The organism is Thioalkalivibrio sp. ALMg3, assembly GCF_000381225.1.
Lineage (GTDB): Bacteria > Pseudomonadota > Gammaproteobacteria > Ectothiorhodospirales > Ectothiorhodospiraceae > Thioalkalivibrio > Thioalkalivibrio versutus.
This window is the reverse complement of sequence record NZ_KB906227.1, coordinates 1-115343: the sequence shown is the minus strand read 5'-3', so window position 1 is coordinate 115343 and position 115343 is coordinate 1. Positions and strand designations below refer to the sequence as shown.

Annotated in this window: 95 protein-coding genes, 2 tRNA genes and 1 pseudogene (1 of these 98 running past the window's edge); 29 read left to right on the top strand and 69 right to left on the bottom strand. The window is 66.1% G+C overall.

The window, feature by feature from the left end:
* The 4 genes from secD to queA form a co-directional block, all read right to left on the bottom strand.
* A protein-coding gene (secD, locus tag F622_RS0109950) for a protein translocase subunit SecD (protein WP_018937723.1) crosses the window boundary here: on the bottom strand, nt 1-1567 show its 5' portion. 302 nt of this gene lie to the left of the window's left edge; only the first 1567 of its 1869 coding nucleotides appear in the window; its start codon is at nt 1565-1567; the stop codon falls past the left edge of the window.
* Nucleotides 1568-1588: 21 nt separating this feature from the next.
* Complete coding sequence (gene yajC, locus F622_RS0109945) at nt 1589-1918, bottom strand: preprotein translocase subunit YajC (protein WP_018145833.1); 330 nt, start codon at nt 1916-1918, stop codon at nt 1589-1591.
* 84 nt (nt 1919-2002) lie between these two features.
* Nucleotides 2003-3118: a tRNA guanosine(34) transglycosylase Tgt gene (gene tgt / locus F622_RS0109940; protein WP_019571865.1), complete on the bottom strand. Its 1116-nt coding sequence runs from the start codon at nt 3116-3118 to the stop codon at nt 2003-2005.
* On the bottom strand, nt 3108-4184 hold the full coding sequence (gene queA, locus F622_RS0109935) for a tRNA preQ1(34) S-adenosylmethionine ribosyltransferase-isomerase QueA (RefSeq protein WP_018650223.1): 1077 nt from the start codon (nt 4182-4184) through the stop codon (nt 3108-3110). The genes tgt and queA overlap by 11 nt, the downstream gene beginning before the upstream one ends.
* Nucleotides 4185-4288: 104 nt before the next feature.
* Between queA and F622_RS0109930 the strand changes: the two genes are divergently transcribed.
* Both F622_RS0109930 and F622_RS0109925 read left to right on the top strand, forming a co-directional pair.
* Nucleotides 4289-4375, top strand: a tRNA-Leu gene (locus tag F622_RS0109930).
* A 68-nt stretch (nt 4376-4443) separates the two neighbouring features.
* Nucleotides 4444-4519, top strand: a tRNA-Thr gene (locus F622_RS0109925).
* 51 nt (nt 4520-4570) lie between these two features.
* Here F622_RS0109925 and F622_RS0109920 read toward each other — a convergent pair.
* The 7 genes from F622_RS0109920 to F622_RS0109890 form a co-directional block, all read right to left on the bottom strand.
* Complete coding sequence (locus F622_RS0109920; RefSeq protein ID WP_018650224.1) at nt 4571-5134, bottom strand: RDD family protein; 564 nt, start codon at nt 5132-5134, stop codon at nt 4571-4573.
* Nucleotides 5135-5219: 85 nt separating this feature from the next.
* Entirely contained in the window at nt 5220-5714 is a 495-nt protein-coding gene (gene tadA / locus F622_RS0109915; protein WP_018169626.1) for a tRNA adenosine(34) deaminase TadA, read from the bottom strand.
* Complete coding sequence (locus F622_RS0109910; protein WP_018169625.1) at nt 5704-6213, bottom strand: glutathione peroxidase; 510 nt, start codon at nt 6211-6213, stop codon at nt 5704-5706. The genes tadA and F622_RS0109910 overlap by 11 nt, the downstream gene beginning before the upstream one ends.
* Nucleotides 6210-6881, bottom strand: coding sequence for a membrane integrity-associated transporter subunit PqiC (locus F622_RS0109905; RefSeq protein ID WP_026305966.1), 672 nt, complete (start codon nt 6879-6881; stop codon nt 6210-6212). Before F622_RS0109905 ends, F622_RS0109910 begins: the two co-directional genes overlap by 4 nt.
* 4 nt (nt 6882-6885) lie before the next feature.
* Nucleotides 6886-7899: an MlaD family protein gene (locus F622_RS0109900; protein ID WP_018145840.1), complete on the bottom strand. Its 1014-nt coding sequence runs from the start codon at nt 7897-7899 to the stop codon at nt 6886-6888.
* A complete protein-coding gene (locus F622_RS0109895; protein WP_026331566.1) occupies nt 7896-8699 on the bottom strand; it encodes an ABC transporter ATP-binding protein in 804 nt (267 codons plus the stop codon). The genes F622_RS0109900 and F622_RS0109895 overlap by 4 nt, the downstream gene beginning before the upstream one ends.
* Nucleotides 8700-8702: 3 nt before the next feature.
* Complete coding sequence (locus F622_RS0109890) at nt 8703-9851, bottom strand: MlaE family lipid ABC transporter permease subunit (protein ID WP_019571864.1); 1149 nt, start codon at nt 9849-9851, stop codon at nt 8703-8705.
* A gap of 124 nt (nt 9852-9975) precedes the next feature.
* Between F622_RS0109890 and F622_RS0109885 the strand changes: the two genes are divergently transcribed.
* The 3 genes from F622_RS0109885 to F622_RS0109875 are packed head-to-tail and all read left to right on the top strand — an operon-like array spanning nt 9976 to nt 13969.
* Nucleotides 9976-10914, top strand: coding sequence for a MoxR family ATPase (locus F622_RS0109885; RefSeq protein WP_019571863.1), 939 nt, complete (start codon nt 9976-9978; stop codon nt 10912-10914).
* Entirely contained in the window at nt 10896-11918 is a 1023-nt protein-coding gene (locus tag F622_RS0109880) for a DUF58 domain-containing protein (RefSeq protein ID WP_019571862.1), read from the top strand. The genes F622_RS0109885 and F622_RS0109880 overlap by 19 nt, the downstream gene beginning before the upstream one ends.
* Before the next feature lie 44 nt (nt 11919-11962).
* Nucleotides 11963-13969: a DUF3488 and transglutaminase-like domain-containing protein gene (locus tag F622_RS0109875; RefSeq protein WP_026331565.1), complete on the top strand. Its 2007-nt coding sequence runs from the start codon at nt 11963-11965 to the stop codon at nt 13967-13969.
* 115 nt (nt 13970-14084) lie between these two features.
* Here the strand turns inward: F622_RS0109875 and iscR are convergent, their stop codons facing one another.
* The 17 genes from iscR to leuC form a co-directional block, all read right to left on the bottom strand.
* On the bottom strand, nt 14085-14564 hold the full coding sequence (gene iscR, locus F622_RS0109870) for a Fe-S cluster assembly transcriptional regulator IscR (protein WP_018951746.1): 480 nt from the start codon (nt 14562-14564) through the stop codon (nt 14085-14087).
* Between the two features lie 363 nt (nt 14565-14927).
* Nucleotides 14928-15515, bottom strand: a complete 588-nt coding sequence (locus tag F622_RS0109865; protein WP_018176894.1) for a L,D-transpeptidase — start codon at nt 15513-15515, stop codon at nt 14928-14930.
* Nucleotides 15516-15528: 13 nt separating this feature from the next.
* Entirely contained in the window at nt 15529-17037 is a 1509-nt protein-coding gene (purF, locus tag F622_RS0109860; RefSeq protein WP_018169616.1) for an amidophosphoribosyltransferase, read from the bottom strand.
* A gap of 95 nt (nt 17038-17132) precedes the next feature.
* A complete protein-coding gene (locus tag F622_RS0109855) occupies nt 17133-17684 on the bottom strand; it encodes a CvpA family protein (protein WP_018169615.1) in 552 nt (183 codons plus the stop codon).
* An 82-nt stretch (nt 17685-17766) separates the two neighbouring features.
* Nucleotides 17767-18366: an SPOR domain-containing protein gene (locus tag F622_RS0109850; protein ID WP_019571860.1), complete on the bottom strand. Its 600-nt coding sequence runs from the start codon at nt 18364-18366 to the stop codon at nt 17767-17769.
* 110 nt (nt 18367-18476) lie between these two features.
* Nucleotides 18477-19814, bottom strand: a complete 1338-nt coding sequence (gene folC / locus F622_RS0109845; protein ID WP_018169613.1) for a bifunctional tetrahydrofolate synthase/dihydrofolate synthase — start codon at nt 19812-19814, stop codon at nt 18477-18479.
* A gap of 8 nt (nt 19815-19822) precedes the next feature.
* Nucleotides 19823-20788: an acetyl-CoA carboxylase, carboxyltransferase subunit beta gene (accD, locus tag F622_RS0109840; protein ID WP_018169612.1), complete on the bottom strand. Its 966-nt coding sequence runs from the start codon at nt 20786-20788 to the stop codon at nt 19823-19825.
* Nucleotides 20789-20824: 36 nt separating this feature from the next.
* Complete coding sequence (trpA, locus tag F622_RS0109835) at nt 20825-21658, bottom strand: tryptophan synthase subunit alpha (RefSeq protein ID WP_019571859.1); 834 nt, start codon at nt 21656-21658, stop codon at nt 20825-20827.
* On the bottom strand, nt 21655-22863 hold the full coding sequence (gene trpB / locus F622_RS0109830; RefSeq protein ID WP_018650237.1) for a tryptophan synthase subunit beta: 1209 nt from the start codon (nt 22861-22863) through the stop codon (nt 21655-21657). Before trpB ends, trpA begins: the two co-directional genes overlap by 4 nt.
* Nucleotides 22850-23491: a phosphoribosylanthranilate isomerase gene (locus F622_RS0109825; RefSeq protein ID WP_019571858.1), complete on the bottom strand. Its 642-nt coding sequence runs from the start codon at nt 23489-23491 to the stop codon at nt 22850-22852. The genes trpB and F622_RS0109825 overlap by 14 nt, the downstream gene beginning before the upstream one ends.
* 71 nt (nt 23492-23562) lie before the next feature.
* Nucleotides 23563-24414, bottom strand: a complete 852-nt coding sequence (gene truA, locus F622_RS0109820; protein WP_019571857.1) for a tRNA pseudouridine(38-40) synthase TruA — start codon at nt 24412-24414, stop codon at nt 23563-23565.
* Between the two features lie 11 nt (nt 24415-24425).
* A complete protein-coding gene (locus F622_RS0109815) occupies nt 24426-25088 on the bottom strand; it encodes a hypothetical protein (protein ID WP_018145857.1) in 663 nt (220 codons plus the stop codon).
* A gap of 197 nt (nt 25089-25285) precedes the next feature.
* Nucleotides 25286-27763, bottom strand: coding sequence for a FimV/HubP family polar landmark protein (locus F622_RS0109810; RefSeq protein WP_019571856.1), 2478 nt, complete (start codon nt 27761-27763; stop codon nt 25286-25288).
* A 109-nt stretch (nt 27764-27872) separates the two neighbouring features.
* Nucleotides 27873-28898, bottom strand: a complete 1026-nt coding sequence (locus F622_RS0109805; protein WP_018145859.1) for an aspartate-semialdehyde dehydrogenase — start codon at nt 28896-28898, stop codon at nt 27873-27875.
* Nucleotides 28899-28944: 46 nt separating this feature from the next.
* On the bottom strand, nt 28945-30018 hold the full coding sequence (leuB, locus tag F622_RS0109800; RefSeq protein WP_196799417.1) for a 3-isopropylmalate dehydrogenase: 1074 nt from the start codon (nt 30016-30018) through the stop codon (nt 28945-28947).
* A gap of 399 nt (nt 30019-30417) precedes the next feature.
* Nucleotides 30418-31065, bottom strand: coding sequence for a 3-isopropylmalate dehydratase small subunit (gene leuD / locus F622_RS0109790; protein ID WP_019571855.1), 648 nt, complete (start codon nt 31063-31065; stop codon nt 30418-30420).
* Nucleotides 31066-31068: 3 nt separating this feature from the next.
* Nucleotides 31069-32481, bottom strand: coding sequence for a 3-isopropylmalate dehydratase large subunit (gene leuC, locus F622_RS0109785; protein ID WP_018145862.1), 1413 nt, complete (start codon nt 32479-32481; stop codon nt 31069-31071).
* A gap of 447 nt (nt 32482-32928) precedes the next feature.
* Here leuC and F622_RS0109780 point away from each other — a divergent pair, with 447 nt between their 5' ends.
* A complete protein-coding gene (locus F622_RS0109780) occupies nt 32929-33810 on the top strand; it encodes a LysR family transcriptional regulator (RefSeq protein ID WP_019571854.1) in 882 nt (293 codons plus the stop codon).
* Nucleotides 33811-33850: 40 nt separating this feature from the next.
* On the opposite strand, the gene arsJ is transcribed toward F622_RS0109780, so the two are convergent.
* The 3 genes from arsJ to F622_RS0109765 all read right to left on the bottom strand — a co-directional run bounded on the left by arsJ (nt 33851) and on the right by F622_RS0109765 (nt 36650).
* Nucleotides 33851-35086, bottom strand: a complete 1236-nt coding sequence (gene arsJ, locus F622_RS0109775; RefSeq protein ID WP_019571853.1) for an organoarsenical effux MFS transporter ArsJ — start codon at nt 35084-35086, stop codon at nt 33851-33853.
* A gap of 7 nt (nt 35087-35093) precedes the next feature.
* On the bottom strand, nt 35094-36107 hold the full coding sequence (locus F622_RS0109770; RefSeq protein ID WP_026331564.1) for an ArsJ-associated glyceraldehyde-3-phosphate dehydrogenase: 1014 nt from the start codon (nt 36105-36107) through the stop codon (nt 35094-35096).
* A gap of 84 nt (nt 36108-36191) precedes the next feature.
* On the bottom strand, nt 36192-36650 hold the full coding sequence (locus tag F622_RS0109765) for a TspO/MBR family protein (RefSeq protein WP_019571851.1): 459 nt from the start codon (nt 36648-36650) through the stop codon (nt 36192-36194).
* Between the two features lie 194 nt (nt 36651-36844).
* On the opposite strand from F622_RS0109765, the gene F622_RS0109760 reads away from it, so the two are divergent.
* Genes F622_RS0109760 through F622_RS0109750 form a run of 3 tightly spaced genes read left to right on the top strand, consistent with a single transcriptional unit; the run spans nt 36845 to nt 42703 of the window.
* Nucleotides 36845-38065 carry an efflux RND transporter periplasmic adaptor subunit gene (locus tag F622_RS0109760; protein WP_019571850.1) on the top strand — a complete coding sequence of 407 codons (1221 nt, stop codon included), beginning with the start codon at nt 36845-36847 and terminating at the stop codon, nt 38063-38065.
* Nucleotides 38062-41136, top strand: a complete 3075-nt coding sequence (locus tag F622_RS0109755) for an efflux RND transporter permease subunit (protein WP_018169596.1) — start codon at nt 38062-38064, stop codon at nt 41134-41136. The genes F622_RS0109760 and F622_RS0109755 overlap by 4 nt, the downstream gene beginning before the upstream one ends.
* Nucleotides 41129-42703 carry a TolC family protein gene (locus F622_RS0109750; RefSeq protein WP_019571849.1) on the top strand — a complete coding sequence of 525 codons (1575 nt, stop codon included), beginning with the start codon at nt 41129-41131 and terminating at the stop codon, nt 42701-42703. The genes F622_RS0109755 and F622_RS0109750 overlap by 8 nt, the downstream gene beginning before the upstream one ends.
* Nucleotides 42704-42742: 39 nt before the next feature.
* Here F622_RS0109750 and F622_RS0109745 read toward each other — a convergent pair whose 3' ends face one another.
* The 4 genes from F622_RS0109745 to F622_RS0109735 are packed head-to-tail and all read right to left on the bottom strand — an operon-like array spanning nt 42743 to nt 44204.
* Nucleotides 42743-43321 (bottom strand): histidine phosphatase family protein, encoded by a 579-nt coding sequence (locus F622_RS0109745; protein WP_019571848.1) that lies wholly within the window; start codon nt 43319-43321, stop codon nt 42743-42745.
* Nucleotides 43318-43494 carry a DUF2256 domain-containing protein gene (locus tag F622_RS13890; protein ID WP_081620986.1) on the bottom strand — a complete coding sequence of 59 codons (177 nt, stop codon included), beginning with the start codon at nt 43492-43494 and terminating at the stop codon, nt 43318-43320. The genes F622_RS0109745 and F622_RS13890 overlap by 4 nt, the downstream gene beginning before the upstream one ends.
* A complete protein-coding gene (locus F622_RS0109740; RefSeq protein ID WP_019571847.1) occupies nt 43469-43882 on the bottom strand; it encodes a thiol-disulfide oxidoreductase DCC family protein in 414 nt (137 codons plus the stop codon). The genes F622_RS13890 and F622_RS0109740 overlap by 26 nt, the downstream gene beginning before the upstream one ends.
* Complete coding sequence (locus tag F622_RS0109735) at nt 43875-44204, bottom strand: hypothetical protein (RefSeq protein ID WP_018650250.1); 330 nt, start codon at nt 44202-44204, stop codon at nt 43875-43877. Before F622_RS0109735 ends, F622_RS0109740 begins: the two co-directional genes overlap by 8 nt.
* A gap of 236 nt (nt 44205-44440) precedes the next feature.
* On the opposite strand from F622_RS0109735, the gene mtgA reads away from it, so the two are divergent.
* The 6 genes from mtgA to F622_RS0109705 all read left to right on the top strand — a co-directional run bounded on the left by mtgA (nt 44441) and on the right by F622_RS0109705 (nt 50281).
* A complete protein-coding gene (mtgA, locus tag F622_RS0109730; protein ID WP_018169591.1) occupies nt 44441-45163 on the top strand; it encodes a monofunctional biosynthetic peptidoglycan transglycosylase in 723 nt (240 codons plus the stop codon).
* A gap of 118 nt (nt 45164-45281) precedes the next feature.
* Nucleotides 45282-47594 carry a mechanosensitive ion channel domain-containing protein gene (locus F622_RS0109725; RefSeq protein WP_019571846.1) on the top strand — a complete coding sequence of 771 codons (2313 nt, stop codon included), beginning with the start codon at nt 45282-45284 and terminating at the stop codon, nt 47592-47594.
* Between the two features lie 147 nt (nt 47595-47741).
* Nucleotides 47742-48428, top strand: coding sequence for a zinc metallopeptidase (locus F622_RS0109720; protein WP_018650253.1), 687 nt, complete (start codon nt 47742-47744; stop codon nt 48426-48428).
* Between the two features lie 26 nt (nt 48429-48454).
* Nucleotides 48455-49105: a class I SAM-dependent methyltransferase gene (locus tag F622_RS0109715; protein WP_019571845.1), complete on the top strand. Its 651-nt coding sequence runs from the start codon at nt 48455-48457 to the stop codon at nt 49103-49105.
* Nucleotides 49102-49617, top strand: coding sequence for an MOSC domain-containing protein (locus F622_RS0109710; protein ID WP_019571844.1), 516 nt, complete (start codon nt 49102-49104; stop codon nt 49615-49617). Before F622_RS0109715 ends, F622_RS0109710 begins: the two co-directional genes overlap by 4 nt.
* 73 nt (nt 49618-49690) lie before the next feature.
* Nucleotides 49691-50281: a hypothetical protein gene (locus F622_RS0109705; protein ID WP_018169586.1), complete on the top strand. Its 591-nt coding sequence runs from the start codon at nt 49691-49693 to the stop codon at nt 50279-50281.
* Between the two features lie 78 nt (nt 50282-50359).
* Here the strand turns inward: F622_RS0109705 and malQ are convergent, their stop codons facing one another.
* Genes malQ through glgC form a run of 3 tightly spaced genes read right to left on the bottom strand, consistent with a single transcriptional unit; the run spans nt 50360 to nt 54842 of the window.
* Nucleotides 50360-51835, bottom strand: coding sequence for a 4-alpha-glucanotransferase (gene malQ, locus F622_RS0109700; protein WP_019571843.1), 1476 nt, complete (start codon nt 51833-51835; stop codon nt 50360-50362).
* A 3-nt stretch (nt 51836-51838) separates the two neighbouring features.
* Nucleotides 51839-53587: a glycoside hydrolase family 57 protein gene (locus F622_RS0109695; protein WP_019571842.1), complete on the bottom strand. Its 1749-nt coding sequence runs from the start codon at nt 53585-53587 to the stop codon at nt 51839-51841.
* The gene (glgC, locus tag F622_RS0109690) at nt 53577-54842 is read right to left on the bottom strand and encodes a glucose-1-phosphate adenylyltransferase (RefSeq protein WP_019571841.1); all 1266 of its coding nucleotides are present in this window, start codon (nt 54840-54842) and stop codon (nt 53577-53579) included. Before glgC ends, F622_RS0109695 begins: the two co-directional genes overlap by 11 nt.
* 88 nt (nt 54843-54930) lie before the next feature.
* Here glgC and glgB point away from each other — a divergent pair, with 88 nt between their 5' ends.
* Nucleotides 54931-57144 carry a 1,4-alpha-glucan branching protein GlgB gene (glgB, locus tag F622_RS0109685; protein WP_081620985.1) on the top strand — a complete coding sequence of 738 codons (2214 nt, stop codon included), beginning with the start codon at nt 54931-54933 and terminating at the stop codon, nt 57142-57144.
* A 16-nt stretch (nt 57145-57160) separates the two neighbouring features.
* Here glgB and F622_RS0109680 read toward each other — a convergent pair whose 3' ends face one another.
* Together F622_RS0109680 and F622_RS0109675 are read right to left on the bottom strand one after the other, a co-directional pair.
* Nucleotides 57161-58558, bottom strand: coding sequence for a sigma-54 dependent transcriptional regulator (locus F622_RS0109680; RefSeq protein ID WP_019571839.1), 1398 nt, complete (start codon nt 58556-58558; stop codon nt 57161-57163).
* Nucleotides 58555-60036, bottom strand: coding sequence for a HAMP domain-containing sensor histidine kinase (locus tag F622_RS0109675; RefSeq protein ID WP_019571838.1), 1482 nt, complete (start codon nt 60034-60036; stop codon nt 58555-58557). Before F622_RS0109675 ends, F622_RS0109680 begins: the two co-directional genes overlap by 4 nt.
* Before the next feature lie 211 nt (nt 60037-60247).
* Here F622_RS0109675 and F622_RS0109670 point away from each other — a divergent pair, with 211 nt between their 5' ends.
* The 3 genes from F622_RS0109670 (at nt 60248) to F622_RS0109660 (ending at nt 63761) form a co-directional block, all read left to right on the top strand.
* Nucleotides 60248-60826 (top strand): hypothetical protein, encoded by a 579-nt coding sequence (locus F622_RS0109670; RefSeq protein WP_019571837.1) that lies wholly within the window; start codon nt 60248-60250, stop codon nt 60824-60826.
* 92 nt (nt 60827-60918) lie between these two features.
* Nucleotides 60919-63039 (top strand): SulP family inorganic anion transporter, encoded by a 2121-nt coding sequence (locus F622_RS0109665; protein ID WP_019571836.1) that lies wholly within the window; start codon nt 60919-60921, stop codon nt 63037-63039.
* A gap of 251 nt (nt 63040-63290) precedes the next feature.
* Nucleotides 63291-63761 (top strand): PepSY domain-containing protein, encoded by a 471-nt coding sequence (locus F622_RS0109660; protein ID WP_019571835.1) that lies wholly within the window; start codon nt 63291-63293, stop codon nt 63759-63761.
* A gap of 54 nt (nt 63762-63815) precedes the next feature.
* On the opposite strand, the gene F622_RS0109655 is transcribed toward F622_RS0109660, so the two are convergent.
* The 5 genes from F622_RS0109655 to F622_RS0109635 form a co-directional block, all read right to left on the bottom strand.
* Entirely contained in the window at nt 63816-65024 is a 1209-nt protein-coding gene (locus F622_RS0109655) for a cation:proton antiporter (protein WP_019571834.1), read from the bottom strand.
* Between the two features lie 19 nt (nt 65025-65043).
* A complete protein-coding gene (gene lysS / locus F622_RS0109650; RefSeq protein ID WP_019571833.1) occupies nt 65044-66534 on the bottom strand; it encodes a lysine--tRNA ligase in 1491 nt (496 codons plus the stop codon).
* Between the two features lie 24 nt (nt 66535-66558).
* Nucleotides 66559-67657, bottom strand: a protein-coding gene (gene prfB / locus F622_RS0109645; protein ID WP_155997130.1) for a peptide chain release factor 2 whose coding sequence is annotated in 2 segments (ribosomal slippage) — nt 66559-67584 and nt 67586-67657 — 1098 coding nt in all. Because the reading frame shifts where the segments join, the coding sequence is not laid out codon by codon here.
* A gap of 87 nt (nt 67658-67744) precedes the next feature.
* The gene (locus tag F622_RS0109640) at nt 67745-68533 is read right to left on the bottom strand and encodes a hypothetical protein (RefSeq protein ID WP_019571831.1); all 789 of its coding nucleotides are present in this window, start codon (nt 68531-68533) and stop codon (nt 67745-67747) included.
* A gap of 170 nt (nt 68534-68703) precedes the next feature.
* Nucleotides 68704-69168 (bottom strand): phosphate-starvation-inducible protein PsiE, encoded by a 465-nt coding sequence (locus tag F622_RS0109635; RefSeq protein WP_018169572.1) that lies wholly within the window; start codon nt 69166-69168, stop codon nt 68704-68706.
* 115 nt (nt 69169-69283) lie between these two features.
* Here F622_RS0109635 and F622_RS0109630 point away from each other — a divergent pair, with 115 nt between their 5' ends.
* Nucleotides 69284-70837 carry a DUF255 domain-containing protein gene (locus F622_RS0109630; protein ID WP_026331561.1) on the top strand — a complete coding sequence of 518 codons (1554 nt, stop codon included), beginning with the start codon at nt 69284-69286 and terminating at the stop codon, nt 70835-70837.
* A gap of 98 nt (nt 70838-70935) precedes the next feature.
* On the opposite strand, the gene F622_RS0109625 is transcribed toward F622_RS0109630, so the two are convergent.
* Nucleotides 70936-72165 carry a methyl-accepting chemotaxis protein gene (locus F622_RS0109625; RefSeq protein WP_018145889.1) on the bottom strand — a complete coding sequence of 410 codons (1230 nt, stop codon included), beginning with the start codon at nt 72163-72165 and terminating at the stop codon, nt 70936-70938.
* 481 nt (nt 72166-72646) lie between these two features.
* A complete protein-coding gene (locus tag F622_RS0109620) occupies nt 72647-73966 on the bottom strand; it encodes a DEAD/DEAH box helicase (RefSeq protein WP_026305961.1) in 1320 nt (439 codons plus the stop codon).
* A 306-nt stretch (nt 73967-74272) separates the two neighbouring features.
* Between F622_RS0109620 and F622_RS0109615 the strand changes: the two genes are divergently transcribed.
* Nucleotides 74273-75856: a PAS domain-containing methyl-accepting chemotaxis protein gene (locus F622_RS0109615; RefSeq protein ID WP_018145891.1), complete on the top strand. Its 1584-nt coding sequence runs from the start codon at nt 74273-74275 to the stop codon at nt 75854-75856.
* Between the two features lie 16 nt (nt 75857-75872).
* Nucleotides 75873-78398 carry an EAL domain-containing protein gene (locus tag F622_RS0109610; RefSeq protein ID WP_019571829.1) on the top strand — a complete coding sequence of 842 codons (2526 nt, stop codon included), beginning with the start codon at nt 75873-75875 and terminating at the stop codon, nt 78396-78398.
* Between the two features lie 301 nt (nt 78399-78699).
* Here F622_RS0109610 and F622_RS0109605 read toward each other — a convergent pair whose 3' ends face one another.
* Nucleotides 78700-79071, bottom strand: a complete 372-nt coding sequence (locus F622_RS0109605) for a hypothetical protein (RefSeq protein ID WP_018169568.1) — start codon at nt 79069-79071, stop codon at nt 78700-78702.
* 206 nt (nt 79072-79277) lie between these two features.
* Here F622_RS0109605 and F622_RS0109600 point away from each other — a divergent pair, with 206 nt between their 5' ends.
* On the top strand, nt 79278-79925 hold the full coding sequence (locus F622_RS0109600) for an ERCC4 domain-containing protein (RefSeq protein WP_018169567.1): 648 nt from the start codon (nt 79278-79280) through the stop codon (nt 79923-79925).
* 258 nt (nt 79926-80183) lie between these two features.
* Here F622_RS0109600 and recD read toward each other — a convergent pair whose 3' ends face one another.
* Genes recD through recC form a run of 3 tightly spaced genes read right to left on the bottom strand, consistent with a single transcriptional unit; the run spans nt 80184 to nt 89481 of the window.
* Nucleotides 80184-82295 (bottom strand): exodeoxyribonuclease V subunit alpha, encoded by a 2112-nt coding sequence (gene recD, locus F622_RS0109595; protein WP_019571828.1) that lies wholly within the window; start codon nt 82293-82295, stop codon nt 80184-80186.
* Nucleotides 82292-85984, bottom strand: a complete 3693-nt coding sequence (recB, locus tag F622_RS0109590) for an exodeoxyribonuclease V subunit beta (protein ID WP_019571827.1) — start codon at nt 85982-85984, stop codon at nt 82292-82294. Before recB ends, recD begins: the two co-directional genes overlap by 4 nt.
* The gene (gene recC / locus F622_RS0109585) at nt 85981-89481 is read right to left on the bottom strand and encodes an exodeoxyribonuclease V subunit gamma (protein ID WP_038096322.1); all 3501 of its coding nucleotides are present in this window, start codon (nt 89479-89481) and stop codon (nt 85981-85983) included. Before recC ends, recB begins: the two co-directional genes overlap by 4 nt.
* A gap of 240 nt (nt 89482-89721) precedes the next feature.
* On the opposite strand from recC, the gene F622_RS0109580 reads away from it, so the two are divergent.
* A complete protein-coding gene (locus F622_RS0109580; RefSeq protein ID WP_019571825.1) occupies nt 89722-90981 on the top strand; it encodes a NupC/NupG family nucleoside CNT transporter in 1260 nt (419 codons plus the stop codon).
* A gap of 90 nt (nt 90982-91071) precedes the next feature.
* On the opposite strand, the gene F622_RS0109575 is transcribed toward F622_RS0109580, so the two are convergent.
* Nucleotides 91072-94404: an EAL domain-containing protein gene (locus tag F622_RS0109575; protein ID WP_026331560.1), complete on the bottom strand. Its 3333-nt coding sequence runs from the start codon at nt 94402-94404 to the stop codon at nt 91072-91074.
* A gap of 308 nt (nt 94405-94712) precedes the next feature.
* Complete coding sequence (locus tag F622_RS0109570; protein WP_018169562.1) at nt 94713-95210, bottom strand: DUF302 domain-containing protein; 498 nt, start codon at nt 95208-95210, stop codon at nt 94713-94715.
* Nucleotides 95211-95418: 208 nt separating this feature from the next.
* Between F622_RS0109570 and F622_RS0109565 the strand changes: the two genes are divergently transcribed.
* Nucleotides 95419-95643: a hypothetical protein gene (locus F622_RS0109565; protein ID WP_018169561.1), complete on the top strand. Its 225-nt coding sequence runs from the start codon at nt 95419-95421 to the stop codon at nt 95641-95643.
* Nucleotides 95644-95697: 54 nt separating this feature from the next.
* Nucleotides 95698-95904, top strand: coding sequence for a hypothetical protein (locus F622_RS0109560; protein ID WP_018145901.1), 207 nt, complete (start codon nt 95698-95700; stop codon nt 95902-95904).
* Nucleotides 95905-97656: 1752 nt separating this feature from the next.
* Here the strand turns inward: F622_RS0109560 and F622_RS0109555 are convergent.
* The 6 genes from F622_RS0109555 to F622_RS0109530 form a co-directional block, all read right to left on the bottom strand.
* Nucleotides 97657-98082 carry a restriction endonuclease gene (locus tag F622_RS0109555; RefSeq protein ID WP_018169560.1) on the bottom strand — a complete coding sequence of 142 codons (426 nt, stop codon included), beginning with the start codon at nt 98080-98082 and terminating at the stop codon, nt 97657-97659.
* A gap of 637 nt (nt 98083-98719) precedes the next feature.
* Nucleotides 98720-99058 (bottom strand): nucleotidyltransferase domain-containing protein, encoded by a 339-nt coding sequence (locus F622_RS0109550; RefSeq protein WP_019571823.1) that lies wholly within the window; start codon nt 99056-99058, stop codon nt 98720-98722.
* Nucleotides 99055-99474 (bottom strand): nucleotidyltransferase substrate binding protein, encoded by a 420-nt coding sequence (locus tag F622_RS0109545; RefSeq protein ID WP_019571822.1) that lies wholly within the window; start codon nt 99472-99474, stop codon nt 99055-99057. The genes F622_RS0109550 and F622_RS0109545 overlap by 4 nt, the downstream gene beginning before the upstream one ends.
* Before the next feature lie 426 nt (nt 99475-99900).
* On the bottom strand, nt 99901-100182 hold the full coding sequence (locus F622_RS0109540; protein ID WP_017926249.1) for a helix-turn-helix domain-containing protein: 282 nt from the start codon (nt 100180-100182) through the stop codon (nt 99901-99903).
* Nucleotides 100182-100370: a type II toxin-antitoxin system RelE/ParE family toxin gene (locus F622_RS14210; protein WP_231362643.1), complete on the bottom strand. Its 189-nt coding sequence runs from the start codon at nt 100368-100370 to the stop codon at nt 100182-100184. Before F622_RS14210 ends, F622_RS0109540 begins: the two co-directional genes overlap by 1 nt.
* A 385-nt stretch (nt 100371-100755) precedes the next feature.
* Nucleotides 100756-101307 carry a sugar transferase gene (locus F622_RS0109530; protein ID WP_081612129.1) on the bottom strand — a complete coding sequence of 184 codons (552 nt, stop codon included), beginning with the start codon at nt 101305-101307 and terminating at the stop codon, nt 100756-100758.
* 696 nt (nt 101308-102003) lie between these two features.
* On the opposite strand from F622_RS0109530, the gene F622_RS0109525 reads away from it, so the two are divergent.
* From F622_RS0109525 to F622_RS0109515, 3 genes are all read left to right on the top strand, one after another.
* On the top strand, nt 102004-102231 hold the full coding sequence (locus F622_RS0109525; protein ID WP_019571821.1) for a hypothetical protein: 228 nt from the start codon (nt 102004-102006) through the stop codon (nt 102229-102231).
* Entirely contained in the window at nt 102228-102626 is a 399-nt protein-coding gene (locus F622_RS0109520) for a type II toxin-antitoxin system VapC family toxin (RefSeq protein ID WP_019568700.1), read from the top strand. The genes F622_RS0109525 and F622_RS0109520 overlap by 4 nt, the downstream gene beginning before the upstream one ends.
* Nucleotides 102627-103260: 634 nt before the next feature.
* Nucleotides 103261-103659, top strand: coding sequence for a nucleotidyltransferase domain-containing protein (locus tag F622_RS0109515; RefSeq protein WP_019571820.1), 399 nt, complete (start codon nt 103261-103263; stop codon nt 103657-103659).
* Between the two features lie 310 nt (nt 103660-103969).
* Here F622_RS0109515 and F622_RS0109510 read toward each other — a convergent pair whose 3' ends face one another.
* The 10 genes and pseudogenes from F622_RS0109510 to F622_RS0109460 form a co-directional block, all read right to left on the bottom strand.
* A complete protein-coding gene (locus F622_RS0109510; protein WP_019571819.1) occupies nt 103970-104953 on the bottom strand; it encodes an SDR family oxidoreductase in 984 nt (327 codons plus the stop codon).
* Entirely contained in the window at nt 104954-105781 is an 828-nt protein-coding gene (locus F622_RS0109505; RefSeq protein WP_019571818.1) for a glycosyltransferase, read from the bottom strand. It abuts the gene before it with no gap.
* Between the two features lie 2 nt (nt 105782-105783).
* Entirely contained in the window at nt 105784-106761 is a 978-nt protein-coding gene (locus F622_RS0109500) for a glycosyl transferase (RefSeq protein ID WP_231365747.1), read from the bottom strand.
* Nucleotides 106762-107035: 274 nt separating this feature from the next.
* Complete coding sequence (locus F622_RS0109495; protein WP_019571816.1) at nt 107036-108142, bottom strand: glycosyltransferase family 4 protein; 1107 nt, start codon at nt 108140-108142, stop codon at nt 107036-107038.
* A 145-nt stretch (nt 108143-108287) separates the two neighbouring features.
* Nucleotides 108288-109091 carry a glycosyltransferase family 4 protein gene (locus F622_RS13870; protein ID WP_196799431.1) on the bottom strand — a complete coding sequence of 268 codons (804 nt, stop codon included), beginning with the start codon at nt 109089-109091 and terminating at the stop codon, nt 108288-108290.
* A gap of 397 nt (nt 109092-109488) precedes the next feature.
* Nucleotides 109489-110670: an O-antigen ligase gene (locus tag F622_RS14060; protein ID WP_155997128.1), complete on the bottom strand. Its 1182-nt coding sequence runs from the start codon at nt 110668-110670 to the stop codon at nt 109489-109491.
* A 732-nt stretch (nt 110671-111402) separates the two neighbouring features.
* Nucleotides 111403-112325 (bottom strand): annotated as a pseudogene (locus F622_RS13535) (IS5 family transposase).
* Nucleotides 112326-112429: 104 nt separating this feature from the next.
* A complete protein-coding gene (locus F622_RS13435) occupies nt 112430-113107 on the bottom strand; it encodes a hypothetical protein (protein WP_155997126.1) in 678 nt (225 codons plus the stop codon).
* A 127-nt stretch (nt 113108-113234) separates the two neighbouring features.
* Nucleotides 113235-114617 carry a flippase gene (locus F622_RS13430; protein WP_019571809.1) on the bottom strand — a complete coding sequence of 461 codons (1383 nt, stop codon included), beginning with the start codon at nt 114615-114617 and terminating at the stop codon, nt 113235-113237.
* 257 nt (nt 114618-114874) lie between these two features.
* Nucleotides 114875-115343 (bottom strand): NAD-dependent epimerase/dehydratase family protein (locus F622_RS0109460; protein ID WP_019571808.1); only part of this gene is annotated, 469 nt, incomplete at its 5' end.

The following is a 115343-nucleotide window of genomic DNA, read 5'->3' as shown; positions in this document are numbered from 1 at the left end:
CCATGCCGACGGTCAGCACGATCCCCGCAATCCCCGGCAGGGTCAGGGTCGCCTGCAGCATCGACAAAACCGAGACGATGAAGATCAGGTTCAGTGCCAGCGCCACGTTCGCGATCAGTCCAAAGGCGCGGTAGTAGAGGATCATGAAGATCATCACGAGGATGAATCCGATCACCACCGACTGCATGCCGCGATCGATGTTCTCCTGGCCCAGGCTCGGACCCACCGTGCGTTCCTCGACAATCGACATCGGCGCGGCCAGCGCACCGGCGCGCAGCAGCAGCGCGAGGTTGCGCGCCTCACGCGTGGTATCCAGACCCGAGATCTGGAAGCGTCGGCCCAGCGGCTCGTTGATGCGCGCAACGTTGATGACCTCTTCGCTGCGCGAGGTACGCATGACCTGCTCGCCGTCTTCCTCCACCGTCTCGGTGGTCGTCTCGATGAACACCGACGCCATCAGGCGGCCCACGTTATCCGAGGTCACCCGCGAGAAGATGCGCGCCCCCTGGCCATCAAGATTGATGAACACGGCCGGGCCGCCACTATCCTGGGCAATCCCGGAAGAGGCGTCGGTAATGTAGTCACCGGTGAGCATCACCTGGCGCTGCAGCAGCACCGGGGTCCCGTCACGCTCGCGGTACAGACGCGTCCCGGACGGTGCGCGGCCAGATTCAGCGGCCTCCATCGGGTCACCGGCCTCGGAGACCAGGCGGAACTCCAGCGTGGCGGTCGCTCCGAGCACTTCCTTGGCCCGCGCAGTGTCCTGCACGCCGGGGAGCTGAACCACGATCCGGTGCTCGCCCTGCTGGGCAATGATCGGCTCGGCCACACCCAGCTCATCCACGCGCGAGCGCAGGGTAGAGATGTTTTGCTGCAGGGCCTGACGGCGCAGCTCGGTCAGGTGGTCATCGCTCAGGGTGCCCACCATGCGGGTGGTGTCGCCGCTACCGCGGATCTCCCATTCCAGCTCGCCGCGATATTCGCGGGTCAGCCAGCTCTCGGCTGCCGCGAGGTTTTCCTCGTCCGCGAACATCACGGTCAGGTCACTGGAACTGCGCTCGATCGTGTCGAACGTCAGACGCTCGTCGCGCATCCTGCCGCGTAGCTCGTTGGAGTAGCGTTCCATCGCCGTTCCGATCACGGCATCCAGATCCACCTCCATCAGGAAGTGCACCCCGCCGCGCAGGTCCAGACCCAGTGCCATCGGCTGCCCGTTGATCGCGCGCAGCCAGTTCGGCGTCGCCGGGGCCAGATTCAGGGCGACGGTGTGGTTGTCATCCAGGGCATTGCGCAGGATCTCCGCGGCGAGCGACTGCTCGTCGCTGGTCTCGAAGCGCAGGAGTAGCTGCCCGTCGTCCTGCTCCTCCACCTGTTTCGGCGTCACGCCCTGGGCACCCAGGATGGTGCCCATCAGGTCACGGATGTTCCCGTCGATCTCGCCGGTGACCGGATTACCGATCTGCACCGACGGGTCTTCCGGGAACAGGTTGGGCGCGGCATACAGCCCCGCGCCCAGAACGACCACGACGATCAGGGCGTACAGCCACGCCGGATAGGAATTGCGCATATCAAAAACCCTGGAGGGCGTTTAGAGATCTTTCAGCGTGCCCTTGGGCATCACGGAGGCGACCGACTGCTTCTGTACCGCCACGTTCACGCCGTCGGCAATGTCGACCTTGATGAAGTCGTCGCTGACTTCGGTAATCTTGCCGGCCACACCGCCATTGGTGACGATCTCGTCGCCCTTGGACAGGGCCTCGACCATGGAGCGGTGCTCCTTGGCGCGCTTGCTCTGCGGGCGGATGATCAGGAAGTACATGATCGCAAAGAAAATAACGATCATGATCAGGAACTCGATCATGCCGCCGCCGGCCGCTCCACCTTCCTGGGCATGCGCTGCAGAAATCAGAAAGTCCATCGAAACACTCCGTCTTCGGTTCAGATTCGGACGCCACCGGGGAGCTCGGGCCACACCCGGCGAGCGAAAAAAATACCGCGCGGATTATGGCACAGGCGGGATCGCCATGCCGCGTCGGCCGTAGAAATCGGCCACGAACTCGCTCAGCGCGCCGGCCGCGATCGCCTCGCGCAATCCGCGCATCAAATCCTGGTAGTAATGGAGGTTGTGGGTCGTCGCCAGGCGCGAACCGAGGATCTCGTTGCACTTGTCCAGGTGCTTCAGATACGCCCGTGAATAGTGGCGACAGGTGTAGCACCCGCATTCCGGATCGACCGGGCCGACATCGTCGCGGAAGCGCGCATTGCGGATGCGCAGCACGCCCTCGCGGGTATAGAGGAACCCGTTGCGGGCATTGCGGGTCGGCATCACGCAGTCGAACATGTCCACGCCGCGTCGCACGGCCTCGACGATGTCCTCCGGCCGGCCCACCCCCATCAGGTAGCGCGGACGATCCTGCGGCAGCAGCGGCAGGGTGGCATCCAGCGTCTGCAGGCGCTCGTCCTCCGGTTCGCCCACCGACAACCCGCCGATCGCGTAACCGTCAAAGCCGATCGCCTGTAGCCCCTCGGCCGACTCCCGCCGCAGGTCCGGGTACATCCCGCCCTGCACGATGCCGAACAGCGCCGCCGGATTGTCACCGTGTGCCGTGCGCGAACGCGCCGCCCAGCGCAGCGACAACTCCATCGACTGGCGCGCCTCGTCCAAGGTGGCCGGGTATGGCGTGCACTCGTCGAAGATCATCACGATGTCCGAGCCCAGCTCACGCTGCACCTGCATCGAGGACTCCGGCGTCATCAGCACCTTCGAGCCATCCACCGGTGACTGGAAACGCACACCCTCCTCGCTGATCTTGCGCATCTCCGCAAGCGAGAAGACCTGGAATCCGCCGGAATCGGTCAGGATCGGGCCCTCCCAGTGCATGAAATCGTGCAGGTCGCCATGCGCCCGGATCACCTCCGTGCCCGGGCGCAGCATCAGGTGGAAGGTGTTACCGAGGATGATCTCTGCGCCCAGCTCGCGCAGCTCCTCCGGCGTCATCGCCTTAACCGTGCCGTAGGTTCCCACCGGCATGAAGGCCGGGGTCTCCACCGTCCCGCGCGGGAAGTGCAGACGGCCGCGGCGCGCCGCGCCATCGGCGGCCAGATTCTCAAACTCCATCGGATTCTCCCGCAGCGGTGGTCATACTCGGGGGCAGATCATCGCCCTGCCCCGGCGCCAGCCACATCGCGTCGCCGTAACTGAAAAACCGGTAGCGCTGCGCCACCGCGTGGGCATACGCATCCAGGATCCGGCGATAGCCGGCAAATGCCGCCACCAGCATCAACAGCGTGCTCTGCGGCAAATGAAAATTGGTCACCATCCGGTCCACCACCCGAAATCGATCCCCCGGCTGGATGAATAGCCGCGTCTCGCCCTGGAACGGCGCCAGTTCTCCCCCAGCGGCCGCGGTCTCCAGCGAGCGCACGCAGGTCGTACCGACCGCGACCACACGCCCGCCACGCGCCTTGCAGGCCGCTACCGCCGCGCAGGCCTCGGGGGACACCTCCAACCACTCCGCATGCATCTCATGCGCCGAAGTGTCCTCGACCTTCACCGGCTGGAAGGTCCCCGCCCCGACGTGCAGGGTCACCGTCGCGGTCTCCACCCCCGCCGAGCGCAGGCGCCCCAGCAGGGCATCATCGAAATGCAGGCCTGCCGTGGGGGCAGCAACCGCACCCTCGCGCGCCGCGAACACGGTCTGGTAGCGATCGGCATCATGCGCCTCGTCGGCGCGCTCGATATAGGGCGGCAGGGGGATGTGTCCATGCTCGCGCAACAACGCGAGCACATCGTCGGCATCAACCAGGGCCAGGCGGAAGAACGGGCCCTCGCGGCCGGTCACTTCAACGGTAAAGGCATCCGCCAGGCGTAGCCGGGCCCCGACCTTCGGCGCCCGGCTGGCGCGGACCATCGCCAGCACTTGGCCGGGCGACTCGATTCGTTCGACCAGGACCTCCACCTGTCCCCCGCTCTCCTTGCGCCCGAAGACACGCGCCGGAATCACCCGGGTATCGTTCAGCACCAGCAGGTCACCCGGCCGCAGAAGATCCTCGATCTCTGCAAAGCGAGCGTCCCGCGGGCGCTCTTCCTCCAGGACCAACAGACGCGAACCCGCCCGGTCCGGTAGCGGATACTGTGCAATCAGCTCCGGCGGGAGCTCGTAATCGAAATCGGCAACACGCATGGCGCGCGATCCTACCACGCACCACTCGACGCGGCGCGGAGTGCGGAAGATCGCTCTGCCCCGTTTGTGCCGCAGAGAACCTGCGCTACACTACGGCCCCACAAGCCGGGATGGCGGAACTGGTAGACGCGCCGGATTCAAAATCCGGTTCTGGCAACAGAGTGCGAGTTCGATTCTCGCTCCCGGCACCAAATCTTCTCGGGCCCGCCGCCAGGCCCAAACCCCAGGGAAGCATCCAATGATGCTTCCCTGGCACCAGGCCGGTGTAGCTCAGTTGGTAGAGCATCTGATTTGTAATCAGAGGGTCGCAGGTTCGACTCCTGTCGCCGGCTCCATTTTTCTCGGGGAACACCCCGGCATTGGCCGGATCGCCCGCAATCCGCACCTCATTGCCGGGCCGGTCGTACTACCAGAGTGGATGCCACCATGTCGTGCAGCCCTTGCTTGCGTTCGGTGAACGCGACCATCAAAAAACCGATGTAGAGGGTCATGGCGGAGAGGATCTTGGACCAATAGCGAGCGTTGGCTCGCCCGAAGCCGATCCGCTGGCCATCCGCATCCGTGACTCGCAGGCCCAGCATCCGCTTGGCTGGTGTCGCCTGCCAGCCGGACGACTCGAAAACCGTGAAGTAAAGCCAGAACACAGCCGTCCCCATCACGATCCCCAGCAAAGCCCCGGCGCCAGCAATCACCTCGGGTTCATGGCCTACCATCGTCATGCCCAGGACAAAGCTCAGGGGCAGCACGACCAGCATCCCCAGGATATTGGCGAGCACCCAGTCGATCAACAACGCCAGCGCCCGATACCAAAAACCGGCGTATTGGGCGAAAGCCCGGGGCGTCGCAACCTCACACTCGGCGCCCAACGCCTGCGGCTTTAGCGCCGTCCCGCACCCGTGACAGAACCGCGCTTCCTGGTGGACTTCCTGTCCGCATTGCATACAGAACATCTCACTCTCCTTGTGTCATGCCCGTTCCCGGGCCCATCTGAAGGCCTTCTCCTTGGTCTGGCATCCGCCTGAAACGCGCGCGCCATCACTTGTCCCGCCGCGCGCGGAAGAAACGGCGCAGTCGCTCTCCGGCCACGCCCCCGAGCACTCCACCTGTCACATCGATGCGGTGGTTGTGCGCGGGGTGGCCGAATAGCTCCAGGGCGCCTCCGGCGGCTCCGGTGCGGGGGTCGCTGGCACCGAACACCACGCGCGCTAACCGGGCGTGGATCATCGCGCCGGCACACATGCTGCAGGGTTCAAGGGTCACGTAGAGCGTCACACCCGGGAGCCGGTAGTTCTCCAGGCGCTCACCGGCGGCCCGGAGCGCCCGGATTTCGGCGTGCGCGGTCGGGTCGTGCAGCCCGATCGGCGCGTTGTGGCTGGCCGCCAGGCATGTGCCATCGGCGGCCACCAGCACCGCCCCCACCGGGACCTCGCCGACCTGTGCCGCTTGTTCGGCCTGTTCCAGGGCCTTCTCCATCCAGTAGTCATCGGCCCCTGCGTGATCCGGCGCGGGGCCGGCGCCGCTAGGATCCATTCGCCGCTCTCGGGTGTGGTTCGTCCAGCGCCGCCTCGATCGCACGGGTCAGATCAGCCGGCTTTTTCTGCGGGGCGAAGCGGTCGATCACGCGGCCGTCGCGCCCGACCAGAAACTTGGTGAAGTTCCACTTGATGCCCCGGGTGCCGAGCGCCCCGGGCGCCTGGTCCTTCAGATGCCGGTACAGGGGATGCGCCGCATCCCCATTCACCTCGATTCGGGCGAACACCGGGAACGACACTCCGAAGCGCAGCCCGCAGGCGCGGATCTGGTCGGCATCCCCGGGCTCCTGCCCGCCGAACTGGTTGCATGGAAACCCCAGCACCCGGAATCCACGCTCGGCATAGCGCTCCTGCAGCGCCTGCAGGCCCTCGTACTGCGGCGTGAACCCGCACTCGCTGGCCACGTTGACGATCAGCAGGACATCCCCGCGCCAGGCCGCCAGTGGCTGTTCTTCGCCGTCCGGAAGCGGCGCGGCAAAGTCAAAGACATCGTTCATTCGTCGCCCGCCCGTTCCGCCTCGCGGAGCAGTTCGTCTTCCAGCCCGGCCAGCACCTCCGCGGTCGCCTGCGACAGCGCCGCCACCAGGCGCGAGGCCGAACGGCGGTTGATGCTGCGCTCGGCCTCCATGTGGGCCAGGCGGGCGTGCTCGGCAAAGCGCAGCTGGGTGCGCAGGCCTACACGACCGACCCCGCGCACCGGGTCATCGGGACCCACCTCGCCCAGCTCTTCCAGATTCGCGGTATCGAGATCGCCATACAGGGCCGTCACCAGGATGTGCAATTGCACGGCCGGACGCCCCTGCGCGCGCGCAGCGGAGGCGTTGTCGACCAGCTCGATGGCCGCCCCGTGGCGCGTCCAGCGTTCCCGCAGCAGCTGCTCGACCTGCTCCGCCGGCGCCAGGAACCATTCGTTGTAGTAGTCCGACTCGTAGCGGTGATCTCCCAGTCGGTAGACCAGCCCCTTCCCGCCATACGCCGGCGCCACCCGCACCGACCCCAGCTCCACGGCCAGCGGTTCGCTCGTCTCGGCCATTCGCGGGGCCGGATCGGCCGGGAGTTCCAGCAGGAACCACGCGCGGTCCACTGCATCGCGCTCGGGAATCAGCGTGCAGCCGCCCAGCGTCCAGGCCATCAGTAGAAGCGCGGGAAGGGTCCATCGGGTCATCGGTTTACTCCTCGTCCATCGAACTGCGCGGCGGCGGGGCACCGAACAGCGCACCTCCGGGATTGCGGCGAACATCGTCCGAGAGGCTGCGCAAGCCGGTGATCGTAGCCTGCAGCTCGTCCAGAGTCTCCAGCAACTTGCTCTCGCTGACGTCCATCCCCCGGTCCAGTCGCTCCACCATGGCATCCATCCGGTCCACCAAGCGCCCGACATCGGCCGCCTCGGCGGTCTCGCGCAGTTCGCGCAGCGCGGCGCGGGTCTCGCTGGGCAGGGCCTGGGTATCCGGATGCTCGACCAGACGCTCGACCGACTCCATCACCCGGGTCGCCGTGCGGGTCGTGGTCTTCAGTTCGTCGATCATTTCATCGGCCTGCTCCGCCAGGCGCCCGGTATCCAGTTCGTTAAGCGTGGTATCCACGGTCACCAAGAGGTTGGTCAGGTTGTCCACGACGCCCTCGATATCCAGCTCGTCGATGCGCTTGAGCAGGTTCTCCGCGTATTCGAGGAACTGCATTGCGGTGCTGGGCGCAGACGGCACATAGATCGAGTGTGGCTCCCAGTCATGGGCTAGTGGCGGATGGGTTCCCGGCTCGGAGAAATCCGTCTCCAGGTAGCTCATGCCGGTGATTCCCTGTGCCGCCATGCGCACGCGCAGCCCGGCCTCGACCAGATTCTCGAGAATACGGGTCTCGAACTCGCCTTCCCGCGCACTGGCGGCAAAGCGGTCCGGGTACAGCCGCGCCCGCACCATCACGTAGCGCCGGCGATCACGCGGGCGCACATCGGATTCGTAGACCACCGAGGTAAAGGTCAGGTCGGTCACCTCGCCGATGTTCACGCCGCGAAACTTGACCGGCGCCCCGATCTCCAGGCCCTGGATCGAGGAATCCATGTAGGTCTCGATCTGGATGGACGGGCGCAGCAGATTGCCCGCCGTCAGGATCAGCAACGCCGCCACCAGGGCCGCCAGCCCGCCGAGGATGAACAACCCCAGTCGGAAATGATGTCGGGCACTCATGCGGACCTCTCTTGGTCGGAATCCGTCCGCCGCAGGAAGCGCTGCACCCACGGATGATCTGATGTGTCACGCAGGGTGGCCGGGTCGCCCTCGGCGGCAATCCCCTTACTCTCCTTGTCGAGCATAATCACCCGGTCGGCAATCGCAAAAATACTGGCCAGTTCGTGACTCACGATCACGATGGTCATGCCCAGGGTCCGGGCCAGGCGCTGGATCAGCCGATCCAGGTCCGCCGAGGTGATCGGGTCGAGGCCGGCAGAGGGCTCGTCCAGGAACAGGACCTCCGGGTCCAGCACCATGGCGCGGGCGATGGCCGCGCGTTTCTGCATGCCGCCGCTGATCTCCGAGGGCATGAAATCGGCGAACGCCCCCAGCCCCACCAATTGCAGACGGGCGCGCGCGACCGCATCCATCGCCTCGCGCGGGAGATCGGTGTGCACCTCCAGTGGCAGGCGCGCGTTCTCCAGCAGCGTCATTGACCCGAACAGCGCCCCCATCTGGTACATCACCCCGACCCGGCGCAGGATCGCCTCGCGCTGCGCGCCCTCCGCCTCGGTGATATCCGCACCGGCGACCCAGATATGGCCGGCCTGAGGCCGGTAAAGCCCGATCATGTGCTGGAGCAGCGTACTCTTGCCACTACCGGAGCCACCGAGAATCACGAATATCTCGCCCCGGCGCACCTCGAAGTTCAGATTGCGCATCAGGACGAGGTCGTCGAAGCCCATGGTCAGCCCGCGAACACGGATGACCACTTCACCTTGCGCGTTATCCGGGTTCGTCGCGGCCACACCTGTCATCCCTCAGACCCCCAGGTGGTAGAACAGCACGGCGAAGACGCCATCCAGCACCACGATGAGGATGATGGACGTGACCACCGCGCTGGTGGTCGAAAGCCCCACCGAGGCGGCCCCGCTGCCAGTCTGCAATCCGCGCAGGCAGCCGACCGTGGCGACCACCAGGCCGAACACCACCGCCTTGACCAGCCCGGAAAACAGGTCCGAAAGTGACAGCGCGGACGTCACCTGATTGAAGAACGCCACCCAGGGGATGCCGAAGCCCTGCATCACCACCGCAGCGCCGATCAGCCCGATCATGTTCGCGTACAGGGCCAGCAACGGCGCAACCAGCAACCCCGCGAGCACCTTCGGCAACACAAGAAAACGCACCGGATCCAGCCCCATTGTCTTCAGGGCGTTGACCTCTTCGTTCACCTTCATCGTGCCGATCTCGGCCGCGAAGGCGGCCCCCGAGCGGCCCGCCAGCAGGATCGCCATCATCAACGGCCCCAGTTCGCGGAACAGCGAGACCGCCACCAGGTTGGCCACGAAGATCTCGCCCCCGAACTGGCGCATCGCGATCGCCGACTGGAACGCCAGGATCACGCCCAGCAGGAAGGCAATCAGCGAGACGATTGGCAGGGCCTGGAAGCCCGCCGCCTCCGCCACCCGCAGGGTATCGCCCCAACGCACCTGACGCGGGTGGCGCAGGGCACTGCCGACGGCCTGGGTCAGCTCGCCGACAAAGCTGAACTGCGAGTGCGCCGCACGCCCCACCCGGTCCACGCCGTCCATCCACCCCTGCCACCAACCGCGCCCGTCCGCAGCCCGAGCCGGCTCGACCGCATCCAGCTCCCGATAGGGGGCAAGCTGCTCCTCGACCATGCGGCTCATACCCTCGAACTGGACCTCGGCGTCTGCGCGCGCGAAGTCTTGCTCCAGCGCATGCAGCAACGCCGCCCCCGCCCCGTCGCAGTACTCGACGCCCCGCAGGTCAACCAGCACCGCACCCGCCGCCTGCTGCCCCAGATCGCGGGCACGGCGACGCAGCGAGCCCCAGTGTTGCTCCACGGCATGCACGTCCAGCCGCCCCGACAGGCGCAGCCGGGGTGCGGGATCGACTGTGGCATCATATTCGAACGGGGGTTCCGCACTGGCGGCCGTGGAATCCATCGCGTGACTCGCGGAGAACGAGCCTTCATGGTAGCTGCATCCTGGCACCTGGAACCATTCGCCGGTGAAGAACTCTTCAAGGCAGACTGCCAATCCATCCGCCGCAACCAACAACGAGGCTCGAATGTCATCGGCCAAGGACGCCCTGCAACAGGTAGAACACGCACTGAACGAGGTCCTCCTTGGCAAACCCGAGCCGGTGCGCCTGGCGCTGGCCTGCCTGCTGGCCAATGGTCACCTGCTGATCGAGGACGTGCCCGGGGTGGGCAAGACCACCCTGGCCCACGCCCTGGCCCGGGCGATGAACCTCGAGTACCAGCGCGTGCAGTTCACCAGTGACCTGCTGCCCGGTGATGTCCTCGGCGTCTCCATCTTCGAGCAGGGCAGCGGCCAGTTCCGCTTCCACCCCGGACCGATCTTTACCCAGGTCCTGCTGGCCGACGAGATCAACCGCGCGCCCCCGAAAACGCAGAGTGCCCTGCTGGAAGCAATGGAAGAGCGCCAGGCCAGCGTGGAGGGCGCCACCCGCGAATTGCCGGTGCCGTTTTTCGTCATCGCCACCCAGAATCCGGAGGAGCAGGTCGGCACCCACCCGCTGCCGGAATCCCAGCTCGACCGGTTCCTGATGCGCATCCAGCTTGGCTACCCGGACGCCGGCGCCGAACGGGCCCTGCTGGAACGCAGCGGGCCCGCTCCCGCGGCCGCACCGGTGGCGGAGAGCCACCCCACCCCGCCCAGCCTGGTGGCCCCGCACCAGTTGCGGGAGTGGCAGGACCAGGTGGCCGAGGTCCATGCCCGCGCTGAGGTCCTCGACTATCTCCAGGGCCTGATCAGTGCCAGCCGCGACCGAGCGCGCTTCGCCCACGGCCTGTCACCGCGTGCCGGGCTGGGGCTGCTGCGTGCGGCCCGGGCCCACGCCTTCCTGGAGGGCCGTGACTACACGACACCCGACGATATCGCCCACGTATTGCCCGCCGTCGCCGGACATCGGGTGCGCGCACGCGAGCCGGAGGCCCCCGAACGCACGGTCGCGCGCCTGATGGAATGCGTCCCGACTCCGTGACCGGACCCGCCCGCTCGCGCGGCCGCATGGCCCGCCTGCGCGACGATGCCATCCGCTGGATCACCCGGCGCCACGCACACGATGGCGACCAGGCGCACCTCGGGCGCGACCGCATCTACATCCTGCCCACGCGTGCCGGGTACACCCTGTTCGGCGTCATCCTGGTGATGCTCCTGGGGTCGATCAACTACTCCAACAACATGGCGTTCCTGCTGACCTTCCTGCTGGTGGGCATCGGCCATAACGCCATGTGGTACACCCATCGCAACCTGCTGGGTCTGCAGGTCTCCACCCTGCCCGTCCCTGCGGTATTTTCCGGTCAACCGCTGACCCTCCCGCTACGCCTGAGCGAGACCGCTGGACGGGCCCGCGAGGCCCTGGTCCTGCGCATCGGGACGCACTCCAGCGCCCCTTTCCCGGTCCCGGCACAGGGGACCCATACCGCAAAGCTGGAACTGCCCGGACTCGCACGCGGCGTTTACCGCCTGCCACGCCAGCGGCTGGACACACGCTACCCGCTGGGCATCCTGGAGGTCTGGAGCTGGCTGACCCTGGCGCCGGAGATCGTGGTCTACCCGGCGCCGATCGATCCGGGACACACCACCGGGGACGATGGCGAAGAAGCCGCAGGGGCGCACGACCGGCGCGAGGGCGATGCGCCCGATCAGATCCGCCCCTACCGCGCGGGCGATCCACCCGGTCGCATCGTCTGGAAGGCCTTCGCCCGCAGCGGCAAGCTGCATGTCCGTGAATTCGCCAGCGGCCAGGGTGATCGCCTGTGGCTGGAATGGGGGGCCATGCCCGCCTCCGATACCGAGACCCGCCTGTCCATGCTGTGCCATCAGGTACTCGCGGCCCATGCCGAGGGCCGCGTCTTCGGCCTGCGCCTGCCCGACCAGGCCCTGGAGCCGGCCCAGGGAGTGATTCACCGCGATCACTGCCTGCATGCCCTTGCGCGGTTCCGCAGCACCCCGGTCGAAATGAACCCGGAGCCGGGCCCATGAGAGACAAGACCGCCAAGCCTGCAGACCACACGGATCTGCGCGGATTGGAGCTGGCCCTGGTCGCCCTGCCGGTCGCCGCCCTGCCACACGTCTGGCATCAGCCACCATGGATCACCGCGCTGGTCGTGCTCGCGATCGCCGCGCGGGCGTGGCTGCTGGGAACGGGCCGCCCCGCGCCTTCCCTGGGCGTGATGAGCGTGCTGGCCGTGATCGCCGGTGGCCTGACTTTCGCGCAGTTTGGCACCGTATTCGGCCAGGAGGCCGGCACCGCGCTGCTGCTGGTGATGATCGCCTTCAAGCTGCTGGAGACCCGCAACCGCCGCGACATCGTCATCGCACTGTTCCTCGGCTACTTCGTGGTGGTCACCACCTATTTCTTCGACCAATCCATCCTGATCGCGGCCTATTCGCTCCTGGCCACCTGGCTGCTCACCGCCGCGCTGATCCAGGTGCATGCCGGACGCGTGATCCCCCGCCCGCGCCTCGCGCGGCAGGCGGGCGCCATGCTGCTGCATGCCCTGCCCTTCATGCTGATCCTGTTCTTCGTCTTTCCGCGCGTCGAGGGTCCGCTGTGGGGCGACCCACAACGCGAGCAGACCGCGCGCACCGGGTTGTCCGGCGAGCTCAATCCCGGCGATATCGCCAACCTGCTGCAGGACGAATCGACCGCGCTGCGGGTCGAATTCGACCGCCAAGTGCCGCCCCTGCGAGCGCAGTACTGGCGCGCCCTGGTCATGACAGACTTCGATGGCCGGCGCTGGTCCGCGGACGAAAATCGCTCGGTGATCCAGCCCACGGCCGCCGACACCGACAACGTCATCCGCTACACCGCCACCCTGGAGCCCACCCGAGCGCGCTATCTGCCGATGCTGGATTACCCAAGCGCCCTGCCCGAGGATGCCGAGCTGCGCGCGAACTACCAGGTCCTGCGCGATCGCCCCGTGACCAGCCGCATCCAGTACAGCGCCGAGGCCGCCCTGACCACCCCACCCGGAGCGGGCGAACCCACACTGGACCCACAGGAGCGCACCCGCGCACTGCACCTGCCGCCTTCCGCCGCGCCCCTGTCGCGGGCCGAGGTCGCCCTGTGGCGCGCCACCCACGGAGACGACGATCGCGCCATCATCCAGGCGGCCCTGCAACGCTTCAGCGCCGAGCCATACCGCTACACTCTCCAGCCCCCACGCCTCGAAGACGACGCCACCGACACCTTCCTGTTCGAGACCCAGGCCGGCTACTGCGAGCACTATGCCTCCGCGTTTGCAGTGCTGATGCGCGCGGCCGATATCCCGACCCGCGTCGTCACCGGCTACCAGGGCGGAGCATGGCAGGCCCGTGGCGAATACCTGCGCCTGCGCAACGCCGATGCCCACGCCTGGAACGAGGTCTGGCTGGATGGCGAAGGCTGGATCCGGGTCGACCCCACCGCCGCCATCGCACCCGAACGCATCGAACAGGGGCTGCCCGGGCTGGCCAGCGACACCGGCGAGGATATACCCGGCTTTCTCCGCCGCGGGGAGGGGCTCTCCTGGCTGCAGCGGGCGCGCTTCGGGATGGACGACTGGGGCGACTTCGCACGCTTTCGCTGGGAAAGCTGGGTGCTGGCCTTCGACCCCGAACGCCAGCGCGAGCTGTTCGCTCGCCTCGGGCTGGATTCGCAGGACTGGCGCTCGGTCCTGATCGCGCTGGGGGCTGGGTTCGGCAGCCTGGCACTGATCGCCCTGACCTGGGTAGGGCTGCGCCGGCCGCGCCAGCGGCACGCGCCCGCCGATCGCGTACTGCAACAACTATCGCGCCGCATCGCGCGCCACGACCGCCGCCTGGCGCGCCAGGCCCACGAGCCTGTGGATGCCTGGTCCCGCCGCGTCGCACGGGCGCGCCCGGATCTGAGGGAATCCTTGAAGGCCTTCGCAGAGGCATACAACCGCCAGCGTTTCGCCCCGTTGACGCCCGAACAACGCCGGGAGGATTTGCGTCACCTGCGCAGCCTGCTGTACGCGGTACCGCGCGGGAAGCCGCCCGCGCCCCGACCGGACCCTGCCCACGCGTAGTGCGCGCCCGTGTTTCCGGCGCCCCAAAACGACTCGGGGCCGCCCGGTCTGTCTGACCCGGACGGCCCCGTTTTCTGTCCACGATCCGCGTGAGCGAATCGCCCCGAATAACGCCTTATGCCGCGTCGTTACGGAAGATGAAGTGGTGCCGGGCACCACGCCGCTCGTCCTGACGCCGCGCGACCTTCTGCACCTCGGGACGGTTGGCAAACTGCGCCAGGGTAATCCCGTCGAGGAAGTCGTAGAGCTGCTGGCTCAGGTCGTCCCACAGCTCGTGGGTCAGGCAGCGATCGCCGTCCTGGCAGTCCTTGTGGCCCTTGCAGCGCGTCACGTCGACTGTTTCATCGACCGCCGTAATGATGTTGGCAATGCTGATCTGGTCCGCACGCTTGGCCAGGCGATAACCGCCACCCGGGCCCCGCACGCCTTCCACCAGATCGGCCTTGCGCAGCTTGGCAAACAGCTGCTCGAGGTAGGACAGCGAAATGCCCTGGCACTGCGAGATGTCGGCAAGCGTCACGGGCCCGATCCGGTCGTGAATCGCGAGATCCATCATGGCCGTCACTGCATAGCGGCCCTTGGTTGAGAGTTTCATGCTTGTTGCCTCCGAATAACCTTGAGTATGTGTCCTGCTCGACATCCGTTCGCAGGCTGGCATCCATTCTTAATTCCTGACAACGCCTGTCAAGAATAATTCCTTATTTACCTGACAATGGTAGTCGGGAATAATTCCCTCATTCTAGCAGGCGAATGAACAAAGATCACGGAATGCTAACGTAGGTATTCAGAACCGTTCCATGCAACGGAGTTCCCCGGCACAAGACCGAATCGGCAACGGGCCAGCCTTGGCAGAAGGCAGGGGGGGAGGAAGGACGAAGAGACGATATGCCCGAGCGGAGACGCGCTTTTCCGATGGGTACCGGAGATGACGGACGTGCCCGTCCGGGCACTTGGCTTGTCAGCCGGACGGCCGACTGAGCTCCGGCACGGCCGGACCCTCGAGGATCATCACCAGCGTCCCGACCGGCAGGCGCGGGAACAGCTCGATCACTTCATCGTTGCGCATGCGCACACAGCCCTCCGAGGCCGGTTCGCCAATGCGTCCCTCCTCGTCGGTCCCGTGGATGTAGATGTACCGGCGCAGCGAATCCACATTGCCGCCCCGATTGATGCCCGGCTCCAGCCCTTCCAGCCAGAGGATCCGCGAGGTGATGTTGTCGCGCGGGCTTTGCGCGCCCGGCTCGGTCAGGATTTCCGCGATCTGGCCGGTGTTGCCACGGGCACGGAAGATCGTGCCCCGCGGCGCGCTATCACCGAAGCGCTCGGCAATCCGATGCAGGCCCAGCGGTGTCTTGAAGGTGCCCTCCTCGAAACCTACCCCGCGCGCCGAGGTCGATACATCGAAGATCTCCGTCACCCGCCCGGCCTCCCAGACGTACAGCCGCTGCTGGTCCACCCGGACCACCACCACCGGGACATCATCCGCATTGGGGGCTCGTTCGCGGGCATCCCGGACGACGGGTTCGATCCATTGGAGACTGGGCAAGAGCACCTCGCGTCTACTTCTTGTTGGCCAGATCCAGCACCTCGCCGGCGACCGGCGTGTTCACCAGCCCGTCGCCGCGCAGCGCCGCGAGGTGTTCCAGATAGTCCGGAGGCAATCCAGTCACGTACTCCCCGGTGAAGACCGAGCAGTCGAACTCCTGAATGTTCCGGTTGCCGCGGCGCACGGCCTTTTGCAGGTCTTCAAGGTCCTGGTAGATCAAGCGGTCGGCGGCAATCGCCTCACACACTTGGGCCTCGTCCCGACCGTGGGCAATCAGCTCGTCGGCGGCCGGCATGTCGATCCCGTACACGTTGGGATAGCGCACCGGCGGCGCGGCCGAGGCGAAATAGACCTTCTTCGCCCCGGCCTCGCGCGCCATCATCACGATCTCGCGCGAGGTCGTGCCGCGCACGATGGAGTCGTCCACCAGCATCACGTTCTTGCCGCGGAACTCCAGCGAGATCGCGTTGAGCTTCTGGCGCACGGATTTCCGCCGCTTGGTCTGGCCCGGCATGATGAACGTACGCCCGATGTAGCGGTTCTTGATGAACCCCTCGCGGTACTTGATGTTCAGCTCGTGCGCCATCTCCAGCGCTACGGTACGGCCGGTGTCGGGGATCGGCACGATCACGTCGATGTCGTGATCCGGCCAGATGCGCCGGATCTTTTCGCCCAGCGCGGTCCCCATGCGCATGCGGGCGCGGTGGACGAACACGTTGTCGATCACCGAGTCCGGGCGCGCGAAGTAGACGTGCTCGAAGATGCACGGGTTCAGGCGAGTCCCCTCGGCACACACGCGCGTGCTGACCTCGCCGTCCGGCGTGATAAACACCGCCTCGCCCGGCGCCAGGTCCCGCTCCAGATCAAAGCCCTGGGACTCCAGCGCGGCACTTTCCGAGGCGACCATCCATTCGCGCCCGCCCTCTTCGGCCTCGCGCGAGCCGTAAACAATGGGTCGAATGCCGTGCGGATCGCGGAACGCCAGCAAACCGCCCCCGGCGATCATCGCGACCACCGCGTAGGCGCCTTCCGCCCGCTGATGCACGCGTTCCACCGCATCGAACACGGAATCCGGCGTCAGCCCGTTGTCGAGGAAGCGCAGCAGCTCCTGGGCGAAGACGTTCAGGAGGATCTCGGAGTCCGAGTCGGTATTGATATGCCGGCGATCCGTGGCGTACAGCGCCTGCTTGAGCTCGCGCGCGTTGGTCAGGTTGCCGTTGTGCCCCAGCGTAATCCCGAATGGCGAGTTCACGTAGAACGGCTGCGCCTCGGCCGAGCTGGACGAACCGGCCGTCGGGTAGCGCACGTGGCCGATACCCATATGGCCCGTCAGGCTCTGCATGTGCTGGTTGTTGAACACATCGCGCACCAGACCGTTGTCCTTGCGCAGATGCAGCCGCCCGTCATCGTCACAGGTCACAATGCCTGCGGCATCCTGGCCCCGGTGCTGCAAGACCAGCAGGGCGTCATAAAGGGGCTGGTTCACCGGGCTGCGCCCGACGATTCCGACAACTCCACACATACGGTTTCAGGCTCCAGGGTTTTGCAAACGCTGACCAAAGCCGTTCACGGCCTGTCAGCACACGTTGCGCTGCAAATGCCGTTTGCAGCTCGCTTCTAGGGCGTCGCCGGCTCGTCGGCGTCGGGGATTACTTCTTCGACCGGCTCGTCACTCGCCAGCAGATCATGGATCTGTTCCTGCCAGCCTTCCGGCAATTGGGCAATCAGCCAATCCACCAGGCGCTCGAACTCCGGGATCAGGCGGCTGTTTTCCCACCAGGACTCGTCCGGCATCAAGGTCAGCGAGGCAAGGAAGATCAGCACCGCCACCAGCAGCACACCGCGCAGCAGCCCGAAGATCACGCCCAGCGAGCGGTCGGTACCGGTCAGCCCGGTCCCCTTCACCAGGCGGTTGGCCACTACTCCGAGAATGCCGCCCACAATCAGGACGCCAATAAAGATCAGGGCGAAGCCAATGCCCAGGCGCAGGGTGGCATCCGAAACCGCCTGGGGGATTTGTTCCGCCACCTCGGCCGCATAGCGGATACCCAGCCACACGCCCACGATCCACGTGGCGAGCGAAAAGGACTCGCGCACGAAGCCACGGAAAAGGCTGATCAGCCCTGACACAACGATCAGGGCGATGATGATGAGGTCGATCCAGTTCACGGGGCCGGCATCGCGTGCTGAAAGGGCGCGTAGTTTACCCCAGCCATCGGTTCCTCGCAGGGTGCCCCGGTCGTCATGGCCATCAGGGGTGTGCCACCACGATACCGGACAGCTCCAGCTCGTCCTGCAGGCGTTCGCCCAGCTTCACGGCCTCCTCGCGCTGCGCCAGCGGACCGACCTTCACCCGGTAAATCGGGCGGCCATCGGCCATGGAGTCATCGATGAAGGCGGGCCAGCCCGTGTCGCGCAGGCGGGCCGCCTGCTCGCGCGCGTTGTCCTCGCCGCGGAAGCTCCCGACCTGCACCGCCCACCCGGCCTGGACCGGCTCGTCTGGCTCGACCGAGCGCACCGGCGCATCCTGGCGGGCCGCGGAACCTCCCTGCTCCCCAGCGGCCGCGCGCGCGCCCTCGCCGTTCTCCAGGCTGTGCAACTCGGCAACCGGCCTGTCGCGTTCCGCCGCCGGCGCGGCGGGTGCCGTGTCCCGCCGTGCAGCCGGGCGCTCCGATGGCAGGGCGATATCGGGCTCGGCAAAGGTGGGCGCCGCGGGCACCGGGTCATCGATCCCGCTCATGTACTCGTAACCTGCCCCGTCGAACAACCAGGGCAGAAAGATGACCGCCAGCACGATCAGGATGACCGCGCCAACCAGGCGAAAGCGGATGGGATTGTCGCTGCTGGTCATGCGGTCATCCGAGGGCGGCGCCAGGGCCAGTTAAGGAAACACTACACGCCTGTGACAGTACGCTCGCTCGCGCCGGCGTCGCAAGCCGTCGGGCATGACGCTCCTGACGCTCAAAGGGCATGCACAACCTCGCCCGCGCCACCAAGCGCCTCGGCCTGCCCGGACAGTGCCAGCTCGGCCAGCTCCTGCGACTGCTCCAGTACCGCCGCCACGGTGTAGAACGAACCGAACACCACCACCCGGCCGCAAGGTCCGGCGCAACGCGTTGCTTCTGCGATGGCCGCCGCGACGTCATCCACGCGGGACACCCGGCGTTGTCCGCTCGCCTCCAACTCGGTGGCCAGCGCCGCGGCGGGCAATGCCCGCGGCAGGTCCAGTGGGACTGGCACCCAGGCATCGACGAGGCCATCCAGACGACTCCACATGGCGGCCCGCTCCTTGTCCGCCATGACGGCGACCAGGGCCACCACTGCGCCCGGGACGGGATGCGCCTCCAGCCAGCGCGCCAGTTCGTTGACCGCATGCACGTTGTGGGCGACATCCAGCAGCCATTCCGGCTCGCCGTGTAGCCGCTGCAGACGCCCCGGCGCCGAGATCGCCAGGGCCCGACTGACGACACCATCGTCGAGCCCCCGGGCCAGTCCCAGTGATTCGACCACAGCGAGGGCCGTAGCCGTGTTCAGAAGCGCCGCACCATCAATCCGGGCGGCTGCGCCCTCGACCCGCCATTCGCGCGCCGTCCCCTGCCACTGCCATCGTAGCGTCGTCGCGTCGCGCGTCAGGGCGAAATCACGCCCACTGCGCAGGACCTGCGCCCCCAGTTGTGCGGCATGCTCCAGCACGCTGCCCGGCGGTTCGGGCTCGCCCAGCACAACCGGGCGATTGGGGCGCATGATACCGGCCTTCTCGCGGCCGATCGCCTCGCGACTGTCGCCCAGCCAGGTCTGATGATCGAGGTCCACCGCGGTGATCGCAGCAACGTCGGCATCCCAGATGTTGACGGCGTCCAGGCGCCCGCCCAGCCCCACCTCCAGCACCTGTACCGCGACTCCCTGCTCGCGGAACAGCCAGACCGCGGCCAGTGCACCGAATTCGAAATAGGTCAGGGAATCCTCGCCGCGAGCCTGGTCGATCGCCTCGAAGGCACGGCACAGGGCGGCATCGGAGACGGGCTCGCCGTCGATACGGATGCGTTCGTTGTAGCGCAGCAGGTGCGGCGAGGTGAACAGCCCGACCTTCAGCCCCTGCGCCTGCAGCAGGGCCGCGGTGCGCGTCGCCACCGTCCCCTTGCCGTTGGTCCCGGCCACGATCACGGTGGGCGGTCTGCCGGTCCCACGCAGCCCCAGGCGGTCGGCCACCAGGGCAATGCGCTCCAGGGTCAGATCCATTCCCACGGGATGCAGTTGCTCCTGGAAGGCGAGCCACTGCGCCAGGGTCGTGAAGCGCACCGACTGCCTCAGGCGGGGCGCGGCGCGTCGACGCGCTCGCCGTCCGCCCCGTTTTCGGGACTGATAACCTCGACGGACCCCTCGCCCTCCGCCTCATCTGCGGCTGGGTCGGCGCCCGGCGCCGGGGCGTGGGTCAGCATGCCCAGCACCGCAGCCAGACGGCTGCGCATGTCACGGCGATCGACGATCATGTCGATCGCGCCATGCTCGAGCAGAAACTCCGAACGCTGGAAGCCCTCGGGAAGGGTCTCGCGCACGGTCTGCTGGATCACGCGCGGCCCGGCAAAGCCAATCAGGGCATTCGGCTCGGCCACGTTCAGATCACCCAGCATGGCCAGGCTCGCGGACACACCCCCCATGGTCGGATCGGTCATCACCGAGATGAACGGGATGCGTTCTTCCTGCATGCGCGCCAGCACCGCGCTGGTCTTGGCCATCTGCAACAGCGAAAACAACGCCTCCTGCATGCGCGCACCACCGGAGGCACTGAAGCACACCAGCGGGATGCCCTGTTCCAGCGACCGGTTGGCGCCGCGCACGAAGCGCTCGCCCACCGCGGAGCCCATGGAACCGCCCATGAAGCGGAAGTCGAAGGCAGACGCCACCAAGGGGCGCCCCAGAAGCTGGCCCTGCATCACGATCAGGGCATCGCGCTCGCCGGTGGCCCGCTGGGCCGCCACCAGGCGATCCTTGTACTTCTTGGAATCGCGGAATTTCAGGACATCGGAGGATTCGATATCCGCCGCGATCTCCTCGCGGCCCTCGGCGTCCAGGAAGGTCTCCAGGCGCCGGCGTGCGCTCATGCGGCGGTGATGACTGCATTTCGGGCAGACATCGAGGTTGCGTTCCACCTCGGGGCGATAAAGCGTCGCGTCACAGCCCTCGCAACGGACCCACAGGCCCTCCGGGACCCCCCGCTTGGTCGCATTGTCGGTGCGGATGCGCGAAGGCATCAACTTCTCGAACCAGCTCATGCCGTCTCCCCGTAATTCGAATCGGCGCCGCGCATTCTACACCGTGGCTGCCGCGCCCGGGGAGCGCGCCGCATCCATGGCACGACGCATCTCACTGACCACCGCCGCCGCCGCACGGGCGAAGCCGTCGGCATCGCCGTCGTGCTCTTCGGCCAGGCGCACGATCGCGCTGCCCACCACCACGGCATCGGCCACCTGCGCGACCCTCCCCGCGGTCTCGGCATCGCGAATGCCGAAGCCCACGCCCAACGGCAGCCCGGTGTGGCGACGCAGACCTTCCAGGCGCGCGGCCAGTGCCGAGGTATCCAGGGTCTGCGAACCGGTCACGCCCTTCAGCGATACGTAGTAAACGAAGCCGCGCGCCGCCCGGGCCACATGATCGATACGCGCCTCCGAGGTCGTGGGCGCGATCAGGAAGATGGGATCGATGCCGGCCTGCTCCAGCAGCCCCACCACGTCCTCGCTCTCCTCCGGCGGCAGGTCCACCGTCAGCAACCCATCCAACCCGGCCGCCTTCGCGGTCTGGGCAAAGGTCTCGTACCCCATGCGCTCGACCGGATTCAGGTAGCCCATCAGGACCACCGGCGTAGTGGTGTCGGTCTTGCGGAACTCCGCCACCATCGCCAGCACGTCGCGCAACCCGGTGCCAAAACGCAGGGCCCGCTCGCAGGCCTTCTGGATCACCGGGCCATCGGCCATCGGGTCGGAAAACGGTACGCCCAGCTCGATCAGGTCGGCCCCGGCTTCCACCAGTGCGTGCATCAGGGGTACGGTGGCCCCCGGCTCCGGGTCGCCCGCCGTCACGTACGGGATCAACGCCGCGCGATTCTGTTCGCGCAGTTCGGCAAAACGCTGCTCGATGCGGCTCATAGCGTAATCCCCTCGCGTTCGGCCACGGTGTTCAGGTCCTTGTCGCCGCGCCCGGACAGATTGATGATGATGCTTTGATCGGGACGCATCTGCGGGGCCAGGTCCAGCACATGGGCAATCGCATGACTGGTCTCCAGCGCCGGGATGATGCCCTCGGTGCGGGTCATGCGGTGGAAGCCGGCCAGCGCCTGGTCATCCGTTACCGACACGTAGTTCACCCGGCCGATGTCCTTCAGCCACGCATGCTCCGGCCCGACGCCCGGGTAGTCCAGGCCCGCCGAGACCGAGTGCGTGCCGATGATCTGGCCGTTCTCGTCTTCCATCAGGTACGTCCGGTTGCCGTGCAGAACGCCCGGCTGTCCGGCGCACAGTGGTGCGGAGTGGCGCCCGGTCTCGACCCCGTCGCCCCCGGCCTCGACCCCGATCATCGCCACCGACTCGTCACCGAGGAACGCATGGAACAGGCCGATCGCGTTGGACCCCCCGCCGACGCAAGCCACCAGGGTATCCGGCAGGCGGCCGGTCATCGCCAGGTGCTGCTCGCGCGCCTCGCGGCCGATCACCGCCTGGAAGTCCCGGACCATCGCCGGATACGGGTGCGGCCCTGCCACGGTGCCAATGATGTAGAAGGTGTCGTCGACGTTGGTCACCCAGTCGCGCATCGCCTCGTTCAACGCGTCCTTCAGGGTGCGGGTCCCGGATTTCACCGCCACCACCTCGGCACCCAAAAGACGCATGCGATAGACGTTCTGTGTCTGGCGCCGGGTGTCCTCTTCGCCCATGTAGACCACGCATTCCAGCCCCAGCCGCGCGGCCACGGTGGCCGTCGCAACGCCGTGCTGTCCGGCACCGGTCTCGGCGATGATTCGCTTCTTGCCCAGGCGCTTGGCCAGCAGGGCCTGGCCGATCGTGTTGTTTACCTTGTGCGCGCCGGTGTGATTCAGGTCCTCGCGCTTGAGGTAGACCTGCGCCCCACCCAGTTCCCGCGACATGCGCTCGGCGTGATAGAGCGGGTTGGGCCGCCCAACGAACTGCTTCAGGTCATGATCCAGCTCCGCCAGGAAGTCGGGATCCTGCATGTACTGCTCGTATACCGCCTGCAGCTCGTCCAGCGCCCCCATCAGGGTCTCGGACACGAAGCGCCCGCCATACGGCCCGAAATGCCCACGGGCATCCGGGAAAGCCGCCCAGTCAATCTTGTTCATCAGTCTCCACCTCGCATTGACGCACCGCCTGCACGAAGGCCCGCATGCGTCGTGCATCCTTGATTCCGGGCGCGGATTCCACCCCGGAACTCACATCGACCCCGTACGGGCGCAGGTGTTCCAGCGCAGCGCGCACCGAGTCCGCATCCAGCCCCCCGGCCAGCAGCCAGGGCCGTTCCAGGGCATCGGGGACGCGCTGCCAGTCGAAGCGGTGCCCCGACCCGCCGCTGCGCCCCCCACCATGGCTATCCAGGAGAAACCCCTGGGCATCCGGGTGCTGCTCCATCGCCGGGCGCGGATCCTGCCCCTTGCCCATGGCGATGGCCTTCAGATAAGGCCGCCCGAAGTGCGCGCAAAACGGCGCCGTCTCGTGCCCGTGAAACTGCAGGCAATCCAGCCCTACCGTCTGCAACACCGTTTCGACTCGTGACGGATCCGGGTCCACGAACAGACCCACCGTGGTCACGAACGGCGGCAGCGCGGCCGCGATGGCCGCGGCCTGCGCCGGCTCAACCGCCCGCCGACTCGCTGCATGAAACACCAGCCCGATGGCATCGGCCCCGGCCGCCGCCGCGGCGCGTGCCTGTTCCGGGCTCGTCACTCCGCAGATCTTCACCCGATAACGCATGCGCCCGCCGGCCTCCTCTGTCCGGTCGCAAAGCCTACCAGAACCCGGCACGCGATCCGGCTTTCCCGCAATCACCCCGGCGCATTCCCCGGGACGCCATCGAGGACCGGCCCCGCGGTGATCGGCAGCTCGAACTCCACCGGATAATCCACATGCACGAAATAGAGCCCGCCGGCCGGCGCGGTGATCCCCGACGCGCGCCGATCACGCGCCGCCAGAACCTCCGCCGGCCAGCCGGGATCGGCGCGCCCATCCCCTACCGCCAACAGCACGCCGGCGATGTTGCGCACCATGTGATGCAGAAAGGCATTCGCGTGGATGTCCAGGATCACAAGGGCCCCGCGCCGGATCACCGACAACGAATGCACGCGCCGCACCGGCGATTTCGCCTGGCAAGCCGCCGCCCGCAGGCTGCTGAAGTCATGTTCGCCGACAAAGGTCTGACCCGCGCGATGCATGCGCTCCGCATCCAGCGGACGCCGCCACCAGGACACTCGTCCGGCCTCCAGTGCCGGACGCACCGCTCGATTCGCAATGACGTAGCGATACCGTCTGCCAAATGCGCCGAACCGGGCGTGAAACGCCCCCGGAACCGGTTGCGCCCAGGTCACGGCAATCGCGTCAGGCAGGCGACTGTTGGCGCCCAGGATCCATGCACTCGGCTCGCGCTGCGCCGGAGTATCGAAATGCACCACCTGCGCCGTGGCATGGACTCCCGCATCGGTGCGCCCCGCACAACTCAACGCGACCGGATGATTCGCCACAAACCCCAGTGCCGCCTCCAACTGCTGCTGCACGCTGGGACCGTCCTTCTGGCGCTGCCAGCCCAACAACCCACGCCCGTCATATTCGACCCCCAGCGCCCAGCGTTGTACCTGCTCACCCGCATCGTTGAAGCCCGGTTGTGCGTGCGCCTCACTCAAATGTCCGCTCCTCAAAAAAACCACCAAGTGAGCCAGGCCGCCAGCACCCCGAACCACAAGCCGATGACTGCCCAGCGGGGCACTGCCCGATTCTCCGTCCCAAGGTCGGCCGGGCCGTCCTCCGCCCCGCTCGGTCCGGAAAGGGCCTGATCCAGACGCTGCACCAGCCACTCGCGCACCGCTTCCAGCCGAGCCTTTCTCGCCCCCCCAAGCGCCTCCCGGCGCGCCTTGATCGCCGCTCGATCCCCCTCGAAATACATCAGGGCGAGAAACAGTCGCCGGGCGAAACGCTCGCCCCAGGCACCGAACACCTGCCAAGGTCCGCCCAGCACCAAACCGAGACTGCGTACGAGCACAGGCCTTGAAAACCGCTCGGTAAGCCAGACCACCAGCAGCAGCACCAGGACCAGGGCGAGGATACGAGTCCCGGCCTCCTGGAGCCCAGCGGCAAGATCGCCACCCTCCATCGGCCATAGGCCATAGAAGATCAGCAGGGAGAGGTAGAACCACTTCATGCGCAGGATCAAGCGACCGGCACGGCCCCAGGCAAACCCGCCGGGCCACGCCAGCCCGCCCACGAGCACGGCCATCACCACGAGTACCCGTGGCTCGGCCGATACCAGCGCAGCAGAAGCAGCCAGCACCCCCAGAAACGCCCACACCGCCCACACCACGCCCGGCGGGTGCGGTACCGATTCTGGCGGCAATTCGGAGGTCTGAACCAAGCGTGAACCGCCCTCGCAGCGATTAATGAACCACAAAAAAGGCCCCGCCCGGGGTTTTGCCCCCGGGCGGGGCCGGTCTGCACATTCCGGGGGTCAGCCGAGACCGAACCGGGAACATCCGGTCCGGAACTCCGACTTCCCGACGGTCACGAGCCCTGAATCTGCTCGCGGATCCCCTCGGCCTCGCGTTTCTGATCATCGGTGCCCGAGGTCAGGACCTCGTCGATCAATTCCTGGGCACCTTCCTGATCTCCCATGTCGGCATAAGCCTGGGCCAGACTCAGACGCGTGACGTTCTCGTCCGCGTCCGCTCCTGCGGAACCATCGTCGGTTTCATCCTGACCGGCAATAGGCGCATCGGAACCACCCGGGCCAAGCAGGTTCTCGTCCAGATCCAGGCCAGCTTCCGGCTCCGCCTGTTCCCCGCCACTCGCGGTGGAATCTGTCTCCGGAAGCTCGTTCTCGTCGATGTCGAACGCAAGATTGTTCAAGTCCCCATCAGCATCCGCGCTGGAAACATTACCTTCCGCGGCGTTCGCCAGATCCGCTTCCAGATTCTCGTCGAGGTCGAACGACAGGCCCTGATCATCCGCAACCGGCTCGCTCCCCAGGCTTTCCGCCGCCTCGTCGGTCTCGGGAAGCTCCAGACCCGAGAAATCGATCTCATTGCTGTCGGATTCCGTCGCGCGGCTTCCTTCCGCAGAAGGCACATCACCGAGATCGCCGGCCATCGCGCCACCAGCTGCAGTGGCGCCAAGACCGGCCCCCTCCCCAATCCGGGATTCCAGATCGGACAGGCGATCACGCGTAGCCGTATCACCCGCATCCAGCCGACCGCGCAGCGCACCGGCCGCCTGCCTTGCGCTCTCCTCATCCTCAAGCGCGAGATGTGCCTCGACCAATTTCAGGCGGTACTGCTTGTTATCCGGATCGCGCTCGATCGCCGCATTGAGCGTCTCGACCGCCTGATCGTTCATGCCGTACGCCAGGCAGACATCCACCTCTGCCAGTACGTCATCTGTCGCCTCGCCTCCCTTCTGACTGGTGCTGGCGACCACGACCTCGCCAACCTCTTCCCCCGAATCGGCCGACAGATGGGAAGCGTCTTCCTGTTGCCCATCATCGCGTTCCGCGCCACCCGCCGCCGCGGCCGTGCCAACCACGGTGGCAGCGGCGGCACGGGTCGTCGAGGGATCTGGCGAACCCATCTCCCCGGTCTCGTAACTGCGGGCATCGAAGCCGGTCGCCTGCACCTTGCTGTTGTCCGCACGCGGCTTCAGGCCGGAACCGTGATCGTCGACCATCACCTCGCGGCGGCCGCCGCGGGCAAAAGCCAGCAACACCAGCAGCAGCAGAATGACCAGCGCAATCGCCATCATCAGCAGCAACGGGTCATTCATGATGCGTTCGTGCAGCGGGGCATTGCGTTCAGCATCCGCACGATCCAGACGGGTGCGCAGCTGTTCGCGCTCGGCGCGCAGCTGGCTCAGCTGTTCCTCGAGCCCGGCCATGTTCTCGCTGGAGATCTCGGCCAGACGCCCACGCTCGCCAAGCTCCTCGCGCAATTCGGAGAGCTCGGCGCGCATTCCGTCCATTTCGGCGCGCTGGGACAGCAGGGCTTCCTGCAGCAGCTCCTCGGAACCCCCCTCGGTTGCCCCGGCTTCGGCATCTTCCGGCAGCAGATCGGCGACGATCTCCAGGCGATCCTCGGGCGCCACCGCCTCGGTCGCGGCCTCGTCGCCCACCGCCGTTTCGTCCTCGGTCACGGCCGAGTCCGATTCGGCCACTGCGGATTCGTCGTCCGCAACCGCCGCGGCAGCGTCCTCCGTAACAGCCGATTCTTCGTCCTCGGCGAGCGCCTCGCCCTCGACACCCTCCTCAGCCGCGGCCGGAGCCGGCTCCGGTTCTTCGCGACCCGCGCGAGTGGATTCCTGCCAGGAGCGCGTCTGATCGGCAACCTCGGCCCGCGCCTCGGCGGTACTGCGCGCGTCCAACTGTTCGCGGGACGGCGTACGCAATTCCGCGTCCGCGCGCAGCGAATTGATGTTGTTACCCATGAAGGCCTGCGGATTGGCGTCGAGGAACGCGAGCATGGCCTGCTCGTCGCTGTATCCCGAGACACCGCTGCGGCGCACGACCGCGTAGAGGGTGTCGCCACTACGCACCCGGATGGTTTCGCCTTCGCGGGTCGCACGCGGCGCTGCGCCGGGGTCCCCGCTCACGGCCGGCGCAGAAGTTCCGGAAGGCATCGTGCCGGGCGGATCCAGCAACAACGAGACCTCGCGCATGGCGCGCCCGCCATCCCAGCGCGCCTCCAGCAGCATGCCCACATAGGGCTCGCGCACCGGCCGGCGTGTGGTCAGGATGATGCGGTCACCCTCGACCTGGATGTTCAGGTCCCCCGGAACACCGCCACGGTTCAGACCGGCGCGGCGGTATGCATCCTCGGAAGCCTGGCGAATTCGCAGGGAATCGCCCGCAGCTGCCGCTCCCCGCAAGGGAATCTCCGCCCGCAAGGGCTGATTCAGGAAGGATTGAAGATTGATTTCGCCGAAGCCCACGGAACTCGAGGACGCCGGGGCCACCAGCAGCAAGAACAAAAACCCAACCAAAAACTTGCGCACGAATTCCCCCTGAAAATGCCACGTGGCCGTACTGCCTCGGCCGACACGGCCGATGACCCCCTGGCCACGGATGTACCGGGTAGTGTCCCCGGCGTTTTCCCGGATTAAATCACAGGTAATCGCGGATCAAAACCTCCGCGATCTGAATCGTGTTCAACGCGGCCCCCTTGCGCACGTTGTCCGAGACCACCCACAGGTTCAGTCCGCGGGGGTGGGAAATGTCCTCGCGGATGCGGCCGACGAACACCGCATCCTTGCCGGAACCCTCGGTCACCGCAGTCGGATAGCCCCCGTCCTCGTGCTTGTCCAGCACCGTGATCCCCGGTGCGCCGGAGAGGATTTCGCGCGCCTTCTCCGCACTGATCTTCTCGCGCGTCTCGATATGCAGGGCCTCGGAATGCCCGTAGAACACCGGAATGCGCACCGCGGTCGGGTTCACCAGGATGGACTCGTCGCCCATGATCTTCCGGGTCTCCCAGACCATCTTCATCTCTTCCTTGGTGTAGCCATTGTCCTGGAAGACGTCGATGTGCGGCAGGGCATTGAACGCGATCTGCTTGGGATACACGTTGCACTCCACCGGACGGCCATTCAGCAACGCCGCCGTCTGGTGCGCCAGCTCCTCGATCGCCTCTTTTCCAGTACCGGACACGGCCTGGTAGGTTGCCACGTTAATCCGTTCGATGCCGACCGCATCGTGCAGCGGCTTCAGCGCCACCAGCATCTGAATGGTGGAGCAATTCGGGTTCGCGATAATCCCGTGTTTCGTGTAATCGCCCACCGCGTCCGGGTTCACCTCCGGAATCACGAGCGGGATCTCCGGGTCGTAGCGGAACTGGGAGGTATTGTCGATCACGACGCAGCCGGCCGCCGCCGCCTTGGGCGCATATTCCGCGGACACCGAGGCGCCCGGCGAGAACAGCCCGATCTGCACCGTGGAAAAATCAAAAGTCGCCAGGTCCTCGACCTCCAACTCGCGCCGGCCGTAGTCCACCGTCTTGCCCACCGACCGCGAGCTGGCCAGGGCATGCACGCGCCCGATCGGCAGGTCGCGCTCGGCCAGGATGGACAGCAGGGCCTCGCCAACGGCGCCCGTTGCCCCGACCACGGCCACGTCAAATTTGCGGTCACTCATCGTTAATTCCCGGTTGAACTTTAATCGTTAACGCTTTGATAGATATTTACTCATCCAGGGCCGCGACCAAGGCGTCGCCCATGCCCTGCGTACCGACCAGCTTCATGCCTTCACCGAAGATGTCTGGGGTACGCAAGGCCTGATCCAGTACCCGACCCACAGCCGCCTCGATGCGTTCGGCCAGGTCGTTGCGGTCCAGACTATGACGGAGCAGCATCGCGACCGACAGCACCGTCGCCATCGGGTTGGCCTTGCCCTGCCCCGCAATATCCGGTGCCGAACCGTGGATCGGCTCGTACAGACCCACGCCCTCGCTGTTCAGCGAGGCGGACGGCAGCATGCCGATGGAGCCGGTCAGCATCGCCGCTGCATCGGACAGGATGTCCCCGAACATGTTGCCGGTCACCATCACGTCGAACTGCTTCGGGTCACGCACCAGCTGCATCGCGGCGTTGTCCACATACATGTGAGACAGCTCGACCTCGGGGAATTCCTTCCCGACACGCTCGACCACCTCGCGCCACAGCTCGGAGACTTCCAGCACGTTGGCCTTGTCCACCGAGCACAGACGCTTGCCCCGCTTCATCGCCGCCTCGAAGCCGACCCGGGCGATCCGCTCAATCTCCGATTCGCTATAGACCAGCGTATTGAAGCCGACCCGCTCGCCATTGCGTTCCTCGATCCCGCGTGGCTGGCCGAAGTAGATCCCCCCGGTCAGCTCGCGCACGATCAGGATGTCCAGCCCGCTGACCACCTCGGGCTTCAGCGTGGAGGCCGAGGCCAGCTGCGGATACAGGATCGCCGGGCGCAGGTTCGCGAACAGGCCGAGATCCGAGCGGATGCCAAGCAGCCCACGCTCGGGGCGCAGGTCGCGCTCCAGCGACTCGTACTGCGGGCCACCCACCGCCCCCAGCAGGATCGCGTCTGCACGACGCGCCGCCTCGCGGGTGGCCTCCGGATAGGGGTGCCCGGCCGCGTCATGCGCCGCGCCCCCGATCAGGCCCTGCTCGATCTCCAGATCCAGACCGCCGATCTCGCCCACGCGCTCCAGCACCTTCAGCGCCTCGGCCACGATCTCGGGCCCAATCCCGTCCCCGGGCAATACCAGAATTCGGCTCACAAACCTCTCCCAAGTAACTATTATTCTTTACCTATACATTCCTAGTGGCAACGTCATTGCGAGGAGCCGCAGGCGACGTGGCAACCTCCGGTCGCAACCCCCGACGTTTACCCGAGCCAGCGCCGGGGCTGCCCTGGGAGATCGCCACGTCGCTGCGCTCCTCGCGATGACGGTGCTTCCTGCCCCCCGTCATTGCGAGGCCCCGCCAGGGGCCGTGGCACAAAAGCGCGAAGCGCGTTGAACGGCCGCAGGCCGGCCCGAAGGGCGAGCGCAGCGAGTAACCTCCCAAAGCTGCCAGAGCGCCGGTACGGGGATCCGGTGGTTCCGGACGGAGGTTGCTTCGTCGCTTCGCTCCTCGCAATGACGGTGCCCGGATCCAGGCCGTGCCAGACGCACCGTCTACCGTTGTGGTTCCGCCATCCACGGCCATTCGCGGCGCTGGCGCTCCTCGAAGGCCCGAATATCGTCCGCGAACTGCAGCGTCAGGGCGATATCGTCCAGCCCATTCAGCAGGCGGTGGCGGCGGTCCTCGTCCAGCGTAAAGTCGAATACGGTACCGTCCGGCGCGGTCACGGTCATCTCTTCCAGGTTCACCTCGACCTGGGCACCGGGGTTCGCCTCCACCTGTTCGAACAGGTTCTGCACCTCGTCCTCGGCCAGCACGACCGGCAATAGCCCGTTCTTGCAGCTGTTGGAGAAGAAGATGTCCGCGAACGACGGCGCGATCACCGCACGAAAACCGAAGTCCGTCAGCGCCCACACGGCATGCTCCCGCGAGGAACCACAGCCGAAGTTCTTGCGCGCCAGCAGGATGGTCGCCTGGTCAAACGGCGCCTGGTTGAGCACAAAGTCCAGGTTCGGCCGGCGCTTCGAGCCATCCATGCCCGGCTCGCCCGGGTCCAGGTAGCGCCAGTCGTCGAAGGCATTGGGGCCGAAGCCCGTGCGCTTGACCGACTTCAGGTACTGCTTGGGGATGATCGCGTCGGTATCCACGTTGGAGCGGTCCAGCGGCGCGACGATCCCCTTGTGTACAGTAAAGGCCTGCATCGCTTACGCCTCCTTCAACGCGGACGGTTCAATGAAGTGCCCGGCGACAGCCGCCGCGGCGGCCAGGGACGGGCTGACCAGATGCGTGCGCCCGCCCTGCCCCTGGCGGCCCTCGAAGTTGCGGTTCGAGGTCGAGGCGCAGCGCTCGCCCGGCTCCAGGCGGTCGGCGTTCATCGCCAGGCACATCGAACAGCCCGGCTCGCGCCACTCGAAGCCGGCATCCAGGAAGATGCGGTCCAGCCCCTCCTGCTCCGCCTGCTGCTTCACCAGCCCGGAGCCCGGCACCACCATCGCCAGCTTGATGTTGTCGGCCTTCTTACGGCCCTTCACCACCTCGGCAGCGGCGCGCAGGTCCTCGATCCGCGAGTTGGTGCAGGAACCAATGAACACCTTGTCCGGACGGATCTCCGTCATTGGGGTATTCGCCTTCAGGTCCATGTACTCCAGCGCCCGCTGCATGCCCTCGGCGCGCACCGGATCGGACTCGGCCGCCGGGTCCGGCACCCGCCCGTCGATCGGCGCGACCATCTCCGGCGAGGTGCCCCAGCTGACCTGCGGGGCGATCTCGGCGGCATCCATCTCCACCACCGCGTCGAACTCGGCATCCGGGTCGGAGACCAGCGTGCGCCAGTACTCGGCCGCCCGCTCGAACATCTCGCCGGTCGGCGCCTGCGGCTTGCCGCGCACGTATTCGATGGTCTTCTCGTCCACCGCGACCATGCCCGCACGGGCCCCGGCCTCGATCGACATGTTGCAGACGCTCATACGGCCTTCGATCGACAGGCTGCGGATCGCGGAGCCGGCAAACTCGATCGCGTAGCCGGTACCGCCAGCGGTGCCGATGCGGCCGATGATGGCCAGCACCACGTCCTTGGCGGTGACGCCCGGGCGCAGCGCGCCTTCCACACGGATCTGCATGGCCTTGGTCTTCTTTTGCCACAGGCATTGCGTGGCCAGCACATGCTCCACCTCGGAGGTGCCAATACCAAAGGCCAGCGCGCCCAGCGCGCCATGCGTGGAGGTATGCGAGTCGCCGCAGACTACGGTCATACCCGGCAAGGTCGCGCCCTGCTCCGGGCCGATCACGTGCACGATGCCCTGGCGCACGTCCGCCATCGGGAAGAATTTCAGCCCCAGGCTCGTGACGTTGCTCTCCAGTGTTTCCACCTGGATGCGCGAGACCGGATCCGCAATCCCCTGGTCGCGGTTCTCCGTGGGCACGTTGTGATCCGGCACCGCCAGCACGGAATCGCCGCGCCATGGCTTGCGCCCGGCCAGCCGCAGCCCCTCGAAGGCCTGCGGACTGGTCACCTCGTGCACCAGGTGGCGGTCGATGTAGAGCAGCGTCGAGCCATCCGGCTCCTCGCGCACCCCATGCGCCTCCCACAACTTGTCATACAGGGTCTTGCCAGCCATTACCTACTCCCGCGGCCGCGCCGCGTTCTATCGTTCTTGCGTCCCACCGCCGACGATCCACCGGCGCTATACAGGCTCGCCCTTGCACCGCGTCGCCAACTGGCACCGTCATTGCGAGGAGCGTAGCGACGAAGCAACCTCCGTCCGAAACCACCCGATCCCGGTACTGGCGCTCTGCCAGCTTCAGGAGATTACTCGCTGCGCTCGCCCTTCGGGCCGGCCTGCGGCCGTTCAACGCGCTTAGCGCTTTTGTGCCGCGTCGCCTTCGGCTCCTCGCAATGACGTCGTTTCATGACGCCCGTTGATCTAGAGTCTGGGCCCGCCCCGGTATTCTTTCAAATCCGATTTCTTATCCGTATCATTCCATACGGTTATATAGGTGCCGGGTCATGCCGAGCCCGACCATCGAACGGACCATTATCTCACGCGGGGACTGGAGAGACACGGATGCGCCCAGAACAACTGAGTGTCGAATCCCTGCAGGCCTTCGTCGCGGTCGTCGACACCGGCGCCTTCTCCGCCGCGGCCGAACGGCTGCACCTGACGCAGCCCGCCATCAGCAAGCGCATCCAGTCGCTGGAGGCCACGCTGGAACGTCCGTTATTCGAGCGCCAGGGTCGGCGTGTACGGCCGACCGAGGTCGCCGAACGCCTGCTGCCCGAGGCCCGGGAAATCCTCGCCCGCCTGCGCGCCATCGAGCAGCAGGTCGCCGACCTCGACCAGGTGGTGCGCGGCCGCATCCGCCTGGCCACCTCGCACCACATCGCCCTGCACCGCCTGCCCACGCCACTGTCGGCCCTGCGCGAGCGCTACCCGGAGCTGGAACTGGAACTGGCATTCATGGATTCCGAGGCCGGCATCGAGGCCGTCATGCACGGCGACGCCGACCTGGCCCTGGCCACCCTGCCCGAGGATCTGCCGAAGGGCGCCGAGGCGCACACGGTATGGACCGACGACCTCGTCCCCATGGTCGCCCGCAACCGCGCTGACGATACCCCGCTGGATACCCTGCGGCGCCTGCACGACTGGCCAGCCATCCTGCCGCCCGGGGATTCCACCACCCGCCGCCAGATCGACCAGGCCCTGGCCGCACAGGGCCTGCACCCCACTGCCGCCCAGGAAAGCCCCTACCTGGAAGTCATCCGCATGCTGATCGCGGCCGGCCTCGGCATCGGCTTCCTCCCCCGCACCATGGCCACCGACGACCTCGCCGTGCTCGCCTGGCCCGGCGGGCCCGTCACCCGCCAGCTCGGCTGGGTCCGCCATGCCGAGCGGTACCGCTCCCGCACGCTGGAGGCTGTCATCGAGGCGTTACAGCGGCCGCAGTAACCCGATGCCGCCGCCCCCTTCCAGGCCGGCAGCCGCGCGGTCAGGCGCGGGCGGCTTCGCGGGGGAGGAGGGACGAGATCATCCAGGTGGCGAAGATGAAGAAGGTGGAGGCAATCAGGGCGCCTTCCAGGCCCCAGACCATGAAGATGGCGCCGGAGGCGACGGTGCCGACCAGGCGGCCGCCGGCGTTGGCCATGTAGTAGAAGCCCACCTTCATCGCAACGCGGTCGGCCTCGGCGTAGTCGAGGATCAGGAAGGAGTGGACGGCGGAGTTGATTGCGAACACCACGCCGAACACGCCCAGCCCGACCATCAGCACCCAGGCCGGGTCCAGGCCCACCTCCAGGCCGATCACGATGGCGATTGGCAGCAGCATCAGGATGAACGCCCACAGGCGCGCGGTGAGCCCGGTCGGATGCACCCCGCCCTTACCCAAGAGGCGGGGCACGGAGGCCTGCACGATGCCGTAGCCGATCACCCACAGCGCGAGGAACGCGCCCACCTGCATATGGTTCCAGTCCAGCGTGGCGCTGAGGAACACCGGCAGCGCGACCACGAACCAGACGTCACGCGCGCCGAACAGGAAGAAGCGTGCGGCCGAGAGCACGTTGATCGCGGCGGAATTGGAGAACATCTGGGTGAACTTCGGCTTGCCGCCGACACGGCCCAGCCCGCGCGGCAGTCCGACCACCGAGAACAGCATGACCAGCGCCAGCATCCCGGCCAGGATCACCAGCGCCATCTGGAAGCCCACGCTGTAGAGGAGCGCCCCGCCGACGAAGAAGCCGACCCCCTTCAGCGCATTCTTGGAGCCGGTGAGCACCGCAACCCAGCGAAACAGCCGCCCCTCCCCGTCGCCCGCGACCAGCTTCACGCCGGACTTCGCGCTCATCTTGTTCAGGTCCTTGGCGATCCCGGACAGCGCCTGGGCGAACATCACGTAGGCCACGCCCAGCCAGGCCTCGGGCACCGTGAGCATCAGCAGGGCCGCCACCTGCAGCAGCGTCCCGCCGATCATCGTCGTGTTCACCCCCAGCCGCGCGGCCAGCCAGCCGCCGGTCAGGTTGGTAATCACCCCGAACAGCTCGTAGAACAGGAACAGGAAGGCGATCTCCAGCGGGCTGTAACCCAGCTGGTGGAAGAACAGCACGACCAGCATGCGGATCGCGCCGTCGGTGACGGTGAACGCCCAGTAGTTCGCGGTAATCCGCGCGTAGGCACCCAGCCCCAGGGTGGGCGGCCCGCCCGGGTTTGGCTGGTCGGCCGCTCCGCTCACGACGGCCTCAAAGCCCCAGCTTGGCGACGCGGGCGACCAGCTCGACCAGCCGGTTCGCGTAGCCCCATTCATTGTCGTACCAGGCCAGCACCTTCACCTGCGTGCCGTCGACCACCATGGTCGACTGGGCATCCACGATGGACGAGCGCGGGTCGGTGCGGAAATCGCTGGAAACCAGCGGGCGCTCCTCGTAGCCGAGGATGCCGTTCAGATCACCGTTCGCCGCCTTGCGCAGCAGGCCGTTGACCTCCTCCACCCTGGTCTCGCGCGCGGCCTCGAAGGTGAAATCCGTCAGCGAGGCGTTCATCAGTGGCACGCGCACCGCATGGCCGTTCAGCCGCCCGTTCAGCTCGGGGAAGATGTCGCCGATCGCCTTCGCCGAGCCGGTGGTGGTCGGGATCAGGTTCAGCCCGGCCGCACGGGCCCGGCGCAGATTGTCGCGCGGCAGATCCACCGGCGACTGGGTGGCCGTCATGTCGTGGACGGTCAGGATGGTGCCGTGGCGGATCGACAGCGCCGGGTGCAGCACCTTGACCAGCGGCGCCAGGCAGTTGGTGGTGCAGGAGGCGGCGGTCACGACGTGGTGCTTCGCGGGATCGTAAGCGGCGTCGTTCACGCCCATCACCACGTTCAGCGCGCGCTCATCCTTCACCGGCGCCGCGACCACCACGCGCTTCGCGCCCCGGGTGAAATGCGGCTCCAGCGTGTCCATGGTGCGGAAGGCGCCAGTGGCGTCGATCACGATGTCCACGTCCGACTCGCCCCACGGCACCTGCGCCGGCTCGGCCAGGCTCGTGTGGCGCAGCTCGCGCCCGTCGACCCGGATCCGGTCCGCTTGGGCCTCGGGCTCGCGACCCCAACGCCCGTGAACGGAATCAAACTCCAGCAGGTGTCCGGTGACGGTCCCGTCGGCCGCGACCTCGTTCAGATGCACGATCTCGATGTCGTCCCGGTCCCATGCCGCGCGCAACGCCAAGCGACCAATCCGCCCCATCCCGTTGATCCCTACGCGCACCGCCATGGAGCCCCTCCCAGGAAAAATCGCGTCAGCATACCCCGCCCAAATGACAACCGCATGACGCCCAACCGCTGAAGACCCGGCTCGTCAGTTGAGCCAGACGATCCCCGCGTTGAGGTAGATGGCGAAGGCGACCCACAGCAGGTACGGCACCAGCAGCGCGCCGGCGATACGGTCAATGCGCCAGAAAGCGATCAGTGTGGCCAGGATCAGCGGCCACAGGATCAGGATCTCGACGAGCGCCAGATCCGGGCGTTGCATGCCGAAGAACAGCACCGACCAGCCGAGATTTAGCGCGAGCTGGGCCAGGAACAGCCCCAGCGCCATCGGGGCACCGGTCAAACCGACGCGCCGCCAGACATGCCAGGCGGCGAGACCCATCAGGCCGAACAGCACGGACCAGACCGGGCCGAATACCGCGTCCGGCGGGTTCAGCGGCGGGCGCGCCAGTGTCGGATACCAGTCGCCCACCGAGAGGCTGGTCGCCCAGCCACCCAGCCCGGCCACGGCAAACACCAGCACCATCCAGCCCAGGAGCCCGAGCATGTCCGTGGCAAAGGAGCGCCGCCGCGGGCGCGAGGGACGGGCCGAATCAGATGTCGTCACGGAATTCTCCTTGTACTCGCGGGTCCTAGTCCGGGCTTCATCGAATCGGCGCCGGATTCCGAACGGAATTCATGCACGATTCAGTCAGCCACGCGACACTCTAACCTGACCACCCCGCAAACAAGCGAGCTGCAATGCCCCGCCCCGCCACACTGATCACCGCGATCCTGTTTCTCCTGGCCGCTGGCATCCTCGCCTGGATGCTGCTGGGCCCGGAAGACGACGCGGCCCCTTCCGGTCGTCCGGGCGGCGGCGAGACCCGCCCGGTCGCAGTCGCCATTGCCGGCATCGAGACCCGCGACCTGGTCGAACGGCGGCGCTTCACCGGCAGCATCGAGGGCGCCGACCGGATCGAGATCACCCCCCGCGTGGGCGGGCGGGTTGCCGAGGTGTTCGTCAATCTCGGCGACCGCGTGGAGCCCGGTGATCCGCTGCTGCAGCTGGATACCGAGGAATTCGAGCAGGACGTGGCCCAGGCCGCGGCGGAGCTGGAAGTCGCCGAGGCCAGCCTGGCCGAGGCCCTGGCCAGCCGCGATGCGACCCGGCGCGAACTGCAGCGCACCCGCAAGCTGCGCGACCAGGGGATCGCGTCGCGCTCGGAGCTGGAGGCCGCGGAAACCGAACTCGCCCTGGCACAGACGCGCGTCACCCTGGCCGAGTCGCAGATCCGCCAGCGGCGTTCCGCGCTACGCACCCGCGAGATCCAGTTGAGCTACACCCGCATCGAGGCGGGTACGGCCGACAGCACCCGCTGGGTCGCCGAACGCCACGTGGATCCCGGCACGGTCATCAGCGCCAACGACACCGCACTGGCGCTGGTCCGGCTGCAGCCGGTGCGCGCCATCCTGGCCGTGACCGAGGCCGACTACGGCCGGCTGTCGCCGAGCCAGGGGGCGCAGGTCTACACTGCCGCCTATCCGGACGCCGGATTTGCCGGCACCATCGCCCGCATCGCCCCGGAATTCCGGCCCGGGTCGCGTCAGGCGCGGGTCGAGGTGGAGATCCCCAACGAACGCGACCAGCTGCGCCCGGGCATGTTCGTGGAGGCCGCCATTACCCTGGGGGAACGCAACGCCGTCCTGGCGATCCCACGCGACGCGATCATCCAGCGCGAGGCCGGCCCGACCCTGTTCAGCGTGGACCGCAGCGGCGAACGCCCGCAGGCCCGCCGCCATCAGGCGGTTACCGGCGTGCGTGACGGCGACTGGGTCGAACTGCTGGAACCCGAGCTGCCGGAAGGCACCGAGGTCGTCGTGCTCGGCCAGCACCTGCTCGCGGACGGCACCCCGCTGCGCGTGACTGACCCGCGCAACGTGCCGGGTGGAGACGACACACCCGAGTCGGACACCCCGTGAATCCGGCCCGCGTAACGGTCCACCGCCCCGTGCTGACCAGCATGGTAGCCCTGATCGTGGTGATCCTCGGCCTGACCGCGCTGACCCGCCTGCCGGTGGATCTGCTGCCGAATATCACCTACCCGGTGGTCACGGTGATGACGTCCTACCCCAATGCCGGGGCCGAGGAAGTCGAACAACTCGTCACGCGCCAGGTGGAGCAGGCCGCGGCCGCCATTACCGGTGCCCAGGAGATCCGCTCGACCTCCGCCGAGGGCAACAGCAACGTCCGCATCAACTTTGCCTGGGGCACGGACATCCGCCAGGCGGTGGACGACCTGCGCGATCGCCTGGCGCGCATCGAGGACCGCCTGCCCGATGACGCCGATCGCCCGCTGGTACGCCAGTTCGACACCCAGGACTCGCCCATCATGCGTCTGGGCATCGGCTCGCAACTGGACGCCATCCACCTGCGCACCCTGATCGACAACCGTATCGCCCCGCGCCTGGAACGCATCCCCGGCGTGGCAGCTGTGGATACCTTCGGCGGCCTGGAGCGCGAGGTCCGCGTGGAGGTGGACCCGGAACGCATCGAGGCCATCGACCTCGGCCTGGACGACCTGCGCAACCGCATCCGCGACGCCAACGTGATCACCCCCGGCGGCCCGATCATGGACGGGCGCCGCGAATACCGCCTGCGCACCCCGGCCGAGTTCCGCTCGGTGGACGAGGTCCGCGACACCATCGTGCAGCGCAGCGAGGACGGTGTGACCTACCTGCACCAGGTGGCCGACGTGCGCGACACCCACCAGCGCGTTACCCGCCGGTTCCGGGTCAACCAGGAGGAAGGCGTGCAGCTCGCCGTGCGCAAGCTGGCCGACGCCAACACCGTAGAGGTCTCCGAGGCGGTCCACGCCGAACTGGTGCGCCTGAACCGCGACTTCCCCCAGATCGACATCCGCGCCGTCACCGACGAGGCCGGTTTTATCCGCAACTCCATCACCAACGTCGGTCGTTCGATCCTCTACGGCAGTGCACTGGCCGTGCTGGTGCTGCTCGTGTTCCTGCGCAACATCCGCTACACGCTGGTGGCGGCCACCGCGATCCCGCTGGCGGTGATCGCCACCTTCGGCCTGGTCTACTTCGGCGGCTACTCGCTGAACCTGATGACACTCGGCGGGATCGCGCTGGGCGTGGGGCTGATGGTGGACAACGCCATCGTGGTGATCGAGAGCATCGCCCGACGGCGCGAGGAACATGCCGAGCAGACCGCCGCCGAGGCCGCCATCAGCGGCACCGGGCGCGTCGCGCCCGCCATCGTCGCCAGCACCCTGACCACCGTGGCGATCTTCCTGCCGCTGTTCTTCGCCGAGGAACTGGCCGGCCAGCTGTTCAAGCCGCTGGCGGCGGTGGTCGCCTTTGCCCTGGCAGGCTCGCTGATCGTCGCGCTGACCCTGGTCCCGATGCTGATGGCCCGCGCCCCGATGCCGAAGCGTGACACCAGTGCCCTCGCGCGCATGGAGCAACGCTACCAGGGGGTGCTGCGACGCACCCTGACCCAGCCATGGATGGTCATCGGCATCAGCCTCCTGCTGCTGATGATCGCCCTGGCGGGGCTGCGCGGCGTGGGCACGGAATTCCTGCCCGCCACCGACGAAGGCGAATTGCGCGTGCATGTCGCCATGGAGCCCGGCACACCCCTGGAAGAACTCTACGCCACCATGTCCGGCCTCGAGGCGATCATCCACGACGAGGTCCCGGAACTGGAAAACCTGGTCTCCAGCTCCGGCGCCTCGGCGTTCCGCGCCTCCTCGCCCGCCTCCGGCAACATGCGCGTGATGGTCGGCTCGCGCGACAGTCGCAGCCGCTCCTCCGAAGAGATCGCCGCGGCCCTGCGCGACGCGCTGGGCAGCCCGCCGGGGGTCGAGATCCGCGTGCGCGCCTCCAGCGGGATCTTCTTCCGCGGCTTCGGGCGCGGCGCCGACGAGGAAAGCCTGTCCATCGAGGTCCGCGGCTTCGAACTGCCCACGATGAACGCCGTCATCGAGCGTTTCGAGACCGCGCTGGCGGACGTCCCCGGCGTCACCGACACCCGCGTCGGCTCCGACGGCGGGCAGCCGGAATTCGCCACCCGCATCCACCGCGACCGCGCCGCCGACCTCGGCGTGGACGTGCGCACCATCGCCCAGACCCTGGAAACCGCCCTGGGCGGCTCCGGCGCCGGCCAGCTGCGCGCGGGCGGCGACGAGACGCGCATCTGGGTCCAACTACGCGACGCCGACCGGAGCTCGCTGGACGACCTCCTCAACCTGACCGTGCGCAGCGAGGACGGCGAACGCGTGGCATTGCGCAGCCTGGTCACGTTCGATACGGCGATCGGCCCGGACAGCATCCAGCGCCGCGAACAGGCGCGCATCAGCACCTTGTTCGTGAACATCGGCGACCGCTCGCTGGGCGAGGTCGCCGCCGACGTGCGTGCGGCGCTGGCCGATATCCCGCTGCCGGAGGAGATCGACTTCTCGGTCACCGGCGACATCGAGGAGCAGGAAGCCGCGTTCTCCGAACTGCTCCTGGGCACCCTGCTCGCGACGTTGCTGGTCTACATGGTCATGGCCAGCCTGTACGAGTCCCTGCGCGACCCGCTGATCGTGATGTTCTCCATCCCACTGGCGATCATTGGTGTAACCGGCGCACTCCTGATCACCGACACCACGCTCAACGTGCAGTCGCTGATCGGCATCCTGCTGCTGGTCGGGATCGTGGTGAACAACGCGATCCTGCTGGTGGACCGCATGGCGCGGCGCCACCGCGAAGACGGCATGGAACTGCAAGCGGCCATCGTGGCCGCCGCGGGCGAGCGCCTGCGCCCGATCCTGATGACCACGCTGACCACCATCCTGGCGCTGTCGCCGCTGGCCATCGGCATGGGCGACGGCGGCGAGGCCCAGGCCCCGATGGCCCGGGTCGTGATCGGCGGGCTGCTCTCGTCTACCCTGATCACCCTGGTGCTGATCCCCACGCTCTACCTGCTGTTCCACCGCCGGGGCGAGCACCCGCAACCCGTCTACCGAGTCGCCACGGATCATGCCTAGAACTTCCCTGCCCTTCCTCGTCGCGCTCGCGCTGGCCCTCCCGGGCCACGCCTCTGAAGCGCCGGATGCCTCCGACGGGCTGCGCCTGTCCCTGCCCGCGGAGGCACTGACGGACGCCCGGCCGTTCGAACGCGAGGCGGTGGCGGAAGAGACCCTGTCCCTGGAGGAGGCCGTCGCCCGCGCGCTGGAAGGCAACCGCGGCCTGCGCGCCGAGCGCCTGCAAACCGCGATCCAGGGCACCTTCGAGGCACAGGAACGCGCGGTGTTCGACCCCGAGCTGTTCGCCGAGCTGGAGATTAGCCGCGACCAGAGCGTGCGCCAGCTGGAACAGATCGGCGAAACCGATGAAGTAACCACTACCCGGCGCTTGGGCGAGGCGGGCCTGAGCCAGTCGCTGCCAACCGGCACGGACCTGACGGTCTCCGTACGCAGCTCGCGCAGTTCCAGCTCGCGCGTGGAGGCACCCCAGTTCACCACCCGCGCGGGCCTGAGCCTGACCCAGGCCCTGCTCCGCGGCGGGCGTATCGAGTCCAACCTGGTGCGCCTGCGCCAGGCCGGCCTCGACGTGGAGGCCTCGGAGTACGAGGTCCGCGGCTTCGTCGAACAGCTGATCACCGACGTCGAGGGACGCTACTGGGATCTGGTGCTGGCCGACGAACGGATCGCCATCTTCGAGGAGGCCCTGGCCGTGGCCCGCGAGCAACTCGACCAGACCGAGCGACGCATCGCCGCCGGCGACCGCCCCGAGACCGAGGCCGTGTCGGCCCGTGCCGAGGTGGCGCTGCGCCGTCAGGGCCTGATCGACGCCCGCGCCGAACGCGCCCGCGCGCAGGACGGCCTCGCGCGACTGCTCCAGGGCGACGGCAGCCTGTGGGATACCCGGCTCGAGGCGAGCTCCGAGCCGGGCCTGGAACGCTACACGCTGGAACCCCTGAATGCCTACGTGGCGCTGGCCCGCGACCATCGCGCCGATCTCAACGAAACGCGACTGCGGGTCCAGCGCGACCAACTGGAGGTCGTGCGCACCCGCAACGGCCTCCTGCCGCGCCTGGACTTCTTCGTGACCCTGGGCCAGTCGGGCTACGCAGACAGCTTCAGCCGCACCTGGCGCGACCGCCAGGGCGACGGCTACGACCTGGCGGCCGGCCTGCGCTTCGAGATGCCGATCGGCAACCGCGCCGCCGAGGCCGAACACACCCGGGCCCGGCTGACCCGCCAGCAGATCCAGGAAACCCTGGCCAACCTGGAGCAACTCGCCATCGAGGACGTGCGCGGCACCTGGTTCGATGCGGCCCGCATCCGCGAACAAATTCAGGCACAGAAGGAAACCGTCGAGTTGCAGGAAGAGCTGCTGCGGGTGGAACAGACGCGGTTTCGCGTCGGTGCCGGGACCGCGCTGGCCGTCTCCCAGGCCCAGCGCGACCTGCTGGAGAGCCGCTTGAACCTGACCGAGACGGTCGTGCGCTTCCGTCAGCTCACCACCGAACTGCTGAACGCCAGCGGCACCCTGCTGCTCCATCGCGGCATCGACGCCCCCGGCGCCGAACGCGTGGAGATCCGTCTGTAAGCCGGCTTGCACACGACCCGGCGCCTTCGGTTCGCGCGGCTATTGATCCACCGGCCGGGCATTGCCCTGCGCGTCGATCTCGACGACCAGCATTGCCCCGGCGCCAAGGCTGCGGCCGCTCAGCTCCATGATATTGGCCCGGTGGGTCACGTAGACCGCCGGCCCCGCCGTCTGCCGGTATTCGTCCGCCAGGTGTTCGCGCCACGCCTGCATGCGCCGCTCGCGATGCGGGGCATTAGTGCGAAACACCGAGCCCATTGCCTCCAGCACCACGGGCTCACCGAACCCCAGGAGCGCCGCGGTATCGACATTGCGGCACCACGGGCCCGCGAACACCCGGATCGACTCCAGGCCCGCCGCGCGCAGGCGCTCCCCACTGGCGCGCGCCTGCGCGCGCCCTTCAGCCGACAGGTTTCGCTGCGTGGCGCAGTCATCGACATCGAAGCCCGACGGGTCACCGATGCCGGGCGCCAGGGCATGGCGCAGCAGCAGGATGCGGTGGGGCTCCTGTAATTGCGCGACGATCGCGCGTTCGGCCGCCAGGTCGCCCGCCACCAAGGGCAGAGGCACCGCCAGCGCGGCGATCCAGAACACCAGAACGACAAAGCGCTTCGTCACGCGATCTTCCCCGAACGGCGACGCCGGCAGGCGTCCGAACAGTAGCGAACCTCATCCCAGCACCGGGCCCATTTGCGCCGCCAGGCGAACGGGCGGCCGCATACCGCACAGGTCTTCTCCGGTAGATGCGGCTTGGCGTGGGCCACCTTAACGATCCGGGTGACAGACCCCATCGTCGCAGCGCGAGCGCCAGCGATAACGCGCAATCACGTTGTAGACGCGATCCATCAGCCAGACGATTGGCGGCAGGCGATGCAGCACACCGCCGAGCCAGCGGTAATACGGCAGGTGCCGCCAGACCAGCACGAAGGCCCAGGCACCGCTGCGAATGCGCCCGTCGGCGCTTACGGCATGCATGCGCTGCATCGCACGATCCCAGGTGATTCCCCAGGCGTCGAGCGGTGTGGCATCGGCATGGATATCACGCCAATCGATCGCGCCCGCGGTGTCGAGCCTCTGGTAGTGGCCGATCTCGCGCCGGCAAAGCGGACAGCCGCCGTCGAAGAACACCACCGGTCGTCCCGGGGCCTCGGCGTATTGGTCCTGGTGGTTTTCAGGCATGCCCCACCGGCCCGGTCTGCTGGTGCCGGGCGCCATCGAGGGATCTGAGCGCCCGCTCGACCACATCACGCGCCAGATCCTGGGTCATCTCGGGGTTGGCCGGGATCATCTCCGTGCGCACGGCCAGGGCCATTGCCAGCGCTTGCAGCACGTCGCCATTGCAGGTATCACCCAGCACGCCGATCTCGCTGTCCAGCGTGTCGGTCAGGCGATCCAGCAACTGTTGCACCCGCACCGCGGAACCGGTCTCGGGATGCAGACGGAAGTCGAAGGACACGGCCTCGCCGCTCGGGGTGACATAGCGATAGGGCAATACGTCCATGGCTCTCTCCTTCGCGAACGGTTGGCTTGTTAAGGCAAATTCCGGGGTCGTCCTCCTCACCCCTTCGCCTTTGGGCCACGAAACGGCAAAACAGTTCGCCGCGCGTGCTTCCAGAAGAGAAGAAAGGGCACGCCCCATCCCGCCCGGCGAGCGCAGGCGTTATCCTTTCAGCCCATGAATCCCCGTCTCCGGACAGTCATCCACCCGCACGCCCACCGCCAAGAGGCGAGACCGTAGTGGCCACGCGCCTCAAGCGCCGTCCGCTCCGCCGGTTGCTCTACTGGACCGGCGGGCTGGTCGCGTTTCTGCTGGCGCTGGGGATCGGGGCAATGCTCGCCCTGGTGGTGCTCTTCGCCCGGGTCGACCCGCCCTACGGCATGGCCATGGTGGTGGCAACCGACTGGCAGACCGCCTCCAACCGGCGCCCGGACTGGCAACGCCTGGACGACCTGCCCCGCCATCTGATGCTGGCGGTGATCGCGGCCGAGGATCAGCACTTCCCCAACCACCGCGGCTTCGACTGGGGCTCGGTGCGCCAGGCGCTCAGCGATCATGCACGCGGCGGGCGCCTGCGCGGAGCCAGCACCATCAGCCAGCAAACCGCGAAAAACCTCTTTCTTTGGCACGGCCGCTCCTGGGCACGCAAGACGCTGGAGGCCGGGTTCACCTTCGGCATGGAGACCCTCTGGCCGAAGCGGCGCATCCTCGAGATCTATCTCAACCTGGCGGAATGGGGTCCCGGCATTTACGGCATCGAGAACGCCGCCCAACACTACTTCGGGATCTCCGCCACCGAGCTCGATCGCCACCAGTCCGCGCGCCTGGCCGCCATCCTGCCCAGCCCCGGCCGCATGAACCCGGTCCGCCCGGGACCCAACCTTGACCGGCGGATCGTCTGGGTCGAGCAGCAGATGGCCCAGCTCGGCATCGCCTGGCTGGATCCGATGCTGCTGGAATAAAGCCTGTGCGCAGGCCACCGAAATTGTGGCACGGAACTTCCAGCCTTTAGACTGCCTCGGACTGACTGACCGTACCGGGGGCTCGCAAGGATGTCCCTCCCAGACATGGAGGTTTGCCGTGACCCATCTGCGCGCGCCGCGTATCGACTTCTCCCGCCTGCTGGTGCTTTTCGCGCTCCTACTGATCCTGCCCCTCGGGGCCGCGTCCGCACAGGGCACCGGTCAGCAGGATTCCGGCAGCGATCTGCGCCAGATGCTCATCGACGCACTGGAGAACGAGGAGGCCCGCGAAGACTTGCTCGAGGCCCTGCGCTCCGGCGACGGCTCCAGCGCGGAGGACGCCGCCACGGATGACCTGCCGGTCGAAACCGGCGACAGCGAATCCGTGGCGCGCCAGATTGCCCAGCTCACCCAGTCGCTGGCCGAAGGCACCGTGGCCGAGGTCCGGGCCCTGAACGACATCGCAGTGGATATCGCCGAGCGCGTGCGCGGAGTCGAGCCCACCGTGTTCGGGCTGGCGGTACTGGATCTCGCCTTCGTCATCGTGTTCACCGTGGTGGTGTTCCTGATACTGCGAAGGCTGGGCGCACCGTTGTTCACCCGACTTGATCGCTGGGCCTTGAATGCGGCCGAGCATATGCGGCTCATGCGGGCGCTACCGGCCGTGGTCCTGGCCGCGGCGATCGACTTCCTCGTCGTGATCCTCGCCTGGCTGGCCGGCTATGCACTGGCGCTGTTCGTGCTGGGCGACTCGGGCGAGATGAACACCCGGCACTCGCTGTTCCTGAACGCATTCCTGCTGATCGAGGTGACCAAGGCGGCCCTGCGCCTGATCTTCGCCACTCGCTACCACGGCCTGCGCCTGCTGCCGATGGCCGGGGACGAGGCCGCTTACTGGAACGCCTGGCTGGCCCGCATCGTGGGGTATATCGGCTACGGCCTGTTGCTGCTGGTCCCGATCACCAACAACCAGATCTCCTCCGAGGCGGGGCGCTCGTTGGGGCTGATCGTGATGCTAACGGCCTTCCTCTACGCCGCCGTGATCATCCTGCAGAACCGCACCCGGGTGCATGACCGCCTGATCAGGTTGGCCAACAGGGCGCAGTACGCCTTCACCCGCATCGTGATCTCGTTGCTGGCGAACTTCTGGCACTGGATCGCCCTGATCTACTTCCTGGCCCTGGCCGTGGTCAGCATCACCCGGCCGGAAGATGCGCTCCCCTTCATGGCCAAGGCGACCGGACAGACCCTGCTCGCCATCTTCGTGGGCATCTTCGTCGCCAACCTGCTGACCCAGTTGATCGGCCGCCGGATTCGGGTGCCCGAAGAGACCCGGGAGAAGTTCCCGTCGCTGGAGCTGCGCCTGAACTCCTACATCCCCAATGCGCTGAAGGTGATGCGCCTGGTGATCCTGCTGGTCGTGCTGGCCGTGGTCGCGGATGCCTGGGGTGCGTTCAGTCTGACCACATGGCTGGCCTCGGATATGGGCATGGCGGTGCTGGGCACCGCGATCTCGGTGGCGCTGATCCTGCTGGGCGTGCTGGCCATCTGGCTGGTCTTTGCCAGCTGGGTCGAGCACCGCATGAACCCGAACACCGGTGGCGGCGGGCCGACCGCCCGCGAGACCACCCTGCTGACGATCTTCCGCAACGCCATGGCCATCGTGCTGATCGTGATGACCACCATGATCGTGCTCGCCGAGATCGGCGTGAACATCGGCCCGCTACTGGCCGGTGCCGGTGTCCTCGGCCTGGCGATCGGTTTCGGGGCGCAAAAACTGGTGCAGGACGTGATCACCGGCGTCTTCATCCAGCTGGAGAACGCCATCAACGTCGGCGACATCGTCACGGTGGCCGGCACCACGGGCGTGGTGGAACGCCTGACCATCCGTTCGCTCGGCGTACGCGACCTCTCCGGGACCTACCACCTGATCCCGTTCTCGTCGGTGGATGCGGTCGCGAACTACATGCGCGAGTTCGCCTACCACGTCGGCGAATACGGCGTCGCCTATCGCGAGGACATCGACGAGGTCATCGTGCGCCTGCGCGAGGCCTTCAAGGAACTCCAGCAGGATCCCGACCAGGGACCCAACATCCTCGACGAGATGGAGGTGCACGGTGTCACCGCACTGGCCGACAGCTCGGTCAACGTGCGGGTCCGGATCAAGACCCTGCCGGGCACCCAGTTCGGCCTGGGCCGCGCGTTCAACCGCCTGGTCAAGAAGCACTTCGACGCCGCCGGCATCGAGATCCCGTTCCCGCACCAGACCATCTACTTCGGTCAGGAGAAGGACGGCGGCGCCCCGGCAGCCAATCTACGGCTTCTGCAGGAGAAACCCGCCAACGAGCAGGATGGCGACGACTACTCGGATGACCGGCGGGCGCGCCCAAATCCGAAGCACAAGGGCGACTACGACGAGGCCGACGACTGAAGCGCTTGTCCGTGAGCGGGGCGCGCACTCGAATCCCCCCTGCCGCGGCAACTCCCGGGCAGGCGCTTCGCGGGCGACCCCGCTCCCAAGGCCCCAGGGAGACGCTGGCTCTTTCCGACGGCTCGGGCTTCGGGAGATCATGAGCGCATGCGTCTCCTGATCCTGCTTGTGCCTCTGCTCCTGCTCGCTGCCTGGACACCCGGCTGGTGGGTCCGCCACACCATGAAGAAATACCACCGCCCGGCGGACCGCTACGATGGCACCGGCGCGGAGCTGGCGCGCGAGCTGCTGGACCGCCACGGACTGCACAAGGTCCAGGTGGAAACCACGAAGGACGGCGATCACTACGACCCTGCCTCGCGCACCGTACGCCTGTCACCGGAGAACCACGACGGCCACTCGCTGACGGCGATTACCGTGGCCGCCCACGAGGTCGGCCACGCCGTACAGCACGCCCAGGGCTATGCGCCACTGCGCATGCGCAGCACGCTGGTCGGAATGACGCGCTACGGCCAGCAAATCGGCGCCTGGCTACTGGTCGCCATTCCGTTCATTACACTACTGGCGCGACACCCGGCGCCGGGGATCCTGTTCTTCCTGGCCGGGGTGCTGTCCATGGGTCTGGCCGCACTGGTCCACTTCGTCACCCTGCCCACCGAGTTCGACGCCAGCTTCCGCCGTGCCATGCCGATGCTGCGTGAGGGCAACTACCTGCACCCGCCCGACTACCCACATGCCGAACGCATCCTGAAGGCGGCGGCCTATACCTACCTGTCGCAGTCGCTGATGAGCCTGCTGAACATCGCCTCGTGGTTCCGGTACCTGCGCCGATGACCGTTCCCGCCCCGGACGCCTGTCCGTTGTGCGGGCAGTCCACCCGGCCGTTTCACCACCGCGGCATCGGCGACGCCTCGCCCGGAGACTATCGCCGCTGTCAGCACTGCGGCGTGATCGCGCTGGAACGCAACGCCTGGCCCCGCCGCGAGGTGGAGCGGGCGTATTACCGAACCCACGAGAACCGGCCGGATGATCCCGGCTACCGCGCCCATCTGCAGCGACTGATCGAACCATTGGTCAAGGCGCGGCCACCCCCGGCCCACGGACTCGACTGGGGTTGCGGCCCGCAACCCGTGCTCGCCGGGTTGCTCCAAGACCGGGGCTACACGATGGCGTTCTGGGACCCGGCCTTTGCCCCCGCACAACCCGATCCGCCCGGCGACGGCTGGGACATCCTTACCTGCACCGAGGTCCTGGAACACCTGCACACGCCCCTGAACACGCTGGGAACCATGGTCGCGGGACTGCGCCCCGGCGGGGTCCTGGCCGTGATGACCGAATGGCCCCCTGCGGCGGCCGGCTTTCGTCGCTGGCACTATCGCCGCGACCCCACCCATGTCGCCTTCTACGGCCCGGCCACACTCCAGTGGATTGCCACCCGCCTCGGATGCACACTGGACCTGCCTGCCCCCGATATCGCCCTGTTCAGACGTCCAGGAGACCTCCCGCAATGATCCACCGACTGCGTGCCTGGCGCCCGGAGTGGCTCGGTCTGCCCGTCGCGCACCTGCAGGCAATCCACGTCTGTGCCGCGGCTGGCGACCCGATGGATTCGATCGAGTCCATCGAGGCCATCGCCGGCAGCGGACTCCGGGGCGACCGCTACGCCACCCATCGCGGGCACTGGCATGCGGTCGAGAGCTGCCCGGTCACACTGATCACTGCCCCGGAACTGCAACGGGCGTCACAGCGCCGCGGCCGCCCGATCGCCCCCGGGGAACATCGCCGCAACCTCGTGGTCTCCGACTGGTATTGCATACCCCGCCAGAGTGGCTTTCTTCGGATCGGAGAGGCGGTCCTGAAGATCGGACGGCCACGCCCGCCCTGTGGGTATCTCAACCAGCTAGTGGGCGACAACCTCGCGCGAGCCCTCGGTCTCGACAGCGGGATTTGCCTTGAAGTCGCGCATTCCGGGATCCTTCGCGTCGGCGACCGGGTGAGCTGGCACCCGGGCGGGCCCGCATGATTCGGCCACGCTTGTTAAGCTGGGGTTAAGTGCCATTGACTACGATATACGTGTATTCACAAGGAGAAACTTTATGAAGATTCGTTCCCAGTCCCTCGCCGGACTGATTGCCGCCGCCGCGCTCGCGCTGGCCAGCCCACTCGCCATCGCCCAGGGCATGGGCCAGGGGCAAGGTCAGGGCGGCATGGGCATGCAGGGTGGCCAGGGCGGCAACCCGCAGATGGAGATGCAGCAGCTCCAGCAGACCCTCGCCGAGACCCAGCAGCAGGCCATCGAGAACAACCCCCAGTTGGAACAGAAGGGTGAAGAACTGGAGAACCTGGTGCTGGACAAGATGGAGGCCGCCGGCTACCAGCCGCGCCGGGATCTGGAGACCCTCGAATCAGCCGAAGAGCAGCTGCGCGACCCCGATCTGAGCGCGGAGCAACGTCAGGAAGTCATTCAGTCCGAAGACGTGCAGCAGGCGCAGATGAACCTGCAGGAAGCACAGCAGGCCGTCGCGGAAGACCAGGAAATTCGCCAGGCGCAGGAATCCCTGCGTGAAGACCTGATGGCCGCCATGCGCCAGGAGAACGCCGATATCGACGACGTAATCGAGCGCATGCAGCAAATGCAGCAACAGATGCAGCAGCAACAGGGTGGTCAGGGCGGCATGATGCGCTAATCGCGCAACCAGCCCGGTAACAAAGAAAGCCCGGCCCCTGCAAAGGGACCGGGCTTTTTTCATGTCCGGGCCGGACCGTCAGTCGAGGCGACCCGTCTCCTGCGCCAGCGCACGCAGCGCCTCGGTCTGTCCATCGGGCAGCTGGTTCCAGCCAAAGCGCCAGCTCCAGTTGCCGTTACCAACTGTGCCAGGGGTGTTCATGCGCGCCTCCGATCCCAGGTGCAGGGCGTCCTGCATCGGCAGGATCGCAAGCTGGGCCGGTGAACGACAGGCCGCACGAATCAGCGGCCACGGCATCTCCTCGGCCGGGCCCTCATCCAGTGTCCCGATCACATGCTCCTGCATGGCCGGCTCCAGGGAGCGAAACCAGCCCAGCGTGGTGTCGTTGTCATGGGTCCCGGTATACACCGCACTCAGTTCATCATGGTTCGCCGGCAGATAGGGGTTGTCCTCCCCTCCTTCGAAGGCGAACTGCAGGATGCGCATGCCCGGCAGATCGAAACGCAGGCGCAGTTCGGTGACCTCCGGCGTGATCACGCCCAGATCCTCCGCCAGCAGCGGCAACACACCCAAACGAGCCTGCAATTGCTCGAAGAAGTCGGCACCCGGCCCCGGCACCCAGTGGCCCTGAGTCGCATCCGGCTCGCTTGCCGGGACCGCCCAGCTCGCCTCGAAGCCGCGGAAGTGGTCGATGCGCACGGCATCCACTGTCTCCAGCGTCCAGCGCATGCGCTCCACCCACCAGTCGTATCCGCGCTCGGCAAGACGATCCCAGCGGTAATGCGGATTGCCCCAGCGTTGCCCGGTCTCGGAGAAGTAATCCGGCGGCACGCCGGCCACGGTCTGCGGATGCCCCGTGGCGTCCAGGTCGAACAGGTCGCGGTGGGCCCAGACCTCGGCCGAGTCGTGGGCCACGAAGATCGGCATGTCGCCGAGGATCAGGATGTCCTGCTTGCGTGCATGCTCGCGTACATCCTGCCACTGGTCGAACAGGACGAACTGGGCGAAGCGCACGGCCTCCAAGGCCTGGGCCGCTTCGGCCTCCACGGCCGCCAGGGCGGCCCGATCGCGGTCGCGCAATGCGGCCGGCCATTCCCACCAGGGGCGGCCATCTTCGCGGCCGCAGATGACCACGAAACGGGCAAAATCATCCAACCAGACCGGACCCTGGGCATCAAGGAAGGCCTGGTAGGCCTGCGCCCAGCTCTCGCCCGCCTGCCCCAGCCGCTCCCGCGCCTGTTTCAGCAGGGTCTCGACCGGCCCGTCGTCCGCATCCAGCCCCGCCCGTGCGGCCAACCGTTGCGGGTCGATCAGGCGCACATCGCCGGCGAAGGCCGAGATACTGGCGTAGGGCGAACCGTCCTCCTGCGGCGGATGCAACGGCAGGATCTGCCACAGGCTGAACCCCGCATCCCGCGCCCAGTCCAGAAACCGGAAGGCCTCCTGCCCGAGCGTCCCCACTGGGCCCGGGCCCGGCAGTGAGACCGGATGCAGCAACACACCGGCCCGCCGGCGCTGCATCAGCGGATTACAGTGTTCTTCGCCCGCCTCCATCGGTTACTGCCCCTTGCGCATGGTGCCGCCGGCGGCGGGATCACCACCCCCGACCGACAGCACCTCGCCCAGCGACTCGGGCACTTCAAGGTCGGCCAGCTGGTACAGCCGTGCCAGATGACGGCGGTAGAGCTGCTCGAAGTCGCTGACCGATCCGGCCGGATTGTATTCCCCGAACCACCAGCACCAGTCCGAGCCCTCGCACACCGCCAACTGCTTGCGCAATTGCGGCGTATCCAGCGCAGGGCGCCGCGCGATCGCCTGATCCACCGCCGTCCAGGCCTCGATCAGGCGGTCCCAGCCGAGGTTCTTGTCGGGATCACCGATCCAGGTAGAGAAGGTCCCGTAGACCCAGGACCCGGCCACCATGCCTGGCAGCTCGCCGCGATCCGTGCGCGGCCCACTGCGCTGGCACACGTCGGAGAAGGTGCACAGGTTCAGCCGCGGGTTTTCCGCCAGGCGCTCATACAACGCCCGCAGGAAATGGAAGCCGTTGTCCGGGTAGTATTCCCAGGCGTTCTCGCCATCCAGGATCACCGCCACCACGCCACCCTCGGGCGACACAGAGGCAATGTTCTCCAGGTGATGGACGAAATCGCCGACTGCGTCGTCGGCATGCCAGTCGGCATAACGAAAACCGATGGCATCGGACAGCCCGTCATCACGGAAAAACATCTCGGTTTTGGCATCCGCCAACCGATAAGGTCGGTGCAGCCAGCCCTCCTGTTCCGCCGATCCGGTGTTGGATTCGGCCGTCTGACCCGCTGCGGCCAGGCTGTTACCCAGCACCGTCTGGCCACTGGCCGTCCAGCAAATATCGTAGTCATCCAGCAGGCGCACGGTCGCCTCGCTGATGCCCCCCTCCGACGGCCAGCAGCCACGCGGACGAAAGCCGAAATACTGCTCGAACACCTCCAGCCCACGTTCGATGTGCCAGCGCACGCGGGCCTCGCCATCCGGGTAGACCGGGGCGTGTGGCAGGGCAATATCAGGCATCGCATCGCGAGCGGAATCCAGATCCAGCAGCAACGGCATGATCGGGTGGGCATACGGGGTAAACGACAGCTCCACCCGCCCCTGCTGCGCCAGCTCGCGGTAGCGTGGCAGGATCGCCTTCACCTCGTCACGGATCAGTTTCAGCAGCCGGCCCCGGACATCGCGATTAAAGGCCGTCGTGACTTTCAACCAGCCCTGCACCTCGGGATAGGCCCGGCGCACGGTCTCGCCCAGCCAGGCCAGGTGGTAGCAGGTGGCCAGATCCTGAAAATAGCGGTTGTCCAGATGCGACAACAGCACCGGATCCTCCAGCGCCTGGCGCGCCAGGGCCGCCAGACGCTGGAACAGCGGAAACGGCTCGATCATGCGTGGGGCATGCGCCCGCAGGCACACGCGCAGGATCTCGCGGCGCTGCACCGGGTCCACCGGCACGATGTCCATCTGCAACAGGTCCAGCACCGGATCGCCAAAGCTCGAGCGGTCGCCAATACCGGCCTCCAGCCGCTCGCCGTAATCGGCGATCTGCTCCAGCAGGATCGGGGCGAAGTTCACCACTGCGCGCCCCTGGGGGCAGGCCTCCAGGTGCGCGGCCATGTCGGTGTAGTCCTTCAATGCGTGCAGGTAGGTCCACGGCAACACGTACTCACCCGCGCCCGAGTCGTAGTATTGCGGCTGGTGCATGTGCCAGCACAACACCACATCGAGCTGCGGCGGCTGCGTGGCGAGCGCAGTGGAACTGCCGGATTCAGCGGACATGATGAGTGGCCTGGCCCAGCATTTCGGGCGTGACCACGCGCACTCCGCCCGGAGAGACGAAGTAGTCGCGGGCATCTGCCTCGTCGTCCACCCCGATCTCGGTCCCGTCCGGCACCTTGCAGCCCTTGTCGATCACCGCGTTGCGGATCACGCAGTTCTCGCCAATGGTGACGCTCGGCAGAATCACCGAGTCCTCGACCGTGGCGCAGGCGTTCACCTGCACGTTGGAGAACAGCAGCGAGTGGCGCACGGTACTGCCGGAAATAATGCAGCCGCCGGAGACCATGGAATCGATCGCCATGCCGCGCCGGTCCTCGTCGTCGAACACGAACTTGGCCGGCGGCAGCTGTTCCTGGTAGGTCCAGATCGGCCATTCCGAATCGTACAGGTTCAGTTCCGGGGTCACGCCGATCAGCTCCAGGTTGGCCTGCCAGTACGAGTCGATGGTCCCCACATCACGCCAGTAGCCCTGGCGCACGCCCTGCTCGTCGCGGAACGGGTAGGCCATCACCTGATGCCGCTCGATGATGCCGGGGATGATGTCCTTGCCGAAGTCATGGCTGGAAAAGGTGTCGTCGGCATCCTTGATCAGCTGCTCGAACAGGAAGTCGGTATTGATCACGTAGATCCCCATGGAGGCCAGCGAGTGGGTCTTGCTGCCGGGGATCAGCGCCGGCTCCTCCGGCTTCTCAGCAAACGAGGTAATCCGGCTGGAGGCATCCACGCCCATCACCCCGAAGGCCTTGGCGCGCTCTTGCTCTACCTCCAGGCAGCCCACGGTCATGTCCGCGCCGCTCTCCACGTGGAAGGCGATCATCTGGCCGTAGTCCATCTTGTAGATGTGGTCCCCGGCCAGGATCAGCACGTAGCTCGGATTGTGCTGCCGGATAATGTCGATGTTCTGGTAAACCGCATCGGCCGTTCCCGCATACCAGGAGGTCTCGATGCGCTGTTGCGCCGGCAGCAGCTCGATGAATTCGCCGAATTCCCCGCGCAGGAAGCTCCAGCCGCGCTGCATGTGCTGGATCAGCGAGTGCGCCTTGTACTGGGTCACCACCGCCACCTGACGGATGCCCGAGTTGATGCAGTTGGACAGGGGGAAATCGATAATGCGGAACTTGCCGCCAAAGGGCACGGCCGGCTTGGCCCGCCACAGCGTCAGTTGTTTCAGTCGCGAGCCGCGCCCGCCGGCCAGGATCAGGGCCAGGGTCTCCCGCGTCAGGCGGCTAACGTAGCGTTGCGGTTGCGGAGTCATGCACCCTTCCTTGCTTAGTCGTGTTGTACTAGAGACCGTAAACCCGAATTCCGTCGTTCCACATACGAAATGCGAGTTGGATCCGAGTATGGCAACAGCCCCCGACAAATGCACCCGTTCCGTCGCCGATTCGTTACGACGTCTGACCGAGGCACGGCTACATGACCCCCACGGCGTCCTCGGGCGCCATGCGCTGGATCAACAAACCACCTGCTACCGGGCCTGGCTGCCACATGCGAGCGCGGCGTCCATCACACTTTGTGACGGTCGTCTCGCGACGCTGGAACCGGCTGCCGGGTTCCCGGGGTTGTTCCTCTGGCAGGGGTCGGCGGACGACCTCCCCGCGCACCCGCAACTGGACTGGCAGCCCGAGGGTGGCACGACAACATTGCAGCAGGTCGATCCCTGGGCCTTCGCGCCGGACATCCCCGAATTCGACCGCCACCTGTTCGCCGAGGGCCGCCACTGGCATGCCCACCGCATGCTGGGTGCCCATCCGCTCACCCGCGACGGCATCGAGGGCGTGCGTTTCGCTGTCTGGGCGCCCAACGCCGAGCGCGTCTCGGTGGTCGGCGACTTCAACCGCTGGGACGGCCGCTGCCACCCGATGACCGTCCACCCGGGAAGCGGCATCTGGGAGCTGTTCATCCCGGGCCTGGCCACGGAGACGCTGTACAAGTTCGAGATCCGCAACCGCGACCAGGGCAGTCTGCACCTGAAGGCCGATCCCTACGCCCGCGCCTACCAGCTCCGCCCCGAGACCGCCTCGCGGATCCAGCCCCCCAGCAGCTACGCCTGGGACGACGACCACTGGATGCGCAATCGCGACCCCGAGGCCTGGAAGCACCGGCCCATGAGCATCTACGAGGTGCACCTGGGCTCCTGGCAGCGCAGCCCGGAGGGCGAATGGCCCAACTACCGCGAGCTGGCCGAGCGTCTGGTGCCCTACGCGCGCGACCTGGGCTTCACTCACCTCGAGTTGCTGCCGATCACAGAGCACCCGTTTGACGGCTCCTGGGGCTACCAGAGCACGGGCTTTTTCGCCCCCACCTCGCGCTTCGGCAACGCGGACGACTTTCGCTACTTCGTCGACCAGGCCCACCAGGCCGGACTGGGCGTGATCCTCGACTGGGTCCCGGGCCACTTCCCGCGCGACGAGTTCGCGCTGGCGCGCTTCGACGGCACGGCGCTGTACGAACATGCCGACCCGCGCATCGGCGAGCATCGTGGCTGGGGCACGCTGATCTTCAACTATTCGCGCCCCGAGGTCCGCAACTTCCTGCTCTCCAGCGCCCTGTGCTGGGTCGAGGACTTTCACCTCGACGGCCTGCGCGTGGACGCCGTGGCCTCCATGCTCTACCGCGACTACGACCGCGAAGGCGAGGACTGGCTGCCCAACATCCATGGCGGCAACGAGAACCTCGAGGCGATCGACTTCCTGCGCCACCTGAACGAGACCGTCCAGACCAGCCACCCCGGCGTCGCCATGATCGCCGAGGAATCGACCGCCTGGCCGGGTGTCAGCCGCCCACCGTCCATGGGCGGACTGGGCTTCACCATGAAGTGGAACATGGGCTGGATGCACGACACCCTGACCTATTTCGGCATGGACCCGATCTACCGCACCCACCACCACGGCCAGCTCACCTTCGGCCAGCTCTACGCCTACAGCGAGAACTTCGTCCTGCCGTTCTCGCACGACGAGGTGGTGCACGGAAAACGCAGCCTGCGCGGGCGCATGCCCGGCAACGAGTGGGAGCAGCACGCCAACCTGCGCCTGCTCTACAGCTGGCAGTGGCTCTACCCCGGCAAGAAGCTGCTGTTCATGGGCCAGGAGTTCGGCCAGGGCCCCGAATGGTCCGAGGATCGCGAGCTGGACTGGTACGTGCTGCAGTACCCCCTGCACCAGGGCCTGCAGAATCTGGTGCGCGACCTGAACCGGGTGTACCGTGAAGACCCGGCCCTGCACGCCCGCGAATTCGAGCCGGACGGCTTCGACTGGCTGGACTGCGACGACGCCGCGCACTCCACGCTCAGCTTCGTGCGCCGCGACCATCAGGGACGCCAGGTGGTCGTGGTGCTGAACCTGACGCCCATGGAACGCGCGGCCTATCCGGTACCCGCACCGCATGCCGGGCGCTGGCGGGTCACCCTGAACACGGATGCGGAGGTCTACGGCGGAGGCTCACGCGGCCCGGCAGAGGCCTACGCCGAGCCGCTCGAACGTCACGGCCATCCCGCCACGCTCTACCTGCACCTCCCGCCGCTCGCGGCGCTGCTGCTGGAACCGGTCGCAGACTGACATCACGTCGCCTCGGCTACTCGATGCCCAGACGCTTGATCTTGCGCCACAGCGACACGCGGTCAATGCCCAGCAGCCGCGCAGCCCGGGTGCGGTTGCCTCCGGTCTGCTCCAGTGCCTGACGGATCTGCAACACCTCCTGCTCCTCCAGAGTCCGCAGCGGGGCCGCGTCCTCGTGCACTACGCGGGCGCTGGTCTCGCGCAGGGCGCGCGGCAGATCGGCCAGGGTCAGATTCGCCGTACGTGCCAGTGCCACCCCGCGTTCGATAATGTTGGACAGCTCGCGGACGTTGCCGGGGTAGTCGTGTTCGACCAGGCGCTCCAGCGCCTCCGGCTCGATGTCGTCCATGCGCTTGCCCATCGACAGGGCGTGGCGCTTGAGGAAGTAGTAGGCCAGCAGCGGGATATCGTCGCGCCGATCGCGTAGCGGTGGCAGCAGCAGGTTCACCACGTTCAGACGGAAATACAGGTCCTCGCGCATCTCGCCACGATCCACCGCACGATCCAGGCGCCGGTTGCTGGCGGCGATCACCCGCACATCCACCGGGATCGGCGTCCGCCCGCCGACCCGCAGCACTTCGCGTTCCTGCAGGACCCGCAGCAGGTTCACCTGCATCGCCGGACTGGTTTCCGCGACCTCGTCGAGGAACAGTGTGCCCCCCGCCGCGGTCTCGAACAGGCCCTTCTTCTGCTGGGTGGCCCCGGTGAACGCGCCCTTCTCGTGGCCGAACAGCTCGCTGGCCAGCAACTCGTCCTGCAGTGCCCCGCAGTTCACCGCGAGGAACGGCCCCTCGGCCCGCGCGCTGTGGTTATGGATGTAGCGCGCCAACAACTCCTTGCCCGTCCCGCTCTCGCCAGTCAGCACCACGTTGCAGTCGGTGGGCGCAATCTGGCGCGCGGTCTCCAGCAGCCGCTGCATGGCCGTGTCCTGTGCCACCAGGGTCGCCTTGCGCCCGCCCTGCTCCACTTGATCGCGCAGGGCGCGGTTGTCGCGCCGCAGGCGGGTGAATTCCACCGCCTTGGCCACGACCTCGCGCACCTCGTCGATACGAAACGGCTTGGCAATGTAGTGGAAGGCCCCGGCCTTCATTGCCTCCACCGCGGAGTCCAGGGTGGCGTGCCCGGTGATCATGATCACCGCCAGGTCCGGATCCAGCTCGCGCGCCCGGCGCAGGATCTCCATGCCGTCCACCCCGGCCATGCGCAGGTCGGTCAGGACCGCGTCAAAGCGCTCCTGCTCCAGTGCGCGCAAACCCGTCGCTCCCTCCTCGCGGGTCGTCACAGAATACGGGGAATGCCGAAAGACCTGCTCCAGCTGGCGGCAGGCAATCGGCTCGTCGTCAATCACCAGCAGGCGCGCCTCCCGCGATGCGCCAGCCGGGAGTTCACGATTCGCCTTGTCCTCGCGATTCATGCGCGGTCCTCGCATTCGCAGGGCAGCCAGACCTGGAACCGCGTCCCGCCCATCGGGCAGCGACTGACGCCGATTGCCCCTCCATGGTCCTGGACGATTTCCTGGGCCACGAACAGGCCCAGGCCCGAACCGCTCCCCTCGTCCCGTCCGCGGTAAAACGGCTCGAATACGTGATCCAGCGCCGCGTCCGGGATCCCCGGGCCGTCGTCGTCGATCGAAATCCGCACGACTGGGGTCAAATCCTGGCCGTGCACCACAAGATCGCCGACCACATGCCCGCCGGGACCCGGCCTCAGGTCAGCCAGGCGGCCCCGCTGGGCCTGGATGTGGACTTCTACGTCGTCGCCCCCTGCCTCGAAGGCATTGCGTAACAGGTTCACGAACACCTGCTGCAACCGCTCGGGGTCCACGGTGACCTGGAGGGCATCATCGACTCGCATGGTCACCTGATCCGCAGGGAGCGTGGCACGGATCAGATCGAGTGCCCCGTCCAGGATGGTCTTCAGCGAGCGGCACTCCTCCCGTTTGGGGCTCCGAGGCTGCTGGCGCGAATACATGAGCAGTCCGCGCACGATGTTCTGCGCCCGCGCCGTCTCGCCCTCGGCCTGCTGCAGCCACTCTTCCAGCAAGGCCGGATCACCGCCCCGCCCTTCCTCCGCGACCAGCTGCAGTGCCGTGGAGATATTGCCCAAGGGGTTGTTCAACTCGTGGGCTACACCGGATACCAGCACCCCCAGGGCCGCCAGCCGCTCGGAACGGCGCAGATCCTGGCTCCGCGCATCCAGTTCATCCAGCATCGCATTGAAGGCGTGGGTAAAGGACACCAGTTCACGATCCTGGTTGGGCGCGGTCAGACGCCTGCGCGACCCCGCCCCGATCGCCCGCAGCTGGTCCTCTACCGAGCGCAGCGGGGCGAGGATCCGCCGCGCCAGCCACCAGCCGCCCAGAAGGACCAGCACCAGCACGATACTCGTCGCCAGCAGCAATTCCGTACGTGATACCTGAACCCCGGTGCGCAGATTCTCGCGCTCACGCTGACTCAGCACCTTGGTCAACGCCGAGGCCTCGCCGCCGGCGTTGCGAATGGACTCGACCAGCTGCTCGCGCCGGTCACCCGCCAGCCCGGGATACCGGCCCAGCCCCGTGCGATACAGCTCCAGAACGGCCTGCAACTCGTCGAGCTCGCCGGGGCGCGCATGCTGCGCCAGCGCCGCCTCGTTCTCGCGCACCCGTTCCAGCGCCGCCTCGGCATGGTCCCGCGCCGCAGCCAGGTCCCCATGCTCCCCGGAGCCATAGAACTTCTTCTCGAACCGGCGCATCTCGAGACTGTCCTGCAACAGCTCGGCTACCACGTCCCCCTGTTGCAGCCGCGTCTCGATGGTCGAAAGCGCGATGTACTGCGCGAGCACCAGACCCAGCACCAACCCAACCACTCCGGCATACACCCAGCGGACCTTGCTGCGCAGACTGCGCCCCATAACGTTACTCGTTGCAATAGCGACCGCTACATTCTGCAACGCCCGAATGGTCGCCCGCAACGCTATTCGCGGCACTTCACCCCGTCAAACGTTACATGGTGCAACACACGCCTCCTCAACACGGCATCACAAACCGGATAAGTCATTGTTTTCATGGAGTGGCACGCGATCTGCATAGAGGCTTCGTGGACGAACCACAACGGAGACATCGATGCCTGCCCTGAGCCGCACCATGAAACAGATCCTCGAAGGCCTGGCCTATGCCGACCTCGCCGAGATGCAACCGATCGGCGACAAGTATCGTGCGCTCGCAAACGATACCCCGACCGCGAATCCGCCATCGGTCGGCGCACCTCAAGCCGCTTCGCAACCCGCACCGCGCCGGCGGATTGGCCTGTTCGTCGGGCCATTCGCCCCGCGCCCCGTGTTCGACTATGCCGCCGACAGCTGCGAGCGCCTGGATGCCGAGCTGGTTGTCCTGACCTTTCTGGGCAAGGCCGAGGCAGGCGCGCTGATCGACGGCTTCATTCGTGACACCGGACCCCTGCCGCACGGCGTTCACATCGAGGCCCTGACCGGCGACCCGGAACGGGCCCTGCGGCGGGTCCTCGGTCGCGGTCTGCGTCTGGACTTCCTGGTCTGCGACGAACAGGGCTACCTCGGCCACCAGATCCTTGCCACCGAGACGGCCGCGGAATTGCCGGTGGTCATGGTCGCCGCACCCCGCAAACCGCGGCCGGGCGACACCCGGACCGCGCCGTCCGGCACCGCACTCCCCTCCGCGGGCTAGTCACCACCGTCGAGTTGCAGACCCGGCCGCAACGCATCGCGGCCGGGCCGAACGCGTTCGCCCGAATCCGAAACAAGGAACACCCCGCCTCCATGAATACCGACCGGATCTACCGCGTGTTTCCCTTTCTCGCCTGGTTTCCCATGTCCGGGAAATCCGTCCGCGCCGACGTCATGGCCGGCCTCAGCGTCGCCATGATCCTGGTGCCCCAGGGCATGGCCTATGCCACACTCGCGGGCCTCCCGGTGGTGTACGGGCTGTACGCCTCGGCGATCCCGGCGATCGTCGGCTCGCTGTGGGGCTCCTCGCGTTTTCTGCATACCGGGCCGGTCGCGATGCTGTCGCTGCTGTCGGCCGCATCGCTCGCGCCGTTCGCGGTGGCCGGCACCGAATACTTTATCCAGCTCTCGATCCTGCTCGCGCTGATGGTCGGCATCATGCGCCTTCTGCTGGGCGTATTCCGCCTCGGCATCCTGATGAACTTCGTCTCCCAGCCGGTCATCGTCGGTTTCACCAACGCGGCGGCGCTGATCATCGGACTCTCCCTGATCAACACCTTCTTCAATGTCCCGAAGCCCGATACCGGCGCCTTCCTGACCGACTTCGTCGGCGTCATTGCCCAGCTGGGGGAGGCCCACTGGCCGACCATCGCCTTCGGCGCCGGCACCCTGGTCATCCTCATCGTGATGCGACGGATCATGCCCCGCCTGCCGGGCGTGCTGGTGGTCGTCGTGCTGGGTACGCTACTCAGCGCCCTGACCGGCTTCGAGAACAACGAACAAATCACGCATGGGCAGATCCAGGCCACCGACGTGCGCAACCTGTACCAGGAGCTCGCCGCAACCCGCACGGAGATGGGTACCACCTCGGAAGAGCTGAGCGAGGCCAACAGCGCACTCAAGGAGGCCGAGAAGGCCGGCGAGGAATCACCCGACCTGGCGGTGCGCGTGGCCCGCCTGGAGGTCCGCGAGTCGCAACTCAAGCGCGAACTGAGCGACCTGCGCATAACGGCCCACCAGGTACGTCTGGAGCGCACCGAGACCGCGGACGGTCAGGCGCGCTACCGCGCCTGGCATGCCGATGCCGAGGGCCGTCCATGGCGGCTGTCTGGCTTCGACGAGGAGCGCATCATTGTCGCTTCCGGCGGCCAGGTCGTCGGCACGATCCCCCAGGGACTGCCCAGCCTGCAGCTGCCGGTGCTGGACTGGGAGGTCATCCCGGCCCTGCTGCCCGCCGCGTTCGTGATGGCCCTGATCGGCTTCATGGAGGCGACCTCCATCGCGCGCGCGCTCGCCGCCCAGCGGCGCGAGAAGCTGAACCCGAATCAGGAACTGATCGGCCAGGGCATGGCCAACATCGTCGGGAGCTTCTTCCAGTCCTACTCCGTCAGCGGCTCGTTCTCGCGCTCGGCGGTCGCGGCCCGCTCCGGCGCACAAAGCGGGCTGTTCGCCGTGGTCAGCGCGATCGGCGTGCTGATCACCATGCTGTTCCTGACCCCCTATCTCTACCATCTGCCCCAGGCAGTGCTGGCGGCCATCGTGATATCGGCGGTGTTCGGCTTGCTCGACTTCCGGGCCCTGGCGCGGTCGTGGACCATCAACCGCGCCGATGGCCTGGCCGGGTTCCTGACCTTTTTCGTCACGTTGTACATGGCCCCGGATCTCGCCAATGGCGTGATCGTCGGCGTAATCCTGTCATCGCTGCTGTTCCTGGTCGGCACCGTGCGCCCGCGTTCCGAGATCCAGGGCCTGCGCCCCGACGGTTCCCTGGCCGGGGCGATCAGCAATGACCTGCGTCCGGCCGGCCCACACTTCACCGTACTGCGCTTTGATGCCTCGTTGGTGTTCATGAACGTCGCCCACTTCGAGGACGCGGTCATGGACGCCGTCGCGCGCAACCCGAATGCCCGGGCGGTGCTGGTGCTCGGCAACAGTATCAACCGCATCGACGCCTCGGGTGTGGACAAGGTGCGCGCCCTGATCGGCGATCTTGCGGCCGCCGACTGCAAGCTGATGTTCAGTGGTCTCAAGAAACCCGTCCGCGAGGCCATGGAACGTGCCGGCCTGCTGGACGAGATCGGCCGCGGAAACATCTTCCCCAACAAGCGCGTCGCCCTCGCCGAACTGCAGCAGCGCGCCCTCGGCACCCCGGACCGGCTGGAAACCGCCAACCCGGCACTACCCGGCACTCGAGGCGACGATAATCCATCGTGAAGGGAGGCCGGGACTCGCCCATGCAAGGCCTGCCTTCCCGTCTATACTCGGCAGAAAGCGAGCATGCAAACCGTGGCGAACCCGAATTGACGCGTTTCGAGGAGATCCAGCTGGACGGCGCACACGCGATTGGGCCTTTGCGTGGGGGCCGCCTGATCAGAACCTTTCCTGACGCGCCCGGGGCGCAATGCGATACTGACGCGCAGCCGGTCCTTGCCACTCCCCAGAACCCACCATCAGGTCTCGAACTCATGAATCTGCGCCTTCTCTCCCTTGCCGTCGCCCCGCTCATCGTCCTTCTGGCGGCGTGCAGCCCCGGTCAGTCCGACACCATCCCGCTCGAGTCGATACAGGCCATCGTCGACATCGGCCAGGAACACGGTTTCGAGACCTTCGAGGAACTGGAGGCAGAAAGTGACCGGGAATTCGTCCTCAAGGGCTGGGACGACGCACAGCTGCGCATGGAGACCCGGTTTAATCTGGATGGTGATCTGCTTCGCGAAGAACGCGTACGCGACCCCGATCACGCGGCGGGCATGACCGCCCAGATGATTCTCCGCTCAGCGGCCGTCGCGCGGGATCACGGCATGCGCCGCTTCAAGGAAATCGAGTTCGAAGACGACGGCGTCATCGAACTCGAGGGCATCACCGAAGACGGCGACGAGCTGAATATCCGACTCGATGGCAACGATTTCACCGTGTTATCACTTGAACGTGACTAACGTGTGTTCCCTCACCGGCCAGAGGTCCCCCTCCACCGCGCTCGGCGGCACTCATCAGTCGCGATACACGACCCGTCGCAGCATCCAGGGCCCGATCAGCTCGAAAACCAAGGTGGAGGTTACGACCGTGGACACGATGAGCCCAGCCTGCTCGGGAAAACGTTCGGCCGCCAGCAGCGCCATGCCGATTGCCACCCCTGCCTGAGGCGTCAGGGCAAGGCCGATCCCGCGCGGCACCCCCTTGGCCCGGCGCCCGGCCAGTCGCCAGCCCACCACGCCGCCAAGGTAGCGCCCTACCAGCCGTAACGCCACGTAGGCTAGGGTAAGCCACAGCACCGAGCCCAGCGCCAGCAGATCCACACTCGCACCGGACAACACGAAGAAGAAAACCAGGAATGGCCACTCGATATGCTCGATCTCGTTGAACGAGCGCTTGTGGTGCAATGACAGGTTGATCACCAGAAAGCCGGCGATCATGGCCGCCAGCAACGCCGACACCCCAAGCCACATCGAGAGCCCCGCGATGAGCAAAACCAGTGCCAGAGCCTCGGCCTGGGTCGGCTTGCCCGGCTCCAGCCGGCCGGTCAGCCAGGCCGCTGGCAGTCCCACGACAAGTCCCAGGAGAACGGCACCCGCCAGTTCCCAGCCGGCGTGCAGCAGCGCCCCCGAACCATCGCCGGCAAGGAACCAACCCAGAAACGCCATCGCCAGGCCAAAGGCCAGGATGCCCCAGGCGTCGTCGATCGCGACCACGCCGGTCAGCACCCGTGCCGCGCGGCTGCGCGGGCGTCCTTCCGCCAGGATCTCCTCGACCGCGGCCGGGTCCGTGGCCACCGAAATCGCCGCCAGCGTCAGGGCGAGCACCAAAGGGAAGCCCAGCAGGAGCAGCCCACCACCCACAACCAGCGCACCCACCCCCATCACGGTAAGCGAGAGGACCAGAATCAGCGGGCCCAGCTGGCGCAGGCGCCGCAGCGTCAGTTGCCCGCCCAGCAGAAACGCCACCATCACCAGCGCCAGCTGGATCAGGGGCTCGGCCAGGTCCCGCAGAGGGCGGCCGCCTTCCTGCCCCAGCACCAGCTGCTGAATCGCGGCAACCACCAGGCCGACGATCACCAGCAGGGAGATCCGGGGAATCGCCGTTCGCCGTGCAATCGTGTCGGCCAGGATGCTGGAACCCAGGATGGCCCCCAGCAGGATCAGCGCGACCGCGCCGGCATCCGGCGCAAGGAACTCCTCGGAGATCCAGGCGAGGTCGCTCATCGGCCCACCGCTTGCCCAGTCAGGCCTCCGGGCGCAGGTGCGGGAACAGCAGGACGTCGCGGATCGAGGCGCTGTTGGTCAGCAGCATCACCAAGCGGTCGATGCCAATGCCCTCCCCGGCGGTCGGCGGCAGGCCGTACTCCAGCGCGCGGATGTAGTCAGCGTCAAAGTGCATCGCCTCGTCGTCACCGGCGTCCTTCTCCGCAACTTGGGCGCGGAAGCGCTCGGCCTGGTCTTCCGGGTCGTTCAGCTCGGAGAAGCCGTTTGCGATCTCGCGCCCGCCGACAAACAGTTCGAAGCGATCGGTGACGAACGGGTCATCGTCGTTGCGCCGCGCCAGTGGCGAGACCTCGGTCGGATAGGCGGTAATAAAGGTCGGGTGACGCAACTGGTTCTCGGCGGTGTACTCGAAGATCTCGGTCCACAGCTTGCCCAGACCGAAGCTCGGCTTAATCGGGATCTCAAGGCGCTCGCAGTGCGCGCGCACCTTCTCGATATCCTCGAGGTCGGCGTCCGCGATCTCGGCATTGTGGGCCAGGATCGCCTCGCGCACGCTCATGCGGGTGAACGGCTTGCCAAAATCGTAGCTCTCGCCCTGGTACTCAATGGTGGTCGTGCCCAGCACGTCCTCGCACAGCCCGCGCAGCAGGGTCTCGGTCCGATCCATCAGCGCGCGATAATCCACGAACGCCTCGTAGAACTCGAGCATGGTGAACTCGGGGTTGTGCCGCGTGGACAGCCCCTCGTTGCGGAAATTGCGGTTGATCTCGAAGACCTTCTCGAAGCCGCCGACCACCAGCCGCTTGAGATACAGCTCTGGCGCGACGCGCAGGTACAGCGGCATATCCAGCGCGTTGTGGTGGGTGGTGAACGGCCGCGCGGTCGCCCCGCCTGGGATCACCTGCATCATTGGCGTCTCCACCTCGATGAAATCCTGATCCTCGAAGTACTCGCGGATGTAGCGCACGATCCGGGTACGGGTGCGGAACAGCTCGCGGCTGTCCAGGCTGGTGATCAGGTCCACGTAGCGCTGGCGATAGCGCTGCTCCTGATCGGTCAGGCCGTGGAATTTCTCCGGCAGCGGACGCAGGCTCTTGGTCAGCAGACGCAGCTCGTCGAGCTGGACCGTCAATTCCCCGGTCTTGGTCTTGAACAGCGTGCCCTGGCCACCGACGATATCGCCCAGATCCCACTGCTTGAACGCCGGGTACACGCCCTCCGGCAGGCTGTCGCGCTGCGCGAACAACTGGATGTCGCCCGACTGATCCCGCAGGCGGATGAAGCTTGCCTTGCCCATCACGCGCTTGCCGACCATGCGCCCGGCGACCGTCACGCGAATCCCCTGGGCCTCCAGCGCCTCGCCCTCGGTCTCGTCGTGCGCGGCGTGCAGCGCACCCGCCAGCGCATCGCGACGGAAATCGTTGGGGAACGCCGGACCGGCCGCGCGCAGCTCGTTCAGCTTGCTGCGGCGCTGCGCGACCAGCTTGTTCTCGTCAGTGGTTTCGGTCATCAGAAATCCATGCAATAGATAGACTTACAAGCCACTCTTGAGACTGGCTTCAATAAAGGGGTCGAGGTCGCCGTCGAGCACGCCCTGGGTGTTGCCGACCTCCACGCCGGTGCGCAGATCCTTGATCCGCGACTGATCCAGCACGTAGGAGCGGATCTGGCTGCCCCAGCCGATGTCGGACTTGGTGTCCTCCACCGCCTGCTTCTCGGCATTGCGCTCCTGCAACTCGCGCTCGTACAGCTTGGCGCGCAGCTGGTTCATCGCCATCTCGCGGTTCTTGTGCTGCGAACGCCCGGCCTGACACGCCGCCACCACTCCGGTCGGGACGTGGGTAATGCGCACCGCCGAGTCGGTGGTGTTCACGTGCTGACCACCGGCGCCGGAGGAGCGATAGGTGTCCACCCGCAGATCCGCCGGATTGATCTCGATCTCGAAGTTCTCGTCGATCTCCGGGGAGGCGAACACCGACGCGAACGAGGTATGCCGGCGGTTGCCGGAATCGAACGGCGACTTGCGCACCAGCCGATGCACGCCGGTCTCGGTGCGCAGCCAGCCGAAGGCGTACTCGCCCTGGATGTGCACGGTCGCACTCTTGATCCCGGCGGTCTCGCCCTCGGAGAGCTCGGTGACCTCCGCCTTGAAGCCCTTGTGCTCGGCCCAGCGCAGGTACATGCGCAGCAGGATGTTGGCCCAGTCCTGGGCCTCGGTGCCCCCGGAACCGGCCTGGATATCGAGGTAGGCGTTGGCCTCGTCCATATCGCCGGAGAACATGCGGCGAAACTCCAGGCCCTCGATACGCGCGGTCAGCGCCGCCACATCGGCCTCGACCGACGCCGCCGTCTCCTCGTCGCCATCCGCCTCGGCCATCTCCAGCAGGTCCCGGCTTTCGTCCAGCTGGGTGCCGATCTCGCGGATGTTGACCACCACGCCCTCAAGCTGGGCCCGCTCCTTGTTCAGCGCCTGGGCCTGCTCCGGGTCGTTCCAGATATCCGGGTTCTGCTCCAGCTCGCGCTGGACTTCCTCTAGCCGTTCTTCCTTGGCAGGGTAGTCAAAGATACCCCCTAAGGCCTTCCAGGCGGCCTTTCAGGTCATCGATCAGGGAATACAGCGCGTTCAGTTCCATGGCAGTTTCCGTCGGGTGCCGTGGCGCACACGGCAGGTTCGATCACGTGGCGAGAAAAGCCGCGCAGTATAACACCCGACAGCGGCTTCAGGGCCGGCGGGGACGGCGCCAGAACGCCAGCGCGTCGCGGCGTTCCAGCACCAGGGCGCCGGCGCCCGACCCGGCCGTGGATTGCGGATCAACAAATTCGAGCGCGCCCAGGCCGCCACGGAGCAGAGCCCGCAGCTTCGGCGCCACCACGTCGTCGGCAACCGACTCCAGAAGCTCGAGCCGGCGCTCGAGCGACGGGGCCGCCTCCAGTGCCTCGACGACGACCACCGTGTCGCCGGATTCCGCCGGGTCGGCCGCCGGGTCGGCCGCCCAATCGATGCCGGCACCCCGCGCCAGCCAGTGCGCGACCACACCGCCGCCGCACACACGGCCCACACTCGTTGGGCCACCGGGATGCCCGGGCGACCAGGGCCAGAGGCCATGCACGGCCCCACGCCCCTCCCGCTCGCGCGCCAGATTCACCGGGTGCTGGAACCAAGCCATCTGCAAGGCGTTGGCCAGTACCTGCAGGCGCCGAGCCACATCGCCCTGCATCGACGGCGCCACCATGGCGCGCCCCATGCCGATCGACGGTGGCGGGCCCGACGCATCGCCCTCGGCGTCCATCCGCAACTCCCACAAGCCGTCTTCGCTCAGGGCCAAGGTCGCCCCGGCCGCCTCCAGTTCCGGCTGTGCAGCCGACCACAAGGCCTCGCGCTCGGCCTCCGACACCGGATCCACCGGATAGGCCACCAGGTCCTTCATCCCCGCAGTCAGCTGCACCGGCTGGACCAGCCAGGTTCGCCATCCGGAATCGGTTGGCCGGTATCCCAGCCGCTCGGCCAATGCGGCCTCCCACCCTGGTGCTTCCGTGCCGGTGACCCCGCCCCGCGCCCGTCCGAGCCAGCGCGCCAGACGTCGCACAGAGAGCGGAGGCGCACCGGCCACCGCGCCCTCGGGCGCTGCCCACAGGCCGGGCAGCAGGTGAATCACCCGCCGGCTTGCACCCGGCCGTGTCATTGATCGGACCCGTAGCGCCCCTTCGGCACGTCGCGCTCCTTCGCCGGATCGTCCTCGATCCCCGGCGTGATGCGACCTTCGTCGTCATACGGGAGCCGGACATGACCGTAGCGAAGCACCAGCACTGCGCCCGCCAGAATCAGGACCCCGGCAGTCACCGCGATCAGCTCCCATACGTCCATGTCCTTCATGTCGATGATCACGTAGCGCGCCAGCGCGACGATCGCGATGTAGATCGGCAGGCGCACCGGGAGACGCCCGGAACGCAAGTAGATCCCGACCATCGCCAGCACCTCAAGAAAGATGAACAGCAACAGCAAGTCGGCCAACCCCACCCACATCGCCGAGACCATGGTGGCGATTTCCTGCAGGATCGCGATCACGGTGGCGACGGCGATCACCACCAGCACGGCCACTTCGACATGATGCAGGGCGCGGCGCCCGGCGCGTTCGACGTTCATGCATTCACCACAATTGCCCCAATAAGTCCGGCCATCCTACCACCCGCCCCGGGCACGAACGCTCAATTCTCCCATTGGTCTATACCAATAGACACAACGATCTGAAGCACCCGCGATGACTAAACCTCTCCACATCAAAAGTCCGCCCGCTACGCACCGCATCCAGTGGTCCGCCGCACGCGGTTTCGTCGCGGGACTCGCCCTGCTGGTGCTCGCGCTGCCGGCCGCCGCGGAGGACTACCCCGCCGATTCCGCGATCGCGTGGCAGGACTGGGACAGCCAGCTTTTCGAGGAGTCCCAGGCACGCGAGCGGCCCATCTTCTTTTATTTTCACGGCCAGTGGTGCACCTGGTGCCGCGACTTCCAGGACGAGTCCCTGGAGAACCCCGACGTGGTGGACACCATCGACCAGCACTACATCCCGGTCCTGGTCGATCTGGACGAACGTGCGGATCTGTTCCGGCGCTACGGTGGCCGCGGCCTGCCCTTCGTGGTCATCGTGAACTCTGATGACGAGATGCTGACCCGCTTTACCGGTCACGTGAATGCCCGCGACCTGCAGAACATCCTGGTGGCCCAGCGGGACATGTTCTCGGTCACCGGTCGCGAGATCACGCCGGACGATGCCGCGATCGACGATCTTGAAGCCTTCATGGAGATGCTCGACGAGGTCTACGATGCCCGCGCCGACCGCCTGAGCGGCAGCGCCACCTTCGGCACCCTCAGCAAGCGCCCGCAGCCCTGGACCTATCGCTTCCTGCTCACCGCCGAAGGGTGGCGGGATCGCATGCCCGGGCTACTCGACCAGATCGCGGAGGACCTCTACGACGAGGTCGAAGGCGGCTTCTTCTTCTTTCACGATCCGGACCAGCGCGACCCCGTCCTGGCACTGGAGACCTCCAAGCGCCTGGACCAGAACGCGGCGTTCCTGTGGCTGTTCTCCGAGGCCCATGACACCACCGGCGACGAGCGCTACGCCGAGATCGCCCGCGGCATCCGCGACTACCTGCAAGCCCGCCTGTGGGACAGCCGCCAGCTGCGCTTCGGCAACAGCCAGTACGCCGACCGCGACTACTACCAGCTGGACCCGGAGACGCGCACGCAAACCGACCCGCCCCGGGTCGACCGCAACACCTACGCCGACACCTCGGGCCAGGCGATCGCCGCCCTCGCCAACATGGCGCGAGTGCTGGAAGACAGGGACACACTGGAGTGGGCACACGAGGCCCTTCGGGCGCTGGATCGCTACCTGCAGACCGAACAGGGCTACCTGCACGGCATCACCGCGGCGGGTCGCCCGGCGATGGAGGGCTACCTGCCCTCGCAGATCTGGCCGGAGATCGCCCGCCAGGAACTGGCGCGCGCCACGGAGGCACTGGACGGCGAGCGACCGGAGATGCCCGACCCGCTCGCGGCACTGGACCGGCTGGAAGCGTTCTTCAACGAGGAGCTGGGCGCCCACGCCGAACGGATCGGCACCGACCTGGAACCCTGGTCGGAGACCCGCACCCAGGCGGCGCTGGCCTGGTGGCTCTACCGCCTGCCGGACGCCGCCATCGAGGAATCCCACATCGATCGCAACATGGTGCGCGAACGACTGCGCATCGAGCCCGGTGCCGACCCCGACGACGTCGCTCTGGGCTTCGACGCCCTGCGCCGGGGCTTCTGAAGCCCGTTGCAAGGCCTTGCGGTCGCTTATCCGGCGTCACACCACACCCCGGTTTCCCAGGAGGGCGAGCCGAACCTGCGCTGCGCCTGGCTCGGCCGTTACGCCTGTTGACGGAACCCCGCAACCTCGCCCTGTAGCTGCTGCGCCAGGGCCTCCAGCGCCTCCACCGCCTGCTGCATCTCGTTCGCCCCGTCGGCGTTGCGCACGGCAATATCGTTGATGTGGTGGATGTTGCGGTTGATCTCTTCCGCCACCTGGCTTTGCTCCTCGGTCGCGCTGGCCACCTGGCGGGTCATATCGTCGATGGCGGTCACCGAGTCGTGGATGTACTCCAGGGTCTCGCCGGCCTCGCCCGCCTTCGCCACGGAGGTCTCCGCATGCTGCTGGCTGACCTCCATCGCCTGCACCGCGCGGGTGGCCCCGCCCTGCAGGCGCTGAATGATCTCGCGGATCTCCCCGGTCGAGTCGTTCGTGCGCTGTGCCAGGTGGCGCACTTCGTCCGCGACCACCGCGAAGCCCCGCCCGGCCTCGCCGGCCCGCGCCGCCTCGATGGCCGCGTTCAGTGCCAGCAGGTTGGTCTTCTCGGCGATCTCCTCGATCACCTGCAGGATCGTGCCGATGTTGTCGCTGTCCCCTTTCAGTTCCACGATCACATTGTTCGCCTGACGAATCTCGCCGGCCAGCGTGTTGATCGCACCCTGGGTCGCCTGCACCACGGTGCGCCCGCCTTCCGCCGCACGCGTCGCCTGCCCCGCGCTCTCGGCCGTGCTCTGCGTGTTGTTGGCGACCTCCTGCACCGTGGCAGACATCTGGTTCATCGCCGTGACCACCTGCTCCACATCACCGCGCTGTTCGTGGGTGGCACGCGTCAGTTCATTGCTGCGCCCATCCAGCTGCCGCGCCGAGGCGGCAATCCCGTCCGCCGCGTCGGCAACCTGGCGGATAAGCCCGGAAAGCCGGCCCATCACCGTGTTGAAGGCCGCGCCGGTGCGCCCGATCTCGTCGTCGGTCGTCACCTCCACTCGGTGCCCGAGATCCGCTCGGCCCTCGCCGATCGCCTCCAGCCCCTCGGCCAGGCGCTCCATGGGGCGCGTCAGCACATTGGCGTAGAACCAGCCAATACCCAGCGCCACCACGAACGCGACGATCCACAGCACCCAGAGCAGCCACCACAACTGGGTCACCAGCGCCGCGTCCACACCCGCGGCCAGATCACCCTTCATGGTGTGGAAGGTCACCCCGCCCATGATGGACAACGGCACGGTGCTCACCACGATCACCAGGATAATCAGCTTCAGTCGCAGCCCACCCAACGGTCCAATCTTCATCGACGCCCTCCTTTAGAATCGTTAACGACCATCAGGCCCCCGCCTTGAGTCCGGCGCAGTATCCGCCAGCCCTCGCAGCCACGTCATGATCAAGCTCAATCCGAACCCCTGGCCGCAAGTTCAAAAGCGTTGCACCACAGAGAGTGCCGAGGGCACAAAGAGGAAAAACGACAGGTTCACCACGAAGCGCACGAAGACGCGACGTCAGACAATTATTTTGTAGGGCGCCCGAGGTGCCGATGCGTCGAAATCGGCATCACGCCGCCCGTGATCTACCCGGCACGTAACACCATGTGCCTACCCGCTTTTTGATCCTCTTGTGAATGCTTGCTGCCCTCGCATTTCTTCGTGCCTTCGTGCGCTTCGTGGTGAATAAAGCCCTTGAGCGGGCGCTCGCCTCACCCCCGATACCCAGACACAAAAAACCCGCGGCCCCGAGACTCGGGACCGCGGGTTCGCGGTACTGCGTTAGCGGGTCCGCTTACCGGCTGCGAGCCGCGCGGTTGCCGTTGGCGGACGGGCGACCGTTGCCGCCGCGACCACCACCGGGCTTGCCGCCGCGACCGTTGCGCGGGGCGCCGTTGCGGGCACCACCGCCCGGCTTGCCACCCGGACCGCCACGGCCATTCGCGTTGCCGTCATTGGCGGCGGGCTTCGGCGTGGCGAAACCCTCGGTCTCGATACGGTCGATCGGACGCTTGATCAGGCGCTCGATGCCCTTCAGCAGCTTGATCTCCTCGCCATCCACCAGCGACAGCGCGGCACCGGCGGAGCCGGCACGCCCGGTGCGACCGATGCGATGCACGTAATCCTCCGGCACATTCGGCAGTTCGAAGTTGACCACCTGCGGCAGCTGGTCAATGTCCAGGCCGCGCGCGGCGATATCGGTGGCCACCAGAACCGGTACCTGACCGGACTTGAACTGCTTCAGCGCCTTGGTACGGGCCGCCTGGCTCTTGTTGCCGTGAATCGCCTCGGAGCGCACGCCGTCCTTCGACAGCTTCTCGGCCAGTCGATTCGCGCCGTGCTTGGTACGGGTAAACACCAGCACCTGTTCCCAGTTGTTGGTGCGGATCAGGTGGCTCAGCAGCTCGCGCTTCTGGCTGGTCTCGACCAGGTGCACGCTTTGCTCCACGCCTTCGGCGGCCGTGTTGCGCGGCGCGATGTCGATCTCCGCCGGGTTGTTCAGCAGGCCGTTGGCCAGCTTGCGGATCTCGTCGGAGAAGGTCGCCGAGAACATCAGGTTCTGGCGGTTCTTCGGCATCATCGCAATCAGCTTCTTGATATCACGGATGAAGCCCATGTCGAGCATGCGATCGGCCTCGTCGAGGACCAGGATCTCCACACCGGACAGGTCGATGGTCTTCTGATTGGCGTGATCCAGCAGACGCCCCGGCGTCGCCACCACGATGTCCATGCGATCACGCAGGGCCTTGATCTGCGGGTTCATGTTGACACCGCCGAAGATCGTCATCGAGCGCATCTTCAGATTGCGCCCGTAGGTCTTCACGGATTCGTGAACCTGCGCGGCCAGCTCGCGGGTCGGGGTCAGCACCAGGCAACGCGGGCGGCCATTGCCGGCCTGCGGCGCATCCGAGGTGGAAAGGCGCTGCAGGATCGGCAGGGTGAAGCCGGCGGTCTTGCCGGTGCCGGTCTGGGCGGCGGCCAGCAGGTCGCCTCCCTTCAGGACTTCCGGGATGGCCTGGGCCTGGATCGGGGTCGGGTGCTGGTACCCGGAGGTTTCCAGCGCACGCAAAAGGGTATCGGCCAACCCGAGGTCGGCAAAGGTCGTATCAGTCATGGAATGCTCCAACGCCACCCGCCACTCGTTCAACACAGAGCACCCATCGGGGGAAACGAAATCAGGGGGATCACTGCGAGCCGGAAGGCTCTGGATCAAATGAACGGACGCTGACGGGCGGGGCGTTCGATCCGGGCACTATACGCCTTTTGTCAATGAAAAGACACCGCTCCATACCCCATCGGATATATATTTGTTTTGTGCGGGAATATCCGCTAGCTTCATTTCAAAAAAACCGATGCCAACGCAGCACCGGTCAGGCCGACGCGACCCCAAATAACAACGATCGGCCATCAGGGGAACAAAATGAAACGCAACCTGCCTGTCACCGGGATCGAGGCGGACTACCCGGAGAGTGCCAATATCCTCTCCACCACCAACCTCAAGGGGGCCATCAGCTACGTCAACCCAGAGTTCATCGACATCAGCGGCTTCGAGGAAGAAGAGCTGCTGGGCAAGAATCACAACGTGGTTCGTCACCCGGACATGCCCCCTGTCGCATTCGAGGACCTCTGGCAGACCGTTCAAGGCGGACGATCCTGGATGGGAATGGTCAAGAACCGCTGCAAGAACGGCGACCATTACTGGGTCAGCGCGTACGTCACACCGGTGACCGAGGACGGTCAAACGGTCGAATACCAGTCCGTCCGCACCAAGCCGCAACGCGAGCTGGTGGAAAAGGCCGAATCCGTCTACGCCGCCCTGCTCGAGGGGCGCATGCCCCTGTCGCTGCGTCTGCCACGCATTGGCATCAAGACCCGGGCCGTCGCCTCGGTGGCCGGTGGCGTGCTGCTGGGCCTGATTGCCAGCCTCGCCCTGACCGGCATCACCTGGGGCTCCGCACTGATCTTCACCCTGACCACCCTGCTGGTCGCCGGCCTGCTCGTCTGGACCAGTCTGACGCCGCTTTGCCGCGCGGTGGCCCACGCCCGCCGCATCGCCAACAACCCGGTCAGCCAGTACATCTACACCGGGCGTACCGACGAGGCCGGCGAGATCCTGTTCGCGATGCAGATGCTGGAGGCAGAGGCAGGCTCGGTCGTCGGGCGCATGGGGAACGCGGCCGAACGCCTTACCCGGACCGCCGACGCCCTGGTCACTGCGGTCGGTGACAGCCGGCAAGCCTGCAACCATCAACAGACCGAGACCGAGCAGGTGGCAAGCGCCACCCAGCAGATGGTGAACAGCGTGCAGGAGGTCGCCCGCAGCGCCCAGGGTGCGGCCGATGCAGCCGACCGGACCGACCGCGAAGCCGGTGCCGGAAGCGGCGTCGTGGCCGAAAGCACGCAGGCCATCGAAAACCTGGGACAGCATATTCGCGATGGATCGGGTGTGATGGCCGAACTGGAACGCCACAGCCAGGACATCAGCAGCGTTCTGGACGTGATCCGCGGCATCGCCGAGCAGACCAACCTGCTCGCCCTGAACGCGGCGATCGAGGCCGCACGCGCCGGCGAACAGGGGCGAGGCTTCGCCGTGGTGGCGGACGAGGTGCGCACACTGGCCAGTCGAACACAGGATTCCACCGCCGAAATCCAGCAGATGATCGAGCGTCTCCAGGATCGCGCGCGGGCTGCGGTGGCGTCCATGGAACAAAGCCGCACGCAGGCCGAAACCAGTGTCGAACAGGCCCGGCAGGCGGCGGCGGCACTCGAAAACATCACCTCGGGCGTCGGACAGATCCGCGACATGAGCACCCGGATTGCGGCCGCCGTGGAACAACAGGGGACCGCCGGGGAAGAGATCCGCCGGGGGGTCGACTCGATCCGCAGCGCCGCCGACACCACCGCGAACCGGGCCGATCAAAGCGACACCGCCGCCCGCGAGGTCGCGCAGCTCGCAACCGGACTGCAAGGCCTCGCCCGGCAGTTCTGGGCAAGACATCGCTGAAAGGGAAAGCTCCCAGATGACTTCCCCATCCGATCGGTACCTGCGGCAACATATTGCCCTCGCCTCCGGCGTTCTGCTGGCGCTATTGCTGTTACCGCTGGCGATCTGGATGCTCGGGGCGGAGCTGCCCCGCATCCTGCCCAGCGAACACCTGACCGCCTTCCACACGGGCGCGGAGTTGTTCGCGGTGGTTGTGGCCGTACTGGTATTCGCGGTGGGCTACCACGTAATCGACCGCCGCCGCGTGGCCGCTTCTCTGCTGCTGGCGTGCGCCTTCCTGGCGGTCGCGTTGCTTGATTTCCTGCACCTGATGACCTATCCGGCCATGCCGGATTTCATCACCCCGAACTCGTCACAACAGACCTTGTTGTTCTGGCTGGCCGCGCGCCTGGTCGCGGCCGCGGCATTGCTCGCCTACGTGGCCCTGCCCATGGTCTCGCAAAGCGACGGTCCACCACGCCATGTCTACCTGATCGGGAGCCTCCTGCTAGTCGCCTTGCTGGCGTGGATCGGACTTTGGCATGCGGAAGTCGTCCCGCCCCTGTTCGACCCGGTCAGCGGGCTCACGCCCATCAAGGTGGGGCTGGAGGCGCTGGTGATCGGCCTGCACCTGGCCACCCTGGCCCTGCTCGCCCTGCGCCGTGAGCTGCTGCAACGTCCGGGCATGCCCCTGGTCGCCGCCGCCCTGGTCATCAGCATCGGCAGCGGGCTGTTCTTCATGTTCTACGAAGACCTGACGGACACCCCGTTTGTACTCGGCCATATCTACAAGCTCGCGGCGTATCTCCTGATCTACCAGGGCCTGTTCCTGGAAAGCGTGCGCTCGCCCCTCCAGCGCCTGCACCAGGCCCACCGCGATATCGAGATGCGCGAGCAGCGTTACCAGCAACTGGTGGAGACGGCCCCCGACGGCGTGCTGGTCACCGACATGGACGGCCGTATCGTGATGGCCAATCGCAACATCGAACGTCTGTTCGGCTATCCACGCCAGCAATTGATCGGACAACCGGTGGAGCGGCTGGTCCCCGAGCGCCTGCGCGAACGCCACCGCATGCACCGGCGGGCACATGCCCACACCATCAACCGGCGCACCATGGGGCAGGTGCCCCACCTGCGCGGGCGCCGCATCGACGGCACCGAGTTCCCGCTGGACATCAGCCTGAATGCTTTCGACGACAGCGAAGGCCGCCGCATCACCGCGTTCATCCGCGACATCACCGACCGCCAGCGCCGCGAGGCGCGGATCCAGCACCAGGCCACCCACGACAGCCTGACCGAACTACCCAACCGCTGGCTCCTGCACGACCGCCTGACGCAGGGGATCGCCCAGGCCGAACGTCACGGCCACCCGATCGCTGTGATGCTGCTGGATCTCGACAACTTCAAGATGGTCAATGACACCTTCGGCCATCACGAGGGCGACCAGCTGCTGAAGGCCGTGGCCGCCCGACTTCAGGGCGCCCTGGACCAGGAGGCGACCATCGGGCGTTTCGGCGGCGACGAGTTCATGATCCTGCTGACCAACGTCGAAGACGAACAGGCCATCGGCCAGGTCGCCCAGCGCATCCTCGGCATCTTCGGCAGCCCGTTCCAGACCGAACACACGCGCAACCTCGCCTCCACCGGGAGCATCGGTATCGCCCTGTTCCCGCGCGATGCCCGCGACGAATGCACCCTGGTGCGTTACGCCGACATGGCGATGTATGAGGCCAAGCACTCCGGACGCAACACCTATGCCTTCTTCTCGCAGCACCTGGACGCCCAGGTGCATGAGGAACAGCGCCTGCAGCAACGCCTCCAGCAGGCGCTGGAGAACCACGAACTCGAGCTGCACTACCAGCCCCTGCTCGATGTCGCCTCGAACCGCATCATCGGCGTCGAGGCCCTGGCACGCTGGACGGACACCGAACTCGGACCGGTTGCTCCGGCACGCTTTATCGCCAGCGCCGAGGCCAACGGACTGATCCTGCCGCTGGGCGACTGGGTCATCCGCACGGCCTGCGAGCAGCTCGCCCAGTGGTCCCGCGCGGGTCTCGACCTCCGCGTCGCGATCAACATCTCCGCCATTCAGTTCCGCCAGCATGACCTGGTGGACCATCTGGGCAGGGCTCTCCGGGCCACCGGCGCCCCACCCGAGCACCTCGAAATCGAGGTCACCGAAACCGTGGCCATGGCGGACGTCGCCTTGACCCGCGATCAGCTGCGCGGACTAAAGGCCTTGGGCATCCGGGTCGCACTGGATGATTTCGGCACCGGCTATTCCTCCCTCGCCTACCTGAAATCGCTGCCGATCGACAAGCTCAAGATCGATCGCTCGTTCATCGCCGACATCGGCCAGGACCCGGAATCCGACATGATCCTGCGCTCCATCGTCCACCTCGGCCACAGCCTGGGCCTGACCCTGGTGGCCGAGGGCGTGGAGACCGAGGCGCAGCGCGACTTCCTCCGGACGATCGGCTGCGACCTCTACCAGGGCTGGATTCATTCAAGGGCCATGGCGCCTCTCGCCCTCGCCGACTGCCTGGAGACACGCCTGGTCTGAAGCGGGGCCCCACACCACCCCGTCGTCCCGGACACCGCGTAGCGGTGATCCGGGATCCCCCGGCCGGCCACCGCGACACCGAAGATCCCGGCTCTGCGCTGCGCTACGGCCGGGATGACATCAAGGGGACGGGCACCCACCATCAGCTCGAACCAGCAAGCAATCATTCCGCGTGTCGTTTCGCCTCACTTCTCAACGCCTGCGCGCCAGCCAGCAACAAAAAGGCCGCCCGAAGGCGGCCTTTCGTGACCGAATCCAGCCGTTCGCGCCGCCATCGAACCCCCGGCGACGCGGCGCTCGATCAGTACCCCGTACTGCCGTGCACGTCCGGCGGGGCCTCGCGCGTCAGCATCGACCACGTCAGGTGCGCCATCACCTCGGGCGCCACCACCGTATGGCGGTTCCCGCTGTTCTGCATCCCCTCGCGCAGCTCCTGGCGGACCTGCGGCTGCCCGGTCAGGTCGAAGATCACATCCACCTGATCCCCGCGCGCCACGAGATCCGCAACCGACTCCAGCGGGATCCCCTTCGCCTCGGCCAGCCGGCGCCCCTCGGTCTCGCCCTGCTCCGAGGCCGCGCAGATCGTCATCCCGGGCAGACCGGACTCCAGCAACATCTCGAGGAAGCGGCCGCCCACCCGGCCCAGTCCCACCACTGCAATCTGAATCGACATATGCACTCCATCCTTTTCTGTTTTTGTTGTTTCCATGCATGCCCACGGTTGCCATCCGCCGGGCACGCTCCCCGACTGTAGGCCATGTGCGGCGCCCACGCACGCCAACCCGTGCACCGGGCCGCCCCGCCCGCCATCCGGCCATTTGGAGCGGCCCGCGGCACGCCCTAGAGTGCCCTGAGTTTGCCAACCAACCGGAGCCCCCCATGGAAAACGTTCACCTGCCGATCCGCGCAGACCGCCGCGAGCAGGGCAAGATCATTCAGCGCATCGAACGCCTGGAGGGAGTGGAGCTGGAATTCACCGACCTCGACGTCGGCGACTACCTGCTGCCGAACGGCGTCGTGGTCGAGCGCAAGTCCGCCACCGACATGGTGCTCAGCGTCGTCGACAAGACCCTGTGGGAGAGCGCCGCCAAGCTGAAGGCCAACTACCAGCAGGTCGTCTACATCGTGGAGGGGGACCTCTACGAGCCGCGTTTCCACCAGCAGGCGCTGGACATCCACCGCGCCCTGGCCCACCTGACGATCGCCCTCGGGATCAGCGTCCTGCCCAGCTCCGATGCCGACAACAGCGGCATGCTGATCTACCTTCTGGGGCTGAACGCACAGATCGAGCCGGACCCGTCTGACCGCCCGACCAAACCCGACACCCGGCGCAAGGCCGCCGAATTCATCGTCAGCGGCCTGCCCGGCGTCGAGGCCGACCAGGCCCGCGACCTCCTGCGCGACATCGGCAGCGTGCGCGACATCATCAACGCCGACGCCGCCACCCTCGCCCAGACCGACGGCCTCGACGCAGAACGCGCCCAACGCATCGAATCCGTCGTCACCTACGGCAGCCGCACCACCTGAACACCCCCCGAGCGGCCAGCCGCACGACCCTCTGTGGGAGCCTGCTTGCAGGCGAAGCCCCCGCCAAAGCCGGACCTGGACAGCGGACGATTGGCGAGGTGATGCGAGTCGCGGGGCTCATCGCATCCGACAATGCTGCCAACCCCGGACACGGGCAACGGACGTAGGATGCCGATGAGCGCAGCGAATCGCATCAAGAGGGCGGGTGTTGTCCCGTGAACGGTGCGTTTCGCGATGCTCAACGCACCCTACGACGCTCTACGACGCGTTCCCCAGCCACCGCCGCAGGCCGCCGCTACGGCGGATCTGGTGCTGGCTGGCCGCAACCAGCGTGCCCGCGCGTGGCTCCAGCAGGCTGAACCAGCGGCTGGCGCGGGTGATGGCGGTGTAGGCCAGCTCGCGGGTCAGGATCGGGCTGTCCGCGTCCGGCAGCACCAGGGCCACATGCTCGAACTCCGACCCCTGGGCCTTGTGCACCGTCAGGGCAAACGCGGTCTCGATGGCCTCCAGGCGGTTGGGCAGCACCCAGCGCACACGCCCGCCGTCCCCGGCGGCCAGGAACGCCACCCGCAGCACCGAGTCTTCGCCCTTGGTGGCATCCGAGTCCGCCTCCGGCTCGCCACGCGCCAGCCAGGCCGGGACGGCCAGGGCAATGCCGATATCGCCGTTGATCAGCCCCAGCGCGTAGTCATTGCGCGTGACGATCACCGGGCGCCCCTCGACCCATTGTCCGCCGGCCCCGGGCCCGTCCATCCGTCCCGCGTCCCCCTCGAGCAGTCCGCGCGCCTGCAAGGCCGCGGCGACGCGCCGGTTCAGCGTCTCCAGCCCCCACGGGCCGCGGCGCACCGCGCACAGGAGCTGGAACCGCCCGTGGGCCGCCAGCACGTCGCGCGCCCAGTCCTCCCAGGCCGCGCGCGGGGCCGCCGGGGCCGGCCGCGCCGCCCGCAGGCCCTCGAGATAGCCCGCATAACCCACCGCCTCGCCCTCCGGCGTGTCCGCGCGCCCGTCCACCGCGAGCGTCACCAGTGCCGGGTCCTCGGGCCCAGCGAGTACCTTTTGCCGGACGGCATCGTCCCCGTCCGGCCCATTCCATGCCTCGCCCGTGTTCACCGCCGCGGCCAACCGCCCGATCCCGCTGTCCGCGCCGAAGCGATGACTCTCGCGCAGCATCACGATGTGCTGGTCCAGCGCCTGACCGGCCGCATCCTGCATCGCCGCCGGTACGGCCATCCCGGTCACGGCCTCCAGCCAGTGCGCGGTCTGCGGCGTGTAGTGCCCGCCCCCGGCGCGGTGGCACAGTTCGCCCAGCACCGCGCCGGCCTCCACGGAGGCGAGCTGATCGCGATCCCCCAGCAGGATCAGGCGCGCCGTGCGTGGCACGGCCTCGACCAGGCTCGCCATCAGCTCCAGGTCGATCATCGAGGCCTCGTCCACCACCAGCACATCCACCGCCAGCGGGTTGCGCGCCCCGTGGCGGAAGTGCCGGGTATCCGGGCGCGCCCCGAGCAGACGGTGCACCGTCACCACCTCGGCCGGCAGGCTCCGGCGCAGCGCGTCGCCATCGGGCAGCTGGTCCAGCCCCAGGCGATCCAGCGCCCCGCTGACCGAGGCATTCAGGCGCGCCGCCGCCTTGCCGGTCGGCGCCGCCAGGCGGATGCGCAGCGGGTCGTCCGGACCCTGCAACCCCTGCAACAACGCGAGCAGTCGCAGCACGGTGGTGGTCTTGCCGGTCCCCGGCCCACCGGTAATCACACTGAAGCCGGAACCGGCCGCCAGGGCACAGGCCAGGCGTTGCCAGTCCGGATCGGTGGCAGCCTCCGCCGGCGGTCCGAACAGATGATCGAGCCAGTCCCGCGCCGCCTGCTCGTCCAGCGCACCTTGCCAGGCCTCGCGGTCCGCCAGGCGCGCGCGGATGGCCTGGCCGATGCGGCGCTCGCTCTCCCAATAGCGGCGCAGATAGACCTGCTCCCCGGTGTACACCAGCGGCGTTCCACCCAATTCGCCCGGTCCGGCCAGGCCACTGTCCTGCAGGGCCTCCGCGACCTGCGCAACGGATACCCCCTGCAGTACCGACGAGGGCCGCGGCGGCGGCCGCGACCCCGGCTCGCCCTCCGGCGGCAGGGCCAGCGTGGCGTCGGGGGCCTGCAGCAATGCGTCCAGTTCCAGACAGACATGGCCGCGTCCGACCTGATGGCTGGCCAGCGCCGCCAGCAGCAGGGCCAGCGGCGACGCCGCCGGGGCCTGCTCGTGCAGGAAGCGCACCAGCGCCCGGTCCACGCCGCGCAGCCAGCCCGCCTCCTCCCACTCGCGCAATAGGTCGAGCACGGCCTCCGCCGAGGCCAAGGTGCCCGTTGTCATCACCGCGCTCATGCCGTCGCCTCCCGGTTCGGGCCGGCCGCCATGCGGTGATCCAGCCATTCAATCAGCGCGCGCGGCGGGCAGTGGTGGAACACCCCGTGCCCCGGCGCATCCACGCCACGCAGGAACAGGTACACCCCGCCACCCATGTGCTGGTCATAGTCGTAGCCCGGCAGGCGCGCGGCCAGTTGGCGATGCAGTGCCAGGGTATAGAGCACCAGCTGCAGGTCGTAGCGGTGTTCCAGCACCGCCGCCTGCAGGCGTTCCGGGGTGTACGCCTGGGCCGAAGTCCCCAGCCAGTTGGACTTGTAGTCCGCCACGTAATAGCGCCCGCCGTGCTCGAAGACCAGATCGACGAATCCCTTCAGCATCCCGTTCAGGGTCACGTTCCCCAGCGGCGGGCGCGGTTGTCCGGGCAGGATCTGCGCGCGGACCCCCTGATCCAGCTCGCCCGCCTGCAGGTTGCGCGTCGGATACAGGAACTCCAGCTCCGGCTGATAGGTGGTCAGGCCGCCCAGACTGAAATGGTCGCCGTCCTCCAGCGGGAAGGCGACCGCAAGCAACTGCTGCATCCAGTCCGCGACCGTCTCCGACCACTCGCTCCAGCCCCGCCGCTCGCAGCGTGTCGCGATCTCCTGCACCATCCGTTCGGGATCTGCCGCCTGCGCAGCGAGGCCCTGCTCCGCCGCCCACTCCAGCAGCCCGTGGAGGAAGGTGCCGGGCCCGGGCCCGCGCGGGAAGGCATGCAGCCCACTGGCCGCGCGCGACTCGGGCTCCGGCGCCTCCAGCGGCGGCCGACTCGCATCCGCCACCCCCTCGCGCAGCACGTCCTCGCGCGCCGAGTCGGGGGCCACCGGCGCGACCCCCTCGTCATGCGCGGCAATCGCACTGTAACTGGCCACCCACCAGCGCTCGAAGCGGCGCGGCGGCGGCACCCGGGCCGGCCCCGTCGCGGTCGTGGCACTGCCCATCTGCGCGGCCACCGCGCGCGCCTCCGGCAGCGCCCCCACATGAATCGCCGATGCGTCGCCGGCTGCATCCCGCAGCGCGGCCTCCAACCCGCTGTCCTGCACCCCCGCGGGTCCGGCCAGCAGGTATCCGGCCGCCGTGCGGTCGAAGTGATTGGTCTTGCTGTTTCCGGAGACGATCGGCGCAATCCCCAGCCAGCAGGCATGCCGCGCGCGGGTCATGCCGACATACAACAGGCGCAGATCCTCGGCCAGGCGCTCGCGCTCGGCGCGCTCGAACACCTCGCCGTCCATGCGGAATACCCAGCGCGCCCCACCCTGCGGCGGATGATCGCGGTAGGGCACGTCCTTGGCCGTATCCGTCTGACGGAAATTGCAGACGAACGGCAGGAACACCAGCGGATACTCCAGCCCCTTGGACTTGTGCAGCGTAACCACCTTGACCAGGTCCTCGTCGCTCTCCAGGCGCAGGACCTGCTCCTCCCCGGTCTCGCCTTCGCCGCCGCGATGTTCCGTCAGATGCCGGATCAGCGCCTGCTCGCCGTCCAGCTCGGCGGCCGCCTGCTGCAACAGCTCGCTCAGATGCAGCAGGTTGGTCAGGGCACGCTCGCCCTCGGCCGTGGCACGCAGCCGGCGCGGGACCTCGAAGTCGTGCAGCAGGCGGCGCAGCATCGGCAACACCCCGCGCGACTGCCACAGCCGCCGATAGTCGCGGAACTGCTCGACGCGGACCTCCCACGCCAGCTCGTCCAGCGTCAGCCGATGCAGTTCGGCCAGCGACTGCCCCAGCGTCGCGGTCGCCAGCGCCGCGCGCAGCAGGCGTTCACTGGTCGGTTCGGCGCAGGCGCGTAACCAGCGCAGCAGGTCTCCCGCCTCGGCGGTCGCATACACCGACTCGCGATCGGACAGGTACACACTGCGCACACCCCGCCGGCGCAGCTCGGCACGGATCGCATCCGCCTCGCCACGCCCGCGCACCAGCACCGCCATGTCGCGTGGCCGTACCCCGGTCAATGCCTCACCTTTGCGGAAGCCACAGCGACCGGCCATCCCGCCGTTGAGCAGTTCCACCATGTAGCTGGCGCAAGCCTGCGCCATGCGCTCGCGATAGGCGCCCTTGGGCACCGGCTCGCCCGGATCAAAGCACCACAGCGTGACGGCCGGCATCGCCTGTCCATCGTTCTCGAAGACCTCCGCACGCCCGTTCGCGTCCACCGGCAGAAACGGCAAGGGGTTCTCCGTTCCCGAGCGGAACAGGAAGGCCCCGTCCTGCCAGCCCTCGGCATGCTGGAACAGCCGGTTCACGCCCTGCACCAGGGCATCGGTCGACCGGAAGTTTCGCTCCAGCGTGTAATGCCGCCCGGCGGTGGCCGCGCGCGCGGCGAGATAGGTATGGATATCCGCCCCACGAAAGCGATAGATCGACTGCTTGGGGTCGCCGATCAGCAGCACGCCCAGATCGCGCGGGTTCTCGTCGATGCGGTAGACGCGGTGGAAGATCCGATACTGCACCGGATCGGTATCCTGGAACTCGTCGACCAGCGCCACCGGAAACTGGGCGCGCAGGGTCGCTGCCAGGTGTTCGCCACCGGGTCCGTCCAGGGCGTCGCGCAGCCGGGTCAGCAGGTCGTTGAAACCCATCTGCGCGCGTTGACGCTGTGCCTGGCGAAACCGCGCGTCCACCTGCCGCGCGGCCGCCTGCAACAGGCGCTCGCGGTCGTCCACACAGACCTCGGCATGATCGTCCAGCGCCGCGAAGGCCGGATGCAGATCGTCCGGCAGCGCCTGCCCCGCCTTCAGCCGCGTCTGCATTCCGGCCGCGCTGAAACGCTCCAGGGGCGAGTCGCCGGAGACCCCGCCTGGTCGCAGTGCGCCGGGGTCCGCCGCCCAGTCGCGCATGGCCCCCAGCAACTTCTCCGGGTTGCTGTACTTCTGCTTGTTCAGCACCGAGTTGCGCAGCGTCTCGAACTGCTCGGCCACCGCCGCGAACGCCTCGCGCCAGGGCCGTTTCATGGCCTCCAGCCGCGCCAGCCGATCGCCCAATGCAGCTGCCAAGCCTTCCGGCGTCTCCAGCTCCACATCCGCCGTGTGGGCCGGGAGATGCCCGACCAGCGGCCGGATCTTCTGCAGCAGGGTGTCGGGATCAGCACCGAAGGCGTTGCGCAGCAGCGCGAGTGGCGCCGCCGGTTGCGGATAGACAAAACGGCGCCAATAGTCGCGCGCCGCGTCCGCCAGCAACTCCTGCTGGTCACTCGCCAGGTCCTGGGTGAACAGGCTCCCGCTGTCGAAGGCATGCTCGCGCAGCATGCGATAGCACCAGCCATGAATGGTGGAGACCGCGGCCTCGTCCATCCACTCCGCCGCCAGCTCCAGCCGGCGCGCGGCGCCCGGACGCTCCGCCTCCGTGTATTCGCGGCGCAACTGCTTGTGGATGTCCTGCACGCCCGGCACCGCATCCGGGTCCTCCGCGCGGAACACGCGCGCGGCAATCGCCAGCGCATCGCGGATGCGCTCGCGCAACTCCTGGGTCGCCGCGTCGGTAAAGGTCATCACCAGGATCTGCGGGGGCGTCAGGGCGCCGGTGCCCTCGGGCAGCTCGCCGTGCCCCAGCACCAGGCGCAGATACAGCGCGGCGATGGTGTAGGTCTTGCCGGTGCCGGCACTCGCCTCGATCAGGCGGCTGCCGTGCAGGGGCAGCCCCAGCAGATCCAACTTGTGGGCGGTCGCGCTCATGCGGGGTCCTCCGCCTGATTCACCACGAAAAACACCGGCCGGTAAATCCGGTCGCGCCAGAAGGCAAAGTCCGGATCGTCCAGCAGGGTCTCGGGGTCGGGCCAGGCACGCGCCAGCGCCGGGCTGCGCGACCATTCGCCGACGGCGAAGTCATTCCCGGCCAGGGTCTTCAGCGCCTCGTCATACGGATCCTTCGACCCCTCCTCCGCCGCGAGCCAGGCAAAGGCGGCGGCGCAGGCCAGCGGCAGCGGCCGCTCCTGGCCGGCCACCCAGGCCTCCAGCAGCGTGCCCAGCAACTCCTCGGCCAGCCCCGGCTCCAGCCCCGGGAGCTCCAGGCGCTTGTCCAGTCCAACCAGTTCGGAGTCCACGCCGCCCGTCCCGGCGTTGGCCAGCAGATGCATCACCCAGGGCGCCATCAGCTTGTCGAAGCGCCACTTCTTGCCATCACCAATGCGGCCCGCGGTGTAGTCGAGACATACCCGCGCCTGCCCGTCGCTGCGCAAGGCGGGTGGCACGGCCTCCAGGCCCCAGTGCTCGTGTTCCAGACGCAGGGGCCGCGCGGCCGGCAACGACTCGGGGTACAGCGCATAGCGCTCGCCGATCCGCTCCAGCAGCCGCGCGGCCTCCTCCACCATCGCGTCGCGCTCCAGCTCGCCTGCCGCCCCCAGCGGCAGCCGGCCCGCGCGCTGCAGCCGGGCCGACTCCGCCTCCAGGATGCTCGGCCAGGCGTCCGCGTCGTCGGTGGTCTCGAGTGCCGCCGCGACCAGTTGCTGACGCACCTGCCACTGCTCCAGCCCGGCCAGACCAAAGGGTTCCAGGTCGTCGCCGGCCTCTTCCTCCTCGTCGAAAAACACCCCCAGACGATGGCGGAAGAACGCCTCCACCGGGAAGCGCAGAAAGCGCGTCAATGCCTCCGGCCCCAGGGCGCGCGGCTCGCGCTCTGCCTCCAGCAACGGAACCGCCGCGGGGGCGCCACCAGCGGCATCCGCCGCAGCGCCCGGCGCCGGATCGTGCACTGCCTCCCACTCCCGCGCGTAGGTAAAGTGCCGATCGCCGGCGGCGTCCGCCGCCGGGAAGTTCACCGGGGAGAACGGCTGCAGCGGGTGCCAGGTGGTCAGGTGGTCCACCAGGGCCGGGCCGGCCTCCCGCCCGTCGGACCCGGCCAGGCCCCAGCCCGCCGCCAGGTGATCACGCAGCTGGCCCACCAGCACCGACGGCGGGCGCGGCTCGTTGTCGCGCACATGCCGCCCTACCCAGCTCACATGCAGTTGGCGCCGCGCGGAGAGCAGCGCCTCCAGGAACAGGTAGCGGTCGTCCTCGCGGCGCGAGCGATCGCCCGGGCGGTAGTCGTTCGCCATCAGGTCGAAATCCACCGGGGTCGGGCTGCGCGGATAGTCGCCATCGTTCATCCCCAGCAGGCAGACCACCTGGAACGGGATCGCCCGCATCGGCATCAGGGTGCAGAAGTTCACCTGCCCGGCGAGGAAACGCTGGCCCACCCCGGAATCGTCCTGGCTGGCCAGCCACTGCTCGCGTACCACCGCCAGCGGCAGCGCCTCTTCCAGGCCGGCCGCCGCGCAGTCCTCGCGCCATTGATCCAGGGCCTCGCCCAGCTGCTCCAGGGTGAACAGCTCGGCATCGGTCTCGGCCGCGAAGAACTGCTCCAGCAGCCCACCCAAATGCACGGCCCAGTCTACCGGCGCATGCGCCTGGCGCAGCCACGCCCAGGCCTCCTCCAGGGCCGTGATCAGGGCGTCCAGCGGCCCCAGCAGCGCGGCACTCAGCCCGCCGATCTCGTCGTAGGGCTCCAGGCCCTGCCACGGACCCTGGTCGCCCAGGGCGTAGCCCAGCAGCATCCGCCGCAGGCCGAAGCGCCAGGTGTTCTGCTCCAGCCCCTCGGGCAGGCCCAGCCCGGCGCGCTGTGCGGCATCCAGCCCCCAGCGCACGCCCGACCCCTCGGCCCAGCGGTGAAGCTGACCCAGGTCCTCCTCCGCGATGCCAAAGCGCCGGCGCACCGCGGGCACATCCAGCAGGTCCAGCAGCTCACTGACGCCCATCCGGCTCTCCGGCAGCGACAACAACTGCTCCAGCGCAATCAGCACCGGATCGCGACCGCGCGGCCCCTGGTCCGACAGCGTGTACGGGATAAAACGCGGATCATCGGTCTCCGGCTGGCCGAACACCGCCTCGATGTGCGGGGCGTACTGATCGATGTCCGGCACCATCACGATCACGTCGCGCGGGCGCAACGACGAGTCGCGCTCGAAGTGATCCAGCAGCCGGTCGTGCAGCAGCTCCACCTCGCGCAGCGGGCTGTGCGCCACGTGGAACTGGATGGAATGGTCCTCCGCCGGGACCGCGGGCCAGGTCTCCCGGGTCTCGGCGAGTGGGCGCAGCTCGCGGATGTCCTCCTGCAGCTGGTGCAGCAGGCAGTCCTCCGGCCCGCGCGTGCCGTGCGGCTCGAAGACGTCCACGCGCTCCCAGTCCAGCGTGCGCAGCACCCGGCCGTAGTGCTCGGGGTCGTCGTGTTCGTCCAGCAGCCCGATGTAGTCGCGTCCCTGCTTGCCCCAGGCCGCCAGCAGCGGGTGGGCGTGGTTGTGCAGCTCCGCCTCGTCGAGGGCCTCGGGCATGCCCGCCTTGCGCGCCTGGCGCCGGCGCGTGGCGCGCAGCAGGTCCTTGTCGGCGACGATGTCGGCCCAGTAGTACTCGCAGGGGTTGTGCACGCAGACCAGCACCTGGCAGAAGCGCGCCAGGCCCTCCAGCGCCTCCAGGATCTGCCCCGGCAGCGAAGAGATGCCGAACACGATGATCCGCCGGGGCAGGCCCGCCGGGGGCTGCTCCAGCGCGCGCACCGCATCCATGTAGCGGGCATGCACGGCCGAGCGACTGACCGCCTCGCGCGCCGCACCGATATCCGCCTGCAGCAAGCGCCACAGCTCGGCCTGCCAGCGCTGCCCTGGGGCCAGCTCGCGCTCCTGCCCGCGGGCGTCGCACAGGATGTCGCGTCCGGCCGCCCAGTCGGTCAGCCAGTCAGCGCGGTACACCTGGTACTGATCGAACAGGTCCGCCAGGCGCTCGGCCAGCTGGAAACGCTTGCGCAGGTCGCCCCCCTGCCCCGGATCGTCGTCCTGCAGGAACTGGCGCAGCGGTGCAAAGGCGTCCTGCGCCAGGCACTCGGGCAACAGGCGCATCAGGCGCCAGGTCAGCGGCCGCTTGGCGTACGGGGATTCCAGCGGAACGGCCTCGGCGCCAAGCACCGCGCGATAGGCCGACCACACGAAGCGCGACGGCAACTGCATGTCCAGCGCCGCCGCGATCCCGCAGCCCGGCGGGTCGGCATCCGGCGGCGCGGCCAGGGCATGCCGCAGCCACTGCGCCATGCCGTTGCTCTGCACCAGGATGGTCTCGTTCTCCAGCGGACCGAGCGGCGCGCGGCGCATCCACTCCACCGCCAGCGTGCGCAGCGACTCCAAGTGATTGCCATGCAGCACCACCATCCCTGGCTGCAACTCGCGCGACTCCACCAACCCGCCTCCTTGATCCATTCGGGAAATGCCGCGCAGGGCCTCAAGGCCCGCGTGGTCCAGATGCGCCTACCCTACCATCCCCAGGCGACGATCCACGTCGCGCCCGACACGCAACCCGGCATGGCCCGCCCGGTCCGCCGCCGACCCGGCGCGCACATCGACCCCAGCCCCCGGGTATGCTGTGCCCGCGATTTTTGTCGGAGACCGTTCGTGACCGAGTTGCAAGCCGGCCTGGGCCTTCTGGTCTTCATTGCGATCGCGTGGCTTTTGAGCGAGCACCGGCGGTCTTTCCCCTGGCGGCCGGTACTGGCCGGCCTGGCCCTGCAATTCGGGATTGCCGCGCTGCTGCTGAACGTGCCGGGCATGCAGCACTTGTTCCTGTGGGCCAACGAGGCCGTGGTCGCCCTGACCGACGCGACGCGAGCCGGGACCACCTTCGTCTTCGGCTACATCGGCGGGGACGAACCCCCATTTGCGACCGAAGGCCACGGCAGCACCTTCGTGCTCGCCTTTCAGGCCCTGCCGCTGATCCTGGTCCTGAGCGCACTCTCGGCGCTGCTGTTTCACTGGCGCATCCTGCCGCTGCTGATCCGCGCCGCGTCCAGGGTGCTGCAGCGGGCCTTCGGGATCGGCGGCGCCCTGGGCGTGGGCACCGCGTCGAACGTGTTCCTCGGCATGGTCGAATCCCCGCTGGTGATCCGCCCCTATCTGCGGGAGATGACCCGCAGCGAGCTGTTCGCGCTGATGGCCGTCGGCATGGCCACCCTGGCCGGCACCATGCTGGTGCTCTACGCCACCATCATCAACACGGTGCTGGACGATGCCCTGGGCCATCTGATCGTCGCCTCCCTGATCAGCCTGCCCGCCGCACTGCTGGTTGCCACGGTGATGATCCCGCCCACCGCACCCTCGACCACGGGCGAGTTGCTGCCCGAACCCGAGCCTGCCAGCAGTTCGATGGATGCCATCACCCGCGGCACCCTGCGCGGGCTGGAACTGCTCTTGCAGATCATCGCGCTGCTGATCGTGGTAATTGCGCTGGTCGCGCTGGTTAACGTCATGCTCGGCGCGTTGCCGGAGGTGGCCGGGGCGGCCCTCAGCCTGGAGCGCATGCTGGGGTGGGTCTTCGCGCCGCTGGCCTGGCTGATGGGCATCCCCTGGAACGAGGCGGTCACCGCCGGCTCCCTGCTCGGGGTAAAGACCATCCTCAACGAGATGGTGGCCTTCCTGCATCTGGCCGAACTGCCGCGCGACGCCCTCTCCACGCGCAGCGAGCTGATCCTGATCTACGCCCTCAGCGGGTTCGCCAACCTCGGCAGTCTCGGCATCCTGATCGGGGGGCTGGGCGCGCTGGTCCCGGAGCGACGCAGCGAGATCGTTGCCCTCGGCATCCGCGCCATCGTGGCCGGCACCCTGGCCACGCTGATGACCGGCGCCGTGGTCGGCATCCTGCACCTGCCCGGGGTCTAGCCCGATGCTCGGCCCGCAACGGACTCGCCAGACGGGCCGCTGCAACATCCTTCGGAGTCGCCCCGTGGACAACCTATTGAGAGATCACACCTAGGGTGAAGGCGTGCCCGGAGCGCTGGTCAGCAAGGCCTCGAACTCGAGCGCCGGCACCGGGCGGCTGGCGTAGAACCCCTGATAGTGGTCACAGCCCAGCTCGCGCAGAACCGCGAGCTGCTCGGCGGTCTCCACGCCTTCCGCCAGCACGGTCAGCCCAAGGCCATGGCCCAGACCAACGATGGAGCGGGCAATGGAGCGATCGTCCGCGCTGCCGGCCGCATCGTCCTCGGCCAGGCCGTCGACGAAGCTCTTGTCGATCTTGAGCGTGTCCACCGGAAAACGCTTGAGCTGCGCCATGGAGGAGTACCCGGTGCCGAAGTCGTCGATCGCAAAGTGCACCCCGCGCTCGCGCAGGCGCATCAGGATGCGCCGGGCCCGGCTCGGGTCCGCCATCAGCGCGGACTCGGTGATCTCCAGCTCCAGTTGATCCGCCGGGAACTCGAAGTCCTCCAGCAACTGGCCCACCTGCTGGTCGATCGGCACCCGCTGGAACTGCAGCGCCGAGACGTTCACCGCCAGGCGGATCGGCGGATAGCCCGCCGCGCGCCAGCGATGGCCCTGCTCGATCACCCGGCGCAGCACCCAGCCCCCCAGCTCCACGATCAGGCCGGTCTGCTCGGCCAGCGGGATAAAGCGCCCCGGCGAGATCGGACCCAGCTCGGGATCGGTCCAGCGCAACAGCGCCTCCGCCCCCAGCAGACGCCCGTCCTCGACGTTGTATTGCGGCTGGTAGTGGACCTCCAGCGCATCCGCCTCGATGGCGCGGCGCAGGCGCGCCGACAGGTCAATGCGCTCGCGTGCCGCACGGGTGAACTCGTCGGAGTAATACCGATAGCTCCCGCGCCCGTCCATCTTGGCCTGTGACAGCGCGGTACTCGCCTGCTGCAACAGGGTGTCGGCATCCACCCCATGGTCGGGGAAGACCGCGATGCCAACCGTCGCGGCAATCTCCATCTCCACGCCGTTGCCGAGATCACAGGGGTAGCCCACCTCGCGGATGATGTTCTCCGCCACCAGCGCGGCGTCGTCCACATGCCCCAGGTTCTCCACCAGCACCGCGAACTCGTCGCTCGCCAGGCGGGCAACGGTATCGGTTCCGCGCCGCCCCACCTGCAGGCGCTCACCGACGATCTTCAGCAAGCGGTCGCCCGCGGCGTGGCCCTGGCTGTCGTTGATGTCCTTGAAGCGGTCGATATCCACGAACAGCAGCGCCAGGTGCCCCTGGCGGCGACGCATCAACGAGATGCCGTGCGTCAGGCGTGCGCGCAGCAAGCGGCGATTCGGCAGCTCGGTCAGCGGATCGTGATGCGCGAGGAAGTCGAGCTCCGCCTCCGACGCCTTGATCCGCGAGATATCCGCGAACACCGACACGTAATGTGTAAGGTGGCCCTGCTCGTCGCGCACCGCGGTAATGCTCTGCAACTCCGGGAAGATCTCGCCGTTCTTGCGCCGGTTCCAGATCTCGCCCTGCCAGTGACCGTTCACCTGCAGCTCGCGATACATGCTGGTGTAGAACGCCTGATCGTGGCGCCCGGACTGGAACATCTTCGGCGTGTGCCCCACCACCTCGTCCTGGGTGTATCCCATCAACTGGGTAAAGGCCCGGTTCACCGACAGGATATGGGCGCTGGCATCCGTAATCACCACCCCTTCTCGGGTGTTCTCGAACACCACCGAGGCCAGGCGCTGCCGCTCTTCCTGTTCGCGCTGTTCGGTGATGTCCCCGACCGTCGCCACCACCCGGTCCAGCTCGCCCTGCGGCGTGCGGCTGCACTTCACGTCGATATCCGCGACCATCACCCGCCCGTCACGTCGTAGCAGGCGCTTCACCACGCTATAGCCCGGACGGTCGCCGCGGCGCATCTCGGCGTCCAGCACCGCCTCGCAGCCACGATCCTCGGGTATGGCCAGGCGGTCCCAGTCCATCGCCGCCAGCTCGTCCGGCCCATAACCCAGCATGTCGGCCAGGCACGCATTCACGCGCTCCCAGCCCTGACCCCGCGGTCCGGAAATCGCCATGCCGACAAACGGCATATCGAAAAAGATCCCGAGCAGTCGATGTTGATCGGCGTGAGCCCGCACCAGGACCAGGTTGCGCCGCAACCACTGCTGACGCCACAGCAACGCCCCCGCCCCGAGCACGACCAGCCAGACGAACAGCGTGGCCCCGGCCGCCCACGCCCCCTGCTGCCGTGGCAGCGCCTGAAGCGCGTCGAGATCGCGCTTCAGCACCAGGTCCCAGCCCGCGGGTGCCAGCCCCTGTACACCGGCAAGGAACGGACTGTCCGCGTCCTCAAAGCGCTCGATCACAACGTCGCCACGGGGATGATCCAGGACCCGTTCGCGCAGCCGGGGGAAGGCCGCAGGCGCCGGGATAATCAGGCCTCCGGACTCGGTGATCCGGGCAATCATGGCGCGCTGGTCGCCCTCGCGCACCACGATATGCGCCTGGGCATCCATGCCGTTGCGATTCTCGGTCAGGGTCAGCAACGGATGCAGGTTCTCGAGCGTCGATGACAGCAGCACCAGTCCCACCACCGGATCCTGCGGCGCCGCCCGGTCGCGCACCGGCACCGCCCAGCTGATCCGCGGGCGCCGGTCCGGGTCCGCGTGCAGGATCGGCTCACTGGTCTCGCCACTGCGGCGCACCTCGCGCAGCACCGCGTCCATCGCGGCCTCGTCGAGGGCACTGCGGCCCAGTTCGATCACCGGCTGACGATCCGCATCCAGCAGGGCCACGCTGTCGTAATTATAAGCCGTGCGCATCAGCTCCAGGCGATCGCGCACCTGCTCCAGCGCCAGCGTCGAACGCCGCTCGAGGGCCGTTACCGCGAACAGGTTGAAGCCCCGCGCCTCGCCCAGAACCATCGCGTCGCCGGTACGCTCCGCCAGCCATTGGTCGATCACGCCGCCCTTCAAAAAAGCCGCGCGTTGCAGATCCTCACGCGCCTGCGATTCGGCGGCGGCCCCCTGCAAATGCCACGCGCCCAGCCCTACGCCTGCGGTGGAGGCGATCACCGCCACGGCCAGCACCAGCCAGGGCCAGGCGCCGAAACGCGCCAGCTCCTCGCGCGCACCCGTACCCGGCGCCTCGTCGCGCCAGGCCGGCAACCAGCGCATCGCAAGATAAAGCAGCGCCCCGGAGACCAGCACGAACCCAAAGCCCTTGCCCAGGTTCACCCGTGTCAGGGCGGTCGTGATGTCCGCCCCCGCCCACCAGGCCAGCGCCACATCGGACAGGGCAATCCACAACAGCCCCAGCACGACATAGGCACCCGCGATCCACCCGGCCGCGAAGCGCCGCGACACCTGACGCCGGGTCGTCATCGGCGGTGCCCGCACGCGCTCGACGCGGACGCAAAAAAGCGCCGCGCCCCGTTTCCGGCTGGCGCGGCGCCCCATCGGGCCGAATCCCTGCTAGTCGCGTCGCTTCTCGTCAATGCCAACGGCATCTGCATCGGGGGACACCCCGTCTCCATTCAAGCGTTCATTGCACATTCCAGGGGAACCGGCGGGCCGTCATCCCTCGACCCCAACAACAAGGGACCCGCCGAAGCGGGCCCCATTGCACCGGGCACGTCAGATCCAATCCAGCCTGACGCCCGGCCTGCGGTACAGGACTGTACCGGATTGCGTTACTCGGCGATGGCCCGCTCGATAATCGCCTCGATCTCCTCGGAAGACTTCTCCATCACCTCGGCCACGCCTTCCGGCATCATCGGAAGGAAGTCCGGGACATTCATCCGCGAGATGAACACATCCCCCTGGCTGTCCTGATAAACGCTCACCCGGCAGGGCATGAAGGCGGAAACCGGGCGATACGCATCCTCTTCCAGGATCTGGGCGCTGTAGCGCCCGCTGCACACGTCCAGGATCACCACCGGATCAATGGTGAAACCGCGCTCGGACAGCGTCCCGGCCATGTTGTTGCGGTTCAGGATGCTCCAGCCGGCCTCGGACGCCTCGCGCTCGAACGCGGCCAGGGTTTCCGGGAACGAATGCGGGCTCTGCGTCACCTTCACCATCTCCGGCTGCTGGTCGCCATGGTTATCGGCCTGCGCCGCACCGACGAACGCCAGCGCCAGCAGCATCGCCACCAGTGCGAGGAACCGCGGGCCGTGGCGCATGGTCATCACTTTAGAATGCATCATGGTTTCTCCTTTCCCGGGAAGCGGGAATGCTCGTGATCGGCTGCCTCTTCGGTACGTTGGAGGCAGCAACGGTTATACAGGATAGCGCCCAACGAGCCCGGCTATCTTGATGCAGGTCAACCGAACACGAATCAGACCCGTTCTACACGGGCACAACCGACGTCACCAACATCGCAACCAGGAGATCGACATGGAAGCCACACTGAAGGACGGAACGGTCACCCTGAAGATCGACAAGAAGACCGCGAAGGGCATCGCCGAAAACATCACCGAGCTCGAAGGCGAGATCAGCAACGGCGCGCGGGCACTGGGCTCCGTGCTGCAAGACGGCATCTACGAGCTGGAAAACGAATTCCGCCAGCCGCCGCATGCCTTCGACGAGCAGGCCCCCAAGCAGCCCTCCATCGAGGACTGAGCCCGCCGCCGCAAAGGCATCATCGACTCACCACAAGACACTAAGGAGCAGCACATGCACCTGGAAAAAGCGGAAAACGGGGAACTCGTCATCACCATGCCCCAGGCGGAAGCCGCCGACGCCCTGGCCACGCTCAAGAAGCGCGCCGACGAACTCGACGAGTGCGAGGAGCTAACCGAAGCCCTGGAAAACGCCGGCATCCAACTGCCCGAGCAACCGGACCACATCCGCCACGAATACATGCCCCCGGCGGACCACTGATCCGGCACCCGCCCCACACCCCGTGGGGCCGGCCCGGTGCCCCCCCCTGCAAGAGACCAGGCCCCTGGGCGATACGGGTCCAACCAACCCGCAATCGCCGAGAGGCTCGGCTCCTGCACGGCCCGGAGCCACAACAGGTGCGAGGCCCGACCCTCGTGGGAGCGCCGCAGTCCGCGCCCCCCGCCAGACCCGACCCCTGCACACCCCCGGATCCTTCTCCTCGCGACCACAGCCCTTAATCCCGCCATCGCGAGGAGCAAAGCAACGTGGCGATCTCCTCGATCGACCCAAACGCCCGCCCATTAGCCCGGCCGTACTACCCGGCACGCCTCCAGGCTCCGAGACCCCGAATCACCGGAGAAAAGCCTGTAACGGCGCCTCCTACCCATCGGAAAGCCACGTCTCCTTCCCAAGACCCGCAAAGAGAAAGAGCCGCCTCGGCGTCCATGCCCAGGCGGCTCTTTCGGGGGCATCCTTGTCCCCGCGGCAAAAATTAACACAGCGACAAAATTATTCCATCCACACACCAGGAAAATACGTCAGCGGTCGATTTCCACCTCTGAGCGGTCATTTCGCCTCCCGTCGCAGCCCGTGATTCGCGACCCAACGCACTTCTTCCGCCCGTACTGCCCCACCGTGGCACCCGAACCACCGAGGCCATCCCACCAGGGCGCCAGGCCTGAACCCGGCATCCCGAAGCCGCTTCCCCACCTCGTCAATCCGGGGCGGGCCCTCCCCCGTCATCGCGAGGAGCAAAGCGACGTGGCGATCGCCTCGAGCGCCCCAAGCACCCGCCCATTGCCTGCGACCGTAACGCCCCACCCGACATCCCGGCCTCAACCGCACCACTACAAAATGTCATCCCGGCCGCAGCCCCAACCCCGTCATCCCGGCCGCAGCGCCCCTACCCCGTCATCCCGGCCAAAGCGCAGCGAAGAGCCGGGATCTCCAGCGCAGGATCCACCCAATGCCCAACAATCTCGAATCGCCGCCGAAGGGCCAGCAGTCGCGGGCCAACCTGCCCGAAAGCCGGGCTTCCTTCACCACACCCAGAAAGAGAAAGAGCCACCCCAGCATCCTTGCCCGGGCGGCTCTTTCGGGAACGTCCGTGTCCCCGCGACAGAAACTAGCACATAAAGTAGAGGATTCCAGCCCCGCAGCAGAAAAACCCGCCAACGGTCCATGTCCGCCTGTCAACGGTGGATTCGCAGGGTCTCATGGGGCCCACACACGGCTGCCCTGCCCGTTTCTCCGATCCCGCATCCCGGAATTGCGGGCGCCGAGCACCGGCCCTGGAGCACATGCGATCCAGGCCGGGGACGAACCCCCGCAACATACTCAAGCGGCTACCTCCACTCCAGCCGCAGCGCGCCCCCGTCATCCCGGCCGTAGCGCAGCGAAGAGCCGGGATCTCCACCGCGTGACTCACCCCCAACGCACGAGATCCCGGCCGGCTACCTGCGCCGCGCTTTCCGGGATCGCGAAGGATGGGAATGTGGCTTTCCGGCGGGGGTGAAGCTCCCCCGAAATCCCGGGGCCAGGGCACCCTCTAGTGGTCCAGAGCCTGAACCGCCACCGGGGCAAGGCACCCACCGGCGAGCGCCCAACAACACTGAATCCTGCGGCACAAGGCCCGACCCCCGGATAGGCGCTCAGCGCTCGGCGCGACCCCCCGCGCGTCGCAGCCCCATCAGCCAGGGTGCAGCCCACATCTGCGATGCATTCGATGGATCGCCTCGGTCCGGGCGGCCCTCAGCCCTGCAACAGCGCCTGCGTATCCGGGTCCAGGGCCCCCCAGTGCTGGCGCAACCGCTCGGCCAGGTCCGCCGGCTCCAGCAGCATGACCGGAACGGACAAGTCCGCCGCACGCTCCCGCGCCTCGGCCGAAAACCCGCCGGGGCTTACGTACATCCCTCGGTCCCCGGCACGCCGACCGCTGGCAAAGGCCTCCAGCTCGTCCAAATCCGTTTCCGCCGACGGATCACGCGCCACACCCACCACCAGCCGCGGCAGGTCTTCGCCACCCGCCGCAGGCACCATCACCCGCTCCAGCCACGGGCGGGCATCCTCCTCCGGCACCGCGACCTCGACATACCCCATAGCGCGCAGCAACCCTTGCACCAGCCGAACGCGGTCCGCAGTCCCCAGTTGTTCCAATCGCTCAGTCCAATCGTCCATCTTGATCGCCCTCCCGGAGTGCCCACACCCCAAACGCTACCGGAACCTTGCCGAATGTACACGCCCGAATCGAGTTTCCACGCAGCCAACGCGCGGTGACGCCCATGCAGGCTCGCTGCACACTCACGGAAACGCTCATCCATCCCCCCGTCCGGGCCACAGGATCGCATCCCCACCCGGTCATGCCCGCCGCAGCACCAATCCGTCATCGCGAGGAGCAAGGCGACGACGCGCTGTACAAGGCCACCCTCCACCACCGGCCTAACCCCGTGGGAGCGGGCTCGCCCGCGAAGCCCCCGCCAAAGCCCGAAAACCACCAACCCTTTCAACGAAACGCCACGACCGCCCACCCCACTCTGTCATCCCGAGGCGCGCAGCGACGCGACGATCTCCACGGGCGACGCAAATGCCATCCCGGCCGCAACGACCCTACCCCGTCATCCCGGCCGAAGCGAAGCGAAGAGCCGGGATCTCCCACGTCGGAATGACGCCAAACGCCGGAGCCACCACCCACGCCAGAGATCCCGGATAACCGCGACGCGGTTTCCGGGATGACAAGAAAGGGGAAACACGGGCTGGATCACACAGGGACATTGGCGCCGCCCATACGCAGACTCCCGGACCGCGCAGAACCCGCTCAACCGCCAACCGCACCCGCGCGGCAGAACTCCACCCCGACCCGGCGAATGTGATCACGCAGGTCGGGGGCATCGATCTGGTGCCACAACGAAAGGTCCACTTTCCAGGGCAACAACAAGTCGTCAATCTCGCCCTCGATCTTCAACAGATCCGTCACCGCCAGAGCATCTGCTTCCACGCACAGATCAATATCGGACGCCTTTCGAAACGTGCCCATCGCACGGGAACCGTACAACCAGACCGCGGAAACCTCCGGCCAACGATCAAACACCTGGCACAACCGCGTTACCACATAATCCGGGAGCCCGAACTGGGAATCCGTCGCCACGGCCGTCACGCACGCGCCTCCAGTTCGCCCATGCGCGTCGCAAATGCACGAAAAAGCCCGCAATAGCGCTCGATCACCTGATCCGAGATCTCCCGCGCGACCTTCTCGTTGTAGGCATGAGCCGTCAGATTCCGACTGCGGATCATCTCCATCCAGCCTTCACCATCCTCGATCAACCCCTTGCCAAAGGCTTCCCGGACCGCATCGCGCGAGCCGGTAATCGCCGTATTTCCCTGCCAGGCGAAATAGTCCTTCATCACGTTCCAGGCCAACTCGTGGTTGAACTCGAACGCCTGAATCAACCCTTGACGCTCCAGGTCCGAAAGCTCGCGCTGGCCAGCCAGTTCGACCGCTCCTTCCAGCTGCTCCAGTGCCCGCCGGAAATTCGCCAGGCGCTGTGTCCAGCGTACATCCACGTCCGCCATCAGAAACTCCATCGAAACCCAGCTTCAACGCTACGTGACAACGCATCCCGCGTCACCTAGCGAAATCCTGGCCCGCTCCCATCATCCCGGTCGCAGCCCGCCCTACCCCGTCATCCCCGCCCCAGCACCACCCCACCCCGTCATCCCGGCCGTAGCGCAGCGAAGAGCCGGGATCTCCCACGGATGGGACCCCACAGCCACTCCGTTACCGCTGGCCGGTGGAGATCCCGGATAACCGCAACGCGTTTTCCAGGATGACGAAGGATGGAGATATGGCTTTTCGACGGTGCCGGAAGCCGAAGAGAGGGACGTGATGCGGCTGCTAGACAGCAAAGGACGCCGCGCCCGGTTTGAGGGGCCGGGCCAACGCCGGATCGGCCAGAGGGCTGGCCTCCCACAATACCGGTGGCCCGAACCTTCAGGAGGTCAGGCCCGATCCTCCAGATGCAGTCGGAGCCGACGCCCCGTGGCCTCCGCATACCGGCAAAGGGTCTTCCAGGTAGGGGCCGACCGGCCACCCTCCAGCCGCGCCACCACCGACTGCGTGGTCCCCATGCGTCGGGCGACTTCTGCCTGGCTGAGGCCCGCCCTGGCGCGCGCGTCGAGCAGAGCCTCGATGAACTCGAACTCCGGCCCCAGCTGCTCATACTCGCGGCGTACCTCCGAGTCTTCCAGCAGCTCGGCTTTCAGTTCCTCATGGGTCTTCATCACAGATACTCCTCCCACCGCTTCCTGGCCGTATCAATCGCCCGACGCGGGGTCTTCTGGCTTTTCTTCACGAAGACATGCAGAACAACCACCTCGCGTGAAGCTGCGCAGACATAAAGGGCTCGAGCAATCCCGTTACGCCCCTTCAGCCGCAACTCCCAGATCTTGCCCTCCACCATGCCGCGCATGGGGCATACCTAACACCCTCGGGGCGTGGTCCTGAATCACATCCACCAGCCGCAGATAGCGAGCCTGGAGATCCGGCGGCAGCGCCCTAATCTCCTTCTCGGCGAGTGGCACGACACGCACCGTCCATGGAGTATATCGCATTTTTGCTATCTTCCTTCGCCATCCATGGCGTAATACCGCCCCCGAAGCCACTCAAGCCGCAGCACCCCCGACCCCGTCATCCCGGCCGTAGCGCAGCGAAGAGCCGGGATCTCCCACGTCGGACCAACGCCAAACGCCAGTACCACCACCCACGCCAGAGATCCCGGATAACCGCCACGCGGTTTCCGGGATGACGACGCATAGGACCTGGCTGTGACGTAGCGCGGAAACCCGCAAACCGAACTACGGCCGAACCCGGTCCCCCGATCCCCGCCCCAGCACCGTCAGCACCAGATACCGGAAGTACGCCCGGACCGTCAGCGCATCCAGCATCTGACGGTCCACCTCGGCCAGCTCGCGCGGCGTGGACATATCGATCCCGCGGATCTGTGCCAGGCCAGTAATCCCCGGTCGCGCATCCAGCACACCGCGCGCCGCCCGTTCCTGCAGCAGCTCTTCCTGGTTGAACAACCCCGGCCGCGGCCCCACCAGGCTCATCTCACCCTTCAGCACATTCCACAACTGCGGCAGCTCATCCAGCTTTGTCTTCCGCAGAAAGCGCCCCAGGGGCGTCACCGCCGAGGCCTCGGCCAGATGCGTCGCCACCGACGCCGTATCCGGCCGCATCGTGCGGAACTTCACCAGCACAAAAGGTCGCTGATAGCGCCCCACGCGCTCCTGCCGAAACAGCGGCGACCGCGACTCCATCCAGCCCAGCACCCACAACACCAGCAACACCGGCGCCGCCACCACCAGCCCCAACACCGACAACACCACATCCAGAACCCGTATCAAAACACTCTCACCTCTATTCCTACATGTATGCGCCCAGCCCCCTGGGCGATCACCACGCCAACCCATACCCCATCAGCCAGAGTCTGGCCACCTATGCCAAACGCCACTCCCGTAGGAGCCGCCTCGGCGGCGAAGCCCCCGCCAAAGCCAGAAAACCACCAACCACCCCGTCATTCCGGCCGTAGCGCCGCCCCAAATCGTCACCCCGTCCGCAGCGCCGTCCCAAATCGTCATCCCGGCCGTAGCGCAGCGAAGAGCCGGGATCTCCCACGGATGGGGTCCCACAGCCACTGTGCTAACGCTGGCCGGTACAGATCCCGGATAACGGCTTCGCCGTTTCCGGGATGACCCGAGAGGTTGATCCTGCGGGACTACGGAGCAGGCAGTCTCCGTGGAATTCCCTTGCCATCATCCCGGCCGCAGCACCACCCCACACCGTCATCCCGGCCGTAGCGCAGCGGAGAGCCGGGATCTCGTGCGTAAGTGGTGGTACTGGCGTTGGTGTTTTCCTGACGTGGGAGATCCCGGCTCTTCGCTGCGCTACGGCCGGGACGACAGCAGGACCGTAAGCCAGCGGCATAGGGTGCTCGAAGCCCCAGCAAGGGCCTTCCCGGTACATCCCGTATTCACGGAACGATTGGCCAGGCGACACCCTCGAACATATAATCCCACTTATATGCTTAGCAGGAGGAATGTATGGGCCAAGTCACCATCTACCTCGACAATGACCACGAACAGCGCCTCAAGCGCGCAGCTCAATCGGCCGGCATCCCCGTCAGCCGCTTCGTCGCACGGCTGGTAGAAGAAAACACCCGAACCGAGTGGCCCGACTCCGTCCGCACCCTGGCCGGTCAATGGAATGACTTACCCACGGCCGAGGAACTGCGCGACACGCCCCCGGACAGCCCCCGCGAAGCGCTGTGAAATACGCCCTGGACACCAACACCCTGATCTATTTCTTCAAGGGTCACGGCAAGGTCGCCGAAAACCTGCTGGCCACAGCACCCTCCGACGTCCTCGTTCCCGCCATTGTGGTGTACGAGCTCGAAACCGGCATCGCCAAGTCCAGCGAGCCCGAAAAACGCCAAAAGCAGCTGGCCGAGCTACTCGATGTCGTCACCGTCCTCCCGTTTGACCGACCCACCGCCAGCCATGCCGCCCGCATACGCGCCCAGCTCGAGCAACAGGGCACACCCATCGGCCCCATGGACACACTGATCGCCGCCACTGCCCTGGCCTACAACGCGACCCTCGTCACCCACAACGTGGCCGAGTTCCAACGGGTCCCCAGTCTCCCACTCACCGACTGGTTCACCTGACCCGCAAGCCCCTCCGGCCATCGCGACCACACCCCACTACAACCCGTCATCGCGAGGAGCAAAGCGACGAAGCGACCTCCAAAGCCAACCCCCGCAGCCGATGCATCATCGGCGGCCGCAGCACCACCCTACCCCGTCATCCCGGCCGCAGCGCCACCACTACAACGTCATCCCGGCCGCAGCGCAGCGAAGAGCCGGCATCGCGCACGGATGGGATTCCACAGCCACTGTGCTAACGCTGGCCGGTACAGATCCCGGATAACGGCTTCGCCGTTTCCGGGATGACCCGAGAGGTGGATCCTGCGGGACTACGAAGCAGGCAGTCTCCGTGGAATTCCCTTGCCATCATCCCGGCCGCAGCACCACCCCACCCCGTCCTCCCGGCCGCAGCGCCACCACTACAACGTCATCCCGGCCGTAGCGAAGCGAAGAGCCGGGATCTCCCACGTCAGAGAAACACCAAACGCCGGTGCTGCCACCCACGTCAGAGCCCCCGGACAACCACTCCACAGTTTCCGGGATAACGGCCAACAACAAAATCCTCTCCGCCCCAGCGTTGCCTCTACTAAGGAGACGCCAATCACCCATAAATGCGAACGCGCACATTCAGAGACATCTCCCTACACTGGGATGCATGAGGCATCGCACCGAAATCGATCGCATTCGTGCCGTGTTGCGACACCATCACGAGCTGGAGCTAGCCATCCTGTTCGGATCCCTCGCGAGCGGAAAAATGCATCCACATAGCGATGTCGACCTGGCCGTCAGCGCGGGAGCGCCGCTTCCAACCACCACGCGCATCGCGCTCATCGAAGAAATCGCCTCCACCACCGGTCGTCCCGTGGACCTTGTAGACCTCACCCAGGCCGGCGAACCCTTACTGGGCGAGATCGTCACACGCGGCATCCGCCTTACCGGACAAGACGAGGCCCACGCCCGCTTCCTCACGCGCCACTTGCTCGACCAGGCCGATTTCTCCCCCTACCGCGACCGCATTCTGGCCGAACGAAGACAAGCGTGGATCGCCGGGTAATCGAACAAAAAGCTCGAAACGCTGCGCTATTGCGTCCAGCGGGTCGCGCAACGTTGCCCGGACGACCCCAACCAACTCCAGCAAGACCCGGACACACAGGACATCATTGCCCTGAACCTGTCCCGTGCGGTGCAACAAAGCCCGAAAGCAACCCACCGCACCTGCATGTCCAGGAAACACCCCAACCACCCCGTCATCGCGAGGAGCAAAGCGACGAAGCGATCTCCAAAGGCTACCCATTTTCCCGGCGCGCCCCCGTAGGAGCGGCCTTGGCCGCGAAGCCCCCGCCAAAGCCCGAAAACCACCAACCCTACCCCCGCAACGGCGCCACCGCCCGCCTTAACCCCTCATCCAGCGAAACCGGCGGCACCCACCCCAGCACCTCCCGCGCCTTCGAAGCATCCACCTGCAACGACCCCAACAACCGCCGCGCCATCTCCCCCTTGCCCAGCGCCGCTGCCCCGGCCCGCAACATCCAAACCGACACCGGCACCAACCGCGCCGGCCGCTCCAGCGCATCCCCCACCTTGCGCAACAACCCGGCCGTGGACACATCCTCCCCATCCGCCACCAGGAAGGTCTCCCCAACCGCCGCCGGATGGTCCAGACACGTCACAATCAAATCCACCAGGTTATCCAGCGCCACCAGACTGCGCCGGTTCTGCGTCACCGCACCCAGTGGCAACGGCACCCCCTTGTGCACCCAGCGCAGCAGACTGCCGAAATTCCCAGGTGCCCCCGGCCCATACACGAGCGAGGGCCGAATAATCACCAGCTCCATGCCCGTATCCGCAGCCAGCTCACGAAGGCCGTCTTCCGCCTCGCGCTTGGACACTGCGTAAGGCTCCTGCGGCGACGGTGCGTCGCCTTCGCTGAAAGGTCGCACGTTCTCGTGTCCATTCACCCCAATGGAACTCAGAAACACAAACCGGCGCACCCCGGCCTCCGCCGCCTGGCGCGCCAGCCATAGCGTGCCTTCCACATTCACCCGGCGGAATGCCTCCAGAGGATCCGCCTCCGGCTCATCAAGCACATGCGCCCGGGCTGCCAGATGGACTACTGCCTCCATGCCAGCGAGCGCATCCCCCCACTCCGTCGCGCCATCAATCGAGCCCACCATCGTGGGCTCGAAGGAAACAGATTCAGCCACATCGCGCCGCACTGCACCGCGCACCGCGGCACCAGCACTGTGAAGGCGCTCGGCCAACGCAGCGCCCACGAACCCCGTGACCCCGGTAACCAAGATATTTCCAACAGACCTTTCGCCCCGAGAAAAGGCCTCCAGTTCAGCCATCTAACGCCCCCTCCTGGGATCAATCCGCCCTAGCGCCTTATATAACCCGTGCTGCGCCCACCCCGGCATCAACGCCCGGACAAACGGCACAAAACAGCCGATCTGCTTCCACCATTCCAGCCCTAACCGCTTACTCCCTCTAAAGCCGATCAACGCCTGCTCCCACGCAAGCGCGACTGGCTGCTTCTTGTGCGTATTGCGGTCAAACCGATACTTTACGAGCGGCTCATCTATGTTGCCAAAGCGCAAACCATTCTCTGCGGCGCGAAACCAAAGTTCATAGTCTTGCCGCCGCCTAAGATTCGAATCATAGCCGCCCGCACAGAGAATCCGATCCCTCCGGAACATCACAGACGAATGAATAAACGGATTCGTCCAGAGCATTGCCAGAAGCTCGTCATGTGCCTCAGGCACTCTCCGTCTAGCCCCCTCCACCCCGGCCTCGTCAATCTCTTGCGCTCCCGAGCCGACCACATCAATATCGGAATGCTCGTTCAAGAACTGCTCTTGACGCTCCAGGCGCTCCGGCATCGCGATATCATCAGCATCCATCCGGGCCACCAATTCCTGGTTGCATTCGCGCAATCCGGCGTCAAGAGCGCGCCCCAAGCCCTGGTTTGTTTCCAACGGAACAAGCCGGAGTGAATCCCCAATCTCCCTCTGCACTAACTCGATCACCCTTCGAAGTTCAGCCTCCACCGGGCCGTCCAATACCAGAACCACTTGGTCCGGCTTACGCGTCTGTTCACCCGATATGCTGCGCACTGCGCGTTCGAAATGCTCAGGCTTATCCCCCCTGTACACAGACATCAAAATCGCAATACCCACGCTCAAAGATCCAGTCGATAAAGCCGTCGCTTACCGGAAAATACTGAGTCGAAATAGACACCCTTGCCGTCGGGAGTCAGCCGGGGATGCAGATCGCAGCGCGACTCCCCTTCATACTCGAACCCATGAAAGAACTGCCCCAGCTCCCGAACCTCACCCGTGCGCCAGTTCCCCAGCATCAAGTGCTGCATCCGCGCCTTATCCGGGTACGTATCGGTCACGAACCAGTCCCCAACCACGTGCGGATGACCATCTCCTAGCCCTTCTAGACCCGAGCAATCAAGTTGCCGAACCTCCCTGGAGACCGTGTCAAGAAGCCAATAACCTTCGCTGCCATCCGGCCCTCTGAGATATCCAAGCACCTCCGTTCCCGTAGCCCAAAAGCAATGGCTCACCATGCCCTCATCGGCCAGCACGGTCGGGTTCCTCCCATCCACGCCCGCAAGCACCAACCGGTCATACCGGCGTCGACCCTTATACCACCGGTGAATGACTATGAACCGTTCGCCATCTGCCGCTATCATTATGTGATTAACCGAGTGTTTCGCCCCCACCATGCTTTCCAATGGGTCCAACTTCTCGAGCTGAGCGAGTGACAAGATCAAACGGGTTTCCCCCGTTGTCATGTCCATCGACCACACGCCATCATCGTCAACCGCATCCACGTCGAACGCCCGGTTCGTGCGACAAAAATACCCATAGTCCGGCGCCAGTCGTGCCAAACGGTCGAAGTTCAGCGTAAGAGCAGACCGCTCCCCAAAGCAGTCGTAAACCGGCGCAGGAAGCGTCCGAATGCTCTCACCACTAACTGCATCGACGATGCGAGCCACATACGCGTCAGCTTCCAAATCGTACGCGTTAAACACGAAGCGTTCCGCCGTGATCCACTGGAGTTTGGTCCCCTGCTGCCAATTGTAGGCAGCCGAGGGGAATCTGGCGATGACCCCACCATCCCCCGCATCCGCTAAAACAACATTCACGGAGTGCCTCCCACGAGGTAACTCCATACTAGGCCCCTGCGTTTCCTGGAAAATAATATGCGAACCGGATGGGCTAAGCGGCGATTTATCGTAGTAGCCGAAAAACGACTCCGGCGCATCGCCACTCACCGTTTGCAACCTATGACGAGTTTCGCTAGCATTCGGCTTCTTGTGTCGGAAATAGACTACCCGCTGGTAACTTCTCTTCGCCCACGCCTTCAGACCTGGCGACATACTGAGTCCACGCGCTACCATTCGTTCCAAACGGGAGAAGTTATTGCCCACCCTGCGCCTCCACAACCTTACGGTAAATTTCCTGATACTCCGCGACCATCCTTTCTGCGCTAAGCCGATGCTCCACGTGCCGCCTGGCTTCACGGCCTAGCGCCGTCCGGTCCTTATCCGCCATCGCCGACAATCTGGAAGAAAGAGCACTTATATCTCCACATGGAAAGAACGCATCGTCATCCTCCTGCAACTCACGATGTGGAGGTATATCCGACAAAATGCACGGTAGCCCACTGGCCATCGCTTCCAGCACAGTGTTCGGAAGCCCCTCCGCAAGCGAACTAGAAACGAATACATCCGCCGCGTTGAGGTAATCCTTAATGTTGTCAACATGCCCTTTTAGCACCACGGTTTCGTCCGCCAAACTACGCAACTCCCCCTCGAGCGGCCCACCACCCAATACAACCAGACGAGCATTCGGCCCCAACCGTGCAGCTTGATACGCCTCTACCGCCGTGAGCATATCCTTCCGTGGGATCAGGCTTCCAACCGAGAGCAACACAAGGGCATCCTGAGGCAACCCAAGCCGGCTACGTAACACCGCCTTCCTCGCGCTATCCACTGGATAGAAAGTCTCGGCCTCCACTCCATTCTGAACAACATCCGGAGCAATGCCGTGTGGCACGAGTTGTGTGGCGATTGCATGAGAACAAGCCACCACATGGATTTTGCGAAGCGCCTGAACATGTTGTCGCGCCATCACACTGCCGCGAAACTTCCCAAATTTCGACGGATAATCTGAAAACGGATAGTTACGCGCTGTACACAGAGACGGCACTCCTTTCATGGTCGCTACATTCAGGACATCCGCCCGGATCCCCTGCGTATGAACAATGTCAGGCTTGATCTTCTCCATCAGCTCGCGCACCCGCGACCGCGCCAAGAGCAGCCCCTCTAACCTCGAGAGCCTCAAACTCCCCATCTCGACCTCTAGGCCCTCGAACCTGCTCCACGCACTATTAGTCTCCGGTTCCGGCGAAAGCGTCAGTAAGCTCGGCGAGTAAACATCCCGGTTCAGTTTTCTCACAAGACTGTAGAGCTGGTTAGTTGGCCCAGTATTGGCGAGGGTCGACACGACGTACAAGATTTTCATAGCGCAAAACCCCAATCTAATACTTTTACACAAAAAGTGCGCAAGACGAACACCACCAGAAACCCCCTACCGTTCGTCACGAACCCCAGCAGAGGAAAACCCTGCTCATTGCCCCCACCTAAACGCCACGACACCCTCTTCAAATCTAGCGACGTACGAGACAGCGTTCCATTATATTTCTCGCTCTCGCCTCCCACGTGTACGCGCACTCAAACTCTGCTCGCGCATTCTCTCCCAATTTTCGCGCCAACCTACCATCCCTTCCTAAAGCCCGCAAAGCGCCCGCCCATTCAGCCGGATCCTCGGGGTTGCACAACCACGAATTCTTCTTGTGCTCAAGCACCTCGCGCAACACGCTTAAGTCCGAAGCAACAACGGGTTTTCCCAGCGACATATACTCAAAAAGCTTTAGCGGCGACGTCCACGCACCAATCTCCGTGCCACCCACGCCCTTAACAGCCTTCTGGTTCGGCAACAGGCAGATGTCCATTCCGTCAATTAGAGAACGAACATCCTTATTGTCCACATAACCCATGCATATCAAGTTATCTGGCAACTCCCTTCCGCCAGCCGCTGACTGAACTTCTTGCCCCGTTCCACCGACGATCAAAAAACGAAAAGAAGGAAGGCGCCGCGCCAACTCAACCACCAAACCTATACCCTTACCAGGCAATAAGCTGCCTACATAACCCACGCAACAAATTCGACTTTGATCTCGTGCGACAGGGGTGTGCCTGTAGTTGTTCGGAAGTTTATCTGCCCCATCGGGCGCGACTAAGATCTTATTTTCATCGATCCCGTACTTCGACTCGTAATGATTCTTCAACGCCAAAGAAATCACAACCAATCGACAATCACCCGGTTGAGATACCACCAAATGCAGCGCAATTCGCTTAATCCAACTTGAATTGACAACATCTTCGTGGACCTCGAGGATCGTCCGTTTCATTAACAACCTAGCCACACACGCACCAAGAACAGAACGCGAGTAGACATATTCTGCGTTTCTCGATTGTCCGATCAACAACCTGAACCACCCTAATGCCGTCCCTACCGATCCGGTCCAGCTACGCCTCAGCCAAACGATGGGAAGGTCTGGATCACCTTCATATCTCTCCAACACCTCCGACCTCGACGATGTCGTACATCCTTTCGGTGCACACAACACAACCTGCAAACCTACCATGCGAAACACTGAACACATCTTGATCACATGAATGGAGTTAGCCGCTCTTGAGGGGATAGAAGATTGGGCAAGATACAAAATCTTCAATTTTTCGATACTCCCGTGGTTCTTCGCAATACGGCAAGCGCCTTTAATAAAGACCCTATTAGAAATCATTAAACTAAAGAAGCTGAACTCTTCTCGCTCGTACTGATGCGGTCCCAACCACCAAGAGAAACAAGAAAAACATGGTCTCGGCCCGCGCTGAAAATAACCCGGTAGAAAATATCGAATCGACGAGCAAGAAGATCATTCCCCCACCTACCAATGAACTGATGGCAGTGCGAGAAACCAAGGAAAGAAATATGATCCAGACCACCAACAGAAAAAACAGTGCCGAAAAGATAACACCATGATCCACCATCAGCCGGATATAGCTGCTATGAGATGAATACCCCACTTTCTCCATAAACGCGCCGTACCCATGCCCGAATAGAAATTGATTTATGTCAGCGCCCGCCAAGACCGAAAAGCCAGCAATATAGAATTCTATTCTCTGCTCATTGGAGCTCGAACGTTCCCATAACGGAAATGCGGAATCTAAGACAGCGAGATACCCAACTACAAAAGTCACTATACTAAGAATGGCAATACCCACCTTGATAACAATAGGTATCTTAGGCGAAAACAAAAGCATGCCAAAGAGAGCGGCGAGGGTAGCTAAAAGACCAGCACGCGAGCCAGTCAAAATCAGAGCCAAAAGGGCTAACACTCCCATTATCCAGTAAACACCTCGGTGAAATCGCGTTACACCAGCTAACCAAAAGGAGACAAGGGCGGAAATTGCGCATAGTGATGCAAGGCGATTTGGATTCCCCGCCCAGCCGATTAGTCTCTGAACATCCCCTGAAAAATACCCGAAATCAAAAACCAGATTTAGGATTTGGCCCAGCATTGCTACAGTTACGGGAATCGAGAAGGCGACCCAAAGTGCCCAAACCAAAGAGCCTGTAGAGACCATAGAGGCCTGGATCAGCACAAGTGCAACGAACGTTATGACGAAGAATAGCGCTGGTGGGGAGGCATATCGGATTCCGCCGGGAATTGCCGCCGAACCTACCAAATAGGTCGCGGCCAAAAGGACTAGCAGCGCTCCTAGCCAAACCTGCTCCCGCGGAACACAAAAGTCACTTCTAACAAGAAACACCCAGGAGACCCCAAGAAAGAGCGCTGGATAATAAAGAGCGGTTAGCGGCGTGTTAGTGGTGTATACGTCTGTGAAACCGGAATACGTCAAAAGGAATAGCAAGGACGTTAAAAATCCTGCTAAAGCCCAAGGCCTGACCGTCTCTTGCTGGGACATCTCCGTCAGCTAATGCGCAAAAGGCCGCGCGATCGGCGGGTGGACTTCGGTCGCGGGGTGGAGCCGATAACCCGCTGGAATTGACGTACTTGATTCTGCATATAGGTGCATCCTGCCTCACACAAAACGTAGGTATAAAAACGGGTGGCCGCCAGATCCGGAGAGGTCAATGCCGCCTTACGGCAGCTGACTGCGGGCCCAACGTGTTGACAGGCCGGAATCGTCAACAAACTTACAAAGTGAAATAACGGGATCGCATCCGCTTTACGACGTTCGTCATCGGCGTATAACATGCCTCCATCTCAATTCCGGGTTGACGGATTGGCCGAGTTATAGCTACGCGGACCAGAAGTCTACGTGCTGGGACGGGCACGGCAGCAGACTGGCATGAGGTACTGCGTCGAGCCCGGGGGAGGCTTGGGTGATCGCACCAAAGGGAACTTGGCGTTTGCATCCGGACTTTCGTCTGCACGTAGAGGAGATAGAGTTCGAGAACCTCGCCGCAGTAGCAGACATTCACTCGTTCGATGAAGCCTGTCGGAATCCGCTTCCCAGCTAGGGAAACACTGATCAATGGTCCGGCATCCGGCTCCGGGCCTCGCCGAAGCGTTTTTTGGGAGGGCACTACGGCCATTACGGCCGGCCTGGGCCCCTGTAACAGCCGTTTTTGGCGGTTACAGGGGCGACCCCGGTCCTGCGGACACTCTACCCCTGCGGTAGTAGTCCCCATCTTCACGAGCGGTACAGGTTCGCCAGGGCGAACAGGCTGTGAAGCTGCGCGGTGTTCTTCTTGAGGCCGCGATAGCGCACTTTCCGATATCCGAACAGCTTCTTCATCACATGGAACGGATGCTCCACGATCGGACGCGACTGGGCCTTCTGCCGTGCATCAGCGCGTACCTGGTTGCGCTCCGGACCGTCTGGCATCGCTCGCGCCTCGCTTGCGCGCGATGTGCGTCTCCGGACGACGGACGCTCAGACGCTTCTCCGACCCGATGTAACCGGCGTCGCCATGCAGAGTGGCTTCCTGACCATGGAGCAGTTCCGGCACCTGCGAGACGTCCGAGAGATTCGCGGCCGTGCCCTTCACTCTGTGAGTTAACTCGGTGACGACATCGGCGCCGATATGCGCCTTCATCCCGAAGTACCACTGGTTGCCCTTCTGCGCCTGATGTATCTCCGGGTCGCGGGCCTTCTCGTGGTTCTTGATCGGCGGCGGGGCCACGATCAGCGTGCTATCCACGACCATCCCTTCGCGCAGCCGCAGGCCCCTCTGTTGCACTTGGGCGTTGATCCGGTCGAAGATCACCTGGGCCAGGTTGTGCTACTCCAGCAGCCGTTGGAACTGCAGCGGGGTCGTGGCATTCGGGGCGTCTTTGTGGCTCAGTTCGATCCCGACAAAGCTCCGGATCGCCCGACTGCCGTAGACCGCATCCTCGATCCCTCCGTCCGACAGGTTGAAGCACTGACGCGCCACATACATCTACAGCAACCGTTCCAGACCCATCGGTGGACGCTCCGCTTTCCCCTTCGGGTAGTGCGGCTCGATCGTCTCCACCAGCGCCGCCCAGGGCGTGATCGCATAGAAACCGTTCGCACCACGTCTGCTTGCGGTTGGCGGAATACTCAAGATCGGAACAGCAGCGCTGGGACATCGGTCGTCACCTCGGGCAGAAAGCCTGGCGCCATTATCCCAAACCCACTCGTCGGGCGGGACCGGCGGCGGAATAAATCCGTCATTCCCTGGCACCACCCTTTTTTAAAAACCAAAGACCCTCCCTAGAACACGTTTCACGCGGGTCAATCGGCTCCTTGGGATCGCATTGGTACCGGCATACTTTGTGGCCATCTCGCGGATTCGATTCCCATCCATCGAACCTAGTTCTTTCCACCTCTCTGGGCGACGGGAGGCTATTGCGAATACATAGACCGACGTGCGCGCGTTATCGTTGTAATTGATATAGATAGTCGCAAACCCTCGCTCGCGCAGAAGCCGTTCGACACAAAGGGGGGTAAACCGCCAATAGTCCCCGTAGTCCGCATGCTGCTCCTGCAAAAAGGGAACGACCAACACCACGATGTCTTTGCTGAGGGAGCACAGAGCATCGAGTGCCGAATTCACCTCAAACACGTGCTCCAATACTGTATGATTGAACACAACATCGAAACGTAACTCAAGCGAACTCGGCACTGGAGCGGTTAGATCCAGAAATATCTCGTTCTCGATATCTCCTTGAAAACCACACGATTCAGTTGAATAGTTCGATATGGTATAGCTACTAGCGTTAGGGAAATATGCTCGATAAAAGCCGCCTTCTTTATCTTCATCTTTCCACCCGGAAATGTTAGCAATATCCCCGATAAAATGCGATTTAAACTTTTTAAGCTCTTTGTTCGACCAAACCCTTGGAGCCCTAAAAATTGGATCGTTAAACATTAATTTAACCTTAGATAATTTCTTAAACGCAATACAAGACATTTGCAGGATGGACGCACGCCAACCAAGAATGACCCCATGCCGGCACCCAAGAAAGAGTCGCGATCTCAAACAATACCCGATTATATTACACGCCCGAATTACGCTTACGAATAACATCCATTCTAACGGGAAACGGCGAACAGTCGCAACCAATCCACCGCTTTGCAGCCCACCAGCCAGAGCCGTAGGCCAATAGAAGTGTTATTCCTGTGGCAATGGCCGCCCCCACGGTCCCGAAAAATGGAATCAGGACAAGGTTAAGAAGAACATTTGCAACGCCCGCCGCAATCCAGATTCGCGCATATTCATTATGGTAACCGGCCATACTCAGGAGGTGAGCGCTAGAACCAACGGAAGCACCCCCCAAACGAGCGCCGGACAAGATCAGCATCGGTAGGTACGCTGCCACGAACGCGGCACCAAACGCGATCTGGAGGAGGCTTGCGCCCCAGAGAACCAATGGCACGAACACCGTGAGGGCTATGGCAATATTTAGGCGGGATGCGGATTGGGCAAGCTTTTGGAGCTTCCCCATCTCCCCTTGATGATAAAACCGCGAGAAGTAAGGCTCGACGACCATTTTTGTAGCCTGGAGGCCAAAAGCGACGATCAAGGATGTCTGGGTAGCGACCTTATAATGACCCACATCCGCATCTTCCATGAACACACCAATTAACAGAATGTCCGCTTGCGTGTTGATAAGGTACATCGCGTTGATGGACGCGAGCGGGATAATGGTCGCTAGCCAGGCGCGGGAGTCGTAGCTAGTACCCGCTTGGCGCAAGATCCGTGGCTTGCTCCGCCAGAGAAGCGCAGCACCAATAACGAAAGCGAGCGCAGTGGCGGCCACTTGCAATGCCATGGCGGAGTGCGGGTCGAAAGGCGTATCGCTCGCTGACATCCAAGCGACTCCCAATAGGCCCAAAAACGCCAGCGGCTTGATTACAAGCTCCGGAATCTGGCCCTGAACGGTATGCCCGAGCCCGCGGAGAGCGGAGGATCGGACGAGGGCCAGGCCCATCAGTGGGATGAGCAAGAGGCCCCAAGTGAGAGTGCGCCCATGATCCGTCACTCGATACTCAGGGAATGTGAGCCCTACCACTAGTGCCATGACGACGATTAAGGCGGTGGCGACCAGAACGAAGCCGCCCCCCCAGCGCCAGACCCCTTTGACGGTATTCCAATCCTCTCCTGCCTGCGCCTTGGCCGTTTCTCGCGTCACAAGCTGTGGGACACCCGCTTTTGCGGGTAAGCCCACGATCATGATGACCGCCAAGGCAAAGGCGTAGACACCGAGGCTGTCCGGACCAAGCATACGAGCCAACAGTACCGTCGTGGCAAAACCGAGTGCTGTATTAACGACCTTGAGTAGAACACTAGCGCCGCTCGCCATCGTCAGCCGAGCGCGCAGCCCCTCGCCGCTCGTCAAACTCCGCAAGCGTTGGGTTATTCTAGCGAGTCGCTGCATGGCTTAGCCTATTCCGCCGGGGGCAATAATAGGAACGCCCACCAAAGGCTGCCAACCACCTATGCGCGCCCTGTACAGAATCGCGCAACACGGTGCGGCCCTAAACGATACGGCGCGAGAGGCGGGCTTCGAGATAGCCCTACTCATACGTAATCATCACCACGATTGCTTCACGAGGACAGGCTGATTGCCGCGCGGCGGAGCCGCTCGCAATGACCGGTATTTTCTGGACACGGTGGGCTGGCAGATTGTAGCCGTCAGATCCGGTAGTACTCGCGATACCACTCGACGAAGCGGGCGATGCCGTCTTCCACCGCGGTGGCGGGGGCATAGCCCACGTCCTCGCGCAGGGCCTCGACATCGGCATAGGTGTCCGGGACATCCCCCGGCTGCAACGGCAGGAGGTTCTTCTCGGCCTTCTTGCCCAGGCAGTCCTCGAGGACCTCGATGTAGCGCATCAGCTCCACCGGCTCGTGGTTGCCGATGTTGTACAGGCGGTAGGGGGCTGCGCTGGTGGCCGAGTCGGGCTCGGCCCCGTTCCAGTCGGGGTTGCGCGGGGCCACGTGATCCAGGGTGCGGATCACGCCCTCGACGATGTCGTCGATATAGGTGAAGTCGCGCCGGTGGTGGCCGTAGTTGAAGACGTCGATCGGCTCGCCCGCCAGGATCTTCTTGGTGAACATGAACAGCGCCATGTCCGGGCGGCCCCAGGGGCCGTAGACGGTG

Bases quoted from the DNA above. Each gene is read 5' to 3' on its own strand.
- yajC (WP_018145833.1), bottom strand. From the start codon at position 1,918: ATGGACTTTCTGATTTCTGCAGCGCATGCCCAGGAAGGTGGAGCGGCC.
- tgt (WP_019571865.1), bottom strand. From the start codon at position 3,118: ATGGAGTTTGAGAATCTGGCCGCCGATGGCGCGGCGCGCCGCGGCCGT.
- queA (WP_018650223.1), bottom strand. From the start codon at position 4,184: ATGCGTGTTGCCGATTTCGATTACGAGCTCCCGCCGGAGCTGATTGCA.
- F622_RS0109920 (WP_018650224.1), bottom strand. From the start codon at position 5,134: ATGTTCTGTATGCAATGCGGACAGGAAGTCCACCAGGAAGCGCGGTTC.
- tadA (WP_018169626.1), bottom strand. From the start codon at position 5,714: ATGGATCCTAGCGGCGCCGGCCCCGCGCCGGATCACGCAGGGGCCGAT.
- F622_RS0109910 (WP_018169625.1), bottom strand. From the start codon at position 6,213: ATGAACGATGTCTTTGACTTTGCCGCGCCGCTTCCGGACGGCGAAGAA.
- F622_RS0109905 (WP_026305966.1), bottom strand. From the start codon at position 6,881: ATGACCCGATGGACCCTTCCCGCGCTTCTACTGATGGCCTGGACGCTG.
- F622_RS0109900 (WP_018145840.1), bottom strand. From the start codon at position 7,899: ATGAGTGCCCGACATCATTTCCGACTGGGGTTGTTCATCCTCGGCGGG.
- F622_RS0109895 (WP_026331566.1), bottom strand. From the start codon at position 8,699: ATGACAGGTGTGGCCGCGACGAACCCGGATAACGCGCAAGGTGAAGTG.
- F622_RS0109890 (WP_019571864.1), bottom strand. From the start codon at position 9,851: ATGGATTCCACGGCCGCCAGTGCGGAACCCCCGTTCGAATATGATGCC.
- F622_RS0109885 (WP_019571863.1), top strand. From the start codon at position 9,976: ATGTCATCGGCCAAGGACGCCCTGCAACAGGTAGAACACGCACTGAAC.
- F622_RS0109880 (WP_019571862.1), top strand. From the start codon at position 10,896: ATGCGTCCCGACTCCGTGACCGGACCCGCCCGCTCGCGCGGCCGCATG.
- iscR (WP_018951746.1), bottom strand. From the start codon at position 14,564: ATGAAACTCTCAACCAAGGGCCGCTATGCAGTGACGGCCATGATGGAT.
- purF (WP_018169616.1), bottom strand. From the start codon at position 17,037: ATGTGTGGAGTTGTCGGAATCGTCGGGCGCAGCCCGGTGAACCAGCCC.
- F622_RS0109850 (WP_019571860.1), bottom strand. From the start codon at position 18,366: ATGACCAGCAGCGACAATCCCATCCGCTTTCGCCTGGTTGGCGCGGTC.
- accD (WP_018169612.1), bottom strand. From the start codon at position 20,788: ATGAGCTGGTTCGAGAAGTTGATGCCTTCGCGCATCCGCACCGACAAT.
- trpA (WP_019571859.1), bottom strand. From the start codon at position 21,658: ATGAGCCGCATCGAGCAGCGTTTTGCCGAACTGCGCGAACAGAATCGC.
- trpB (WP_018650237.1), bottom strand. From the start codon at position 22,863: ATGAACAAGATTGACTGGGCGGCTTTCCCGGATGCCCGTGGGCATTTC.
- F622_RS0109825 (WP_019571858.1), bottom strand. From the start codon at position 23,491: ATGCGTTATCGGGTGAAGATCTGCGGAGTGACGAGCCCGGAACAGGCA.
- F622_RS0109805 (WP_018145859.1), bottom strand. From the start codon at position 28,898: ATGAGTGACCGCAAATTTGACGTGGCCGTGGTCGGGGCAACGGGCGCC.
- leuD (WP_019571855.1), bottom strand. From the start codon at position 31,065: ATGCAGGCCTTTACTGTACACAAGGGGATCGTCGCGCCGCTGGACCGC.
- leuC (WP_018145862.1), bottom strand. From the start codon at position 32,481: ATGGCTGGCAAGACCCTGTATGACAAGTTGTGGGAGGCGCATGGGGTG.
- F622_RS0109780 (WP_019571854.1), top strand. From the start codon at position 32,929: ATGCGCCCAGAACAACTGAGTGTCGAATCCCTGCAGGCCTTCGTCGCG.
- F622_RS0109770 (WP_026331564.1), bottom strand. From the start codon at position 36,107: ATGGCGGTGCGCGTAGGGATCAACGGGATGGGGCGGATTGGTCGCTTG.
- F622_RS0109765 (WP_019571851.1), bottom strand. From the start codon at position 36,650: ATGCTCGGGCTCCTGGGCTGGATGGTGCTGGTGTTTGCCGTGGCCGGG.
- F622_RS0109760 (WP_019571850.1), top strand. From the start codon at position 36,845: ATGCCCCGCCCCGCCACACTGATCACCGCGATCCTGTTTCTCCTGGCC.
- F622_RS0109750 (WP_019571849.1), top strand. From the start codon at position 41,129: ATGCCTAGAACTTCCCTGCCCTTCCTCGTCGCGCTCGCGCTGGCCCTC.
- F622_RS13890 (WP_081620986.1), bottom strand. From the start codon at position 43,494: ATGGGGTCTGTCACCCGGATCGTTAAGGTGGCCCACGCCAAGCCGCAT.
- F622_RS0109740 (WP_019571847.1), bottom strand. From the start codon at position 43,882: ATGCCTGAAAACCACCAGGACCAATACGCCGAGGCCCCGGGACGACCG.
- F622_RS0109735 (WP_018650250.1), bottom strand. From the start codon at position 44,204: ATGGACGTATTGCCCTATCGCTATGTCACCCCGAGCGGCGAGGCCGTG.
- F622_RS0109720 (WP_018650253.1), top strand. From the start codon at position 47,742: ATGCGTCTCCTGATCCTGCTTGTGCCTCTGCTCCTGCTCGCTGCCTGG.
- F622_RS0109710 (WP_019571844.1), top strand. From the start codon at position 49,102: ATGATCCACCGACTGCGTGCCTGGCGCCCGGAGTGGCTCGGTCTGCCC.
- F622_RS0109705 (WP_018169586.1), top strand. From the start codon at position 49,691: ATGAAGATTCGTTCCCAGTCCCTCGCCGGACTGATTGCCGCCGCCGCG.
- malQ (WP_019571843.1), bottom strand. From the start codon at position 51,835: ATGGAGGCGGGCGAAGAACACTGTAATCCGCTGATGCAGCGCCGGCGG.
- F622_RS0109695 (WP_019571842.1), bottom strand. From the start codon at position 53,587: ATGTCCGCTGAATCCGGCAGTTCCACTGCGCTCGCCACGCAGCCGCCG.
- glgC (WP_019571841.1), bottom strand. From the start codon at position 54,842: ATGACTCCGCAACCGCAACGCTACGTTAGCCGCCTGACGCGGGAGACC.
- glgB (WP_081620985.1), top strand. From the start codon at position 54,931: ATGGCAACAGCCCCCGACAAATGCACCCGTTCCGTCGCCGATTCGTTA.
- F622_RS0109680 (WP_019571839.1), bottom strand. From the start codon at position 58,558: ATGAATCGCGAGGACAAGGCGAATCGTGAACTCCCGGCTGGCGCATCG.
- F622_RS0109675 (WP_019571838.1), bottom strand. From the start codon at position 60,036: ATGGGGCGCAGTCTGCGCAGCAAGGTCCGCTGGGTGTATGCCGGAGTG.
- F622_RS0109670 (WP_019571837.1), top strand. From the start codon at position 60,248: ATGCCTGCCCTGAGCCGCACCATGAAACAGATCCTCGAAGGCCTGGCC.
- F622_RS0109665 (WP_019571836.1), top strand. From the start codon at position 60,919: ATGAATACCGACCGGATCTACCGCGTGTTTCCCTTTCTCGCCTGGTTT.
- F622_RS0109660 (WP_019571835.1), top strand. From the start codon at position 63,291: ATGAATCTGCGCCTTCTCTCCCTTGCCGTCGCCCCGCTCATCGTCCTT.
- F622_RS0109655 (WP_019571834.1), bottom strand. From the start codon at position 65,024: ATGAGCGACCTCGCCTGGATCTCCGAGGAGTTCCTTGCGCCGGATGCC.
- lysS (WP_019571833.1), bottom strand. From the start codon at position 66,534: ATGACCGAAACCACTGACGAGAACAAGCTGGTCGCGCAGCGCCGCAGC.
- F622_RS0109635 (WP_018169572.1), bottom strand. From the start codon at position 69,168: ATGAACGTCGAACGCGCCGGGCGCCGCGCCCTGCATCATGTCGAAGTG.
- F622_RS0109630 (WP_026331561.1), top strand. From the start codon at position 69,284: ATGACTAAACCTCTCCACATCAAAAGTCCGCCCGCTACGCACCGCATC.
- F622_RS0109625 (WP_018145889.1), bottom strand. From the start codon at position 72,165: ATGAAGATTGGACCGTTGGGTGGGCTGCGACTGAAGCTGATTATCCTG.
- F622_RS0109620 (WP_026305961.1), bottom strand. From the start codon at position 73,966: ATGACTGATACGACCTTTGCCGACCTCGGGTTGGCCGATACCCTTTTG.
- F622_RS0109615 (WP_018145891.1), top strand. From the start codon at position 74,273: ATGAAACGCAACCTGCCTGTCACCGGGATCGAGGCGGACTACCCGGAG.
- F622_RS0109610 (WP_019571829.1), top strand. From the start codon at position 75,873: ATGACTTCCCCATCCGATCGGTACCTGCGGCAACATATTGCCCTCGCC.
- F622_RS0109605 (WP_018169568.1), bottom strand. From the start codon at position 79,071: ATGTCGATTCAGATTGCAGTGGTGGGACTGGGCCGGGTGGGCGGCCGC.
- F622_RS0109600 (WP_018169567.1), top strand. From the start codon at position 79,278: ATGGAAAACGTTCACCTGCCGATCCGCGCAGACCGCCGCGAGCAGGGC.
- recD (WP_019571828.1), bottom strand. From the start codon at position 82,295: ATGAGCGCGGTGATGACAACGGGCACCTTGGCCTCGGCGGAGGCCGTG.
- recB (WP_019571827.1), bottom strand. From the start codon at position 85,984: ATGAGCGCGACCGCCCACAAGTTGGATCTGCTGGGGCTGCCCCTGCAC.
- recC (WP_038096322.1), bottom strand. From the start codon at position 89,481: ATGGTGGTGCTGCATGGCAATCACTTGGAGTCGCTGCGCACGCTGGCG.
- F622_RS0109575 (WP_026331560.1), bottom strand. From the start codon at position 94,404: ATGACGACCCGGCGTCAGGTGTCGCGGCGCTTCGCGGCCGGGTGGATC.
- F622_RS0109570 (WP_018169562.1), bottom strand. From the start codon at position 95,210: ATGACCATGCGCCACGGCCCGCGGTTCCTCGCACTGGTGGCGATGCTG.
- F622_RS0109565 (WP_018169561.1), top strand. From the start codon at position 95,419: ATGGAAGCCACACTGAAGGACGGAACGGTCACCCTGAAGATCGACAAG.
- F622_RS0109560 (WP_018145901.1), top strand. From the start codon at position 95,698: ATGCACCTGGAAAAAGCGGAAAACGGGGAACTCGTCATCACCATGCCC.
- F622_RS0109555 (WP_018169560.1), bottom strand. From the start codon at position 98,082: ATGGACGATTGGACTGAGCGATTGGAACAACTGGGGACTGCGGACCGC.
- F622_RS0109545 (WP_019571822.1), bottom strand. From the start codon at position 99,474: ATGGCGGACGTGGATGTACGCTGGACACAGCGCCTGGCGAATTTCCGG.
- F622_RS0109540 (WP_017926249.1), bottom strand. From the start codon at position 100,182: ATGAAGACCCATGAGGAACTGAAAGCCGAGCTGCTGGAAGACTCGGAG.
- F622_RS14210 (WP_231362643.1), bottom strand. From the start codon at position 100,370: ATGCGCGGCATGGTGGAGGGCAAGATCTGGGAGTTGCGGCTGAAGGGG.
- F622_RS0109525 (WP_019571821.1), top strand. From the start codon at position 102,004: ATGGGCCAAGTCACCATCTACCTCGACAATGACCACGAACAGCGCCTC.
- F622_RS0109515 (WP_019571820.1), top strand. From the start codon at position 103,261: ATGAGGCATCGCACCGAAATCGATCGCATTCGTGCCGTGTTGCGACAC.
- F622_RS0109510 (WP_019571819.1), bottom strand. From the start codon at position 104,953: ATGGCTGAACTGGAGGCCTTTTCTCGGGGCGAAAGGTCTGTTGGAAAT.
- F622_RS0109495 (WP_019571816.1), bottom strand. From the start codon at position 108,142: ATGAAAATCTTGTACGTCGTGTCGACCCTCGCCAATACTGGGCCAACT.
- F622_RS13870 (WP_196799431.1), bottom strand. From the start codon at position 109,091: ATGAAACGGACGATCCTCGAGGTCCACGAAGATGTTGTCAATTCAAGT.
- F622_RS14060 (WP_155997128.1), bottom strand. From the start codon at position 110,670: ATGTCCCAGCAAGAGACGGTCAGGCCTTGGGCTTTAGCAGGATTTTTA.
- F622_RS13435 (WP_155997126.1), bottom strand. From the start codon at position 113,107: ATGTTTAACGATCCAATTTTTAGGGCTCCAAGGGTTTGGTCGAACAAA.
- F622_RS13430 (WP_019571809.1), bottom strand. From the start codon at position 114,617: ATGCAGCGACTCGCTAGAATAACCCAACGCTTGCGGAGTTTGACGAGC.